The organism is Amycolatopsis echigonensis (genome assembly GCF_002846615.1).
GTDB classification, from domain to species: Bacteria; Actinomycetota; Actinomycetes; order Mycobacteriales; family Pseudonocardiaceae; genus Amycolatopsis; species Amycolatopsis echigonensis.
The window spans coordinates 1,645,193-1,757,920 of the sequence record NZ_PJMY01000003.1; the positions used below are offsets into that span (position 1 = coordinate 1,645,193).

115 protein-coding genes (2 of these 115 only partly in view) are annotated in these 112,728 nt (G+C 69.5%); 48 read left to right on the top strand and 67 right to left on the bottom strand.

All coding sequences use genetic code 11. The annotated features are described in order from the left end of the window. Positions 1-933, bottom strand: the 5' portion of a protein-coding gene (locus ATK30_RS46120; protein ID WP_244194592.1) for a hypothetical protein. 489 nt of this gene lie to the left of the window's left edge; only the first 933 of its 1,422 coding nucleotides appear in the window; it begins with the start codon at positions 931-933; its stop codon lies beyond the left edge, outside the window. A 198-nt stretch (positions 934-1,131) separates the two neighbouring features. Between ATK30_RS46120 and ATK30_RS12245 the strand changes: the two genes are divergently transcribed. After that, positions 1,132-2,307, top strand: a complete 1,176-nt coding sequence (locus ATK30_RS12245; protein WP_244194593.1) for a neutral zinc metallopeptidase — start codon at positions 1,132-1,134, stop codon at positions 2,305-2,307. A 194-nt stretch (positions 2,308-2,501) separates the two neighbouring features. Here the strand turns inward: ATK30_RS12245 and ATK30_RS12250 are convergent, their stop codons facing one another. Beyond that, the gene (locus tag ATK30_RS12250; protein ID WP_101440776.1) at positions 2,502-2,921 is read right to left on the bottom strand and encodes a hypothetical protein; all 420 of its coding nucleotides are present in this window, start codon (positions 2,919-2,921) and stop codon (positions 2,502-2,504) included. Positions 2,922-3,446: 525 nt separating this feature from the next. After that, positions 3,447-4,529: a potassium channel family protein gene (locus tag ATK30_RS12255; protein WP_101435713.1), complete on the bottom strand. Its 1,083-nt coding sequence runs from the start codon at positions 4,527-4,529 to the stop codon at positions 3,447-3,449. Between the two features lie 106 nt (positions 4,530-4,635). Here ATK30_RS12255 and ATK30_RS12260 point away from each other — a divergent pair, with 106 nt between their 5' ends. After that, the gene (locus ATK30_RS12260; protein WP_101435714.1) at positions 4,636-5,019 is read left to right on the top strand and encodes a DoxX family protein; all 384 of its coding nucleotides are present in this window, start codon (positions 4,636-4,638) and stop codon (positions 5,017-5,019) included. A gap of 3 nt (positions 5,020-5,022) precedes the next feature. Here the strand turns inward: ATK30_RS12260 and ATK30_RS12265 are convergent, their stop codons facing one another. Together ATK30_RS12265 and ATK30_RS12270 are read right to left on the bottom strand one after the other, a co-directional pair. After that, the gene (locus tag ATK30_RS12265) at positions 5,023-8,403 is read right to left on the bottom strand and encodes an ATP-dependent helicase (RefSeq protein WP_101440777.1); all 3,381 of its coding nucleotides are present in this window, start codon (positions 8,401-8,403) and stop codon (positions 5,023-5,025) included. Further along, on the bottom strand, positions 8,400-11,573 hold the full coding sequence (locus tag ATK30_RS12270; RefSeq protein WP_101435715.1) for an ATP-dependent helicase: 3,174 nt from the start codon (positions 11,571-11,573) through the stop codon (positions 8,400-8,402). The genes ATK30_RS12265 and ATK30_RS12270 overlap by 4 nt, the downstream gene beginning before the upstream one ends. A gap of 116 nt (positions 11,574-11,689) precedes the next feature. Between ATK30_RS12270 and ATK30_RS12275 the strand changes: the two genes are divergently transcribed. Beyond that, on the top strand, positions 11,690-12,019 hold the full coding sequence (locus ATK30_RS12275; protein ID WP_101435716.1) for an MGMT family protein: 330 nt from the start codon (positions 11,690-11,692) through the stop codon (positions 12,017-12,019). Between the two features lie 428 nt (positions 12,020-12,447). Further along, a complete protein-coding gene (locus ATK30_RS12280; protein WP_101435717.1) occupies positions 12,448-13,269 on the top strand; it encodes a siderophore-interacting protein in 822 nt (273 codons plus the stop codon). Here ATK30_RS12280 and ATK30_RS12285 read toward each other — a convergent pair. Further along, on the bottom strand, positions 13,266-14,072 hold the full coding sequence (locus tag ATK30_RS12285; protein WP_101435718.1) for a uroporphyrinogen-III synthase: 807 nt from the start codon (positions 14,070-14,072) through the stop codon (positions 13,266-13,268). The genes ATK30_RS12280 and ATK30_RS12285 overlap by 4 nt on opposite strands. Before the next feature lie 89 nt (positions 14,073-14,161). Beyond that, positions 14,162-15,139: a helix-turn-helix transcriptional regulator gene (locus ATK30_RS12290; protein ID WP_101435719.1), complete on the bottom strand. Its 978-nt coding sequence runs from the start codon at positions 15,137-15,139 to the stop codon at positions 14,162-14,164. Positions 15,140-15,201: 62 nt separating this feature from the next. Here ATK30_RS12290 and ATK30_RS12295 point away from each other — a divergent pair, with 62 nt between their 5' ends. Genes ATK30_RS12295 through ATK30_RS12305 form a run of 3 tightly spaced genes read left to right on the top strand, consistent with a single transcriptional unit; the run spans position 15,202 to position 17,699 of the window. Continuing rightward, on the top strand, positions 15,202-15,597 hold the full coding sequence (locus ATK30_RS12295) for a DUF3224 domain-containing protein (protein ID WP_101435720.1): 396 nt from the start codon (positions 15,202-15,204) through the stop codon (positions 15,595-15,597). Between the two features lie 11 nt (positions 15,598-15,608). Continuing rightward, the gene (locus tag ATK30_RS12300) at positions 15,609-16,727 is read left to right on the top strand and encodes a winged helix DNA-binding domain-containing protein (RefSeq protein ID WP_101435721.1); all 1,119 of its coding nucleotides are present in this window, start codon (positions 15,609-15,611) and stop codon (positions 16,725-16,727) included. Positions 16,728-16,748: 21 nt separating this feature from the next. After that, positions 16,749-17,699 carry a squalene cyclase gene (locus ATK30_RS12305; RefSeq protein ID WP_101435722.1) on the top strand — a complete coding sequence of 317 codons (951 nt, stop codon included), beginning with the start codon at positions 16,749-16,751 and terminating at the stop codon, positions 17,697-17,699. Here ATK30_RS12305 and ATK30_RS12310 read toward each other — a convergent pair. From ATK30_RS12310 to ATK30_RS12360, 11 genes are all read right to left on the bottom strand, one after another. Beyond that, positions 17,696-18,310, bottom strand: coding sequence for a formylglycine-generating enzyme family protein (locus ATK30_RS12310; protein ID WP_208637329.1), 615 nt, complete (start codon positions 18,308-18,310; stop codon positions 17,696-17,698). The genes ATK30_RS12305 and ATK30_RS12310 overlap by 4 nt on opposite strands. Before the next feature lie 10 nt (positions 18,311-18,320). Continuing rightward, on the bottom strand, positions 18,321-19,448 hold the full coding sequence (locus ATK30_RS12315) for a uroporphyrinogen-III synthase (RefSeq protein ID WP_101435724.1): 1,128 nt from the start codon (positions 19,446-19,448) through the stop codon (positions 18,321-18,323). Next, complete coding sequence (gene nirD, locus ATK30_RS12320) at positions 19,445-19,777, bottom strand: nitrite reductase small subunit NirD (RefSeq protein ID WP_376772177.1); 333 nt, start codon at positions 19,775-19,777, stop codon at positions 19,445-19,447. The genes ATK30_RS12315 and nirD overlap by 4 nt, the downstream gene beginning before the upstream one ends. Continuing rightward, positions 19,774-22,278, bottom strand: a complete 2,505-nt coding sequence (gene nirB, locus ATK30_RS12325; protein WP_101435726.1) for a nitrite reductase large subunit NirB — start codon at positions 22,276-22,278, stop codon at positions 19,774-19,776. The genes nirD and nirB overlap by 4 nt, the downstream gene beginning before the upstream one ends. Before the next feature lies 1 nt (position 22,279). Further along, a complete protein-coding gene (locus tag ATK30_RS12330) occupies positions 22,280-23,617 on the bottom strand; it encodes a nitrate/nitrite transporter (protein ID WP_244194594.1) in 1,338 nt (445 codons plus the stop codon). 26 nt (positions 23,618-23,643) lie between these two features. Beyond that, positions 23,644-25,068 carry an FAD-dependent oxidoreductase gene (locus tag ATK30_RS12335; RefSeq protein WP_101435728.1) on the bottom strand — a complete coding sequence of 475 codons (1,425 nt, stop codon included), beginning with the start codon at positions 25,066-25,068 and terminating at the stop codon, positions 23,644-23,646. After that, entirely contained in the window at positions 25,065-27,101 is a 2,037-nt protein-coding gene (locus ATK30_RS12340; protein ID WP_101435729.1) for a molybdopterin oxidoreductase family protein, read from the bottom strand. Before ATK30_RS12340 ends, ATK30_RS12335 begins: the two co-directional genes overlap by 4 nt. 115 nt (positions 27,102-27,216) lie before the next feature. Beyond that, the gene (locus ATK30_RS12345; RefSeq protein WP_101435730.1) at positions 27,217-28,014 is read right to left on the bottom strand and encodes a TIGR02569 family protein; all 798 of its coding nucleotides are present in this window, start codon (positions 28,012-28,014) and stop codon (positions 27,217-27,219) included. A 547-nt stretch (positions 28,015-28,561) separates the two neighbouring features. Next, complete coding sequence (moeZ, locus tag ATK30_RS12350; protein ID WP_037353382.1) at positions 28,562-29,743, bottom strand: adenylyltransferase/sulfurtransferase MoeZ; 1,182 nt, start codon at positions 29,741-29,743, stop codon at positions 28,562-28,564. 98 nt (positions 29,744-29,841) lie between these two features. Continuing rightward, the gene (locus tag ATK30_RS12355; RefSeq protein ID WP_101435731.1) at positions 29,842-30,999 is read right to left on the bottom strand and encodes a DUF3152 domain-containing protein; all 1,158 of its coding nucleotides are present in this window, start codon (positions 30,997-30,999) and stop codon (positions 29,842-29,844) included. An 80-nt stretch (positions 31,000-31,079) separates the two neighbouring features. Continuing rightward, the gene (locus ATK30_RS12360; RefSeq protein WP_208637330.1) at positions 31,080-32,093 is read right to left on the bottom strand and encodes an alpha/beta fold hydrolase; all 1,014 of its coding nucleotides are present in this window, start codon (positions 32,091-32,093) and stop codon (positions 31,080-31,082) included. 81 nt (positions 32,094-32,174) lie between these two features. Between ATK30_RS12360 and ATK30_RS12365 the strand changes: the two genes are divergently transcribed. Both ATK30_RS12365 and ATK30_RS12370 read left to right on the top strand, forming a co-directional pair. Next, the gene (locus tag ATK30_RS12365) at positions 32,175-32,798 is read left to right on the top strand and encodes a TetR/AcrR family transcriptional regulator (RefSeq protein WP_009072985.1); all 624 of its coding nucleotides are present in this window, start codon (positions 32,175-32,177) and stop codon (positions 32,796-32,798) included. Positions 32,799-32,803: 5 nt separating this feature from the next. Further along, positions 32,804-33,478 (top strand): alpha/beta fold hydrolase, encoded by a 675-nt coding sequence (locus tag ATK30_RS12370; protein ID WP_101435733.1) that lies wholly within the window; start codon positions 32,804-32,806, stop codon positions 33,476-33,478. A 1-nt stretch (position 33,479) separates the two neighbouring features. On the opposite strand, the gene ATK30_RS12375 is transcribed toward ATK30_RS12370, so the two are convergent. From ATK30_RS12375 to ATK30_RS12385, 3 genes are all read right to left on the bottom strand, one after another. After that, positions 33,480-35,066, bottom strand: a complete 1,587-nt coding sequence (locus ATK30_RS12375) for an ATP-binding protein (protein ID WP_208637331.1) — start codon at positions 35,064-35,066, stop codon at positions 33,480-33,482. Between the two features lie 98 nt (positions 35,067-35,164). Next, complete coding sequence (locus ATK30_RS12380; protein WP_101435735.1) at positions 35,165-36,067, bottom strand: alpha/beta fold hydrolase; 903 nt, start codon at positions 36,065-36,067, stop codon at positions 35,165-35,167. Between the two features lie 34 nt (positions 36,068-36,101). After that, positions 36,102-37,010, bottom strand: coding sequence for an AurF N-oxygenase family protein (locus tag ATK30_RS12385; protein ID WP_101440778.1), 909 nt, complete (start codon positions 37,008-37,010; stop codon positions 36,102-36,104). A gap of 102 nt (positions 37,011-37,112) precedes the next feature. Here ATK30_RS12385 and ATK30_RS12390 point away from each other — a divergent pair, with 102 nt between their 5' ends. Both ATK30_RS12390 and ATK30_RS12395 read left to right on the top strand, forming a co-directional pair. Next, positions 37,113-37,907, top strand: a complete 795-nt coding sequence (locus ATK30_RS12390; RefSeq protein ID WP_101435736.1) for a TetR/AcrR family transcriptional regulator — start codon at positions 37,113-37,115, stop codon at positions 37,905-37,907. 14 nt (positions 37,908-37,921) lie between these two features. Then, complete coding sequence (locus ATK30_RS12395) at positions 37,922-38,242, top strand: DUF4873 domain-containing protein (protein WP_101435737.1); 321 nt, start codon at positions 37,922-37,924, stop codon at positions 38,240-38,242. Between the two features lie 80 nt (positions 38,243-38,322). On the opposite strand, the gene ATK30_RS12400 is transcribed toward ATK30_RS12395, so the two are convergent. Further along, positions 38,323-38,553, bottom strand: a complete 231-nt coding sequence (locus tag ATK30_RS12400; protein ID WP_009072973.1) for a DUF3107 domain-containing protein — start codon at positions 38,551-38,553, stop codon at positions 38,323-38,325. Between the two features lie 103 nt (positions 38,554-38,656). Beyond that, entirely contained in the window at positions 38,657-39,337 is a 681-nt protein-coding gene (locus ATK30_RS12405) for a ferritin-like fold-containing protein (RefSeq protein ID WP_208637332.1), read from the bottom strand. Positions 39,338-39,840: 503 nt separating this feature from the next. On the opposite strand from ATK30_RS12405, the gene ATK30_RS12410 reads away from it, so the two are divergent. Continuing rightward, positions 39,841-41,439: a DEAD/DEAH box helicase gene (locus ATK30_RS12410; RefSeq protein WP_167442158.1), complete on the top strand. Its 1,599-nt coding sequence runs from the start codon at positions 39,841-39,843 to the stop codon at positions 41,437-41,439. 521 nt (positions 41,440-41,960) lie between these two features. Further along, positions 41,961-43,292 (top strand): Rv3212 family protein, encoded by a 1,332-nt coding sequence (locus tag ATK30_RS12415; protein WP_208637627.1) that lies wholly within the window; start codon positions 41,961-41,963, stop codon positions 43,290-43,292. 6 nt (positions 43,293-43,298) lie between these two features. Here ATK30_RS12415 and ATK30_RS46125 read toward each other — a convergent pair whose 3' ends face one another. From ATK30_RS46125 to ATK30_RS12450, 6 genes are all read right to left on the bottom strand, one after another. Continuing rightward, on the bottom strand, positions 43,299-43,781 hold the full coding sequence (locus tag ATK30_RS46125) for a hypothetical protein (protein ID WP_244194595.1): 483 nt from the start codon (positions 43,779-43,781) through the stop codon (positions 43,299-43,301). Between the two features lie 379 nt (positions 43,782-44,160). Next, the gene (locus tag ATK30_RS12430; RefSeq protein ID WP_101435740.1) at positions 44,161-45,036 is read right to left on the bottom strand and encodes a RecB family exonuclease; all 876 of its coding nucleotides are present in this window, start codon (positions 45,034-45,036) and stop codon (positions 44,161-44,163) included. Between the two features lie 51 nt (positions 45,037-45,087). Beyond that, on the bottom strand, positions 45,088-45,720 hold the full coding sequence (locus ATK30_RS12435) for a MarC family protein (protein WP_101435741.1): 633 nt from the start codon (positions 45,718-45,720) through the stop codon (positions 45,088-45,090). A gap of 1 nt (position 45,721) precedes the next feature. Continuing rightward, positions 45,722-46,585: a PHP domain-containing protein gene (locus ATK30_RS12440; RefSeq protein ID WP_416332665.1), complete on the bottom strand. Its 864-nt coding sequence runs from the start codon at positions 46,583-46,585 to the stop codon at positions 45,722-45,724. Positions 46,586-46,650: 65 nt separating this feature from the next. Then, entirely contained in the window at positions 46,651-47,211 is a 561-nt protein-coding gene (locus ATK30_RS12445) for a PH domain-containing protein (RefSeq protein ID WP_037353298.1), read from the bottom strand. A 22-nt stretch (positions 47,212-47,233) separates the two neighbouring features. Continuing rightward, entirely contained in the window at positions 47,234-47,419 is a 186-nt protein-coding gene (locus ATK30_RS12450) for a hypothetical protein (RefSeq protein ID WP_037353301.1), read from the bottom strand. Between the two features lie 167 nt (positions 47,420-47,586). On the opposite strand from ATK30_RS12450, the gene ATK30_RS12455 reads away from it, so the two are divergent. After that, positions 47,587-47,988 carry an NUDIX hydrolase gene (locus tag ATK30_RS12455; RefSeq protein ID WP_101435743.1) on the top strand — a complete coding sequence of 134 codons (402 nt, stop codon included), beginning with the start codon at positions 47,587-47,589 and terminating at the stop codon, positions 47,986-47,988. A 281-nt stretch (positions 47,989-48,269) separates the two neighbouring features. Here the strand turns inward: ATK30_RS12455 and ATK30_RS12460 are convergent, their stop codons facing one another. Together ATK30_RS12460 and ATK30_RS12465 are read right to left on the bottom strand one after the other, a co-directional pair. Beyond that, positions 48,270-49,388 carry a DUF2332 domain-containing protein gene (locus tag ATK30_RS12460; protein ID WP_167441893.1) on the bottom strand — a complete coding sequence of 373 codons (1,119 nt, stop codon included), beginning with the start codon at positions 49,386-49,388 and terminating at the stop codon, positions 48,270-48,272. A gap of 26 nt (positions 49,389-49,414) precedes the next feature. Further along, positions 49,415-49,918: a MaoC family dehydratase gene (locus tag ATK30_RS12465; protein WP_037353308.1), complete on the bottom strand. Its 504-nt coding sequence runs from the start codon at positions 49,916-49,918 to the stop codon at positions 49,415-49,417. Positions 49,919-50,251: 333 nt separating this feature from the next. Here ATK30_RS12465 and corA point away from each other — a divergent pair, with 333 nt between their 5' ends. The 4 genes from corA (at position 50,252) to ATK30_RS47440 (ending at position 53,426) form a co-directional block, all read left to right on the top strand. Next, positions 50,252-51,340 (top strand): magnesium/cobalt transporter CorA, encoded by a 1,089-nt coding sequence (gene corA, locus ATK30_RS12470; RefSeq protein ID WP_101435744.1) that lies wholly within the window; start codon positions 50,252-50,254, stop codon positions 51,338-51,340. Between the two features lie 195 nt (positions 51,341-51,535). Next, positions 51,536-52,189: a metallophosphoesterase family protein gene (locus ATK30_RS12475; RefSeq protein ID WP_101435745.1), complete on the top strand. Its 654-nt coding sequence runs from the start codon at positions 51,536-51,538 to the stop codon at positions 52,187-52,189. Further along, positions 52,186-53,025, top strand: coding sequence for a chromosome partitioning protein ParB (locus ATK30_RS12480; RefSeq protein ID WP_101435746.1), 840 nt, complete (start codon positions 52,186-52,188; stop codon positions 53,023-53,025). Before ATK30_RS12475 ends, ATK30_RS12480 begins: the two co-directional genes overlap by 4 nt. 53 nt (positions 53,026-53,078) lie before the next feature. Continuing rightward, positions 53,079-53,426 (top strand): ClpX C4-type zinc finger protein, encoded by a 348-nt coding sequence (locus tag ATK30_RS47440; protein WP_101435747.1) that lies wholly within the window; start codon positions 53,079-53,081, stop codon positions 53,424-53,426. 107 nt (positions 53,427-53,533) lie between these two features. Here the strand turns inward: ATK30_RS47440 and ATK30_RS12490 are convergent, their stop codons facing one another. Then, positions 53,534-53,728: a PspC domain-containing protein gene (locus ATK30_RS12490; RefSeq protein ID WP_009072943.1), complete on the bottom strand. Its 195-nt coding sequence runs from the start codon at positions 53,726-53,728 to the stop codon at positions 53,534-53,536. Between the two features lie 468 nt (positions 53,729-54,196). Between ATK30_RS12490 and ATK30_RS12495 the strand changes: the two genes are divergently transcribed. After that, a complete protein-coding gene (locus tag ATK30_RS12495) occupies positions 54,197-55,096 on the top strand; it encodes a hypothetical protein (protein WP_244194596.1) in 900 nt (299 codons plus the stop codon). A 64-nt stretch (positions 55,097-55,160) separates the two neighbouring features. On the opposite strand, the gene ATK30_RS12500 is transcribed toward ATK30_RS12495, so the two are convergent. From ATK30_RS12500 to ATK30_RS12525, 6 genes are all read right to left on the bottom strand, one after another. Further along, positions 55,161-56,336, bottom strand: coding sequence for an ABC transporter ATP-binding protein (locus tag ATK30_RS12500; RefSeq protein ID WP_101435749.1), 1,176 nt, complete (start codon positions 56,334-56,336; stop codon positions 55,161-55,163). A gap of 3 nt (positions 56,337-56,339) precedes the next feature. Continuing rightward, entirely contained in the window at positions 56,340-57,182 is an 843-nt protein-coding gene (locus ATK30_RS12505; protein WP_101435750.1) for a carbohydrate ABC transporter permease, read from the bottom strand. After that, positions 57,182-58,129, bottom strand: a complete 948-nt coding sequence (locus ATK30_RS12510) for a carbohydrate ABC transporter permease (RefSeq protein WP_101435751.1) — start codon at positions 58,127-58,129, stop codon at positions 57,182-57,184. The genes ATK30_RS12505 and ATK30_RS12510 overlap by 1 nt, the downstream gene beginning before the upstream one ends. Continuing rightward, entirely contained in the window at positions 58,126-59,445 is a 1,320-nt protein-coding gene (locus tag ATK30_RS12515; RefSeq protein WP_101435752.1) for an ABC transporter substrate-binding protein, read from the bottom strand. Before ATK30_RS12515 ends, ATK30_RS12510 begins: the two co-directional genes overlap by 4 nt. 294 nt (positions 59,446-59,739) lie before the next feature. Further along, the gene (locus ATK30_RS12520; protein WP_167442160.1) at positions 59,740-60,267 is read right to left on the bottom strand and encodes a YflT domain-containing protein; all 528 of its coding nucleotides are present in this window, start codon (positions 60,265-60,267) and stop codon (positions 59,740-59,742) included. A gap of 77 nt (positions 60,268-60,344) precedes the next feature. Beyond that, positions 60,345-61,535, bottom strand: a complete 1,191-nt coding sequence (locus tag ATK30_RS12525) for an acyl-CoA dehydrogenase family protein (RefSeq protein WP_101435754.1) — start codon at positions 61,533-61,535, stop codon at positions 60,345-60,347. 157 nt (positions 61,536-61,692) lie between these two features. On the opposite strand from ATK30_RS12525, the gene ATK30_RS12530 reads away from it, so the two are divergent. Further along, entirely contained in the window at positions 61,693-62,037 is a 345-nt protein-coding gene (locus ATK30_RS12530) for a DUF4190 domain-containing protein (RefSeq protein ID WP_101435755.1), read from the top strand. Positions 62,038-62,128: 91 nt separating this feature from the next. On the opposite strand, the gene ATK30_RS12535 is transcribed toward ATK30_RS12530, so the two are convergent. Next, the gene (locus ATK30_RS12535) at positions 62,129-63,367 is read right to left on the bottom strand and encodes an IS110 family RNA-guided transposase (RefSeq protein WP_101440783.1); all 1,239 of its coding nucleotides are present in this window, start codon (positions 63,365-63,367) and stop codon (positions 62,129-62,131) included. A 248-nt stretch (positions 63,368-63,615) separates the two neighbouring features. On the opposite strand from ATK30_RS12535, the gene ATK30_RS12540 reads away from it, so the two are divergent. Further along, on the top strand, positions 63,616-64,206 hold the full coding sequence (locus tag ATK30_RS12540; protein ID WP_101435756.1) for a DUF4190 domain-containing protein: 591 nt from the start codon (positions 63,616-63,618) through the stop codon (positions 64,204-64,206). Here the strand turns inward: ATK30_RS12540 and ATK30_RS12545 are convergent. After that, on the bottom strand, positions 64,191-65,063 hold the full coding sequence (locus ATK30_RS12545) for a slipin family protein (RefSeq protein WP_101435757.1): 873 nt from the start codon (positions 65,061-65,063) through the stop codon (positions 64,191-64,193). The genes ATK30_RS12540 and ATK30_RS12545 overlap by 16 nt on opposite strands. A 93-nt stretch (positions 65,064-65,156) precedes the next feature. On the opposite strand from ATK30_RS12545, the gene ATK30_RS12550 reads away from it, so the two are divergent. The 4 genes from ATK30_RS12550 to ATK30_RS12565 are packed head-to-tail and all read left to right on the top strand — an operon-like array spanning position 65,157 to position 69,091. Continuing rightward, positions 65,157-66,062: an aminoglycoside phosphotransferase family protein gene (locus ATK30_RS12550; RefSeq protein WP_167441894.1), complete on the top strand. Its 906-nt coding sequence runs from the start codon at positions 65,157-65,159 to the stop codon at positions 66,060-66,062. 57 nt (positions 66,063-66,119) lie between these two features. Then, the gene (locus ATK30_RS12555; protein ID WP_101435759.1) at positions 66,120-67,430 is read left to right on the top strand and encodes a magnesium transporter MgtE N-terminal domain-containing protein; all 1,311 of its coding nucleotides are present in this window, start codon (positions 66,120-66,122) and stop codon (positions 67,428-67,430) included. Next, positions 67,423-67,920: a DUF1003 domain-containing protein gene (locus ATK30_RS12560; protein WP_101435760.1), complete on the top strand. Its 498-nt coding sequence runs from the start codon at positions 67,423-67,425 to the stop codon at positions 67,918-67,920. The genes ATK30_RS12555 and ATK30_RS12560 overlap by 8 nt, the downstream gene beginning before the upstream one ends. Positions 67,921-67,945: 25 nt before the next feature. Further along, complete coding sequence (locus tag ATK30_RS12565; RefSeq protein WP_101435761.1) at positions 67,946-69,091, top strand: Mrp/NBP35 family ATP-binding protein; 1,146 nt, start codon at positions 67,946-67,948, stop codon at positions 69,089-69,091. A 58-nt stretch (positions 69,092-69,149) separates the two neighbouring features. Here ATK30_RS12565 and ATK30_RS12570 read toward each other — a convergent pair whose 3' ends face one another. The 5 genes from ATK30_RS12570 to sigE form a co-directional block, all read right to left on the bottom strand. Then, positions 69,150-69,656 carry a hypothetical protein gene (locus ATK30_RS12570; protein ID WP_101435762.1) on the bottom strand — a complete coding sequence of 169 codons (507 nt, stop codon included), beginning with the start codon at positions 69,654-69,656 and terminating at the stop codon, positions 69,150-69,152. 128 nt (positions 69,657-69,784) lie between these two features. Continuing rightward, complete coding sequence (tatB, locus tag ATK30_RS12575) at positions 69,785-70,213, bottom strand: Sec-independent protein translocase protein TatB (RefSeq protein ID WP_101435763.1); 429 nt, start codon at positions 70,211-70,213, stop codon at positions 69,785-69,787. A 200-nt stretch (positions 70,214-70,413) separates the two neighbouring features. Further along, positions 70,414-71,943, bottom strand: a complete 1,530-nt coding sequence (locus ATK30_RS12580) for a S1C family serine protease (RefSeq protein ID WP_101435764.1) — start codon at positions 71,941-71,943, stop codon at positions 70,414-70,416. Between the two features lie 390 nt (positions 71,944-72,333). Further along, a complete protein-coding gene (locus ATK30_RS12585) occupies positions 72,334-73,020 on the bottom strand; it encodes an anti-sigma factor family protein (protein ID WP_101435765.1) in 687 nt (228 codons plus the stop codon). Next, entirely contained in the window at positions 73,017-73,631 is a 615-nt protein-coding gene (sigE, locus tag ATK30_RS12590; protein WP_037353366.1) for an RNA polymerase sigma factor SigE, read from the bottom strand. The genes ATK30_RS12585 and sigE overlap by 4 nt, the downstream gene beginning before the upstream one ends. A gap of 235 nt (positions 73,632-73,866) precedes the next feature. Between sigE and ATK30_RS12595 the strand changes: the two genes are divergently transcribed. Further along, positions 73,867-74,523 (top strand): O-methyltransferase, encoded by a 657-nt coding sequence (locus ATK30_RS12595; RefSeq protein ID WP_009072906.1) that lies wholly within the window; start codon positions 73,867-73,869, stop codon positions 74,521-74,523. Between the two features lie 32 nt (positions 74,524-74,555). On the opposite strand, the gene ATK30_RS12600 is transcribed toward ATK30_RS12595, so the two are convergent. Continuing rightward, the gene (locus ATK30_RS12600) at positions 74,556-75,746 is read right to left on the bottom strand and encodes an MFS transporter (protein ID WP_183126068.1); all 1,191 of its coding nucleotides are present in this window, start codon (positions 75,744-75,746) and stop codon (positions 74,556-74,558) included. A 63-nt stretch (positions 75,747-75,809) separates the two neighbouring features. Here ATK30_RS12600 and ATK30_RS12605 point away from each other — a divergent pair, with 63 nt between their 5' ends. After that, positions 75,810-76,706 (top strand): LysR family transcriptional regulator, encoded by an 897-nt coding sequence (locus ATK30_RS12605; protein ID WP_101435766.1) that lies wholly within the window; start codon positions 75,810-75,812, stop codon positions 76,704-76,706. Between the two features lie 83 nt (positions 76,707-76,789). Then, entirely contained in the window at positions 76,790-77,578 is a 789-nt protein-coding gene (gene map / locus ATK30_RS12610; protein ID WP_101435767.1) for a type I methionyl aminopeptidase, read from the top strand. Positions 77,579-77,612: 34 nt separating this feature from the next. On the opposite strand, the gene ATK30_RS12615 is transcribed toward map, so the two are convergent. Both ATK30_RS12615 and ATK30_RS12620 read right to left on the bottom strand, forming a co-directional pair. Then, positions 77,613-79,052 (bottom strand): leucyl aminopeptidase family protein, encoded by a 1,440-nt coding sequence (locus ATK30_RS12615; RefSeq protein WP_101435768.1) that lies wholly within the window; start codon positions 79,050-79,052, stop codon positions 77,613-77,615. Positions 79,053-79,140: 88 nt separating this feature from the next. Beyond that, positions 79,141-79,308 (bottom strand): DUF3117 domain-containing protein, encoded by a 168-nt coding sequence (locus tag ATK30_RS12620; protein ID WP_005155393.1) that lies wholly within the window; start codon positions 79,306-79,308, stop codon positions 79,141-79,143. Between the two features lie 202 nt (positions 79,309-79,510). Here ATK30_RS12620 and ATK30_RS12625 point away from each other — a divergent pair, with 202 nt between their 5' ends. Next, a complete protein-coding gene (locus ATK30_RS12625; protein WP_101435769.1) occupies positions 79,511-80,305 on the top strand; it encodes an enoyl-CoA hydratase-related protein in 795 nt (264 codons plus the stop codon). A gap of 276 nt (positions 80,306-80,581) precedes the next feature. On the opposite strand, the gene ATK30_RS12630 is transcribed toward ATK30_RS12625, so the two are convergent. The 4 genes from ATK30_RS12630 to ATK30_RS12645 all read right to left on the bottom strand — a co-directional run bounded on the left by ATK30_RS12630 (position 80,582) and on the right by ATK30_RS12645 (position 83,232). Beyond that, the gene (locus ATK30_RS12630; RefSeq protein ID WP_101435770.1) at positions 80,582-81,145 is read right to left on the bottom strand and encodes a DNA-3-methyladenine glycosylase I; all 564 of its coding nucleotides are present in this window, start codon (positions 81,143-81,145) and stop codon (positions 80,582-80,584) included. Continuing rightward, positions 81,142-81,597, bottom strand: coding sequence for an SRPBCC family protein (locus ATK30_RS12635; protein WP_101435771.1), 456 nt, complete (start codon positions 81,595-81,597; stop codon positions 81,142-81,144). Before ATK30_RS12635 ends, ATK30_RS12630 begins: the two co-directional genes overlap by 4 nt. After that, positions 81,590-81,919: a DivIVA domain-containing protein gene (locus ATK30_RS12640; RefSeq protein ID WP_101435772.1), complete on the bottom strand. Its 330-nt coding sequence runs from the start codon at positions 81,917-81,919 to the stop codon at positions 81,590-81,592. Before ATK30_RS12640 ends, ATK30_RS12635 begins: the two co-directional genes overlap by 8 nt. Positions 81,920-82,326: 407 nt before the next feature. Further along, positions 82,327-83,232 carry a glucosyl-3-phosphoglycerate synthase gene (locus ATK30_RS12645; protein WP_101435773.1) on the bottom strand — a complete coding sequence of 302 codons (906 nt, stop codon included), beginning with the start codon at positions 83,230-83,232 and terminating at the stop codon, positions 82,327-82,329. A gap of 54 nt (positions 83,233-83,286) precedes the next feature. Between ATK30_RS12645 and ATK30_RS12650 the strand changes: the two genes are divergently transcribed. Beyond that, the gene (locus ATK30_RS12650; RefSeq protein WP_101440785.1) at positions 83,287-83,961 is read left to right on the top strand and encodes a lysophospholipid acyltransferase family protein; all 675 of its coding nucleotides are present in this window, start codon (positions 83,287-83,289) and stop codon (positions 83,959-83,961) included. Between the two features lie 5 nt (positions 83,962-83,966). Here ATK30_RS12650 and ATK30_RS12655 read toward each other — a convergent pair whose 3' ends face one another. Both ATK30_RS12655 and ATK30_RS12660 read right to left on the bottom strand, forming a co-directional pair. Next, positions 83,967-84,509, bottom strand: coding sequence for an LOG family protein (locus tag ATK30_RS12655; protein ID WP_183126073.1), 543 nt, complete (start codon positions 84,507-84,509; stop codon positions 83,967-83,969). Then, the gene (locus ATK30_RS12660) at positions 84,509-85,294 is read right to left on the bottom strand and encodes an LOG family protein (RefSeq protein ID WP_101435774.1); all 786 of its coding nucleotides are present in this window, start codon (positions 85,292-85,294) and stop codon (positions 84,509-84,511) included. The genes ATK30_RS12655 and ATK30_RS12660 overlap by 1 nt, the downstream gene beginning before the upstream one ends. A gap of 359 nt (positions 85,295-85,653) precedes the next feature. Here ATK30_RS12660 and ATK30_RS12665 point away from each other — a divergent pair, with 359 nt between their 5' ends. The 3 genes from ATK30_RS12665 to ATK30_RS12675 all read left to right on the top strand — a co-directional run bounded on the left by ATK30_RS12665 (position 85,654) and on the right by ATK30_RS12675 (position 90,484). After that, on the top strand, positions 85,654-87,744 hold the full coding sequence (locus ATK30_RS12665; protein ID WP_101435775.1) for a M4 family metallopeptidase: 2,091 nt from the start codon (positions 85,654-85,656) through the stop codon (positions 87,742-87,744). Positions 87,745-87,929: 185 nt separating this feature from the next. Beyond that, the gene (locus ATK30_RS12670; protein ID WP_167442161.1) at positions 87,930-88,988 is read left to right on the top strand and encodes a chitinase; all 1,059 of its coding nucleotides are present in this window, start codon (positions 87,930-87,932) and stop codon (positions 88,986-88,988) included. A 434-nt stretch (positions 88,989-89,422) separates the two neighbouring features. Beyond that, positions 89,423-90,484, top strand: coding sequence for an IS110 family RNA-guided transposase (locus tag ATK30_RS12675; RefSeq protein WP_101435776.1), 1,062 nt, complete (start codon positions 89,423-89,425; stop codon positions 90,482-90,484). Between the two features lie 39 nt (positions 90,485-90,523). On the opposite strand, the gene ATK30_RS12680 is transcribed toward ATK30_RS12675, so the two are convergent. The 6 genes from ATK30_RS12680 to dapE all read right to left on the bottom strand — a co-directional run bounded on the left by ATK30_RS12680 (position 90,524) and on the right by dapE (position 95,895). After that, positions 90,524-90,904, bottom strand: coding sequence for an integrase core domain-containing protein (locus ATK30_RS12680; protein WP_101435777.1), 381 nt, complete (start codon positions 90,902-90,904; stop codon positions 90,524-90,526). A 78-nt stretch (positions 90,905-90,982) separates the two neighbouring features. Beyond that, positions 90,983-92,110 carry an IS110 family RNA-guided transposase gene (locus tag ATK30_RS12685; RefSeq protein WP_244194597.1) on the bottom strand — a complete coding sequence of 376 codons (1,128 nt, stop codon included), beginning with the start codon at positions 92,108-92,110 and terminating at the stop codon, positions 90,983-90,985. A gap of 197 nt (positions 92,111-92,307) precedes the next feature. Then, on the bottom strand, positions 92,308-92,994 hold the full coding sequence (locus ATK30_RS12690) for an IS3 family transposase (protein ID WP_158242464.1): 687 nt from the start codon (positions 92,992-92,994) through the stop codon (positions 92,308-92,310). Further along, entirely contained in the window at positions 92,991-93,278 is a 288-nt protein-coding gene (locus tag ATK30_RS12695; RefSeq protein ID WP_158242465.1) for a transposase, read from the bottom strand. Before ATK30_RS12695 ends, ATK30_RS12690 begins: the two co-directional genes overlap by 4 nt. A gap of 70 nt (positions 93,279-93,348) precedes the next feature. Then, a complete protein-coding gene (locus ATK30_RS12700) occupies positions 93,349-94,410 on the bottom strand; it encodes an IS110 family RNA-guided transposase (protein ID WP_101435776.1) in 1,062 nt (353 codons plus the stop codon). 411 nt (positions 94,411-94,821) lie between these two features. Continuing rightward, the gene (gene dapE, locus ATK30_RS12705) at positions 94,822-95,895 is read right to left on the bottom strand and encodes a succinyl-diaminopimelate desuccinylase (protein ID WP_101435780.1); all 1,074 of its coding nucleotides are present in this window, start codon (positions 95,893-95,895) and stop codon (positions 94,822-94,824) included. A gap of 42 nt (positions 95,896-95,937) precedes the next feature. Between dapE and ATK30_RS12710 the strand changes: the two genes are divergently transcribed. From ATK30_RS12710 to ATK30_RS12720, 3 genes are all read left to right on the top strand, one after another. Further along, positions 95,938-96,378, top strand: coding sequence for a hypothetical protein (locus ATK30_RS12710; protein WP_101435781.1), 441 nt, complete (start codon positions 95,938-95,940; stop codon positions 96,376-96,378). Positions 96,379-96,407: 29 nt separating this feature from the next. Further along, complete coding sequence (gene dapD / locus ATK30_RS12715) at positions 96,408-97,388, top strand: 2,3,4,5-tetrahydropyridine-2,6-dicarboxylate N-succinyltransferase (protein ID WP_101440789.1); 981 nt, start codon at positions 96,408-96,410, stop codon at positions 97,386-97,388. 99 nt (positions 97,389-97,487) lie between these two features. Further along, the gene (locus ATK30_RS12720; RefSeq protein ID WP_101435782.1) at positions 97,488-98,447 is read left to right on the top strand and encodes a CHAD domain-containing protein; all 960 of its coding nucleotides are present in this window, start codon (positions 97,488-97,490) and stop codon (positions 98,445-98,447) included. Here the strand turns inward: ATK30_RS12720 and ATK30_RS12725 are convergent. Further along, complete coding sequence (locus tag ATK30_RS12725) at positions 98,440-99,837, bottom strand: FAD-dependent monooxygenase (protein ID WP_101435783.1); 1,398 nt, start codon at positions 99,835-99,837, stop codon at positions 98,440-98,442. The two genes, ATK30_RS12720 and ATK30_RS12725, sit on opposite strands and share 8 nt — an antisense overlap. Positions 99,838-99,923: 86 nt before the next feature. Between ATK30_RS12725 and ATK30_RS12730 the strand changes: the two genes are divergently transcribed. Together ATK30_RS12730 and ATK30_RS12735 are read left to right on the top strand one after the other, a co-directional pair. Beyond that, entirely contained in the window at positions 99,924-100,544 is a 621-nt protein-coding gene (locus tag ATK30_RS12730) for a TetR/AcrR family transcriptional regulator (RefSeq protein WP_101435784.1), read from the top strand. 72 nt (positions 100,545-100,616) lie between these two features. After that, complete coding sequence (locus ATK30_RS12735) at positions 100,617-100,973, top strand: DoxX family protein (RefSeq protein ID WP_101435785.1); 357 nt, start codon at positions 100,617-100,619, stop codon at positions 100,971-100,973. A 3-nt stretch (positions 100,974-100,976) separates the two neighbouring features. Here ATK30_RS12735 and dapC read toward each other — a convergent pair whose 3' ends face one another. From dapC to ATK30_RS45320, 3 genes are all read right to left on the bottom strand, one after another. Then, the gene (gene dapC, locus ATK30_RS12740; protein WP_101435786.1) at positions 100,977-102,065 is read right to left on the bottom strand and encodes a succinyldiaminopimelate transaminase; all 1,089 of its coding nucleotides are present in this window, start codon (positions 102,063-102,065) and stop codon (positions 100,977-100,979) included. Beyond that, positions 102,062-102,382, bottom strand: a complete 321-nt coding sequence (fdxA, locus tag ATK30_RS12745) for a ferredoxin (protein ID WP_009072848.1) — start codon at positions 102,380-102,382, stop codon at positions 102,062-102,064. The genes dapC and fdxA overlap by 4 nt, the downstream gene beginning before the upstream one ends. A gap of 120 nt (positions 102,383-102,502) precedes the next feature. Continuing rightward, complete coding sequence (locus ATK30_RS45320) at positions 102,503-102,676, bottom strand: hypothetical protein (RefSeq protein ID WP_167441895.1); 174 nt, start codon at positions 102,674-102,676, stop codon at positions 102,503-102,505. Positions 102,677-102,723: 47 nt separating this feature from the next. Here ATK30_RS45320 and ATK30_RS12750 point away from each other — a divergent pair, with 47 nt between their 5' ends. The 8 genes from ATK30_RS12750 (at position 102,724) to ATK30_RS12785 (ending at position 107,615) form a co-directional block, all read left to right on the top strand. After that, the gene (locus ATK30_RS12750) at positions 102,724-103,473 is read left to right on the top strand and encodes a GNAT family N-acetyltransferase (RefSeq protein WP_101435787.1); all 750 of its coding nucleotides are present in this window, start codon (positions 102,724-102,726) and stop codon (positions 103,471-103,473) included. Next, a complete protein-coding gene (cofD, locus tag ATK30_RS12755) occupies positions 103,470-104,462 on the top strand; it encodes a 2-phospho-L-lactate transferase (protein WP_101435788.1) in 993 nt (330 codons plus the stop codon). Before ATK30_RS12750 ends, cofD begins: the two co-directional genes overlap by 4 nt. After that, a complete protein-coding gene (locus ATK30_RS12760; protein WP_463672405.1) occupies positions 104,398-105,792 on the top strand; it encodes a coenzyme F420-0:L-glutamate ligase in 1,395 nt (464 codons plus the stop codon). The genes cofD and ATK30_RS12760 overlap by 65 nt, the downstream gene beginning before the upstream one ends. Further along, the gene (locus tag ATK30_RS12765; protein WP_101435790.1) at positions 105,789-106,316 is read left to right on the top strand and encodes an NUDIX hydrolase; all 528 of its coding nucleotides are present in this window, start codon (positions 105,789-105,791) and stop codon (positions 106,314-106,316) included. The genes ATK30_RS12760 and ATK30_RS12765 overlap by 4 nt, the downstream gene beginning before the upstream one ends. A 9-nt stretch (positions 106,317-106,325) precedes the next feature. Then, entirely contained in the window at positions 106,326-106,472 is a 147-nt protein-coding gene (locus ATK30_RS12770) for an LPXTG cell wall anchor domain-containing protein (RefSeq protein ID WP_101435791.1), read from the top strand. After that, positions 106,469-106,822, top strand: coding sequence for a GntR family transcriptional regulator (locus ATK30_RS12775; RefSeq protein ID WP_101435792.1), 354 nt, complete (start codon positions 106,469-106,471; stop codon positions 106,820-106,822). Before ATK30_RS12770 ends, ATK30_RS12775 begins: the two co-directional genes overlap by 4 nt. Before the next feature lie 62 nt (positions 106,823-106,884). Further along, positions 106,885-107,199, top strand: a complete 315-nt coding sequence (locus ATK30_RS45595) for a hypothetical protein (protein WP_208637334.1) — start codon at positions 106,885-106,887, stop codon at positions 107,197-107,199. A 68-nt stretch (positions 107,200-107,267) separates the two neighbouring features. Further along, the gene (locus ATK30_RS12785; RefSeq protein ID WP_208637335.1) at positions 107,268-107,615 is read left to right on the top strand and encodes a hypothetical protein; all 348 of its coding nucleotides are present in this window, start codon (positions 107,268-107,270) and stop codon (positions 107,613-107,615) included. 1 nt (position 107,616) lies between these two features. On the opposite strand, the gene ATK30_RS12790 is transcribed toward ATK30_RS12785, so the two are convergent. Together ATK30_RS12790 and manB are read right to left on the bottom strand one after the other, a co-directional pair. Then, positions 107,617-108,510 (bottom strand): DNA-3-methyladenine glycosylase family protein, encoded by an 894-nt coding sequence (locus ATK30_RS12790; RefSeq protein WP_101435793.1) that lies wholly within the window; start codon positions 108,508-108,510, stop codon positions 107,617-107,619. Beyond that, positions 108,510-109,589 (bottom strand): mannose-1-phosphate guanylyltransferase, encoded by a 1,080-nt coding sequence (gene manB / locus ATK30_RS12795; RefSeq protein ID WP_101435794.1) that lies wholly within the window; start codon positions 109,587-109,589, stop codon positions 108,510-108,512. The genes ATK30_RS12790 and manB overlap by 1 nt, the downstream gene beginning before the upstream one ends. 140 nt (positions 109,590-109,729) lie before the next feature. Between manB and ATK30_RS12800 the strand changes: the two genes are divergently transcribed. Then, the gene (locus tag ATK30_RS12800; protein WP_101435795.1) at positions 109,730-110,224 is read left to right on the top strand and encodes a hypothetical protein; all 495 of its coding nucleotides are present in this window, start codon (positions 109,730-109,732) and stop codon (positions 110,222-110,224) included. A 113-nt stretch (positions 110,225-110,337) separates the two neighbouring features. On the opposite strand, the gene ATK30_RS12805 is transcribed toward ATK30_RS12800, so the two are convergent. Then, positions 110,338-111,201 (bottom strand): glycosyltransferase family 2 protein, encoded by an 864-nt coding sequence (locus ATK30_RS12805; RefSeq protein WP_183125333.1) that lies wholly within the window; start codon positions 111,199-111,201, stop codon positions 110,338-110,340. Positions 111,202-111,819: 618 nt separating this feature from the next. Here ATK30_RS12805 and ATK30_RS12815 point away from each other — a divergent pair. After that, on the top strand, positions 111,820-112,728 hold the 5' portion of the coding sequence (locus tag ATK30_RS12815; protein WP_101435796.1) for an amidohydrolase family protein. The gene runs 66 nt beyond the window's last position; the window shows 909 of its 975 coding nt (coding positions 1-909); it begins with the start codon at positions 111,820-111,822; the stop codon falls past the right edge of the window.

Here is a 112,728-nt window from a genome sequence, read left to right on the forward strand (position 1 = left end):
CACGGTGACCGCCAGCAGCGGCAGCAGGCGCGGCGCGGCTTCGCGCATCGCCGAACCGAAGTCGACCGGACGGCCGAGCACCGCCTTGCCCATCACCACGGTGAGAAAGCCGGTGAGGAAAGTCTGCGCCAGCATGGAGATCACGAGCGTCGGCAGCAGTGCGGTGAGCGTGGAGCCGAGCAGGCTGTACAGCGCGTCGAGCTGCTGTTGCTGCGTCGCGGCCGGGCCGAGCTGGGCGACCCGGTTGAAATCGGGCACCAGCCACAGCGTCGCGACGAGGTTCAGCCCCGCCGAGACCACCGCGACGATCGCGGACACCCCGAGAATCAGCAGCGGATACCGGCGGATCGCGGTGATCGCGCCGTCGAGGATGTCGCCGACGTTCAACGGGCGCAACGCGATCACGCCCGGTTTGCCCAGTCCGTTCGGGTTCCAGCCCGGGCCCGCGTTGCCGTAGCCGCCGCCGGGGTACTGCGGAAGCGGTTGCTGGCCTGGGGGTTGTCCAGGGGATTGCCACTGACCTGGCGGCGGGGGTGTCGCTCCGGGCGGCGGGAACGCGCCGGGGTGCTGGGTTTCCCCGAAGGGAGGGGTCGCGCCCGGCTGCGGCGGAGTGGTTCCGCCGCTTGGCTGCTGCGGCGCGCCAGCCGGGCTTCCCCCGCCTGGCTGCTGCGGCGCGCCGGGGTTTTCGCTGGCAGGCGACGGATTCGCGCCTGCCTGGTTCGCCCCGGCAGGCGGATTCGTCCCGGTCGAACCGGCGTTTTCGCTGGCGGGCGACGAAATTCCGGCGCCCGTGCCGGACGGCGAGGACGGGGTGTCCGTTTCGCCGGTCTTCGGCGGAGTGGCGGAGGACGCGCCGGGATCAGGACTGGCGAAGCCCCGGCTCGGCGTGGGCGTGTCGTCCCCCGGCCCGGGCGCACCGGGTGAATGTGTCATCGGAGCCCCTCGTTTGCACGGCCCTGCGGTTGCTGCCGTCACTCTTCCAGAGCCGTCCGCACCCGGCCAGACCTGGGGGGACGTCCGGACGAGGAGGCCGTCCGGAGAAGTGGTGCGGCGGGCCGCGCGTCCCCCGATATGCTGAATGGCAAGCCGGGGAACGCCCGGCCCGCGCCGAGACCCACCGGGACTGCCCTGATGACGCAACCGCCCTACGGCCAGGTGCCGCCTCGCGGGACCGTTCAACCGCCGCCGGTGCCGGGCCAAGGACCGGTGCCGCCGGGCCAGGCGCAAGGTTCCTACCAGGCACAGCAGGGTCAAGGGCAGTACCAGGGACAGCAGCCGCCGTATCAGGGCCCGCCGCCGGAGGGACCGCCGTGGCAGCAGCCGCCGCCGTCCTATCCGGTGCCGCCGCGCAAGCCGACCGGGCTGATCGTCGGGCTGTGCCTCGGCGCGGTCGCGGTGCTGGCGCTGGGCGTCGTCGCGATCGTTTCGCTGAACCGCGGGTCGGGGCCCAGCAACGCGGGCTACCAAGCCGCGCCGCCGTCGCCGTCGTCCGCCTATGAACTGCCGCCCACCAGCGGTTCGTCCACCCCCTCGAGCACGCCGGCCAGCCCGTCGGAAAGCCCGAGCACCTCCGCCAGCGCCGGCCCGCACAAGATCCTCAAGCTGGCCGACCACCCGATCCTGCAGGACCCCAACGCCGGCCTCCAGAACCTCGTCTGCAATCTGCCGCCGTGGACGAGCACGCAGGACGGCGCGGAAGCGTTCTTCACCGCCGCGAGCAAATGCCTCGACGCGGCGTGGGGCCCGTTCCTCGAGTCCTACAACCTGCCGTTCACGCCGCCCGCGCTGCACTTCCCGACCGGCCCGAGCTTCGACACCGAATGCGGCACCATCCAGGTCGGCATCGCGACCGCGGCGTACTACTGCGAGAACAACCTGTACGTCCCGTTCAAGGGCCTGCAGACGGATCAGTATGGCAACAATCCCGGCGTCTACCTGGCGTTGTTCGCCCACGAGTACGGCCACCACGTGCAGGAAATCGCGGGCATCATGGACGCCGCGTGGCAGAAGATCTACGCGGCCGGGCAGAACAGCCCCGAGGGTCTCGACATGTCGCGCCGCAAAGAACTCCAGGCGCAGTGCTTCTCCGGAATGTTCCTGGGTGCGCACGTCGACCGCGGCGGCACGATCACCCGCGACATGTACAACAAGGCCTGGAACGACCAGGAAACGCGCGGCGACAACACTTCCCACAGCCACGACCACGGCACCAACGCGCACTACGCGCAGTGGTGGCGCGCCGGGGCGAAGGACAACCGGATCGCGGACTGCAACACCTTCGCCGCACCCGCGTCCGACGTCAGCTGATCCGCCACTGCGTTCGTAGTGATCCACGGCTCGTCCGGCGCGGTGTGGATCACTACACCTGTAGTGACTCTTTGAGGAAGCCACGTTCGGCGCGGCTGTGACACTGCGGCTGTAGTGGTACGGCTGCGGCAATCGCGTTCGGCGCGGCAACAGCGCTGCGGCTGTAGTGGTCTGCTCGGCTGTCGGGCTCCGGCTCAGCTGAGCAGCGCGAGCTTGCCCGAGCCGCGGATCACCAGGTAGGCGTACATCCCGCCGCAGAAGCAGGCGAACACCAGCAGCGCCAGCGCGATCGGCGCGCGCAGGTCCTGCGAACCCGCCGAGGTGTCCGGCATGGTGACCGAGACGACGCCGTCCGCCGGAGCGTCGTCCGGGACCAGCACCTGGAGGCGCTCGTCCTTGCCGTGGCCGCAACTGTCGAGCGAGCCCTGGCGCGGCTTGCCGCCGAGCTGGAACGAGACCGATTCGGCCGCCCCGGGAACGGAGCAGTCGACGGCCTTGGTGATCTGGGCGTCCACCGGCGAGCCGGGTGCCTTCGCCTGGATGCCGAGCAGCCCCGGTCCGGCGAGCCACGCCAAGAGCACGACGAGCACCCCGACCGCGACGGGGATGCCCACCTGCAGCCACCGCTTGACGGGACTCTTATGCGGGGGTTCGGAGACCTGCACGACGCCATGCTTCCAGATGCCGGGGGCAAAACCCAGTGAGGTGCCCGCGCACGGGGGACCCCGACCGAGGCGACACCCCGGACACCCACCGCAACCGCTCGCCGTCCCCGGCTCCACTCGCACCGAACATCACGCTGGGTTCCGCCCCAACGCCGCATTGGGCGCATCCCACGCACCCGCCGCTAACAGCCAACCCTCGGCTCCTCCGCCCAGCGCCTCACGAACAACCGCACCAACGCCACATTCGGTGCGCTCAGCACACCCAATGTGGCATTGGGGGAGGCAGCAGCGCGGTGTGCAGCGGACTTGCAGCCGCATTGCTCACCAGCACCGGCACGGAACACCGGCCGAGACGAGCCGCAGGTCTATCCGCTCCCGCAACAGCACCGCTCGCCAGGCCAACAGCAGACGCGACACCCACGCGCCGCGGACTCTGCTCCCGCTACAGGAAGACCCCAGCGAACCAGCCCGACCTCAGCGTTCGATCTGGTCGACCTGCGTGACCTTCTTGACGTACAGCAACCGGTCCCCCGGTTCCAGCGCGTCCGCTTGCGGGGCGTCCACCCGGTAAAGCACCCCGTCGCGCACCACGCCGAGCACCGTGTCCGGCAGGTGCCTCGGCGATCCGCCTTCCTCGCTCGGCTCGATGCTGCGCTCGGCGATCGCCAGCCCGGATTCCGGCGTCAGCAGGTCCTCGACCATGTCCACCACGAGCGGGCTGGACGTCGCCATTCCGAGCAGCCGCCCGGCGGTCTCACTCGACACCACGACCTGGTTGGCCCCGGATTGCTTCAGCAGGTGCACGTTTTCCGCCTCGCGCACCGACGCCACGATGTGCGCTTTCGGGGCCAGCTCGCGCGCGGTGAGGGTGACCAGCACGGCGGTGTCGTCGCGGTTCGGCGCGACCACTATGGCTCGCGCGTGCTGCACGCCCGCGACGCGCAGGACGTCCGACCTGGTCGCCGATCCGTGCACGGTGACGAGCCCGAGCGCGCTCGCCGCGTCCAGCGCCTGCTGGTCGGTGTCGACGACCACAACGCGGTTGGCCTGCACCTCCTCGTCGCCGAGCAGCGCGTTGACCGCCGAGCGGCCCTTCGTGCCGAAACCGACGACGACGGTGTGGTCACGCACCTTCGTCCTCCACTTCTGGATTTTGAACGCCTGCCGGGAGCGCTCGGTGAGCACTTCCAGGGTGGTCCCGACGAGGACGATGAGGAAGAGCACCCGCAGCGGCGTGATCACGATGACGTTCACCAGCCGCGCGGACGCGGTCGCCGGGGCGATGTCGCCGTAGCCGGTGGTCGAGAGGGAAACCGTCGCGTAGTAGAGCGAGTCGAGGAGCGAGAGGCCGTCGCCGTTCGCGTCGCGGTAGCCGTCGCGGTCGAGGTAGACGATCAGCACGGTGGCCAGCAGCGCCAGCAGCGCGCCGATGATCCGCTTGACGATCGACCGCATCGGGCTGACCGTCAGCTCCGGCATCCGGATCACGCCGACGAGCTCGTGGTCGGGCCGGTCGTTCAACCGGACGTTCAGGGGCAGCCGTTTCAGGGCCTTCATGCACCGGCTCCCCGCGGGCGTTCGGCGTCACTCACAGCCGGGAGGATAACCCAAACGGAGCACCCGCACACCCGTCGCAAGGATCATGCTGTGGCAGGCTTGCCGCATGTCCGAGCCTCGCGCGTCGCAACGTCCGGCGCATCTTCTCGCTGCTCTGCTGGCCGGGGCGGGCGTCCTGCACTTCGCCCGGCCGAAGCCGTTCGACGCGCTGGTCCCGAAGGAATTGCCCGGTGACCGGCGCACCTGGACGTACGCGTCGGGCGCCGCCGAGCTCACCGTCGCTGCCGGGATCGCGCTGCCGCGCACGCGCCGGCTGGGCGGGTTGGCGGCGGCGCTGCTGTTCGTTGGAGTGTTTCCGGGCAACGTGAAAATGGCACTGGACTACCAGCGACGCGGCCGTCCTGCTCGGGATCGCGCGGTGGCGTGGCTGCGGCTGCCACTGCAGTGGCCATTGGTGAGCTGGGCGTTGACCGTGCGCGATCGGGCCTAGCTCTTACTCCTGCGGAACGTTGCGCAGCAACGCCCGCAGGCCTTCCGCGTCCAGCAGATCGGCCGGACGCAACGTGTGTCCATGTCGGACATAGTGGAAGGCCGCGCGCACCCGGTCCACCGGCACCTTCTTCAACGCCGCCCACGCGAGCCGGTACGCGCCGAGCTGAATGGCCAAGGCCGGCAAGCGTTCTTCGGACGGAACGGAGCCCGTCTTCCAGTCCACGACGGTCCAGCCGCCGTCGGGATCCGCGTACACCGCATCCATCCGCCCGCGCAGAGTGATGCCTTCGACGTCCGCGGAGAACGGCACCTCTACGGCCACCGGGACCCGGTCGGACCATTCGCTGCTCTCGAAAGCTTCTTGCAGGGCTTCGAAATCCGTGTCCGGGGCCTCGCCGACGTCGGCCGCACCGGGAAGGTCGTCGATCTCCAGCAGCCGGTCGCCGGAGAACCGTTGTTCCAGCCAGGTGTGGAACGCGGTGCCACGGCGGGCGAACGTGTTGGGCGGCAACGGAAGCGGGCGGCGCAGCCGTTGAGCGAGAGCGTCCGCGTCGGACGCCAGGTCCACCAACTGGCTCACGCTCAGCTGTGCGGGCAGTACAACCCGGTCCACAGTGGATTGTGCACGGGCGCGTTCGGCGAGGAGGACGTCGGTGTCGGCGGCCCAGCCGTCCGGGTCTTCCGGATCGATGACGTCCTCGTCGTCTTCGAAATAGTCGTCGTCGGGCAGGTAGCCTTCTTCGTCCTCCGGCTCCGGCGGCAGCGGGATTTCGTCGTCGTCGGCCGCGGGCAGCGGCTCAGCTTCCGGCTCCGGCTCGGGTTCTTCTTCCAGGGCGGCCATTTCCGCCAGCACCAGCTCTACGCCGGCAGCCACGCCGGAACGCCGGTCGCCCAGCGGGTCCACCGGCCACTGCGCCGTCCGGGAGTCCGCGACCAGCGGGTTCTCGTCGTCCTCGGCCGGTTCGTCCGCCCAGGCGTCCACCACGCCGAGCGGCGGATCGGCCTCGTTCATCACCTCGGCGATTTCCGACAGGAAGATCGACGGCCCTTTAGCCCGCGTACTGCTTTCGTTCCACCAATGCCCGGAAACAAGCAACGCACGCTCGGAACGGGTCAGCGCGACGTAACACAGCCGACGTTCCTCGTCGGCTTCGCGCGCGACGAACCCTTCCTCGTGCAGTTCCAGCGCTTCCTGCACCTCCTTGCGGTCGTAGCCTTCCGCGATCTGCAGCTTCGGCAGATCCGCCGCATCACCGCGCAAATGCGCGGGCAGCGCAGTAGAGGTACGCAACCACGACGACGAACGACGCTTGCCGGGAAACACCTCGGCGACCAGGTGCGGGACAGCGACCACTTCCCACTCCAGCCCCTTGGCGGAGTGCACAGTGAGCACCTGCACGCGGTCCGGAACCACTTGGACCTCGCCAGGCGTGAGGCCGTCTTCCGCATGTGCCGCGGTGTTGAGGTAGTCCACAAAGGACAGCAGGGTCGCAGTCGGCGCGGTCTCCGCGTAATCGGTGACGACTTCGGCGAACGCATCCAAATGCGCGCGACCCGCTGACCCGGGACGGGCGAGCGATTCGACGTCGAGCAGCATCGTGCGTTCGACGTCCGCCACCAATTCCGGCAGCGACTGGTCCAGCCGACGACGCAACGCGGTCAATTCCGCGCCCAGCCGGCGAATTCGCCGGTACCCCTCGGCGGAATAACGCTCGGGGGCACCGGGGTCGTCGACGGCGTCCATCAGCCCGGCCTGTTCCGCGCGTTCGACAACCAGTTCCGGTTCGTCGCCCTCCTTCGCACGCGGCTCGGGCGAGGTGAGTTCGTTGGCCCGCCGCCACAACGCCGCGACGTCCGCCGCCGCGATCCGCCAGCGCGCGCCGGTCAGCAGCCGCGCTGCCGCGCTGCCGGCCAGCGGATCGGCGAGCACCCGCAGCGTGGACACGAGGTCGGCGACCTCCGGCTCGTCCAGCAATCCGCCCAGGCCCACGACCTCCACCGGCAGTCCGCGCATGCGCATTTCCGCCGCGATCGGCGCCATGTCAGCGCGTCGACGCACCAGCACCGCCGCGGTCGGCGGCTTGCCGGATTCCTCTTTCACCGCATGCCAACGCCGCGCCATCGCGTCGGCGACCCACTCGCGTTCCGCGCGCACGTCCGGCAGCAGCGCGACCGCGATGTCCGCCGGACCGGCACCATCGCGCGCCCGAAGCCGTTCGACGCCAAGTCCGCGCTGCCGCAACGGTTCGGAGATCGCGTTGGCCAGCTCCAGGATTTCCGGCGGATTGCGGAAACTGGTGAGCAGCCCGAATTCGTGCGCGGTTTCGAGCCTTTCCTCACCGCGGCGCGGAAAGTCCGTGGTGAACCGGGGCAGGTTCGCCGCACTCGCGCCGCGCCAGCCGTAAATCGCCTGCGCCGGGTCGCCGACCGCGGTCACCGGTATCGGCGGATGCTCAACACCGCCGAACAACGACCGCAGCAACACTCGCTGCGCGTGCCCGGTGTCCTGGTATTCGTCCAGCAGCACGGCCCCGTACCGCTCACGCTCGCCCGCGACCACCGCCGGATATCCGTCGGCGAGCTGCGCGGCCAGCGACATCTGGTCCGCGAAGTCGAGCGCGCCTTCCGCCCGTTTGCGCCGATGGTAATCCTCGACCAACGGCAGCAAAGCGAGCCGGAACCGTTGCGCCGCCAGCACTTCCTGCAATTTCACCGGAAGCGTCGCACGCTGGCCTTTGGCGCGGGGAGCGTTCTCGATGATCTCGCACAGCCACTCGGAGTACTGCGCGAGCTTCTCCGTCGAAATCAGATGCTCGCCAAGTTCACCGGCCAGTGCGAGCAGCTGCGCGGTGACCGTCGGCGGCACCCGGTCGGTGTCCAGGTCATTGTCCCAGGTGGACACCACGCGATGCGCGAGCTGCCACGACGAAGTCTCCGACAGCAACCGGACGCCAGGCTGCACCGGAAGCCGCAAACCGTGTTCCGACAGCAACCGTCCGGCATACGCGTGATAAGTCAGGACCGTCGGCTCGCCCGCGACCACAGTGGCCCGCAACGCGCCCGACGGATCGATCCGCTCCAGCAGCCCCGAACCGGCGAGGCGCCGCAACCGCGCCCGCACTCGCTCTCCGAGCTGACGCGCGGCCTTCCGGGTGAAGGTCAAGCCGAGCACTCGCTCCGGGCTCACGATTCCGTTGGCCACCAACCAGACCACGCGCGCGGCCATGGTTTCGGTCTTCCCCGCGCCCGCGCCCGCGACGACCAGCGACGGCTCGACCGGCGACGCGATCACGGTTGCCTGCTCGGGCGTCGGACGGTGCAACCCCAGTGCGTCGGCGATTTCCGCGGGCCCGACGGGGTTGGCGAGCACCACCGGGCTCACGGTCCGGTCACCTGACGGCCCTCCGGACGCAACGGGCAGCAACCGCGCGCCGGGCACCGGTCGCAGTCGGCGTTCTCGTGCGCTTGGTAGTCCGGGCCGACCGCGGCGGCAGCGGCCGACCGCACGAGTTCCAGCCACTCGCGCCCGCTGTCCTCGTCCATCGGCGGCTGGTCCCGTTGCGTGGCACCGGTTTTGTTGTTCCCCTTCGCGACATACACGAGCTTCGCGCCGCCGGGCGTGTTCTTGCCCTCGACCGCGCCCAGCAGCACCGCCAGCTGGTACGCCGCGAGCTGCGGATGCTTCTCCGCGTCCGCACCGGACACCGGGACCTTGCCGGTCTTGATGTCCACGATCACCGGGCGGCCGTCCTTGTCCATCTCGACCCGGTCGACGCGCCCGCGCAGCAGCACGCGCACCTCTTCGTCGCCCATCGGCAACTCGACCTCGATGTCCTGCTCGACCCCGGCCTCAATCAGCTCGCGCCGCGACATTTCCAGCCACGACACGAAGTTGCGCAGCATTTGCTCCACCCGGGACCGCTCGCGCCGGGAAAACCACGGCGCGCCAGCGTCCACGCGCACCCACGCCTCGTCCAGCGCGGCCTGAATCTGCTCCTCAGTGCTGCCGCCCGCGATCGCCTGCGCCAAACCGTGCACGAGAGTTCCGGTAACCGCCGCCAGCTGTGCCGGATCACTGCCGCCGTGTCGTTCGATCAGCCAGCGCAGCGGGCACTTCACCAGGATTTCCACAGTGGACGGAGAGATCCGCATCAGGTCGCCCGGCCCGTGCACTGGGTCCTCTGTGGACGCTTCCATCAATCCGTACCAGGTGTCCGGATGCGCCCCCGGAACCCCAGCGGCAGCCAACCGGGCGAGTTGTTTCGCCGCCCGCTTCCGGCGTTCCGGATCCGCTTTGTCGTCGCACACGACCTCGCGCAGCTCGCCGACCAGTTCGGCCAGCACGAGCGACCGGCCCGGCGGTTTCATCCGGGAATCGAGCATGCCGTCGTCAGCGCCGTTCTCCTCCAGGTCGTCGAGGAAACGGGACGGCTGCTCGTCTTCTCCGGCCACCGCGGTCACCAGCAGCGTCCGGCGCGCCCGGCTCGCCGCGAGGTAGAACAGCCGCCGCTCCTCGGCAAGAATCGGCGCGATGGCGGACACCTTGTCGTGTTCGTCCACTCCAGACAGCAGATCGACCAGTCGCTCGACGCCCAGCAACGAGCCACGCAGCCGCAGGTCTGGCCACGCGCCCTCCTGCACCCCCGCGACCGCGACCACTGTCCACTCGCGACCCGCCGACGCGTGCGCGGTGAGCAGCGAAACCCCTTCGCCCGGGATAGCCGCCGGAGCGAGCGTGTCACCCGCGATGTTCTGCGACGACAGGTAATCCGCGAACGCCGCGACACTCGCCTTAGGCAACCGGTCGACATACCGTCCTGCCGCGTCGAACAGCGCCACCACAGCGTCCAGGTCACGGTCAGCCTGCGCGCCGAGCGAGCCGCCGCGATCCACCAATCGCAGCAACCGTTCCTGCAGTCCGCTCGCCTGCCACAGCTCCCACAGCACCTGCTCGACGCCTTCACCGCGGCTCACCGCTTGGTGCGTAACACTCAGCAGCTTCCCGACCCGACGAACCGGCAGCGCCTCGTTGTCAGCCAGACCGACGAGAATGTCCCCGCCGCGCAACGCTTCCACCAGCAGTTCGTCGCTCGACCGCTGCCCGCCGCCAGCCAGCTCCAGCCGACGGAGACCGCGCCGCAACCGCCGCAACGCCAACGGATCAGCCCCGCCGAGCGACGACGACAGCAACATTTCCGCGATATCGACGTCCAGCAGTTCCGGCTCCGCCGCGATCCGCAACACCGCCAGCAACGGCCGTACCGCGGAGTGTTTCGCCAACGGCAATTCCTCGGTAGCCGAGCCGATCGGCACCCCGGCCGCACGCAAGGCGCGTTGCAGCACAAGGAAAGTCCGCGCCGGAGACCGCACCAGCACCGCCATCTCCGACCAGGGCACCCCGTCCACGAGATGCGCCCGGCGAAGCTGGTCGGCGATCCAGCTGGCCTCCGCCGCTGGAGTCGGCATCAGCCGCACCCGCACTTTGCCGCCGCGTTTTCCCTGCGGCGTAACCAACTTCCGATGCGGGGACGCACCAGGCAAGGTCGCGCCGAGCTTCGCGACCGCCGCCCGGACCGTCGGAGCGAGCCGGTGCGACGTGGTCAGCATGACCGTCCGGTCGCCGTCGTTGTCGGAATCGGCGAACAGCTTCGGGTCCGCACCGCGGAAGGAAAACACCGACTGATCCGGATCGCCGGCCACCACGAATTCCTCCGCGGTGTGCCCGATCGTGCGGATCAACTGGACCTGCAACGGATCCAGGTGGTGCGCGTCGTCCACGAACAAATGCCGGACCCGGCCTCGCTCGCGTTCGCGCAGTTCCTCGTCGTCCTCCAGCGCGAGCAACGCCGACGTCACCAGCTCCGCGGCGTCGAGCGCGGGCGCGGCGGGCAGGCCGAGCGCGTTGCCGCCCGCCCCCTGCAGCTGGGTGACCTCCTCGTACTGCGCCCAGAACTGCCCCGCGGCGACCCATTCCTCGCGGTCCTGGCGACGTCCGAGTTCGGTCAGGTCCTCCGGCCCGAGCCCGCGCTCGGCGGCCCGCATCAGCAGGTCGCGCAGCTCCTCGGCGAACCCGGGCACGGTCAGCGCCGGACGCAACTGCTCCGGCCACCCGGTCGCGCCCTCCTCCAGGTCGCCCTCCAGCAGCTCGCGCACGACGACGTCCTGCTCGGCTCCGGCCAGCAACCGCGGCGGCGGCAGCTCCTCGGCGCGAGCTTCGAGGCGCAGCAAGGAAAACGCGTACGAATGCACTGTGCGCACCAGCGGTTCACTCACCGTGCGCGGCAGCGGAGACCCCTGATCCGGGTCCGACATGAGCCGCCGCGTGAGGTCGGCCCGCAGCGCGTCCGCCGCCCGACGGGACGTCGTGAGCAGCAGCACGCTCTCCGGATCCGCCCCCTCCGCGATCCGGCGCGCGGCGGCGGTGGCGAGCAGCGCCGTCTTGCCGGTGCCCGGCCCGCCGAGCACCCGGCGGAATCCGGAGGGAGCCGACAGCAGCCGGCGAGCGTCCTCGTCCCAGGTGAACGAGGGTGCGGCGGGGACCGGCGGGCGCACCAGCCGCGCCTGCCCGTTTCCCGCTCTCCGCACGTGCACATCAGCGATGGAACCATGCCCGCTCACCCGGGTGGCGCACCGGCACACCCCTCGGCGGGACTATCCTCGGCTGGGTCATGAACGACGAACTGCACGAGCGGATACGCGCAGTCATCGCCGACGTACCCGCGGGGACAGTCGCGACGTACGGCGACGTCGCAGCGCTCTCCGGTGCTCCCTCTCCGCGCATGGTCGGCCGCGCCCTCGCCGAGGACGGCCACGACCTGCCCTGGCACCGCATCCTCCGCGCGAACGGGACTCCCGCGCCGCATTTGCTGCACGAACAGCTCGAGCGGTTGCGCGCCGAGGGCGTGCTGGCGGACGGCCAGAAGGTGGACCTGCGGAAGTACCGCTGGCGTCCGGACGGGGACGAGCCGAGCGAGGACGAGCCGCCCGGCTTGTTCTAGCGCTCCCGGACGGCCGTTCCCGGACAACCGCCCTCACCCGGCGGCTTACGGGCGCGCTGACGCTTACGAGAGCCCCTGCGAGGCATCCGCCCCAATGCCACATTCGGTGCGCCCAATCCACCCAACAGAGCACTCGGTGCGTCTAGCGCACCTCGTGGCATCCGGTGTCCCAGCGCACCCCAGGTGGCACTCGGCGCGAATCGGCTTCGACTCGCCGCAAAAAGAGCCGCTCAGGCCGCAGGCTGGCAGCCGAGCCCTCGCCCCATTCACGCGAGACGCCGCGACGATCAGGCTCGGAATTCGAGCGGCACCGCTCCGGGCAAGGCCAGCTCGCCGCCGCCGAAAGCCGGTCCTGCTGGGAAAAGCGTGGCGTCCGCCATCCTCTCCAGGCGTAGCCCGGCGCGACCATTTTAGGTTAGCCTCACCTCATGAGCGTCCTGACTTACCACCACGGCAGGGTCACCGCGGTCCGGCGGATCACCCCGCACATGGCCCGGGTCACCTTCGCCTGCCCGGGGCTCGCGGCGGCGGGCCCGGTGGCGCCGGACGCGTACGTGAAGGTGTTCTTCCCGCTCCCCGGCGACGAGGAGCCGCAGCTTCCGCCTACCGAGACGGGGGATGACGACGTCCTGTCCTGGTATCGCCGGTACCTCGCGATGCCCGACGACGTCCGGCCGCCGATGCGGACGTACACGGTGCGCGCCGCGCGTCCGGAGAGCGGCGAGGTGGACGTCGACTTCGTGTTGCACGAGGAGAGCGGCGGCCCGGCGTCGACGTGGGCCGGGCAGGCGGAGGTCGGCGACCGGGTGGCGTTCCTCGGGCCCCACGGCCTGTACGACGTGCCGGACGGGACGACATGGCAGCTGCTGGTCGGCGACGAAACGGCGTTGCCGGCGATCGGCGGCATCCTCGAGAGGCTGCCGCAGTCGGCGCGCGCGTCGGTGTACGTCGAGATTCCGGACCACGCGGAGCGACAGACCTTCGAGACCAACGGTGCGGTCGAGGTGCACTGGGTGGTCCGCGGTGCGCGTACGCACGGCGAAGCGCTCGTGGACGCCGTACGCGCGGCTGAGCTGCCCAGCGGCACGCCGTACGCATGGGTTTCCGGCGAAGCAGGCGTCGTGAAGCTCGTTCGGCGCCACCTTGTCCGCGAGCGCGGCTTCGACAAGACAGCCATCTGCTTCACCGGGTACTGGCGGCAAGGACTCAGCGAAGAAGCCGCGGGACGACAGCAGGCCGAAGCGTCCTAACTGAGCTTCGCGACCACCAGCTTCACTAGCGCGCCTAGCCGCTGACGCTCCGGCTGCAGCGTGCTGATTCCCGCTGTCTCCAACGGTGCCGCGGTCACCGGACCAACGCACGCGCAGACGACCGTGCCGCTGCGCAAGGTCTCGCGCAGCTCCGCGCCACGACCGGATTCGTCGGCGAGCGCCAGGAAGTTCGTCGCGGCCGGGGCGCTGGTGAACACCAACGCGACCAGTTCGCCGGCCAAAACTTCACGGATCAACGAGAACACCGGTTCCGGATCCGGCGGCGTATGCCAGCGGTAGGGCTGCACGGCGAGCACCGACGCCCCGGACACAGCGAGCGGATCGGTGAACTCCGGCAGCGGTGAGCCGTGCAGTTGCACCGCCACGCGCGCGCTCTCGACACCGGCTTCGGTGAGCGCGCCGAACAGCTCGTCGTTGGTTTCGCCGGGCGCGGAGTACTCCTCGCGCAGGCCGACGCCCCGCACCGCGCCGACCGCTTTCGGACCGCGCGCGAAAATGCGCGACCCGGCCAGGGCGTCCAGCAGTGCGTCGCGAAGGCCCCAGCCTTCGGCGGCGTCGAGCCAGCCGCGGAACCCGGCTCCGGTGGTGACCGCGGTGAGGTCGATCGGCGCGGCGAGCACGGCTTCCGTGCCGCGGCGCAGTTCCGGATCGTCGGCCAGCGGGACGATCGTGATCGTCGGCGCGTGCCGCACTTCCGCGCCGTGCCGGAGCAGTGCGCCGATCAGGTCGTCCGCGCGCCGCTCGGCCGTGACGCCGATCCGCACGCCGTCCAGCTCACCCATTCGCCTGCCTCATCTCCTGCGAAAATTCGCCCGCCGGCGAGCAGAAACCCTGCCCCGGCATCGGTCAACTCGTCCGCACGCCGTCCCGCTCACTCATACGCCTGCCCCATCTCCCGGATCGCCGCCGCCAGCTCCGTCCGCAGGTCCTGCGGCGCGAGCACCTCCAGATGAGGCCCGAACCGCAACAGTTCGCCAATCGCCGGTTCTCCCGGTTCGACCGGCAGCTCGATCGTCAACCATCCGTCGCCGTCCGGTTCCGCTCCGGCGGCGACCGCCTCGCGAAGCGCCCGGGCGCCGACGCTGCCCGCATAGAACGGTACGAGAGCCTGTGCACGCGGCGACAGGCGGACTGTCGCCTTTCGGGGGTACATCCGGCGTTCGAACTGCTCGGACCACTCCTGCCAGTAACGAGCGAGGTCGAATTCCGCCGGTCGCTCGAACTCCTCGCCGAGGTCGGTCAGCTCGTGGATGCGCGAAATCCGGTAGGTGCGATCGGTCCCCTCGCACCGGGCCGCGAGGTACCAGTTGCCCGCTTTGAGGATCAGCCCGAGCGGCTCCAGCACCCGTTCGACCTCGCGCTGCCCCCACCGTTCGTACCGGATCCGGATCCGCCGCCCAGCCCACACCGCGTCGGCTACCGCGGACAGGGTGGGCAGGCTTTCGATGCCGCGATGCCAACCGGGTACGTCGAGATAGAAGCGTTCGGCGACGCGGCCGGCGCGGCTGCGCAGCTCTTGCGGCAGCGCGGCGTACAGCTTCAGCTGCGCCGCCGCCAGCACCGTGCCGAGCCCCAGCTCGGCGGCCGCCACCGGGAGCCCGGCCAGCGCCAGCGACTGGGCTTCGTCCTCGTTGAGCCCGGTCAGCCGGGTCCGGTAGCCGTCGACCAGCTGGTAACCGCCGCTGCGGCCGCGGTCGGCGTACACCGGCACGCCCGAGGCCGACAGCGCCTCGATGTCCCGGTACACCGTCCGGACCGAAACCTCCAGCTCAGCGGCCAGTTCCTCGGCGGTCATCCGGCCGCGGTTCTGCAGCAGGAGAAGCACGGTGAGCAGACGGCCGGCACGCATGCGAAGAGTATGGCGGAAATACCTGACACAAGATGGCAGGTATGGCTGATTAAGTGAGCGGCATGAACACGTTTGGCATGACGAAGTGGGAAGAGCACGTGGCGAGCGGCGAGGAGGGCGGCCCCCGCGTCGCCTACGTGCACGCCGCGATGGAGTACTCGGGCGTGATCCAGGGTGCGGCCACCGGCGACTACCTGCTGTACTACCCGGGCGAGGGCTACGACGGCGGCGCGACCACGTCACCGGGCTACGACCGGTTCGAGGGCGCCGTCGACGGCCGTCGCGGCACGTTCATCGTCCGCCAGGAGTGGGGTTTCGACCCGAAGAGCATCCGCTCGGAATTCGAGGTCGTGCCCGGCTCCGGGACCGGCGAGCTGACCGGCATCCGCGGCACCGGCACGGTGCACGGCGTGCTGGGCGAACAGACCGTGTCGTACACCTTCGACTACACGCTCTGAAGGAGGCCGGGATGCTGGAGGTGTCGCGCAAACAGGCGCTGGCGTACCGGATCGCCGAGCAGGGGCTGCACCGCTCCGTCGCCGATCCGTACGACCTGCCGCTGCTGGACCTCGGACTGCAGGACAGCATGCGCGACACCGCCCTGCTCTCGCTGGCGGCCCGGATGCCGGATCCGGTCACTCCGGAGTCCCTTGTGGACGATCAGCGGCTCGCCCTCGTGTGGTCGCACCGGGGCGCGCCGCATTTCCACCGGCGCACGGATCTGCCGGAGCTGGCAGCCGCGTTGGTGCCGATTGACGAGCCGGACGCACTGGCCCGGATGTTGTGGCAGAAAAAGGACATCCAGGCCGTCGACGAGTCGCCGGTGGACATTATTTTCACGACCGCCCGGGCGATCCGCAAAGTGGTCACCAAGCCGATGACCAAGGGCGCGGTGAGCACGGAGATCACGAAACTGCTGCCGCCCGCGTACAGCCGATGGTGCCGTCCGTGCAACGCCACCCATGTGCACGAACAGCTCATGCGGATCGCGGCCCTCCACGGCGGTGCGCGGCTCGAAGCCGGGCAGAGTCCGGCGACGCTCGCGCCGTTGGAGGAGCGCGGACGGCTGTCCACGCGTCCGGTTCCGGCGGCGGTTTCGCGGGTGCTTGAGCAGTATTTGCGCTTCAACGGACCCGCGACGCCCGGTGACGCGGCCGGTTTCGTCGGCACCGCGAAGACTTGCATCCGCGAGACTTGGCCCGATGCGGTCACCGAGGTCAAGGTGGACGGTCGGCGGACGTTCGTGCCGAACGACCGGCTGGCCGCGTTGGAGAACCCGCCGTCGCCCGCTGGAGTGCGTCTGCTGCCGCCGCTCGATCCGTACACGCAGGGCCGCGACAAAGCCGTACTCGTTCCGGACAAAGCGCGGGCGAAAGAGGTGTGGAAGATTCTCGGCAGCCCGGGCGCGATTCTGGTCGACGGCGAGATTCTGGGCACTTGGCGCATGAAAGCGTCCGGAAAACGGCTGACCTTCGCGCTCACCGAATTTGACCCGCTTCGCCGCGCGGACCGCGCCGCCGCCGAGGACGAGGCGGCCCGGGCCGCGTCCGCCCGGGGTTACCCGGACTTTTCCGTGACGTGGGCTTGACCGGCGGGCTAAAGTTCTGACGTGCTGAAATGGCTGCTCGACTCAGACCCGGCGCTGCGCTGGCAGGTCGAACGGGACTTGGCGGGCGCGCCGCCCGAGGTCTGGACGGCCACCCGGCACAAGATCGCGACCGAGGGCTTCGGCGCGCAACTCCTCGCGCGGCAGGACCCGGACGGACAGTGGGCCGGCGGTGCTTTCTTCCCAGCTCGATTCGAACCCGGCCCGGACACCGGACAGCCGTGGACAGCCACCACCTGGTCACTCAATATGCTGCGTGAATGGGGGATGGATCCGGCGGTATTGCGCGCCAATCGCACCGCCGAATTGATCGCCGAGAATTCCCGGTGGGAATACCATGATCTGCCGTACTGGGACGGCGAGGTCGACGTCTGCATCAACGCCTGGACACTCGCGAACGGCGGCTGGCTCGGCGTGGACGTCTCCCAGCTCGCCCATTGGTTCCCCGAACACCAGATGGCCGACGGCGGCTGGAACTGCGAATGGGTCGACGGGTCGAAGCGCTCGTCCTTCCACTCGACGATCAACGCGGTGAAGGGCTTGCTCGCCTACGACGTCGCGACCGGCGGCACCGACGAGACGCACGCCGCCCGCCGCGCCGGCGAGGAATACCTGCTGGAACGCCGTCTCCTGTACCGGCTTTCGACCGGCGAGCAAGTGGCGTCCTGGGTCGACCATTTCGCTTATCCGGTGCGGTGGCACTACAGCGCGATCAACGCGCTCGAGTACTTCCGCGAGGCCGCGATCGTGGACGACATTCCGCCGGACCCGCGTCTCGCCGACGCCGTGGAGCGGGTTCGGGCCGCCCGGCAGCCGGACGGAACCTGGTTGCAGGCTGGCCGGTTGCCCGGGGACATGTGGTTCGAGGTCGACGTCCCGGCCGGGGAGCCCTCGAAGTGGCTGACGCTGTACGGCACCCGGATTCTGTCCTGGTGGGACTCCGCACAGTCCTAAACAGACCGTGCTACGCGAAAGCCGACGTCGTCAACGCGGAACGTCGGGTGACTCCGACGGCGCACCGACACCCGGACGCTCCAGTGTTCGTCGGCCCATCCGCCGCCCTTGAGCACTCGGTACTCGCCGTACACCGCCGGGTCGTAGAGATCCCAGCACCAGTCCCAAGCGTTGCCGAGCAAATCGTAAGCACCCCAAGCGTTCGGCTGCTTCTCGCCGGGAGGATGCAGCCGGCCGCCGGAATTCCCTTCGTACCAAGCGATCTCGTCCAGGTCGCCATACCTCGGGCCCGCAGTGCCCGCACGGCAGGCGTGCTCCCATTCGGCTTCAGTAGGCAGCCGGTAGCCGGGCGCTGACAGATCCCACTCCACTTCGTTGCCTTCGAGCAGGTATGCGGGTGGCAGTCCGTCCCGTTCGGACAGCGTGTTGCAGAACCGCACCGCGTCCAACCAGGACACCTCGACGGCAGGCAGCTCTCCACCGCCGCCGTATTGCTCCTGGGTGACCGGTAACGCGCCGAGCTCGAACGCGGACACGTCGACTGTCCAGCTACGTTCTGTCCGCCGGTCGGTGAGCGTCACCGTTCCCGGCGGAATGGGGACCATCCGCACCGCGCCGAGGTTAGCCGATCGGCGCTGGGGTGTCGCCGGGATTCACGGCGAGCCGATAACCGCGTTTGACCACCGTCTGCACCACTCCGTTGCCGCCGAGGGACGTCCGCAACCGGCCGATCGCCGTCTCCACCGCGTGCGCCTCGCCACCGGACGGAAGCTCGGCCGACAGCTCCCGGCGCGCGACCACCCGGCCGGGCTGCCGCGCGAGAGCCCGCAGAAGCGCCATCGGGGCCGGAGCGATCTCGCGCCATTCGCCGTCCACCAGCGCGCCGGTGCCGCGGATCTGCAGCACATGCCCGGCGGCATACAGCGTCGGCGAGGCGGTGACCAGTGCGTCCGCCACCGTTCTCGCCAGCGCGCCGATCCGCGACCGTCTCGGTTGGACAGTCGGAATGCCCAGCGAAGCGAGCGGCGCAGCCGCGATCGGACCCACGCACGCCACGACCACCCGGTTGCTCAGCACCTCGATCAACGCCGCGAGACGACCGGTCCGCCGGGCCATCGCGACCGTGGACGCGGCAGCCGGCGCGCTCGTGAACGGCAACGCGTCGATCGTCCCTTCCAAGACCGCGTCCAACAGCCGGTCGAGCGGTCCCGGATCGGCAGGAGCGACCCAGCGGTACACCGGGATCTCGATGACCTCAGCGCCAGCCTGCCGAAGAGTCTCCGCGAAGTACGGCAGCGGTTCACCGTGCAGCTGCACCGCGATCCGCTTTCCGTCCACTCCGGACTTGGTCAGGTGCTGCAGCAGCTCCGCGCTGCTTTCCGAGGCGGGCGAATAGTCCTCCGCCAGCCCCGCGGTCCGCACTGCTCCGGCCGCTTTGGGACCGCGGGTCAGCAACGACGCATTCGACAGGTGGTCGAGGACCTTTTCGCCGAGCCCCCAGCCCTCCGCGGCCTCGATCCAGCCGCGGAAGCCGATCCCGGTCGTCGCCACCACAATGTCCACTGGCGACTCCAGCAACCGCATCGTCGCCGCGTGCAGCTCGGTGTCGTCCGCCAGCGGCACGATCCGGATCGCCGGCCCGTAACGGACGGCAGCACCCTGGCGCACGAGCAGCGCGCCCAGCTCTTCAGCTCGGCGCGCTGCCGTGATGCCTACCGTGAACCCGGCCAGAGGCCGGACGTCAGTCACGGCGAGCCCACCTCGATCACCCCGTCCCGTACCCGAACCGGGTACACCGGCACCGAAACGCCTTCCGCGTCGAGACACGCGCCGGTGCGGAGCGAGAACCGTTCTTTGTAGACCGGCGACGCGACCACCGGCTCTCCCCCGGCGTCGCCGACGATCCCGCGCGACAGCACCGCCGCCCCGCTGCACGGGTCCCAATTGGACAGTGCGTACCAGCCGTCGCCCGCGTGGAACACCGCCACCTGCTGGCCGTCGATCAGCGCCGCGGCTCCGGAGAACTCCGGGATGTCCGCGGCCGCGCACACCGCGGTCCAGGATGAAGTCATGGTCATCGCCGCACCTCCGGAATTCCCAGCAGCACCGGGATCTTCTGTTCCCGCTCCTCGCGGAACGAGATCGACGGGTCCGGCGTGCCCGGCGCGTTCACGAACGAACTGAACCGCGCCAGCTTGTCCGGGTCCTCCAGCACCCCTCGCCATTCGTCGGTGTAACCCTCGATGTGTTTCGCCATCGCCGCGTCCAGGTCCTCGCAGATGCCGAGGCTGTCGTCCACGATCACCGCGCGCAGGTGGTCGAGTCCGCCGTCCAGCTCCTCGATCCACGGCGCCGTGCGCTGCAGCCGATCCGCCGTGCGCACGTAGAACATCAGGAACCGGTCGATGGTGCGCACCAGCGTTTCAGTGTCCACATCAGACACGAGCAGTTCCGCGTGCCGCGGCGTGGCCCCGCCGTTGCCGCCGACGTAGAGGTTCCATCCGTGTTCGGTGGCGATCACGCCGAAGTCCTTGCCGCGTGCTTCCGCGCATTCACGCGCACACCCGGACACTCCGGCCTTGATCTTGTGCGGCGAGCGCAGACCGCGATACCGCAGCTCCAGATCGATCGCCAGACCCACGCTGTCCTGCACGCCATACCGGCACCAGGTCGAGCCGACACAGGATTTGACCGTCCGCAACGACTTGCCGTACGCGTGCCCGGACTCGAAGCCCGCGTCGACAAGTCGCCGCCAGATGTCCGGCAGCTGGTCCACAGTGGCCCCGAACAGGTCGATCCGCTGTCCGCCGGTGATCTTGGTGTACAGCCCGAAGTCCTGCGCGACCTGCGCGATCACCATCAGTTTCTCCGGTGTGATCTCCCCGCCGGGAATTCGCGGCACCACCGAATAGCTGCCGTTGCGCTGCATGTTCGCGAGGAAACGGTCATTCGTGTCCTGCAGCGCCGCCTGCTCGCCCTCGAGAATGTGCCCGTTGCCCAGCGTCGCCAGGATCGAGGCCACCGCGGGCTTGCACACCGCGCACCCGGTCCCGGAGCCGTACCGGCTGACAATCTCGCTGAACGTCGTCATCCGCGTCGCCTGGATGATCTCGAACAGCTCAGCGCGAGACTGCGTGAAGTGTTCGCACAACGCCTTCGACTGCTCGACCCCGCACGCGTTCAGCAGCTTCGCCAGCATCGGCACACACGAACCACACGACGTTCCCGCGCGCGTGCACGCCTTCAGCTTCCCGACGGAGTCGCAGCCGTCCTCGGTGATCGCCCGGGTCAACGTGCCCTTCGAGACCCCATTGCACGAACAGACCTGCGCCTCGTCCGGCAAGGCGTCCACGCCGACGGCCGCACCGCCACCGGCGGGCGCGAGCAACGCACCCGGGTCGGCGGGAAGCGGACGGCCGACCAACGCCCGCAGCGTGTTGTACTCCGCCGCGTCGCCGACCAGGACCCCGCCGAGCAGCGTCCGGCCGTCGTCGGTGACCACGAGCTTCTTGTACGTACCGGCCACGGCGTCGTTCACCGCGACTTCCAACGCACCTTCGGTGGCCGCGTGCGCGTCGCCGAAACTGGCGACGTCCACGCCCATCAGCTTCAGCTTCGTCGCGGTGTCCGGCTCGGGGAAGCTCGCCGTGGCACCGGTGAGCTGCGCCGCGACCACCTCCGCCATCGCGTATCCCGGCGCGACGATGCCGTACACCCGGCCCTCGACCGCCGCGCACTCGCCGATCGCGTAGACCGCTGGGTCGCTGGTCCGACAGGTCGAGTCGACCAGCACGCCGCCACGCTCGCCAACGTCCAAACCGGACTCTCGCGCCAGGTCGTCACGGGGCCGGACACCGGCGGAGAAGACCACCAGGTCGACGTCCAGCTCCGTGCCGTTGCCCAGCCGCGCCAGCAACCGTGATCCGTCGGCCTCGATCGCATTCGTCGAAGTTCCAGTGTGGACAGTCACGTCCAGGTTCGTGATCAGTCGCCGGAGAAGACCGCCGCCGCCATCGTCGACCTGCAACGGCATCAGCCGCGGTGCCATCTCCACCACGTGCGGCGACAAGCCCATGTCCCGCAATGCCTTCGCTGCCTCCAGACCGAGGAGGCCGCCGCCGATCACCATCGCCGCTCGACGGCCGCGGCCCTGCCGTTCGGCTGCCGCGCGGATCGCGTCGAGATCCTCAATCGTCCGGTACACGAACACGCCGGGCAGATCCCGACCCGGCACCGGCGGGACGAACGGGCGGGAACCGGTCGCCAGCACCAGAGAGTCGTACGGCTGCACGTGTCCGGAATCCGTCGTCACCGTTTTGGCGTCGCGATCCACCGACACGACGACCTCGCCAAGCCGGAGCTCGACCGCGTCGTCGTCCGCGTAATCGGAACCGGGCAACGCCAACGCGGCCGGATCCCAACTGTCCACATAGGAAGTCAGCGCCACCCGGTCGTAAGCGGGACGGTTCTCCTCGCCGATGACGACGACCCGCCACTCGCCCGCCGCGTCTGCCGCACGAAGTGCCTCCACGAACCGGTGCGCGACCATGCCGTGCCCGGCAACCACCACTGTAGGCATTTCAGACCTCCGCTCCTGCCAACGCCACCTGCGCGCGCACCGCCGGCTTGCGCAGATAGCCGAACCACGTCACACCCACGCACACCGCGTAGAAGACCAGGAATCCGACGAACGCCGGAACACCGCTGTGCGCGGTGGCGAACGACTGCCGGAACGCGAGGTTGATGAACAACCCGCCCAGCGCGCCGATCGCACCGGCCAGCCCGATCAACGCTCCGGACAGCCGCCGAGCGTTGCGCCGTTCCGCCGCCTCGTCGGCACCGGCCTGAATCGCGGCACGCGCCTTCACCTGGAAGATCGCCGGGATCATCTTGTACGTCGATCCGTTGCCGATTCCGGTGAGCACGAACAAAACAATGAACGCCGCGGTGAATGTCGCCAGCGAATCAGTCGAAGAAGCCAGCACCAGCACCACGGTCGCCAGCGCCATCGCGCCGAATGTCGCGAAGGTGACCCGGCCACCGCCGATACGGTCCGAAAGCCAGCCGCCGATCGGCCGCGACAGCGAACCCAGCAGCGGGCCGAGGAACGTCACCGCGGCCGCCTGCAATGGCGTCCGGCCGAACTGGTTCTGCAGCACCAAACCGAAGGCGAAGCTGTAACCGATGAAGGAACCGAACGTGCCGACGTACAGCAACGACATCACCCAGGTGTGTCCATAACGGACTACCTCGCGCATCGCCTTCGTGTCACCGCGAACGCTGACCAAGTTGTCCATGAACAACGCTGCGCACGTCGCGGCGGTGACGATCAGCGGAAGGTAGATGTACAGCACCAATCGCGGCGCGGTCGCACCCGCGGTCCCGATGACGAGAAGCCCGACGAGCTGAATCACCGCGACGCCGAGGTTTCCGCCTCCGGCGTTCAACCCGAGTGCCCAGCCCTTGTGCCGTTCTGGATAGAAGGTGTTGATGTTCGCCATCGACGACGCGAAGTTGCCACCCCCGACACCGCCGAGCGCGGCCATCAGCACGAAGGTGCCAAGGGACGTACCCGGGTGCAGCACGATCGCGGTCAGCACCGTCGGGATGAGGAGCAGCAGTGCGCTGATGACTGTCCAATTGCGACCGCCGAAGCGCGCGACCGCGAAGGTGTACGGGATCCGCATGATCGCGCCGACCACCGTCGGCGTGGAGACGAGCAGGAACTTGTCCGCCGCGCTGAATCCGTAGGCCGGGCCCATGAACAGCACCACGACCGACCACAGGGTCCAGACCGAGAAGCCGATGTGCTCGGAAAACACGGAAAACCACAGATTGCGCCGGGCGACTCGCTTGCCGGTCGTTTCCCAGAACTCGTCGTCCTCGGGATCCCAGTGCTCGATCCAACGGCGGGTCATGGCGTCCTCCTCGTTACCGGGGGCGGTCATTGCGCGGCCAGCCAGTCCGCGACCGCGCCGACCGTGTCGCGGCAGCTGCCGCATCCCGTGGTGGCGCGGGTGGTACGGGCGAGTGCGGCAGCGTCGGTGGCGCCACCTCGCCAGGCTTCGATCAGGCGGCCTTTGGTCACCGCGTTGCAGCGGCAGATCACCGTGGACGCAGGGAGATCCGCTGGGCTGGCCGCCGTCGGCGCGCCCGCGGGCATCGCACGGCCGAGCAGCACCGCGAGCCGGTCTTCGGGTACTGGCGTACCTCGGTCGTGCAGCTGCGTCACGGTCGCCGCCGCGTCCGGGAGCCCGAGCAGAATCGCACCGGTCACGCGGTCGCCGCGGACGACGAGCTTGCCGTACCGTCCGCCGGACGGATCGTCGAAGGTCACGACCTCGGCCGCGGCGTCCTCGCTGGTCACCTGCGTTTCGCCGAGCGCGGCGAGGTCGATGTCGCGCGCCTTGAGCCGGGTGACCGTGCGGGTGCCGCGATAGCGAGCCGTGGCGTCCGCGCCGGTGAGCAGATCCGCGAGCACTGCCGCCTGTTCCCACGCGGGCTGCACCAATCCGGCCGGCGCACCCGGGTGCCGGGCGCAGTCGCCGAGCGCGTGGATCCGGCCGTCGGAAGTCCTCAGCAGATCGTCCACCAGAATCCCGCGGTCCACCGCGAGTCCGGCGGCTTCGGCGAGCGACGTCTCCGGTCGCACCCCGGCAGCGACGACCACCAGGTCCGCGGGAACGAAGCTGCCGTCGTCGAGTTTGAGGCCGTCTCCGGGAAGGTGGCGAGCGGCCGTCACCTCGAACCGGAACGTCACGCCCAGCTCGGCCAACCGGCGCGCCAGCACCCGCCCGGCACCGGAATCCAGTTGCCGTTCCAGGACGTGCGGCTGCGGATGCACCACCGTCACGTTCGCGCCGCGACCCGCCAGCCCTCGCGCGGCCTCCAAGCCGAGCAGCCCGCCGCCGAGTACGGCGACCGGCGCGCCCGGACGTGCGGCGTCCACGATGCGCGCGCAGTCGTCCAGCGTTCGGAACGCCACGACCTCCGGCCCGAGTTCGAGGCCTTCGACTGGCGGCATCCAGGGCGCGGCACCGGTCGCGAGGACGACAGAGTCGTAAGGGAAATCCTCGGTCTCAGTGCGGACCAACCGCCGCGCCGGGTCGATCTGCGTCACCCGCGTTCCGAGCCGCAGATCGACCTGCGTCTGCGCTGCCCACTCGGAATCGTGCAGCCGCACCGTGTCCGCGTTCATCCCGCCAGCGACCACAGTGGACAGCAGCACCCGGTTGTACGCCGGATGCGGCTCCTCGCCGAGCACAGTCAGCCGTACTCGGTCGCCTTCCGGATCACGCCGGCGGATCTCGTCCGCGAGCCGGGCCCCGGCCATTCCGTATCCGATGATGACGACGTTCCGCGCGCTCATGCTTCCGCCCTCGCCAACGACACCGCGCACACCTTGAACTCCGGCATCCGGCTCACCGGGTCGAGCGCCGGGTTAGTCACCAGATTCGCTCGCGCCGCACCAGGAAAGTGGAACGGCATGAAGACGAGGTCCGCGCGCATCGACGGCACACACCGCACCTGCGCGACTGTTTCCCCGCGTCGTGACCGGACCACCGCGCGGTCGCCGTCGGCCAGTCCAGACCGCGCCGCGGTATCCGGATGCACCTCGACGAACACCTCCGGAACGACCGCCGTCAGTTCCGCGATCCGGCGAGTCTGCGCACCGGATTGGTAGTGCTGCAGAACGCGACCGGTCGTGGCCTGCAACGGAAAGACCTCATCCGGCAACTCAGCGGGTCCACTGTGGTCAACGTCCGCGAACCGCGCCCGTCCGTCCGGATGTGCGAAGCCGTCGAGAAACATCCGCGGCGTGCCCGGGTGTGCCTCGTCCGGGACCGGCCAGTGCAACGCTTCCCCGGAGCGCAACCGCTGGTAAGTCACGCCGGAGTAGTCCGCAGCTCCGCCCTTCGACGCGGCGCGCAGCTCCTCGAAGACCTCCGCCGCGTCGTCCGGAAACCGCTCGACGGGTTGTCCAATACGGACCGCGAGATCACGCAACAGCGAAAGATCGCTGCGCACTCCGTCCGGCGGATCAATCGACCGCTGTCGTAAGAGGACTCGACCTTCGAGGTTGGTCAACGTGCCTTCTTCTTCGGCCCATTGCGGGACCGGGAAAACCACGTCAGCCAGCTCCGCGGTCTCCGACAAAACGAAGTCCGCCACCACGAGAAGATCCAGTCCGGCCAAGCGTTCCTGCACTCGGGACGAGCGCGGAGCCGATACCACCGGGTTGCTCCCGAACACCAGCAACGCCTTGATCGACTCTCCCAGCTCGTCGAGCAGCTCGACCGCGGACCGGCCCGGACCCGGCAAGCTTTCCGCTGGCACACCCCAGACCTCGGCGACATGCGCACGCGCCGCCGGATCGTCGATCTTGCGATACCCCGGCAGCTGATCCGCTTTCTGCCCGTGCTCGCGTCCGCCCTGGCCGTTGCCCTGTCCGGTCAGACAGCCGAAGCCAGACCCGGCGCGACCGGGCAATCCCAGCGCGAGAGCGAGGTTGATCCACCCGCCGACGGTCGCGGTGCCGGACGCGTGCTGTTCCGTCCCGCGCCCAGTCAGTACATACGCGTTGCCAGCCCGGGCCAGCATTTCCGCGGCCTGACGCTGGTCCGCGGCCGAGACCCCGGTGACCCGCTCGACCCGTTCCGGCCACCAGGTCGCGGCGATGCGCCACATCTCGTCGAAGCCGGCCGTCCGAAGATCCACATAGGACTTGTCCAGGTGGCCTTCGGCGACGACCGCGTGCAGGATCCCCAACGCCAGCGCGAGATCCGTACCCGGCGCGGGTGCGAGGTGCAGCGCGGCCCGCTCGGCCGTCGGTGTGCGGCGCGGGTCGATCACGATCAGTTCCGCGCTGTCCAGGTGCTGCATGAACGGCGGCATCGTCTCGGCCGGGTTCGCGCCAGCGAGCAGGACGACGTCCGCTCCCGCGAGATCAGTGACCGGGAACGGAAGTCCGCGGTCGACGCCGAACGCGCGCATCCCGGCCGCGGCGGCGGAGGACATGCAGAAGCGGCCGTTGTAGTCGATTTGCGACGTCCCGAGCGCTACCCGGGCGAATTTCCCGAGCAGGTAAGCCTTTTCGTTGGTGAGTCCTCCGCCGCCGAACACGGCGACCGAGTCCGCGCCGTGCTCACGACGCGAGGCGAGCAGTTGGTCCGCGACGAAATCCAGTGCCTCGCCCCAGGAAACCGGCTGCAGTTCTCCGTCTCGGCGGAGCAGCGGCGAGGTCAGTCGTGCGCCGGACTTCAGCAGGGCGCCGGCGGTCCAGCCTTTCTGGCACAGGCCGCCCGCGTTGACCGGGAAATTTCTTGGAGTGACCCGGGTCTCGTCAAGGCGCATCCCGCACTGCAGAGCGCAGTACGGGCAATGTGTGTCGACGTGCGGCACAGGCGCTCCTCGGATCGGCGATGACCCGACGGTAAGGACGCTGTGTTACCTCGACGTGCCGGAATGTTTCAGGGAGTTGACATTGCCCGCCGTCAGGGCGGGGTCGCGCAGTGAGTCAGAGGATCGCGCTGACCTCGCGGGCGGCCGCGCGCAGGCCGTCCAGTGCGGCGTTGGTGGAACGAGGGTCGAGCGCGTGCGAGGCTAGACGGAAGAGAATGGCACGCAGGAGGAGCTGGGGCCACTCGGGAAGGTGTGCCCAGCGTTCCAGGAGCGCTCCGGTCGCCCCGCCCCAGATCAGCGAGTCGACCGCGGCGATCGCCGCGCCCCATTCGCCGGGGCGGTAGTAGGCGACGAAATCGACTACGCCAGGGGCCGCGTCGCCGTCGAAGAGCAGACCGGCGAGGAGTTCGCCGTGGGCCACCTGGTGCGGAAGTTTGATCGGGCGGCGGGACGGGGCGAGGATTTCGAACCAGCGGCCGCCTTTTTCCTCGGGAAGGGGGCGGTCCAGTTCTTCCCAGGCGATGCGGTCGGCGATGGCGTCCCGGTCGTCGCGGGACGAGAGGAAGTCCGGACGGGGCAGATCCGCGGTGGCTCGGTGCAGGCGGACCGCGGCCAGGACCGATTCCTCGCAGCGGTGTTCGGTGGTGCCGGGGAGGTACCGCCACGCTGACCAGTCGCCGACGATCCAGCGGCCGTCCCTCGACCGCACCGGCTTGGCGATGCGGAGGCCGGGGTCGTCGGCGAAATCGAGGGCTCGGGCGGTCCAGAGGGCTTGGGAGCGGTCGGTGACGCGTTTGAAGACCACGTCCCCGGCGTGCCAGGTTTCGGAGTCCGGGAGCAGGGTGATGGCGCCGGCGTCGCTGCCGAACGCGGAGCAGACGCGTTCGGAGGGACGTTCGAGGGTTGACCGCACAAAGGGGGAGGTTACCCCGGTGAGGGGTGGGTTATTGCGGAGACTCGCTGGTCATGGGTGGTTTCTCGGGTGCGGGGGTTGGTGGGGTCGGTCGGGCGGCTCGTCGCCTGGCGGCGACATTGCGCAGGGGCGGGGCGTGGGGCACCCCGAAGCTGGATTGTGCTGACGGTTCGGGGGTGCTTGTCAAGGCGGGAAAGATGCCTTGACAAGCACCCCCGAACCGCAGGGAGGCTTCGTATCGGGGTGCGGGGGAGGTGTGGGTGCCTCGCTTGTTTGGTGCGTCGGCGGCGGTTTGGTGGGGTGGGGCGCGGGGGGTGGCGTGGGTGCGCTGAGGGTTGGGTGCGTCGGCGGCGGTGTCGTGGGTGGGCGCGGGGCTTGGGTGGGTGGTCGCGTGGGTTCGCGGATTGCCTGGATGGCACCCCAATGCGGCATGGGGTGCGGTGCCGGGTGGGCGCTCACGACCCTGGCCGAAGCCTGAAATACGTGAAGGGCTCCTTCAGGGAATCTAAGTCCCTCAAGGAGCCCTTCACGGACAGGCAGCAGTACCTCAGTAGGTCGGCAGGCTCGGGTCGATCTGCCGTGCCCAGGCCAGGACTCCGCCGCCCAGGTGGGTGGCGTCCTTGAAGCCGGCCGCGTGCAGGGCGGCCAGTGCCTCTGCCGAGCGGGCGCCGGACTTGCAGTGCAGGACGATCGGCTTGTCCTGCGGCAGTTCCGCCAGTGCCTCGCCGGACAGGATGCGGTCCTTCGGGATCAGCGTGGCGCCCTTGATGTTGACGATCTCGTACTCGTGCGGCTCGCGGACGTCGATCAGGGCGAAGTCCTCGCCGGAGTCGAACTTCGCCTTCAGTTCCGCGGGCGTGATCGTGCTGCCGGAGGCGGCCGAGGCTGCTTCTTCCGACACCACGCCGCAGAAGGCTTCGTAGTCGATCAGTTCCGTGATCTTCGGGGTCTCCGGGTCCTTGCGGATCTTGACCTCGCGGTACTTCATCTCCAGCGCGTCATAGGAGATCAACCGCCCGAGCAGCGGTTCTCCGATGCCGGTGATGAGCTTGATCGCCTCGGTCACCATGATCGAGCCGATCGACGCGCACAGCACGCCCAGCACTCCGCCTTCCGCGCAGGACGGGACCATGCCCGGGGGCGGCGGCTCGGGGTAGAGATCCCGGTAGTTGAGACCCTTGCCGTTCGGAGCGTCCTCCCAGAAGACGCTGACCTGGCCTTCGAACCGGAAGATCGAGCCCCACACATACGGCTTTCCGAGCAGCACCGCCGCGTCGTTGACCAGGTAGCGGGTGGCGAAGTTGTCCGTGCCGTCGAGGATCAGGTCGTACTGCCGGAAGATCTCCAGCGCGTTCGCCGATTCGAGCCGCTCGGTGTGCAGGTGCACCTTGACCAGCGGGTTGATCTCCGCGATCGATTCCTGCGCCGACGCGGCCTTGAGCTTGCCGACGTCGGACTGGCCGTGGATCACCTGGCGCTGCAGGTTGGATTCGTCGACGACGTCGAAGTCGATGATGCCGAGCGTGCCCACGCCGGCCGCCGCCAGGTACAGCAGCGCCGGGCTTCCGAGGCCGCCCGCACCGATGACCAGGACCTTCGCGTTCTTCAACCGCTTCTGCCCGACCACCCCGACGTCCGGGATGATCAGGTGACGGCTGTACCGGGCCACCTCTTCCTTGGTGAGCTCGGCTGCCGGCTCTACGAGCGGCGGCAGTGCCGTGTCTGACATCGGGTCCTCCATACTCGCGCGGGTCGCGTAGTCGATCCCAGTATGTTCAACGCCCGCTCGCAAGGGAGACTTCCCTGCTCTCAGATCGTGGGACGTTGTTACTGGCCCGGCGGAGTCGGGTTCGGCCACGCGTTCGGCTTGCACACGCGATGGTCCGCGGCGACCTTGCCCTTGTCGCCGCCGGGGATGTTGTTGAGCATCGCGACGTAGTCGTCGGCGACGCCGAACGACTGCTGCATCATCACCGGCGCGGGCTGGTCGTTTCCGGGGCAGCCCACGTGATTGTTGCCCAGCGCGTGCCCGACCTCGTGGTTGATGGCGTACTGCCGGTACCCCGTCATGTCCGGACCGTAGACCTTCGCGCCGCGCACCCAGCGCGACAAGTTGATCAGCACCCGGCCCATGCTGCGCCGGTAGCAGGAGGCCTCGAATTTGATCTGGAACCCGCACGCGTCCGGCCGGTGCGTGGTGTCCGGCGTGGTGAGGCTCACCCGGAAACTCGGGTCTGGATAGCTCGCGTCGACCCGCTGCAACCGGATCTCGCCGTTCCAGGTCCAGCTGCGCGGATCGGACAAAATGCCCTGCACCGCGGTCCCGAAGCTGTCGTCTCCGGCGTAGCTCGCCGGATCGATGCCGTCCTCGACCTCGACGGTGTAGGTGTAGAGCTTCCCGCTCTTGCCCACGACGTCGCTCGACCCCGGCACGATGTGCCAGGTCCCCTTGCCGGTCTGCGTGAACGGACCGCCGCTGGGCAGGTCGGCGGTCGGCACGTTGAGGTTCACCGGCTGCGCGGGGTTCTCCGGGATGCCTCCGCCCCCGTCGATCGCGCCCGAGGACGTGTCGCCGGACGCGACCTCGCCGCTGCTCCCGACGCCTGCGTCGGGCGAGCTGGTGGCCGTGTTGACCGCGACCAGCACGGTGATCACGGCCAGGATCGGCAGCGCGTACACCCGCCAGCCGTACGTCTTCACGAACCGCCCGAACTGGGACTGCTTCTTCTTCGGCTCCGGACGCTTCTCCGCGCCGTCCTTGGGTTTCCAGGAGGCGGCCAGCGGCTCAGCGCTCGTGCGGCGTCCGCCCGGCCGGTACCGGTCCTCGCCCACGCGCTGGGCGGGCTTGCGCGCGGGCCGGTACTGGCCGACGCGCGACGAGTCGGCCTCCGCGTCGCCCGACCCGGAGGACGCTGAACGCCGGGCCGACCCAGCGGTCGGGCCCCGCCGGTCCTTCGCTCGCGCGTCCTGCTTCAGCCGGTCCACCGACCCAGGGTGCCACACGGCGGCGACCTTCCCGGCAGCGACTGGCGGGCTCCCCGGCGATCCGCGGTCCCCCGTTCGGGCTACCAGGAGCCCTTGTCCGCGCCCTCCCACAGACCGAGCACGGCACGGGCGACCACCTGCGGACGTTCCATCTGGGCGACGTGTCCGGTGCGCGGGAGGACCAGCAGCCGGGCGCGCGGAATCGTCTGCGCGGTCCGCAGCGCGCGCTTGACCGAGATCACCCGGTCGTGGAGTCCCCAGACGACCAGCGTCGGGGCCTCGACCTGCTTGGCGACCGACCACAGCGACGTGGCGCCGAGCGCGGTCCAGCGCCGGAAGATGCCGAACGTGCTGCGCTCCATCGCGGCCAGCGCCCACGGGAACCCGGCGCGCGCGGCGTGCTCCTCGACCAGTTCGTCCAGCCGGGCGTCCGGGAAGCGCGACGGGTCGTGGAAGCACAGCTTGATGACCTGCGCGGCGCGTTCGCGAGCCGTCATCCCGGCCATCCGGCGGCGCACCCGCGCGCCGACCACCGGCAGGTAGGCCAGCGCCATCAGCGGATCGGACAGCCGGCGCGGGTCCGGGCGGCGGTCGGGCATCGCCGGGGAAATCAGGGTGAGAGTTCTCACCAGCTCCGGCCGCCGTGCCGCGACCAGCAGCGCGATCGCGCCGCCCATCGAGTTGCCGAGCAGATGCACCGGCTTTCCGAGCCGCTCCAGCCGGCCCGCGATGACGTCGGCGTGGTCGTCGAGGCTGTACGCGAACCCTTCCGCGGGCTCCGAATAGCCGAATCCGGGCAGGTCAACAGCCTGTCCGGCGGCGGTCGGGGCGAGCAGCGCGGCCAGGTCGGTCCAGTTCGTGGACGATCCGCCGAGCCCGTGCACGTACACCGCGGGCGTGCCGTCCGGGCCGGGCGTGTGCCGGATGTGGAGGCCGTCTTCGACCGTTCCCGGCCAGGCTGGCAGCGCCCCGTCGAGCGGCGGAAGGGGCGTAGTCGACAATGGCACCTGGGTCACCGGCGGGCGGACCGCCGCCGCGGTGGCGGGGCGGGAGGTCGTGGTGGTCACCAGTCCAGGATGCCTGACCCTTGGCATTTCGGGCGTACCCACGAGTAATGTCAGGTTCACTTCACGCGGTGGTGAACCCGCCCGGCGAAGGCTGCGGACGGAGGAAGTATGACGGAGATGGCGCGACTGCAACGAGGCGTCCGGTTGCCCCGGACCGAGCGCCGGGCCCAGTTGCTGACAGCCGCGCAGCGCGTCTTCGCCGAGCACGGGTACCACGCGGCGGCGATGGACGAGATCGCCGAAGAGGCCGGCGTCAGCAAACCGGTGCTCTACCAGCACTTCCCCGGCAAGCTCGACCTCTACATCGCGCTGCTGGAAAGCCACGTCGACGACCTGGTCGGCCGGGTGCAGGGCGCGCTGAACTCCACCACGGACAACCGCCAGCGCGTCCCGGCCACGGTCGGCGCGTTCTTCGACTTCGTGAACAACGACGCGGGCGCGTTCCGCATGGTCTTCGAATCCGATCTGCGCGGCGAACCCGCCGTCCAGGAGGCGGTGGACCGCGCGACATCGGCCAGCGTCGAGGCCATCACCGAGACGATCACCTCCGACGCCGGTCTTGACGAGGAGAAGGCCCGCCTGCTGGCCGTCGGCCTGGTCGGGATGAGCCAGGTCAGCGCGCGCTACTGGCTGCAGCACAACCAGTCGATGAGCCGCGAGGACGCGGTGGCGCTTACCGCGAACCTCGCCTGGCGCGGCATCGGCGGCGGTTTCCCGCTCAAGGACAACTGACTCCAGTGCCCGCCCTCGCGGTGCCGGGCACGTTCTGCAGCCCGCGGATCTACGCACGGCTGGCGGCCGCGCTGCCCGACGAACTGGACGCGGTCGACTGGATGACCGCGCCCGGTCCGTGGCGGATCGAGGACATCGCGGCGCGGGTCGCCGACCGGATCGACCAGCACGGCCGCCCGGTCACGCTGATCGGACACTCCACGGGCGGCTGTATCGCGGCGGTCGTCGCGGCCGCCCGGCCGGATCTGGTGTCCGCGCTGCTGCTGGCGAACACCGGCGCGCACATGCGCGGCCACGGCGACGTCGACCGGATCCTGGCCACGATCGCCTCGGCCTGGGGTCCGGACCTGCACGCCGCGGTGCTCGACCGGTCCTTCGCCACCCCGTTGCCGCCGGACCTGCGCGCTGAACTGCTCGACTACGCCGCCCGCGTCCCGGCCGAAGCCGCACTGGAAGTCCTGCGGAGCCAACGGGATCTGGACCTCACGCCACGCCTGGCGTCGATCCGCTGCCCGGTCACGGTCCTGCACGGAATCCACGACCGGGCCCGCACTCTCGCGGACGCTCAGCACCTCGTCGACCACCTGCCGAACAGCGAACTCGTCACCGTGGAGACCGGGCACTCCCCGATCTGGGAAGACGTCCCGGCCACCGTCGCCGCGCTCGAACGGCTCCGCTAGCTCATTCGCGCGGTTTTCGCTGCCGCGGCACCGATCTCGCCGCGCCGGGTAGTTCGACCAGCAGTTGTTCGAGAGGCACACTCTCCGGCAGTGCGCTGTGCGGATCGGTCAGCCAGGCGTCGGATTTGCTTCGCTGGGACGGTTGTTCGCCGTCAGCCAGCAAGGCGACGTAGCAGCCGTAGTCGATGGCGAACCCGTCGTAAAGCGTTCCCGGCCGCTTCCGGCTGACGATTCCGCGTCGCACGAGGTGGACGAGCCGGGCGTCGTTCAGATCGCGCACGGTCGGATCGTTCGCGCCACTGGCGTGCTCGAGCAGGAAAGTACGCGAGCGCCGACGGCCGACGACCTCGTCCACCAGCCACCGAAGTGTCGTCAAACCCGGTTCGTTCCCGGCGATGGCGGCGTACTTGTCCCGCAGATACCAGTCTTGCGCGGCCTGCCGGACGTGCCGGATCCCGATCGTCGCCGTGTTCGCGTGCTGCGCGGCCAAGGCGGCGATGTTGATCGCGTCGCGGGGCACGCCCTCGGCCGCGCGCACGAGTTCGGGAAACGCGGTGCGGCTGAACGCGGTGGCCACGAATTCCGCCGGGTCGTCGGTCACCGGCATCCGCGGTCGTACGTGATTGAGGAACAGCTCGGCGAAAAACTGCCTCGACTGGGTCCGGCCGTGATCGAACCGGAGCACGTCGTCGAAGCTGACCGCGGAGGCCGCGTCCGCGCCGACCTCGATGCCGACGTAGTCGCCTTCGTCGCCGGGTTCGCGGAACCGGGACCGGCGTTCGATCGCCGCGATCTTGACCGTCGTCCCGCGCGTCGGAAGCACGCTGCGGCGCAGCAAATCCGCCAGCAACGGTTGCAGCTCAAGGGGAATGGAGCTCCACTCGTCCAGCAACAGCCACAGCCGGGCAGGCGCCAGCGCGGCCGTGATCCGGGCCAGCGCCCGGCTGAGCGGCCCGAAAATGACCTGGTGATGCTCGGTTCCGGTGCGCCGCAACCGATCCGAAGCCGTGACCGAATGCCTGCTGCTGCCCGACATCCTCACCTGACCGCGCGGACCGCCCGGTCCCCAAGACGCCGATGCCCCAGCGCCGGCCGACTGCTCCGCAGAACCTCCGACAGTCGTCTCCCGCTCGACGTTCCCGATGACCTCGACCGTCGTCGCCGCTTCGGTCAACTCGTCCAAGCCCTGCAGCAAACCTTCCTGGTCGGAAACCCTGGCCTCGATCGCCGTGGTCAGCAGCTGTTCGTGCACCGCTTCCAGCGTGTCGACCAGCAGCTGGGTACCCCTGAGCGAGACCGGCAACTGCTGATTCGCGTACAGGCCGCTGGTGGAGCCGACCGTGCGCAAATCCAGGTACACCGCGACATCGTGGGTCTCTTCGACCAGATCGGCCAGGTACAGCAAGGCGTGCGTTTTCCCGGTGCCGCGGCGGCCGTACAGGATCTGGTGGTCAGCGGAATGCAGCATCGCCGAAAACGACCCGGCCACCACGAAGGTTTTGGCCAGCGTATGCCGGTCCACGCTCTCCGCCCGCCGGGAAATCGCCATCAGGCTCCGGTTGACGTGCGCGCTCAGCGGCTGCCCCATGCCCGTCCTGTCTGTCGGCGATATCCCAGCCACCCAGCGTGACAGCGCCGGGCGGCCGGGAACAGCCGACAGTCAGGTACGAGCGCGAACGCGCACGGTCACGAAACCCGCAGCAGTGCTCCGATCCGCTTCGCGACCTCGCCCGCCCGCTCCTGTGGCAGCATGTGCCCAGCACCGGGGAAACGGACAAACTCCGCGTCCGGCAGCTCTTCCGCGATCACTTTCGCGTGCGGCAGCGGGCAAAGCCGGTCCTTCTCCCCCGCCAGCACCACGGACGGGGTACCGCGCAATGTCGCCAGGGCGACACGGCGGTCATGGGTCGAAATCGCGTCCTGGAACGCGCCGAGACTCGCCGGATGCGCGCACAACAGCTGATCCGCGACCAGCCGAAGGTCCGCGCGGCGCGGGTGGTCGCCGAACACGAGGAACCGCGCGCCCGAACGCACCATCGCCGGGCTCAACGGCAGCCGCTCGCCTTTCCGATGCGACAACGCTTTCGCCAGCCGGCGCTCGAACCGCGCGGAGAACTGGCCCGCCATTCCGGGCAGCCCCAACGTGATCCGGTCCATCTGCCCGGACGACGTCGCCACGAACGCCGCCCCGACGACCCGGTCCCGGACCAGCTCCGGATGCCGCTCGGCCAGCGCCATCATGGTCATGCCGCCCATCGAATGCCCGGCGAGCACCAGCGGACCCGACGGCACGCGAGCGGCGATCAGCTCGGCCAGATCGTCGGCCAGCCGCGGAATCGTCCCGGTTTCCTTGGTCGCGGGCGCGGAACCGCCGTGCCCGCGCAGGTCGTAGCGCAGCGTCCGGACGCCCGGCCCGAGGTGCTCCATGACGCCGTCCCACGTGCGGTGGTCCTGCGTCCAGCCGTGCACCAGCACCAGCGTCACCGCGGCATCGGCCGGGCCGCTCATTTCGACGTGCAGCGCACAGCCGTCGCTGGTCACGAACCGATGCTCGCGGGCGGGATTCCGCAGCCGCTCGACGGTAGTCATTTCGCCTCCGCGGGAGGAAGTACGTCGGCGGTAGTCATTTGCCCTCCGGCAACAAGAAAGACTTGCGCCAGAAGGGCTTCCCCGGCAGCCCGACCAGACCGGACTCCTGCAGGAACGGCATGATCTTCTCCCCCGCCCACGCGATCGTCCCGCGCCAGTGCGGATTGTTCAGCGCCGTCTGGACGCCCTCGCTCGGCCGGATCCCCACCGCCTTGTAGACGTTCGGGTTGATGAACGCCCGCGTCACGAAGTACGAGATCAGCGCGATGCTGAACTGCTGGTAGGCGATCTCCGCGCGGCCGAGTTTCGCCATCCCCCGGGTGACTTCCTCGCGGGCGAAGGTGACGTGCCGCGCCTCCTCCAGCACGTGGATCCGGTTGACCATCCGGACCAGCGGCTGGATCTGGTCGTCGTTCATCTGCTCGCGCTGCAGCCGGTCGAGCACCTCCTCGGCGACCAGGATCGCGCCGTAGCGCGCCGGACCGTAGGAAATGGTCGGCATCAGCTTCGCGAACTGCCGCAGCACCGGCACCGGACCGTAGGTCGGGCAGCCGATCCGCGCGGACATCCTCGCGAACATGGTGGAGTGCCGGCATTCGTCGGCGATCTCGGTGAGCGCGAACTGCGCGTGCGCCGTCGTCGGGTCCTGCTCGTAGATCTCCTTGAGCAGCATCTGCATCAGGAGGATCTCGAACCACAGGCCCGTGGTCGCGATGCTGGCCATCTCGTGCTTGCCCAGCTCGATCCGCTGCTCCGGGCTCAGCCGGTCCCACAGCGGAGTGCCGTACAGCGACGAGCGCTCCGGCAGGATGTACCGCTTGCCCTCGACGAGCGGTGCGTCCCAGTCGATGTCGACGTCCGGGTCGTAGAACTTGTTCGCCGCCGACTTCAGCAACCGCTGTGCCGTCGCCTCCCGGTCGGTCACCTTGAGCGTCCGCGTCATCATCAGCCCCTTCCAGCGCCTGACTCGCCGTTGAATCGAGAAGCCGCGTCCCGCTGCCCCCACAGGAACATGTAACCCGTGGTAACAGTTACCTCTGGTAGCATGACCCCCGTGATCGAACGTGTCAAGCGCTCCAGCAAGCAGTCCGGCAAGCAGGCAGCCGACACCGAGACCGGCGCGGGCAGTACCGGCGACGCCCGCCGCGATCGCTGGCGCAAGCACCGCATCGCCCGCCGCGCGGAGTTCGTCGAAGCTGCCCTGCGCGCGCTCGACGCGCACGGTCCAGACCTCGGCATGGAGGACGTCGCCGCGGAAGCGGGCGTCACGAAACCCGTGCTGTACCGGCATTTCGAGGACAAGGCCGACCTGTACGTAGCGCTCGGCCAGCGCGGCACGGAGATCCTTTTCGAGCGGCTGATCCCGGCGATCAACGCGGAACTCGCGCCGGTGCCGCGGATCCGGATGGCGCTCGACGCGTTCTTCGGCGTCATCGAGGAGCATCCGAACCTGTACCGCTTGCTGGCACACGGCGGGCTGCCGGGCAAAAGCGCCGATTCGGACGTCGTCGCGGAGGACAAGGAGGTCATCGCCACCGCGCTGACCGCGTTGCTCGGCGACTACATGCGGATGTTCAACATGGACTCCGGCGCGGCCGAACCGTGGGCGCACGGGATCGTCGGCATGGTCCAGAGCACCGGCGAATGGTGGCTGGACCGGCGCTCGATGGGCCGCGATTCGGTGGTCGAGTACCTCACCCAGATCATCTGGGCGGCGATCGACGGGCTCACCCGCCAGCAAGGCGTGGTGATCGACCCGAACCTGCCGCTCGAGGAGAACAAGGTCGTCCAGCTCGGACGCAGCGAGAACAACACCGCCGCCGGCAACGAGGCCGGCTGACGAGAGGACCCCGGATGAGCGACGAAGACGGCTACACGGGCTCGGCGACGCTGGTCGTCGACGGCGCGGAATTCGCCGCGGACGTCGATCTGCGCGGCTATTTCCAGCCGATCGACGGCTACTACCACTGGTACGGCCGCGTCGCCGAGAACCCGAAGCTGGCCGAGGCGGTCGGCGGGCGCAAGAAGGCGTGCGAGGTGCGGATCGGCGAGCACAGCGCCGAGGGCGAACTGTCCGATCCCGACCCGTGGGGCCGCTACCGGCTCACCGGCACGTCCACGCCGCCGTTTTCGGTCCCGAAGACGCTGGCCGAGGTCGAAGAAGCCACCGCCTGAGCCGCGGCTGACCACGGCTGACCGCACGAAAAGGCCGCCCCGGAAGCGATCTCCGGGGCGGCCTTTCGCGTACGGCTGGATCAGTCGCCGACGCCGAACCCGACCTTGCGGACGTCGGACGGGGCGATCTCGACGTACGCGATGCGGTCGGACGGGACCAGGTACTTGCGGCCCTTCTCGTCGTTGAGGCGGAAGAGCCCGTCACCGGCCGTCAGCGCCTCGGCGACCAGCTTCTCCACCTCTTCGGGAGTCTGGCCACTGGACACCACCAGCTCGCGCGGCGTGTCCTTGATGCCGATCTTGACCTCCACGTGGGACCTCCGCTGGAAACTCGTTGTGACTACGCCCGGCAAGGCTAACCGAAGCGGGCCGCCGCGGTGGCGCGCGACCAGCAGGTGACTCGCGACCACCCGCTCAGCCCAGCCCCAGCGCCTGCATGCGTTTGGTGTGCCCCTGCTGCAACCGGCGGAACAGCGCGCCGATTCCCGCGAGGTCTCCGGACCCGGCGACGATCAGTTCGGCCAGGCCATCGCGTTCGGCCACCACGTACTGCGCCTGGGTGAGCGCCTCGCCGAGCAGGCGGCGCCCCCACAGCGCGAGCTTGTCGCGTGCCTTCGGATCGGCCTTGATCCCGGCCGCGACTTCGCGTTCGGCGAACGCCGAATGCCCCGTGTCGGCGAGGACGGTCAGCACCAGGTCCTTGGTCTCGGCGTCGAGCCAGCTCGCGATCTCGCGGTAGAGATCGGCCGCGAGCCCGTCCCCGACGTACGCCTTGACCAGCGACTCCAGCCACGATTTGGGCCGGGTGGAGGCGTGCCAGGCGTCCACTTGCGACACGAACGGGGCCATCGCGTCCTCGACCGCGACGCCGTGCGTGGCCAGATGCTTCGTCAGCAGATCGAGGTGCCCGATCTCGGCGGCCGCCATCGAGGCGAGCGCGGCGCGGCCGGCGAGCGTCGGCGCGCTGCGGGCGTCCTCGGCCATCCGGTCGAACGCGGAGAGCTCCAGGTAGGCGATCACGCCGAGCAGGTCGACGACGCCTTCGCTGATCACGGGCGGGGAGGTGGCGGATGTGGCTTCGGCGGGGTCGGTCACGGCGACGAGGGTATCGCCGAACCGCAGGCCCGCGCCGTGAAGAGACCGATCCCACGCCGCGCCGCCGCTCCCCGGTATTCCCCGGAAAAGACCTGACCAGGTACAGTGGGGTCGGATAAACAGAAGCTTCGCCGCGCCGGACCGCCTTTTTCTCAAGGGCCCCGGGAGCGGCGGGAACCAGGCGAGCGGCCGGTGCCACCAGGGCGACCGGGGTTCGCCGCAAGTGTGCGTGCACGCCTCCCAGCGGCATTCCCGGGAGGGCGGCTCCGGCGCCACCGGCCTCCATCGCAGAGGCCGAGGTGCGAGTCAGGCCCCCGGTCGAGTGTCGAGTGACAACCGGCCTGTGCGCGCTGGTCACGAGAGAGGCGATCACCCTGACCGCAGAACAGTCCACAACCGAACAGACCGAACCCGCGCAGGCCGCCGCCGCTGTCGCCCTCGAGCACAGCGAAAACGGACCGGCCGCGCTGGACACGTCGCACCCGCTACAGGCCGGTGCCCCGGTGACCGAGGAGTCGCCGACGTTCGCGTCGTTCGGAGTGAAACCGGAAATCGTCAAAGCGCTCGAAGAGGCGGGCATCGAGCGCACCTTCGCCATCCAGGCACTGACCCTGCCGCTCGCCATGGCCGGCGACGACCTCATCGGCCAGGCCCGCACCGGCATGGGCAAGACGCTCGGGTTCGGCGTCCCGCTGCTGCACCGCGTGGAGGTGCCCGGCGACGGCACCCCGCAGGTACTCGTCGTGGTGCCCACGCGCGAGCTGTGCATCCAGGTCGCGAACGACCTGAAGGGCGCCGGGAAGCACCTCGGCATCCGCACGCTGGCGATCTACGGCGGGCGGCCGTACGAGCCGCAGATCGACGCGCTGCGCAAGGGCGTCGACGTCGTGATCGGCACGCCGGGCCGGCTCCTCGACCTCGCCGAGCAGCAGCACCTGGTGCTGGGCAAGATCCGCGGGCTCGTCCTCGACGAGGCCGACGAGATGCTGGACCTCGGCTTCCTGCCGGACATCGAGCGGATCCTCCGGATGGTGCCGGACGAGCGGCAGACGATGCTGTTCTCCGCCACGATGCCGGGCCCGATCATCACCCTCGCCCGGACGTTCCTGAACCAGCCCACGCACATCCGGGCCGAGGAGAACGACGCCGGCGCGATCCACGAGCGCACCGCGCAGTTCGTCTACCGCGCGCACTCGATGGACAAGACGGAGCTCATCGCGCGGGCGCTGCAGGCTGAAGGCCGCGGGCTCACGATGATCTTCAGCCGCACCAAGCGCACCGCCCAGAAGGTGGCCGACGACCTGGTGGAACGCGGTTTCGCCGCGGCCGCCGTGCACGGCGACCTCGGCCAGGGCGCGCGGGAGCAGGCGCTGCGCGCGTTCCGCTCGGGCAAGGTCGACGTCCTGGTGGCGACGGACGTCGCGGCCCGGGGCATCGACATCGACGACGTCACGCACGTGATCAACTACCAGTGCCCGGAGGACGAGAAGACCTACGTGCACCGCATCGGCCGCACCGGCCGCGCGGGCCGCACCGGGGTCGCGGTGACGCTCGTCGACTGGGACGAGGAACCGCGCTGGAAGCTGATCTCGGACACGCTGAACCTCGACCTGGCGGAGCCGGTGGAGACGTACTCGTCGTCCCCGCATCTGTACAGCGACCTGGGCATTCCGGAGGGCACGAAGGGCCGCCTGCCGCTCTCGAAGCGCACGCGCGCCGGCCTGTCCGCCGAGAAGGAAGAAGACCTGGGCGGCAAGCGCCGTGGCCGTCGCGGGTCGGCTGGCCCGGTTTCCTCGGAAGAGGAAGCCCCGCGCAAGCGCAACCGGACCCCGCGCAAGCGGACCCGCGGTGGCGCCCGTACGGCCGCCGCGGTCGAAGCCGCCGACGCCGCCACGTCGTCTTCTTCGCCGGAGCAGCAGGAAGACCGCCCCCGCACGCGCCGCCGCACCCGCTCGGGAGCCGACGCGACCGGCCCGGCGACCTCCGCGGGCAACGCCACCCCCGCGACGACTTCCGACTCCGGCGAGACCGGAGACCGCCCGGCACGCCGCCGCCGTCGCCGCCGTCCGTCCGCATCTGATACACCTGCGTCGGCAGACTGAGCGACACACCGGGAGTCAGTTACGTGAACGACCACGGGAACGGCACCGACGAGACGCCCCCCGAACCCGGTTCGAACGTAGCGGGCACTCCCGCGAATCCCGACGAACGCCCCCGGCCGGACACTCCGGCCGGGGCGTACGCGTCGGATGAGGGTGCTGGTCCGGCGCAGTCGGCCGCTGCTGATCGAGGCGCGAGCCCATCGTCCGCGGATGCCGATCTGTCGGCGCTCGGTGGCCCGGCGGAGAAGGCTTCTGGTCGCTCAGATGGGTCCGCTGAAGCTGCTTCAGCTGTTCCCGGCCCGCAGGACGCAGGTCCGACCGCGCCAGCCGCCGAAAAGGCTTCCCGGCCTTCGACGGACTCCCCCGCAGCCTCAGGCTCGGCTGAAAGCACTCCCGCCGCAGCCGCTTCCCACCCGCAGGAGTCGGCCGCGCCACTGCCAGGCTGCTCCGCAGCGAACACTTCCGCCGCGGGCAAGAGTTCCGCGATCCCCCCGGCCACCCCCGAGGAACAAACCGGCCCGATCGCGCGCGTCGCCGACGAACCCGCCGGGGTCAGCGGCACCCCCGCCGAACCGTACGGTTCCGAGAACATCCTCCCTCGCCAGCCCGCCGCGGATCCCGTTGTGCCGCCGGGGAAAGCCCGTCGCTCGCCGTGGAACCGAGGACGGGACCGGCTGATCGCGGGAGCGATCGTCGTCGTGGTCGCGGTGGTCGCCGCGATCGTCGCCGCCACCAGCGACAACCTGCACACCAGCCGCGCACTGGCGGATCCGCCGCACGCGCTCCCCTCGCCGCCGGCCTCCGTGCCCGGGTCGATGACGCAGCTGTGGCAGGCCCCGAGTTCCGCGACGCCGATCCCGATCGGACAGTCCGACACGGTCACCACCGCGGACGGCGGCGAGGTCGCCGGCCGTGATCCGCTCACCGGGCAGATCCGCTGGCACTACACCCGCGAAAACCTGCAACTGTGCACTGTGGACACCGCGTGGGGACGGATCAACGCGGTGTACCACAAGACAATGGGCTGCAGCGAGGTCACCCAGCTCGACCCCGCTACCGGCCGCATCACCGCCCAGCGCAACGGCGACGCCGAACTGGGCACCCGCCTGATCGACGACGGCAGCCACGTCACGACCACCGGCAAGCATCTCCTCGACACGTGGCGCGACGATCTCGTGAAGAGCATGGAGTACGGCAAAGTCCCGTTCCTGCAAAACGCGAACAAGCAACCGCGCCCCGACTGCACCTACGGAACCGTAGCGACGGCCGCCGACAAAATCGGCGTGATCGAACGCTGCCCGGGCGACCGTACGGATCGCCTGACCGTCTACCGGGCGACCGCCGAGCACGAGGACGAACCGAAGGTCACCTACACCGCCCTGCTGGCCGGTAAGCGCGCCCGGGTCATCGCGATGTCCGGCGACCTCACCGGCGTCCTGCTCCCGGACCAGAAGCTGTACGTCGTCTACGGCGCGGACGGTTCGCAAAAAGCCGCCTACCCGATGGATCTCCCCGCTGCGGATGTAGCGAACGATCCTGTCGGCGGCACCGAGGCGACGACCCGCACCGCCGCGGGGATCTACTGGTACACCGGCTCCAAGACCGTCGCGCTGTCCCGAGACGACCTGTCCCCGCGCTGGACCCTGGACGGCACGCTCGGCCCAGGAATCACCTTCGCGACCCAGCTGGTAGTCCCGATCCGCGGCGGACTGGCTGTGCTGAACGAAACGAACGGTGCAACGCTGCGCACAGTCGGCATCGACCGAGGTGCCTACACCGGCCCGGTCCGCCTCACCGCGCTAGGCCCAGTACTGCTGGAACAACGCGGCCCGAACGTCGCCGCCCTGCGCTGACCCGGCTCAGAACCACCACAACGCACTGAACGCCACTCCCGCGACGACCAGCACGCCAGCCCCCGCGCCGACCGCCACTTTCCCGGTGCGACGGTCGGCAATCCGTTGCAGCGCAAGCATTATCACCGCAGCGACCGGATGCCCGACCAACTTGAGCGGCCCCGGTCCAGGTGCGCCGTTCACGAGACACAACACGCCCACGACAAGCACCCCGACGGCCAGGACTGCCATTCCCGCGGCCACCGACCCGGTGAACCCACGCCACCACCGCCCACGAGCCTTCCTCCTGACGGTCGGCTCATGACGCTCGGGGGCCGCTTTAGCCGAGGGCTCGTCACCGTCGATCGCGCTGGCCCGCACCGCCGCATCAGGGATGGCTGCATTTTCGTCAGGCGCAGGATCGTCGGCGGCAGCTAAGTCATGGCTGACCTCAGCACTAGCACTGCCGTCCCTCGCCAAACTCGGCGATGCCGCCGCAGTGCTCTTCACCTCCGCAGAATCAGCCCCAGCACGATCAGCTGCCGCAACTCCACCGTCCGACGCCGCACCATCGCGCACATCGGCACCGCCGCCGTTCGGCGTCGCGGCGTCGCGCAGGTCTGTCCCACGGCCGTTGCTCGCCGTACCGACCGCAGGAGCACCGGCGTTCTCGACGCAACGGCCGTCGCGAGTCCTGCCCTGCCCCGCAGGAAGATCCGTCGCCACAGCAGCAGAATCCTTCCTCGCCACGCCACGAACCCCATCCCCCGCGGTACCGCGACCCCGGCCAGCTCCGCGGCCCCGGGCACCGGCCGTCCCGCCGCGGGCCGTTTCCTCAATGTCCGGTGACGCCACGATCCTCGGGTCCAATCCACATCTCGGGAAACCCCTACGGCGCAAGCAAATCCCACGGTTGCGCGGCAGGAGCTGCCTGCTGTCCCGCCACGCAGCTCGGGCGGAAGTCGCACCACGCGCAGCGGCGGTCGGGGCGGGCGGGGAACAACGCGTCTCCGTCGCCGCCCGCGTCAAGGGTATCTGCTGCCAACCGCAAATCCCCGGCGGTCTCCTCGGCGCGTTCCAGGTGCCGCTTCAAGGTTTCCGGCGTGTGTTCCGCCGCGGCGATCGTGCCGGAGGGCAAATGGTGCAACTCGACCTTCGTGCACGGCATGCGCAAAGTGCGCGTCGCGGCGACGGCGTACATCGCCAATGCCTGCGACGCCCGGGCCTCGTGTTCGTCCGGGGCTCGGCGGCCGGTTTTGTAGTCCACGATCACCAGTTCGCCGCCGCGTTGGTCAATCCGGTCGGCCCGTCCCTCGATGATCATCGTCGGGCGGCCGCCGGTCGTGCTGACCGGCGCGGAAACCCAGCGTTCCAAGCCCACCGGATCGTCGCTTACGTCGTTGTCCTCGACGTACTCCGCGACCCAGCCCTTCGCGCGCGCACGGTAGCGCGCGGCCTGGTCGTCGTCGGCGAAACCGGCGTCCTTCCAGTGCTCGGCCACCAGCGCGATCGCGCGCTGCGGCGTCCGTTTCGCCACTGGCAGGTCGAAAAGCGCGCGCAACGCGTTGTGCACCACCGCGCCCAGCGTGCTGTGCGCCCACGGCCCGGTGCGCTGCGGCGTCGGCCGGTCGAGATACGCCAGCCGGTACCGGCGCGGACAATCGTCAAAGGTGCTCAACCGCGCCGGCGACACCTTGGTGAGCCGCTGCGGTTGCTCGACGCCGAAGTCGAACCCCAGCTGTTCTTTCACGCCGCCCCCTTCCATCGACGCCCACGCTACGCACCCCCACCGACACTTTCCGGCGCGGGCCGTTGGCTAGCCGGCACCCGCGATGAAGCCCTGCACCGAATTCGCGACCAGCTCGACGGCGATCGCGGCGAGCAGCAGACCGGCGATCTTCGCGAGGAGCGTGATGCCGCTTTCCTTGATCAGCCGGATGACCACGCCGGAGAACCGCATGCAGGTGTACAGCACGAAATGCACGGTCACGATCGCCAGCCCGAGCGCGATGTAGGCGCCGATGTGGCCGTCGGCCTGCCGGACGAACACGATGGTCGCCGCGATCGCGCCGGGACCGGCCAGCAGGGGCGTGCCGAGCGGAACAAGGGCCACGTTGACGTCCTCGGCCGCCTCCGGCTCGTTGCTGCCCGCGTTGCTGGTGAGCAGCTGCAGCGCGATCAGCAACAGCAGCAAGCCGCCCGCGCCCTGCAGCGCCGGGATGCCGATGCCCAGATACGCCAGGATCGCCTGCCCGGCCACCGCGAACAGCGAGATGACCAGCAGCGACACCAGCACCGCCTGCCGGGCCGCTTTCACCCGCGTGGCCATCGGTTTGCGGCCGACCAGGCTCAGGAACACCGGCACCGTCCCCGGCGGGTCCATGATCACGACGAGGGTGATCGTCGCGCTCATGAAGAGCTTCGCGTCGAAGAAATCCGAGACGGCCATCTCAGCCCTTCACCACTTGGAAGCCGGTCGCCCGCCCCACCAATTCCTCCAGCTGGTCCGGCTCGGTCGTTTCCTGGCCGAGCCCGATGGTCTTGTTCGTGCCGTGGTAGTCGCTGGACCCGGTGCGGATCAGGCCCAGTTCGTCGGCCAGCTCGCGGGTCCGCGCCCGGGTGGCCGCGTCGTGGTTGGGATGGTCGACCTCGACGCCGGTCAGTCCGCGGGCGGCCAGGTCGCGCAGGGTGTCCTCGCTGATCGTCGCGCCGCGGCTGAAGGCGAAGGGATGCGCCATCACGGTGACCCCGCCGGCCGCGGTGACCATGTCGATCGCGTCCTCGACCGGGGTGTCGCGGCGCGCGACGTAGTAGCCGCGGCGGCTGTGCAGATAGTCGCTGAACGCCTCGTCGACAGAGGTGACGAGTCCGGACCGGACCAGCGCCTGCGCGAGATGCGGCCGCCCGGCGGGCGAGTCTTCCGGCAGCAGGCCCAGGATTTCGTCGGCGTCGATCGGGAGGCCGTCGGCGGCCATCCGCTCGGCCATTCGCCGCAACCGGGTGCGCCGTTCGATCCGCAGCCGAGTCTGTTCCGCGACGATCGCGGGCGCGGCCGGGTCGAAGAGGTACGCGAGCAGGTGCACGCTGATCTCGTAGCCGGTGTCCGGGTCGATCGAGACCGTCGACAGTTCCGCGCCCGGCACCAGCGTCATGCCCGCGGGCAGGGCCGCGGCGGCCGGTTCCCAGCCCGCGGTGGTGTCGTGGTCGGTGATCGCGACGACGTCGAGACCGGCACGCGCGGCAGCGCCGACAAGCTCGGCAGGGCTGTCGGTACCGTCGGAGGCCGTGGAGTGGGCGTGCAGGTCGATGCGCATCGGACCCATTCTCGACGATGCGCTGCGTCACCTCGGCGCCGGGACCAGTGCCGACGCGCCCGGGGTCAGCCGACCGGCTTCTTGCCCCGCGCCGCGCGCTGTGCCTTGATCATCGAGAACCGTTCGGCCTGCTTCTGCTTGTCGCCGAACACGAGCTCGGAGATCGTGTCGTAGAACTCCTCGGGCCGCGGCAGGTAGTCGATCCGGTTCAGCGCCTGGATCTGCCCGGCCGATTCGACGACCATCGTGCCGTAGCCGAGCATCCGGCCCCAGGCCGAACGCTGGTAGGTGAGGTCCGTGACCTTGCTGATCGGCATCATCAGCACCTTGGTGGTGAAGACGCCGGTGGTCATCACGAACCGTTTGTCGGTGACGACCAGCCGTTCGACCCACCACTCGATGATCACGTAGGCGAACCGCAGCACCACCGCGAGGGCGACGTACCAGAGGATGTTCTGCACGACCCACAGCGAGGGCGGCAGCAGGTACGACACCAGCACGCACACGATCAGCAGCGCGGCTGCCTCGAACGTGTCCCAGAGGAGCACCGCCCAGTGGCGGCGGATCCGGATGACCCGCCGCTCGGTGTCGAGGAGGTACTCGTCGGGGTCGCGTGGCGCGAACATGGTCCGAGGGTATCCCCTGTCGTCAGTGGAAGACGTTGCTGACGAACGTGATCACCGATTCGGCCGAGCTGCGGAGGAAGTCGATAATGTTGCTGACAAGTCCCGCAGCATGTCCCGGCTGGGCGATCACGAAGAACAGCACCAACGCGATACCCACGAGTCCCGCAAGCTTCTTCGCGTTCACAGCGATCAATCCCGTCTCTTCCATGACACCCGGAAATCTGACTTTCTACGTTGTACCGCACTGACCACCCACGCGGGAGGAAAGTCCCGCGCATGGGTCAGCCAGCCGCTCGAAGTGTACCGTACGGCTACTCTCCGTGTACAGGTTCCTGGACACTAGGGGGCGCGGCCGGGTTCGGCTACCGTCGCGGCATGGACGGCCTCGAGCGCTGCGTCGGCGGCATCGTGTTCGACGACCAGGGCAGACTCCTGCTCATCCAGCGCGCGAACGAGCCCGGAAAAGGCCAGTGGTCGCTGCCCGGCGGGCGGGTCGAACCGGGCGAAACGGACCACGAAGCAGCGGTCCGGGAACTTCGCGAAGAGACCGGGCTCGACGTGAGACCGCACACACTGGTCGGCTCGGTCGTCCGGGGCCGTTACGACATCCACGACTACGAATGTTCGTGGACCGGCGGAATCCTCACCGCGGGCGACGACGCCTCCGACGCACGATGGGTCAACTCGGCCGAACTGGTCAATTTAGACGAAGCGGGCCACCTGGTGGACCAGCTCATGGTGACGTTGCGTGACTGGAATGAGTTGCCGAGGACGTAACCCAGAGCGGTCCTTTGCGCATTGCCGACAGCCGTGTCCGCGATTGCGAACGCATTGCGGAGTTGTCGGAAAGTTTCCCCATCGTTCAAGAATCCGCGATGAGCACGGAAAATGCGCGGAACGCGTATTCGATATCGCCGGATGCGCATCCGGCAACCAGTCCGGGCGCTCGCGGAGGAGTGTGACTGATGGGGTGAATGTGACACAGGTTACTCAGGGTGCCTAGGGGCGTCGTGCGTGGCGATGCCGGGGAGAACCGGCATCGCCACGCCCGAGACAGCTCAGGGCAGCCAGGTCATCCGCTGCCCGTGCGGCGCCGTCCGGGCCAGCGCGCGGACCTGCGGTTTTCCGTCCGCCCAGGTCGTCAGCCCCAGCACCGCCATCGCGGGCTCGCCCGCGGCCGAGTCGCCCGAGGACAGGTCGTCGCGGCCAGGCAGAACGGTCTCCAGCGCGGCCCGGTAGAACTCCTGGCTCACCCACCAGACCGGCCGGGTCGAGGACAGCCGCGCCAGTTCGGCCACGAAGTCCGCCCGCCGGTCCCCGAGATACGCCAGCGCGTGGCTCGTCAGGACCACCAACGGCAGTTCCTCGGGCAGCCGCGCCGCCGCCGAGGCCAGGTCGTCGACCGCGTCCCCGGCGATCAGCTCCGGCGCGTGCTTCCGCTGTTCGGCGGCAGCCGTGCGCAGCAGCCGGATCCGGTCGACCTGATCGGCCCAGACGCACGCCTCCAGCCACGCCAGCTCGTCCTCGTCCGAGAGGTCCACCGGAGCCCGGTCCAGACCCACCCTGCCCGCCACTGCCACCTTCTTGGGCAGCTTGGGCAACCGCGCGCCCGACGCGACATCGATCGAGCAGTGCAGCCCGACCGCGGCCTTCGCCGGACCGGCCGTGAGCTGCTCGCCGCCGTCGCATTGGTAGCGATAGCCGAACCGGTCGAGCCCCAGCAGCAATCCCGCGCTGCAGCCGACCTCGAGCAGCGCGATCTTGCCGCCCGCCTCCTTCGCCGCCGCCGCGACCGCCGGGTACAGCAGCGCGGCGCGGCGCACCTCGTTCGTCTGCGTGTAGCGGGTCGAGATGATCTCGCGGGCCTGGTCCGCGCGCTCCAGCAGGAACGAGCGGAACAACGGCCACGTCTCGCTGTCGACGCCGTCGAAACCGCCCACCGACGGGTAGTACCGCGACAGCGGATGGATCGGATCCGCCTGCACCAGCCGGTGCGCGGCGGCGAACAGCAAGGTGCCGCGCGCTTCGCCGCCGCGAGCGTCGGTCAGCAGCGCGGCGACGTCGTCGTCCTCGGCCGCGTGCGTGGCGAGGTGGTCATACAGCGGCGAAACCCCGCGCGCCTCCACCTCGGCGAACATGCGCAACCGGCGCTTGATCTCTTCCAGGGCGATGGCCACCCGTGCTCCTCTTCGCGGCGGATCGGTCACTCGTGCGGCGTCGGGCGGCCGGGCTGTTCCCCGCCGCGGGTGTCGCCGTAAGACCGCTTCGGCACCATCACTTTGCGCCGGAAAATGCACACGATGGTGCCGTCCTGTTTGTACCCTCGTGTCTCGACGTACACCACTCCCCGGTCGTCCTTGGATTTCGACGGGGTCTTGTCGAGCACCTCGGTCTCGCCGTAGATCGTGTCGCCGTGGAACGTCGGCTTGACGTGCTTGAGCGATTCGACCTCGAGGTTGGCGATGGCCTTGCCGGACACGTCGGGCACCGACATGCCGAGCAGCAGCGAGTAGATGTAGTTGCCGACCACGACGTTCTTGCCGAAATCGGTGGTCTCGCCCGCGTAGTGCGCGTCCAGGTGGAGCGGATGGTGGTTCATCGTGAGCAGGCAGAACAGATGGTCGTCGTATTCGGTGACGGTCTTGCCGGGCCAGTGCTTGTAGACCGCGCCGACCTCGAATTCCTCGTAATACCGGCCGAATTGCACGCTTGCCCCTCCTGTCCGGGTAACACCTGCCGAACCAGGTGCGACACCTCTCCGTGGTGAGGAGTACCCTCGACCATCGGTGATCGCGCGTCAACGCGACCCCTGCCACTTCGCACGCCTCGGCGTGCTCCGGCCGAAAGGAGGTGAGGGACCGCTCATGAGCAGTGGTGATAGTCCGCTCCCTAGTAGTAGTACGTGCGTTCCAGCCTCGCCGGCCGGCCTTTTCCCCTCCTGGTAGGCCCGCGTCCGGGAACTCACGGTGCCGCCGGACGGACCCCCGCAGTCCGCCTGGCCGTCGTCTTCGTGCTTCACGACGCTCGCCCAGGAGAACCCATGCCTGCCATTCCCTCGCTAGGCGGCCTTCGCGGCCGCGGCAACAACCGGGCCAAGGCCAATCTCGAACGGCCGATCCCGGTGCCGCTGTCGGCCTATGTCGTCGATTGCGCGGTGTATGTCGACGGCAAGCGGCTGCCCGGGCGCTGGACGCACGCCGAGGCCATTCGCGAGGTGCGCAAGCGGCACGCGGGTTTCGTCTGGATCGGTTTGCACGAGCCCGATTCCGACCAGATCCAGGGCATCGCGGACACCTTCGGCCTGCACGAACTGGCCGTCGAGGACGCGCTGGAGGCGCATCAGCGGCCGAAGCTGGAGCGCTACGACGACACGCTGTTCCTGGTGCTGAAGACGGTCCGCTACGTCGAGCACCAGTCGCCGACCACGGCGAACGAAATCGTGGAAACCGGCGAGCTGATGGTGTTCCTCGGCCGCGATTTCGTGATCACCGTCCGGCACGGCAACCACTCCGGTCTCGCCCGGCTGCGCCGCGACCTCGACGAGGACCCGGAGCGGCTCTCCCTCGGCGCGGCGGCGGTCGTGCACGCGATCGCCGACCACGTGGTCGACCACTACCTCGAGGTCACCAGCCGGATCGAGGCGGACATCGACGAGATCGAGGCGCAGGTGTTCGCGCCGCGCTCGTCGGTGAGCGCCGAGCAGATCTACCTCATGAAGCGGGAAGTGCTCGAACTGCGGCGCGCGGTGGTCCCGCTCGCCACGCCGGTGTCGCGGCTCGCCGAGGGCTACACGCGGCTGGTGCCGGACGAGGTCCGCTCGTATTTCCGCGACGTCGCCGACCACCTCGCGACGGTGTCGGAACGCGTGGCGGCGTTCGACGAACTGCTCAGCACCCTGGTCGACGCGACCGTCGCGAAGATCTCGCTGCAGCAGAACACCGACATGCGCAAGATCACCGCGTGGGCGGCGATCATCACGGTGCCCACGATGGTCGCGGGCATCTACGGCATGAACTTCGACTACATGCCCGAACTGCATTGGCAGTTCGGGTATCCGATCGTGGTTTCGATCATTCTCGCGATCTGTCTGCTGCTGTACCGAATATTCCGGAAGAACGACTGGTTGTAGCCGCCCTCGCGGTCCCCCTTTCTTCCCCCGGTTGCAGGAGGTTCGTCTCGTCATGTCCCGGTTGCTGTCCAACCTCAAGTTCTGGGCCGTCGCCCTCTGCCTCGTGTGGATCGTCGGCATCGTCGCGATGATCGCGCTCAACCCCGGGTTCGCGCACGGCATGAAGTGACGCCGCGTGCGCCGTAACCTGGGCGCATGCCGAAAGCGCTGGTGGTGGCTGACGAGGCCGACGAGCGGCTGTGGACCCCGGCGGTCCGCTCGCTGCGGGTCGACCTTGTCGTCGCCGCCGGCGATCTGCCGTTCGGGTATCTCGAGCACCTCGCCGGCATGCTCGACGTGCCGTGCGTGTTCGTCCCGGGCAACCACGACCCGGACCTGAGCGGCTACACCCGCTACGGCGGACTGTCCATGAAGGACGGTTTCCCGACCGAATGGCCCGGCCCCGCCGGCGGCATCAACGCCGACGGCCGCGTCGTCGACGTCGCCGGGCTGCGCATCGCCGGGCTCGGCGGTTCGATCCGCTACCGCGATGGTCCGAACCAGTGGACGCAGCGTCAGCAGGCTCGCCGGGCCCGGCGGCTGGAGCTCCGTTTCCGGTGGCGGAAATGGCGCGACGGCAACGGAATCGACATTCTGCTGACGCATTCGCCGCCGCGGCATCTCGGCGACCGCGAAGATCCGCCGCACCAAGGTTTCACCTGTCTGCACCGCACGATCGAAACCCTGCAGCCGCGGTGGCTGCTGCACGGACACATCCACCCGCACGGCGAACCAGTGCCCGACCGCGTGGCCGGCGGCACCCGGATCCGCAACGTGGTGGGCTACCAGGTGATGGAGTTCCCGCGATGACCCGACCGACCGGTTTCCCGCGTGCTGACGCCGAAAACGACTTCCTTCGAGCCCGGCGGCGGCAGGTGCTGTCCCGGCTTTCCACCTGGCTGCGCCGGGAACCCGACGACGTCAACATCATGCTGCCGTTCCACGAAGTGGTGCAGGCGCTCGGTTACGTGAGCGAGACGCGAATCGGGACGCGAGTGATCACTTTGGACTCGATCGTCGGCACCGTCGACCGGAGCCGCGATTTCGACCGCCGGTTCCGCCCCACGTCCGCCCGGGTTCGGCAACGCTGGGAACGACTCGCCCTGGCCGCCCGCCGCGGCGAGGCGATCCCGCCGATCGAGGTGTACCGCATCGGCGAGCTGCATTTCATTATCGATGGCCACCACCGGGTTTCGGTCGCACTGGCGCAAGGACTGTCCACAATAGAAGCTTCGGTGACGGTCGTGCGCACCAAACTGAACCCGAGCGGCATCCGGTACCGCGGCGACCTGATCGTGAAGGACTATCGGCGGCTGTTCCTGGAACGCGTCCCGCTGTCCGGTCACGCGCGGGCTTCGGTGCTGGTGCCGGATCCGTGGAACTACGCCCAGCTCGGCGAGCACGTCGAAGCGTGGGGTTTCCGGCTGATGCAGGACGAAGGCCAGTTCATCGACCGCGCGACCGTCGCGCAGCGCTGGTTCGACGAGGAATTCACACCGGTGGTGGCGATGCTGCGGCAGGCCGACCTGATCGGCGACCGCACCGAGGCCGAGGCGTACCTGTGGGTCGCGTGCGAGCGGTACCGGCTGATCCGGACGCACCGCTGGGACGAGGAGATCATCGAAAGGCTGCGCTCGCAGCAGTGACTTGTCAGGCGACCCCTGACGTGTCAGGCTAGTCCTGACACTGGGAGGTTGCGATGACTTCGTACTGCTCGTTCTGTCTCAAACCGGCCGACGAGGTGGCCAAGCTGATCGCCGGTGCGGGCGTCTACATCTGCGACGGCTGCGTCGGACTGTGCGAACAGATCCTGGCCGGGCAGCACGAGCCGGGGACGTCCGAGGTGACGCTGTGGGAGCGGAAATCGGACGAGGAGATCCTCGAGAGCATCCCGCGGATGGCGAAGGTCAGCGCGCAGACGGACGCGCGGATCCAGGAGCAGGTGGATCTGCTGCGGACGCGCGGGGTGGCGTGGGCGCGGATCGGCGAGGCGCTCGGGGTGACGCGGCAGTCGGCCTGGGAGCGGTTTTCCGCCGAGCGGAAATGAGAACGGCCCTCTCCCGCGTGCCGGCGGGAGAGGGCCGATCCATCTCTAGAGCTTGGGGCGAGTCCGGGCTGCTCGGTTGTCGCTGGCGAGCCGTTCTTCGGCCTTGCTCAGTCGCTGGGGATGATCGCCCAGAGGATCAGGTACGCGACGAACTGCGGCCCCGGCAGCAGGCATGACAGCAGCGCGAGCACGCGGACCTTGCCCGGCGTGGTCCCGAAGCGACGGGCGAGCCCGGCGCAGACTCCGCCGATCATGCGCCCCTCCCGCGGCCGGCTCAGCCGGTGAGTGACAGGTGCGGTCATCGTGTTCCCCTCCCGTTGGGTTCGTACCTCCATGGCACCACGTCCGCCGCCGGGGCACATCGCTCCGCGGGACGATCCGGACCCCTAAGGGGATGGGGTGCGGGAAGGGGGAGGAATCGGGGTCGAGAACGGGAACTCGCAGCTCAACGCTCGCCCGGGGCAGCATCACGGTACGACAGGAGCGCTCGTCTTTCCGACCCGGACCGGCCCGCTTGTCCGCCGGATCTTCGTCGCCCGCGGTGCACGCCGATCCGCTCCCGCCAAGGTCCGTGAAGGACTCCTTGAGGGAACCTGATTCCCCCAAGGAGTCCTTCACGGACCTCTCGGCAGAGGCGGGACCCTCATCGGGACGCGGTGGAAGCATTCCCCGTTCTCCACAACCGCCCCACCAGCGGTGATGACGCAGCGAAGTGTGGGATTTCCCGGCGAGGGCTGGATTTTTCGCCACTCACGGTGATACTGCACCCCGTGCGTAACCCACTCGGAGTCCTCGCAGTCGGCTGTTCGGTGTTCCTCGCCGCAGCATGTTCCGCGGAGTCTGCCCCCGCCCCGGCAGCGCAGTCCACGCCGGTGCCCTTGACCGCGATCGCGGCGCTCGGGGACTTCGCGACGCTCGACTACTGCAGCCTTCTCGACCCGAAGCGGCTCAAGAACGCCACCGCCGACACGCCCGATTCCTCGTTCACCGCGTGCCAGGCGGACTTCGTCCAGGCCGGGCGGCCCCGGACGGTCACCATCGGGCCGCTCGCCGCCGATCGCGATCCCACCGTGCAGGCGTACGCGTACCCGGGCAAGGTGCCGGACGGCGTTTCCGTGCAGCAGGCGAGTTTCGTGCCGGAGCGGACGTGCGGGCGGGCCATTACGTTCGCCGACGGGGTGCGGCTGGCCGTTTCGGTCACCGACCGGGACGACCGCGGCAGCGCGGAGGACCGGTGCACCGCCGCGGACGACGTGGTCGGCGGGGCGCTCGACGCGGTCACCGGCAACCGGGTGCGGCATCCGCAGCTGCCGGATCGCTCGTGGGGCCGGGTGGATTCCTGCGCGATTCTCACCGGGTCCGGGGCGCAGGGCGGCGACGCGACGGCCGGGCTCGCCGGGCATTCCTGCATCCTCGACAAGGTGAGCCTGGAATTCGCGGTGGTGCGGCAGGCTCCGGCGGGACCGTCGGAAACGCTGGGCAACCGGGTGGCGCGGGTGGCGGCCGACGGGGCGTTCTGCCGGGTCCGGACGGTGCAGCCCTCCCCGGCCACGCCAGGACGCGCGGAGCAGGCGACGGTGAGCGTGGTCGACACCAGCGGCGCGGGCGGGGACGCGGCTTGTCCGGCCGCCCGCACCGCTGCCGCGACGATCTTTTCGCGGATCCCCTGAACGTCCGTGAAGGGCTCCTTGCGGGAATCTGATTCCCGCAAGGAGCCCTTCACGGACCGCTGGCTCAGTCGGAGTAGGTGAGGTTTCGGCCGTCGGACGGGTCGAAGAGCTTCACCTTGTCCGCGTCGAACCACATTCGCAGGTCCTGGTTCTCCGCGGCCGCCGATTCCGCCGACAGCCGGGCCACGATCAGCGATTCCGCGCCGGGGACGTCGGCCGAACCGCTGTCCGCGGCCAGTTCCGCCAGCTCCGCGGAGGTCGCGGCTTCGCCGTCCACGGTGAAGTGCGCGAACTTCTCCGAGCCCATCGACTCCAGGACGTCCACGTGCGCGGTGAACGTCGCGCCCTCGCGGCCCGATTCGACCAGTGCGGCGTCCTCGAAGTGTTCCGGGCGGATGCCCATGATCACCTCGCGCGGGGCGTTCGCCGCCTCGGCCATCCGGCGGACCCGGTCGGTCAGCGGGGTGCTGCCCAGCGAACTGCGCACCTGGCCGTCTTCGAGCGTCGCGGGGACGAAGTTCATCGACGGCGAGCCGATGAATCCGGCCACGAACAGGTTCGCCGGGTTGTCGTAGAGGAACTGCGGCGAACCGATCTGCTGCACGTACCCGGCCCGCAGCACCACGACCCGGTCGCCGAGGGTCATCGCCTCGGTCTGGTCGTGCGTGACGTACAGCGTGGTCGTGCCGAGCTGCTTCTGGATCTTCGACACCGACGTCCGCATCTGGCCGCGCAGTTTGGCGTCCAGGTTGGACAGCGGCTCGTCCATCAGGAACGCCTTGGGATTGCGGACGATCGCCCGGCCCATCGCCACCCGCTGCCGCTGCCCGCCGGACAGGTTGGCCGGTTTGCGGTCGAGGTGCTGGGTCAGGTCGAGGATCTGCGCCGCCTCCTCCACTTTGGACCGGACGATCTTGTCGTCCACTTTGGCCAGCCGCAGCGGGAACGCCATGTTCTCGCGCACGCTCATGTGCGGGTACAGCGCGTACGACTGGAACACCATCGCGATGTCCCGGTCCTTCGGCGCCTTCTCGTTGACCCGCTTGCCGTCGATGCGCAGTTCGCCGGAGGAGATGTCCTCCAGCCCGGCGACCATGTTGAGCGTGGTCGACTTCCCGCAGCCGGACGGGCCGACCAGGATGATGAACTCGCCGTCGGCGATCGTGATGTCCACTTCGGACACCGCGAGCGCGCCGTCGGGGTAGCGCTTGGAAACCTTGTCGAGAACGATTTCAGCCATGGGTCAGCCCTTCACCGCACCGGACGTCAGCCCCGCCACGATGCGACGCTGGAAGAACAACACGAACAGGATGATCGGCACCGTGATCACGACCGCGGCCGCGCACACCTGGCCGGTCGGGTCCTCGAACTGCGAGGACCCGGTGAAGAACGACAACGCCGCGGGCACCGTGCGCGACGACTCGGTGGACGTCAGCGAGATGGCGAACAGGAAGTCGTTCCAGCAGAGGATGAACACCAGGATCGCCGTGGTGAACACGCCCGGCGCGGCCAGCGGCGCGATCACCTTTCGGAACGCCTGTGCCGGCGTCGCGCCGTCCATTTTCGCCGCCTTTTCCAGTTCCCACGGGATTTCCCGGAAGAACGCGGACAGCGTGTAGATCGACAGCGGCAGCGCGAACGTGATGTAGGGCAGGATCAGCCCCGGCCAGGTGTCGAAAAGGCCGAGCCCGCGTTCGATGTTGAACAGCGGGGTGACGAGCGAAACCTGCGGGAACATCGCGATCAGCAGGGAAAGCCCCACCAGCAGCTGCTTCCCGGGGAAATCCAGCCGGGCGATCGCGTACGCCGCCATCGTGCCCAGCACCACCGCGATGACCGTGGAGATCACCGCGATGCCGATCGAGTTCACCAGCGCGTGCAGGAACTCCGTGGTCTGGAAAATGTCCGCGTAGTTCTTGAGCGTCCATTCCACCGGGATGAAATTGCCGTCGGTGAGCGTCGCTTTGGTCTTGAACGACAGCGAAAGCACCCACAGCACCGGGACGATCGCGAACACCACCACCAGGATGTCCAGCAGACCCCAGCCGACTTTGCGGCCGGTCGTGGCCGCACCACCGATAGCCATCAGCGCTTCCCCCCGTCGTCCGTGCCGGGCGCGGCGGTGCCGAACACCTTGATGAAGAGGAACGCGATGATCGCCACCGTGAGGAAGATCAGCACCGCCATGGTGGAGCCGATCCCGAGGTTGAGCCCCTTGACCAGGTTGTCGTAGGTCTGCATGGACACCGATCCGGTGTCCTGCGCGCCGCCGGTGAGCACGTAGATGTTGTCGAAAATGCGGAACGCGTCGAGCGTGCGGAACAGCAGCGCGACGAGAATCGCCGGTTTCATCACCGGCAGCATCACCTTGGTGAACCGCTGCCACGCGGTCGCGCCGTCCATCGCCGCCGCCTTCAGCAGGTCGTCCGGCACCAGCGCCAGCCCGGCCATCAGCAGCAGCGCCATGAACGGCGTCGTCTTCCACACCTCGGCGAGAATGATGATGAACAGCGACGGCCACTGGTCGGTCAGCGGCGCGACCCCTTCGCCGAGCACGTTCGCCAGGTACCCGGTTTTGGGCGTCCACGCGAAATACCACGAGAACGCGGCCACCACGGTGACGATGCCGTACGGGATCAGGGCGACGGTGCGCACCAGTCCGCGGCCGACGAGCGTGCGGTGCATGATCAGCGCGAGCCCCATGCCGAGCACGAACTCGATCGCCACCGACACGACGGTGAGGAACATCGTGGTGCCGAACGCGGTCCACCAGTAGGAATTCGTCAGCACCGCGGCGTAATTGTCGAATCCGATGAACTCGTGCTTCGCCGGGAACCGCAGGTCGTAGCGCTGCAGCGAAAGCCAGATCGAATAGACGATCGGGTATCCGGTCACCGCGATCATCACGAGGAACGCGGGCGCGCACAGCCACAGCCCGAGCCGCCGTTCCGCCTTCTTGCCCTCGGAAAGCGCGGGCTTTCCCTTCCGGTGTGCCGCCTCGCGGCTGGTCGCGGCGGGATCCTGGACGGTCACGGGATCACTCCCTTCGACTGGAGCGCGTCATCGAGCTGTTCCCGCAATTTCCGCGCGGTCGTCTGCGGATCGATCGCCGCCGGCGGGGAGAGGATCTTCGACATCACCGTGGACAGGTTCTGGTACACCGGTGTGAGCGGCCGTACCGCGGCGGTCTTCAGCGCCGACAGGATGGCGTCGCGCATCGGGTATTTCTGGGCCATGTTCGGGTTGTCCGCCGAAACCGGCTTCGCCGGATCCACCGGGACGTCGTCGTGGTACACCGACTCGATCGTCGGCGGCACCCCGTCGTTGATCGCCGACACCTTCTGGTTTTCCTTGCTGCGCAGGCACAACGCCGCTTCGTACGCCTCGGGCTTGTGCTGCGAGTAGGCGCTCACCGCCAGGTCGAACCCGCCGATCGTGCTCTTCGACGGAACTCCGGGCTTCGCCTGCGGGTACACCGCCCATTTGAAGTGCGACAGGTCCTTCGGCTTTTCCTCGGCGTAGGAGGCGTACACGAACGGCCAGTTCAGCTCGAACGCGGCATTGCCGCGCTGGAACGTCTGCCGGACGTCGTCCTCCTTCTGGTTCGTCAGCGACGGATCGGTAATCCCCGACGACGTGACCTTCTTCAGCAGCGCCAGCGCCTGCACCGCACCGTCGTCCATCACGACGGATTTCCCGTCGTCGGAGAGGATGTGCCCGCCGAGCGATTCGACCAGCGTGTTGTAGATGACGACCAGGCCCTCGTACTGCGCGCCGGTGAACACGACGGAATACGGCTTGTGCTCGCTCTTGAGCCGCTGCGACATCTGCATCATCTCGTCCCACGTCTTCGGCGGGGTCGGGGTGATGCGGTCGTCGTACCAGAGCAGCTGCACGTTGGTGTTCTTCGGCGCGGCGTAGAGCTTTCCTTGATACGTCGCGGTGTCCAGCGGGCCCTTGAGGACGCCCTCGGACGCGGCCGTCTTGTTCTGCCCGGTCCACTCGTCGACCCAGCCCGCCTCGGCGAACTCCGAGACCCACGTGACGTCGAGGCCGAGCACGTCCATCGACGTGTCGCCGGCGGCGAGCCGGCGCGCCATCTGGATCCGCTGGTCGTCCGAACCGCGCTGCAGCTTGTTGTAGACGATCCGGTACCGCCCGGCGGCGGCCTTGTTGCAGTTGTCGACGACCGTCTGGAAATGGTCCTCCGGGGAGTAGTAGACGTTGATCGTCGTCCCGGAGGCCGTTCCGCAGCCCGCCACCAGACCGCTGCCCACCACGCCGGCAGCGAGCAATGCCGCCGCGCGCGTAGGTCCTCGTTTCTTTCCGCTGGGCCGTTTCTTCCCCATCCAAGCCTCCTCGCCCATGTGCACACGGCGCCTTTCGACACCGCCCCCAGACAGCACGCCGCGGCGAGGCGGACCCGAGCCAGCACCCCGACGTGCCAGTTGCCGGCAGGCCGCGCTGGAGGACACGACCGGCCAACCGGTGTCGGACAACCTATGCCCGGCGATCACGAGCCGCAAGCAGGGTCAATAACGATTCAGCCGGGTGCGCCGCGTACCACCGGAAAGACTGGAGCAGCGCGGAATGCGGTTGTTCCATCCGGGTGAACAACCACCGCATCGGGGGCGTGCGGGTATTCAGGCAGTGGCGGGCGGCGGCCGCAACGCCAGCTTGGCGAGCAGTTCCCGCCCCTGCTCGGCGCTGCGCGGCTGGCACAGCACGTCGTACCGGCCGGCGACGAGCTGGCTGGCCGACGAGAAATCCCTGCGCCCGCGCGACGCGCGGTAGCCGATCGCGGAGAACGCCAGTCCGGACAGGACGCCCAGCACCAACCCGGTCAGCAACTGCAGCGTGAACCCGCCCTGGTTCACGAACATGCCCAGCAGCAGCCCGGCGAACAGGCCGAACCACGCGCCCGACATCGCGCCCGCGGCCAGCACCCGGCCCCAGGACAGCCGCCCGATGACGCGTTCGACCAGCATCAGGTCGACGCCGACGATCGTCACGTCGGTGACCGCGAACTCGCTTTCGGCCAGGAAGTCGACCGCCTGCTGCGCCTCGCCGTAGGTCGAGTACGACCCGATCGGCCAGCCGGTGGGCGGCGTCGGGAGCCGCGGCAGCCCGGCCGGGCCCTGACCGCCTCCAAAGGGACTGCTCACCATCATCACCTGCGCTCGTCCGGTCCGAGAGTTTCTATCTTGTCAAGAACCGGCGGAGCGCGCGAACTCCGGCGAAGCGGGGGTCAGGCTTTGTAATCCCGCAGCAGGCCGCGGCTGATGATGGTTTTCTGGATTTCGCTGGTGCCCTCGCCGATCAGCAGGAACGGCGCCTCGCGCATCAGGCGCTCGATCTCGTATTCCTTCGAATAGCCGTACCCGCCGTGGATCCGGAACGCTTCCTGGGTCACCTCGGCGCAGTACTCGCTGGCGATCAGCTTCGCCATGCCCGCCTCGACGTCGTTGCGCGCACCGGAATCCTTCAACCGCGCCGCGTTCACCATCATCAAATGCGCGGCCTCGACCTTGGTCGCCATCTCCGCCAGCTTGAACGCGATCGCCTGGTGCTGGGCGATCGGCTTGCCGAACGTCGAACGCTGCTGCGCATACGCGATCGCCAGCTCGAACGACCGGATCGCGATCCCGCACGCCCGCGCCGCCACGTTCACCCGGCCGACCTCGACGCCGTCCATCATGTACGAGAAGCCCTTGCCCGGAGCCTCGCCCAGCACCTTGTCCGCGCCGATCTTGAAGCCGTCGAACACCGCCTCGGTGGTGTCGACGCCCTTGTAGCCCATTTTGTCGATCTTGCCCGGGATGGTCAGCCCCGGAAGCACCTCGCCGAACCCGGTCGGCTTCTCCACCAGGAACGTCGTCAGGTTCTGATGAGCCTTCTCCGCGCCCTCGTCCGTCTTCACCAGCAGCGCGATCAGGTTCGACGAGCCGCCGTTGGTCAGCCACATCTTCGCGCCGTCGATCACGTAGCCGTCGCCGTCGCGCTTCGCGCGGGTCTTGATCGCCGCCACGTCCGAACCCAGATCCGGCTCCGACATCGAGAACGACCCGCGGACCTCGCCGGTCGCCATCCGCGGCAGGAAATGCTGCTTCTGCTCCGGAGTACCGTGACGGGTGATCATGTGCGCCACGATGAAGTGCGTGTTGATCACGCCGGACACGCTCATCCAGCCGCGCGCGATCTCCTCGACCACCAGCGCGTAGGTCAGCAGAGACTCGCCGAGGCCGCCGTACTCCTCCGGGATGGTGAGCCCGAACAGGCCCATCTCCTTCATGCCCTCGACGATCTCCGCGGGGTACTCGTCGGCGTGCTCCAGCGCCTGCGCGTGCGGGATGATCTCCTTGTCCACGAACGACCGCACCGTGGACAGAATCTCCTGCTGCACATCGGTCAGACCGGCGGTCCTGGCGAGACGGGCCATCGGTGGGCTCCCTTCGGCGGCTGCACCGGGGCTCCCGGCACTGGGTTACCGGGGAGTATGACTGGTTCGCGCCCGAGCGGCTATGAGGGTGCTCACGCCCGGGCCGGGTTTCCCCCGTTAGGCTGCTGATCCACCCGAAACCGCGAGAAGGATCCCGATGAGCGAGGCCGGCGACGACCAGGACGAGCCCGCTGGCCGCGACGGCTACCTGCACCCGTCGTACGAGCACCAGCCCTATCCGCCGCGGGGCCCGCAGCCCGGCGCGGGGCTCGCGCTCGGGTCGCTGGTGTGCTCGATCGCCGGGTTCGTGCTGTGCGCACCGATGGCCATCGCGGGGATCGTGATGGGGCACGTCGCGTTCTACCGCGCCCGCCGCGGCCGCGGCACCGGCGGAGCGCTCGCGGTCGCCGGGTTCGTGATCGGCTACGCCGCGCTGATCGTCTGGGGCATCGCCATCCCGCTGATCCTGCACGCGCTGGCCCAGTCCGGGGTTTTCGGCTGATGCCGCGGCGATTCCCCGGTAGCGTCGACCTTCGAACCCGGCACCCGAGGGAGCCCCGATGACACCCTTTGTGTCAACCCCAAGATCAGAATCAGGCTGCGGCCTGTTGTTCCGTGCTTTGGCGGGCGCTGCCGTGCAGGGCTGGGTCGTAGGGTGTGCCGTTCTGCCAGCAGCGCCAGATGACCCGAACCCAGGCGCGGGCGAGGACGCGGATGGCGTGGGGGTGGTCTTTGCCGGAGGCTCGGGCGCGGTTGTAGATGCCGGCTGCCCAGGGGCTGCCGTGGCGGCTGTTGTCGGCGAAGGTGGTGATGGCGACGCGGAGGCGTTTGTTGCAGGCCCAGCGGAACGAGACGCCGCGTTGTTTGCCGGATGCTTTGGTGACGGGAGTGATCCCGGCCAGTGCGGCGATGGCGTCGGGGTGGTCGAAGACCTCGCGGGCGTCGCCCCATTCGGCGAGGATCTGGGCGGCGTTGACGGTGCCCGCGCGGGGGAAGGACCGGAAGATCTCGCCGTCGGGGTGGGCGCCGGTCTTCTCGGCGATGGAGCGGTCCAGGTTCTTGATCGCGGTGTTGAGCGCGGTGATCACGCCGACTTGAGCCAGCACCGCGTCCCGGATTCCTTCGGACACGACAGGATCGAGCGTTCCGGCGGGTGCCGAACGCAGCCGGGCCAGCAGCACCGCGGCGGGTTTCTTGCCGGAATAGCCGTGGTTGGCGCAGAACGCGGCCAGTTGTTTTTCGGTCAGCCTCGCCGCGGATGCGGCGGTCGGGCAGCGGGTCAGGAACGCGAGCGCGATCAACGATTCCAGTTTGGCGAAGATCGCCTTGGCTCCGGGCCAATGCGCGTCCAGCACAGCGGCGAGCTGGTTGACCGCGGCCACGCGGGCGGCGACGAGGTCGCCGCGGGTGCGTACGACCGCGCGCAATGCCTTGGTGCGGCCGGACAGCGGCGCCGCCGGGCGCAGGCGGCGGAAGCGGACGCGCAGGTAGTCGGCGATCACGTGCGCGTCTCCGGGGTCGGACTTCGCGCCGGAGAGGACTTCGGACTCGCGCCAGGTCTTGATCGCGTTCGGTTTGACCGGCATGACCGGGTGCCCGGCTTCCAGCAGCGCGTCGACCAGGCGTCCGTCCGGGCGTTCGATCGCCACCGGCATGTCCTGCGGTCGGGCGTGCTTGCCCAGCCGGGCGGCCAGCCGGGCGAACCCGGCCGCGGTGTGGGCGATCGTGAACGCGGCGACCTTGCGGCCGTCCCGGCCCAGCACGCACACGGAGTGCTCGGCCGAGGCCCAGTCGATCCCGACGAAGAACAACTGCCCGTCCTGCTGCGACAACAAATTCGCCTTCCTGCTCGTGCTTCAGGGCAGGAGCCAGGCGGGGGCGAGGGAACCGACAGCAGAGTGGTCACTAACCGGCGCTCTACGGCGCGTCCCTTTGTCATCGCTTCGCGGTTCCGGGGAAGCCGGGGGCGGCAGTGTCATCGAGGCCCTCGAAGGGCAACCACACGAGGCCGTCACCCCGGCTTCCGCCTAGTTCCTACCACAAGCCCCATCGGGGGACCTGCACGGAAGAGGGTGCACTAGTGACCACTCCGTCCGACCGCGATCCGGCGTACGAACCTCCGCCGACCGCGGACCCAGCTCCGTACGAGCCGCCGGCCACCGCCGAGCCCGCGCCGTACGAGGCTCCGGCGGACGCTGTCTCGTCTGTTCCGGAGGCGGACTCGCCGGTTCCGCCGCCGGGGTGGACCGCGCCCGACCCGGGACCGGTCGCGGTGCTGCCCGGCGACCAACCGGCCGCCGCCGCGCAACCGCCCGCGACGCCGTATCCCGTTGCGCCGCAACCGGGTCCGTTCGCTCCGCCGCCCGGGTACCAGAGCTTCCCGGCTCCGCCGCCGTACGGCGCGGCCTACCAGCCGTACCCGAATCCCGGCGACAGCGGCCTCGCGATCGGCGCGCTGGTGTGCTCGCTGATCGGCCTGGTGACCTGCGTCCTCGCGATTCCCGGCATCGCGATGGGGCACGTCGCGCTGGCCAAGGCCAACCGCAACGAAGCGGGCGGGCGCACCATGGCGCTCGCGGCCGTGGTGCTCGGCTATGTGACGGTCGCGCTGTGGGGCAGTTTCTTCGTGACGCTGATGGTCCTCGGCTTCAACGGCTACCTCGACCGCTGATCCGGAACCTCGCTCGCGTCGCCCTCGAGCGGGGCGACCTGGCCGTTGCTGACCTTTTCCGGGACCGGCTCCGCCGGCGTCCGCGGCTCCGGCGGTTTCGCCGCGGGGTCGGTCCGCGCGTCCAGGAATCGCAGCAACTCCACCGGGAACGGCAGCACCAGCGTCGAGTTCTTCTCCGCCGACACCTGGACCACCGTCTCCAGCAGCCGCAGCTGCAGTGCCGCCGGGGTGTCCGCCATCGTCGCGGCGGCCTGGGCGAGCTTGTGCGACGCCTGCAGTTCGCCGTCCGCGGAGATCACCCGGGCGCGGCGTTCGCGTTCGGCCTCCGCCTGGCGCGACATCGAGCGTTTCATCGACTCCGGCAGGGCGACGTCCTTGATCTCCACCCGGTCGATGTGGATGCCCCAGTCCAGAGCCGGGCTGTCGATCATCAGCTCGAGGCCCTCGTTGAGCCGTTCGCGGTTCGACAGCAGGTCGTCCAGGTCGCTCTTGCCGATGATGGACCGCAGCGACGTCTGCGCGACCTGGCCGATCGCCGACCGGTAGTCCTGCACGTGGACCGCGGCCAGCACCGGGTCGATCACCTTGAAGTACACGACCGCGTCCACCCGGACCGTGACGTTGTCGCGGGTGATGCCGTCCTGCGCGGGCACCGGCAGGGTCACGACCTGCATGTTCACCTTCTGCATGCGGTCGGCTATCGGCACCAGCAACGCGAGCCCGGGGTCGCGGACCTGCGGCCGCACCCGCCCGAACCGGAACACCAGTCCGCGTTCGTACTGCTTCACCACGCGCACGGCTGAGCCGAGCCACACCCCGCCCGCGACGACTACTGCGCTGACAATCTCGACGATCATGGCAGCTCCCGGGTTCGCCGACCCTTATCCATTCACTGTACGCGCGCGCGAAACCCCCGGAAACGGTTTGCGAGGCCGACCAGGATGGGCGTTGTGACCGTTTGGGAGATCCCGCCCGCCTTCGCCGAACGCGCCCCCAAGGTGCTGGGTCCGGAAGCCGTCCCGTGGATCGCGTCGCTGCCCGCGCTCGCGGAGCGGTATGCCCGGAAATGGCAGCTGGAATTCGAGGACACCGCCCGGCACGGTTACGTCGGCGTCGTCCAGCCCGCCCGGCGTGCGGACGGCTCCCGCGTCGTGCTCAAACTCGGCTGGGTGGAAGAAGAATCGCGCGACGAGCCGCTCGCACTGTCCACATGGGCCGGTCGAGGAGCGGTGCTGCTGCACGAATCCGTGCCCGAGGACGGCGCGATGCTGCTGGAGCGCCTCGACGACAGCCGGACGCTGGAGGATGAACCTCTGCTGTCCGCCGTCGAAATCCTGAGCGAACTCGCGCGGCGGCTCGCGGTGCCCGCGCCGGCCGGGCTCACCCGCACGCTGTCCGGCGTCGCCGAGGAACTGCTCGAAGAACTGCCGCGCTCGTGGCGGGAACTGGGCGAACCGCTCCCCCGCCGCGAACTGGACGCGGCGCTGGAGGTGTGCCGCGACCTCGGTCCGGAAGCGGGAAACGCGCTGGTGAACGAGGATCTGCACTACGAGAACGTGCTGTCCGGCACCCGCGAACCGTGGCTGGTGATCGACCCGAAACCGCTCGCCGGCGATCTCGAGTACGGCGCGCTTTCGTTGCTGTGGAACCGGTTCAGCGAATCCACACTGGACTCGAAGCTCGCCGCGAGCGGTCTGGACCGCGATCGCGCCAAGGCCTGGACGCTCGTCCGGGCGGTGCGGAACCGGCTGTGGCACGCGCAGGATCTGGTCGATTTCGGCGGATTGCCCGAGGACGACGACGGCCCGTCCGCCGAGGCGCTGCCCTCGCTGACCCGATGGGCGCTCGTAAGCTGAGAATTCGCCGAGTCTCGGTGCGAGCGCGCTCGGGCCTCAGCCGATAGTGTCGGCGCCATGGCAGGCACAAACCGGGTTTACGCAGCACAGCTCGCGGGTCTGCCGGTATTCGGGCCCGACGGGGAGTCGATCGGCAAGGTCCGCGACGTCGTCGCCGGGCTGCGGCTGGACCACCAGCCGCCGCGGGTCCTCGGCATGGTCGTGGAGCTGGCGACCCGGCGGCGGGTGTTCGTGCCCATGCTGCGCGTCACGTCGATCGAACCGAACGCCGTGACGCTGGCTACCGGTTCGGTCAACATGCGGCATTTCCACCAGCGGCCCAACGAGGTTCTGGTGTGCGGGCAGCTCCTCGACGCGCACGCGACGCTCGCCGGCACGGACACCCGGGTGACCGTGGTCGACGCGGCGATGGAGCCGACCCGCACGCGGGACTGGGTACTGGCGAAGGTCGCCGTCCGCGAACGGTCCGCCCGGCTGGCGCTGGGCAGGCGGCGCACCGCGATGCAGGTGCTGCCGTGGAACGAGGTCGGCGGGCTCGGGCTCACCGATCTCACCGGACAGCCGCAAGGCGCGGGCCAGCTGCTGATGCTGTTCGACACGATGCGCGCGGTCGACGTCGCGGCGACCCTGCGCGACCTGCCGATGAAGCGCAGGCACGAGGTCGCCGACGCGATGGACGACGAACGGCTCGCGGACGTCATCGAGGAGCTTCCCGAGGACGACCAGAAGGAACTGCTGGCCTATCTCGCCGAGGAACGCGCCGCGGACATCCTCGAGGCGATGAACCCGGACGACGCCGCCGACCTGCTCGCCGAACTCGCCCCGGCCGAGCAGAACAGGCTGCTGGAACTGATGGAGCCGGAGGAATCCGCGCCGGTCAGGCGGCTGCTGGCGTATTCGTCGGACACCGCGGGCGGTCTGATGACGCCGGAACCGGTGGTGCTGACGCCGGACGCGACGATCGCCGAGGCGCTGGCGCACATCCGCAACGCCGAACTCCCCGCCGCGCTCGCCAGCATGGTGTTCGTGTGCCGTCCGCCGACCGAAACGCCGACCGGCCGGTTCGTCGGCGTCGTGCACTTCCAGCGGCTGCTGCGCGAACCGCCCGCCGAACTGGTCGCCAGCGCGGTGGACACCGACCTCACCGCACTGCGCCCGGAGGCGACGTTGTCCGAGGTCACCCGGTATTTCGCGGCGTACAACCTGGCCTGCGGCCCGGTCGTCGACGCCGAAGACCATCTGCTCGGCGCCGTCACCGTCGACGACGTCCTCGACCATCTGCTGCCCGACGACTGGCGCGAAACCGGACTGCACGACGTGACCGATGGCGCTGACAGTGCCGATCTCCAGGAGGCCGACCGTGGCTGAGCTCCGGACCGCCCGCAGGCTCGACCAGCCGCGCAGCCAGGCCCGCCTGCGGCTGAACATCGACCCGGACACCTTCGGCCGGTTCACCGAGCGGGTCGCGCGGTTCCTCGGCACCGGGAAGTACCTGTTCTGGCAGACGCTGATCGTGGTCATCTGGATCACGCTGAACCTGGCCGCGGTGTCGCTGCAGTGGGACCCGTACCCGTTCATCCTGCTCAACCTCGCGTTCTCGACGCAGGCCGCGTACGCCGCGCCGCTGATCCTGCTCGCGCAGAACCGGCAGGACGACCGGGATCGCGTGTCGCTCGAAGAGGACCGCACGCGGGCCGCGCAGACCAAGGCGGACACCGAGTACCTCGCCCGCGAACTGGCGGCGCTGCGGCTGGCGATCGGCGAGGTCGCGACCCGCGATTACCTGCGCAGCGAGCTCGACCGGCTGCGCGATGATCTCGACGTGGACTCCAAGCAGCGCAAGGCGAAACAAAGCTGACCGGACCGGTACGTACGATGGAAGCGTGACTGGTACACAGCAGCTCCCCAGCGTCGACGACGTCCGCACCGCGCTGAAGGACGTGTACGACCCGGAAATCAAAAAACCGATCACCGACCTCGGCATGGTCAAGGACGTGGCGGTCGGCGACGACGGGCTGGTCACCGTCGGGATTTACCTCACGGTCGCGGGCTGTCCGCTGAAGGCGACGCTGACCGAGGACACCAAGAAGGCCGTCTCGAAGCTCCCCGGCGTCGCCGACGTGCGGGTCGAGCTCGACGTGATGAGCGACGAGCAGCGCACTGAGCTGCGCAAATCGCTGCGCGGGGACGCGGCGGAGCCGGTCATCCCGTTCGCGCAGCCGGGTTCGATGACGCGGGTGTACTGCGTGGCGTCCGGCAAGGGCGGCGTCGGCAAATCGTCGGTGACGGTGAACCTGGCCGTGGCGATGGCTGAGCGCGGGCTGTCGGTCGGCGTGGTGGACGCGGACATTTACGGCCACTCGGTGCCGCGCATGCTGGGCGCGCGCGAGAAGCCGACCAAGGTCGACACGATGATCATGCCGCCGCAGGCGCACGGCGTGAAGGTGATCTCGATCGGCATGTTCACCCCGGGCAACACCCCGGTGGTGTGGCGCGGCCCGATGCTGCACCGCGCGCTGCAGCAGTTCCTCGCCGACGTGTTCTGGGGCGACCTGGACATCCTGCTGCTGGACCTGCCGCCGGGCACCGGCGACATCGCGATTTCGGTGGCGCAGCTGATCCCGAACGCGGAAATCCTCGTGGTGACCACGCCGCAGCAGGCCGCCGCCGAGGTGGCCGAGCGCGCGGGCGCGATCGCGATGCAGACGCGGCAGCGCGTGGCGGGCGTGATCGAGAACATGTCGTGGCTGGAAACCCCGACCGGCGAGCGCATCGAGGTCTTCGGCGCGGGCGGCGGCCAGACGGTGGCTGATTCGCTGTCGAAGTCGGTCGGTTCCACGGTGCCGCTGCTGGGCCAGGTCCCGCTCGACCCGCGCCTGCGCGAACAGGGCGACGAGGGCACGCCGATCGTGCTGGCCGAACCGGACGCTCCCGCGTCGCTGGTGCTGAAGGACGCGGCGAAGCAGCTGTCGGTCCGGGCGCGCGGGCTCGCCGGGATGATGCTGAACGTCAGCCCCGCCGGTCGCTGACCCCCGCTCAGCAAAAGAGGCGTGCACCTTCTCCAGGTGCACGCCTCTTTTCAGGTTCTCAGGAAGCGTGCACCGTCACCAGGAGCGCGCCGGATTCGCGGAGCGTCACCTTGGTGTCGCCCGGCTTCGTGACCGTCCAGTCGATGTCCTCGGGCTTCTTCGCGGACACGTCGCCCGACTTGTCGGGCTGGTCCTGGACGTCGACGTTCTGCGGCTGGTCGGACGACACGACGATCTTGATCTTGTTGCCGACCTTGACGTCGACGACCTCGGCCGGCGGCGTGACCTTTCCGCCCTGGTAGGCGACGGTGACCAGCACGTCCACGCCGGGCTCGCCGGTCTGCGCGCCGCGCTTGACGTTCGGCTGCTCGCCGGTCGCGCCGCCGTTCCCGGGAGCGCTCGACGGTGCGTTCGACGGGGCCGAGGAGGACGGCATCGCCGGGGCGGGCACCGAAGTGTAGGTGGCGGGCGCCTTGGTGCTGGGCTCGTCGTCGGCACTGCACCCGGCGACGGCGAAGGCGGCCGCAGCGATCGTTCCGGCCAGCGCAGCCGCACGGCGTGACATATCGGGAACCTCCAGGGTCGGTTGAGCTGATGCCCTGAGGCTACCCAGCCTGATCAGCACGTCGTGCGTCGGCTTCGCCTGGTGTGAGCGGCGTTCGCGGTTCTCACATGGATCGCCGCGCCGGAGGGTCAGGTGGCGTCGGGATCGATCGGCGGACGCTCGCCCGGCTTCAGCGGTTCCGGCTGCGGCAGCGCGGTCTGGGGCTTGATCGTCGGAGTCCCGTTCGAGCCGTGGGATCCGTTCGACCCGTTGAGTTCGTTCTTGAACCCGTTCAGCCCCAGCGGATCCGAATCGCCGTCGAACAAATGCTGCGTGACGACCCGCTTCGGGTCGAGATTGCGCAGGCCGCGCAGGTCTTCGAGGGGTTTGCGGAGCTGGTCGAACTCGGGACCCATCTCCTCGCGCAACTGCTCGCGCGCGCCGGTCGCGAAGTCGCGTGCCTTGCGGACGCTCCTCGCCAGCCAGGCCGCCGCCTCGGGCAGCCGTTCGGGTCCGAGAATGAAAAGCCCGGCGATGATGAGCACGAGGATCTCGCCCCAGCCGACACTGTCGAACACCCGTGAAACCTCCGCTCGGTGCTGCCCCGCCCAAGACTACCCGGGCCGTTTCGCGTCCGGGCAGGCCCGAACGTCGCACGGCAGCTACTGTGCCGGTCGTTGCTAACCCGACCACAGCCACGGCCGAATGGCTTCGCAGCGACGGTTACGTGCCGCGCGGGCGGTCGGCCTGCTTTTGGCCGGATGAGTAAGAGCGGGTGTCAGTCCGACCCGAGCGTGACGTCCACCACGAGCAGCGCGCCGTCGCGGGCCAGCTGCACCGGGACGACCTGGCCGGGGTCGTGGCTGCGCACCGCGACGGTCAGCTCCGCGGAATCGCGCACGACGTGGTCGCCGACCTTGGTGATCACGTCGCCTTCCTTGATCCCCGCGGACGCCGCCGGTCCGCCCGGCGCGACGTTGCGCACCTGCGCGCCCATCGTGGACGAGCCGGCGACCGTCGAGGCCGCGTTGATCCCGATGTCGGCGTGCTTGACCTTGCCGTCCTTGATCAGCGCCTTGGCGATCTTGATGGCGTAGTCGCTGGGGATGGCGAACCCGATGCCGATGCTGCCGCCGTCGGAGCTGGAGGAGCGGATCGCGGAGTTGATCCCGACCAGCGCCCCGGTCGAATCGACGAGCGCGCCGCCCGAGTTGCCGTGGTTGATCGCGGCGTCGGTCTGGATGGCCGAATAGGTGACCGGTGCCGCCCCGTTGTCGCCGCCCGCGGTGACCGGCCGGTCGAGCGCGCTGACGATGCCCGAGGTGATCGAGTTCTGCAGCGCCAGCGGCGAGCCGACCGCGATCACCGCGTCCCCGACCTGCAGATCGGACGACTTCCCGATCTGCATCACGACCGGGTTGGTGACGTTGACCTTCACCACGGCGAGGTCGGTCTTCTGATCCGCGCCGACGATCTTGGCTTCGGTGCGCGTCCCGTCGTTGAACACCGCGGTGATCTTCGTGGCCGCGTCGCCGACCGCGCTCGAGACCACGTGCTCGTTGGTGAGCACGTACCCCTGCGGATCGATCACGACGCCGGAGCCCTGCTCGCCGCTGTCCGCGCCCGGCTTGACCACCTCGAGCGAAACCACCGCGGGCGACACCCGCCGCGCGATGTCCGCGAGCGACCCCGGCGGCCGTTCCTTGGCCGCCTCCGCCTCGGAAATCGTGGCGCTGCCCGTCAACGCGGACCCGGTGTCCGCGACCCACCAGCCGACCAGCCCGCCGACCGCGCCGATCAACAACGCGACGACGCCGAGCATGGCCAACGCCTTCGGCTGCACACGCCGCCCGAACAACACCTCAGGCAGGCTCAACCGCGCACCGCTGGGCAGCTTCTGCCCCTCGGTCTCGTCGTCCTCGGGAACGACCGCGGGGCCGCCCAGCACTGCCCCGGACGCCGGATCACGCCACGGATCATTGGTGTCAGTCCACAACGGATCTTCGGCGGCGCCATTCTCCCCGGCGGCTTCGAGCGGGCGCTGCAACCGCACGCCCTCAGCCCCGGGAGGCCTGCTGAACGCCTCCGCCAACGACTCAGGCGTCGGCGGCGCGAGATTGAGTTTCTGCCCGTTCCCGTTGGGCACCGGGGTGTAAAGCTTGTCGAACGCCCCCTCGACCCCGCGCGGACGCCCGAAGACAGCCGCCTCCTGCTGGTCGACCGCGGGCCGCTCAAGCGGCCGAGGCCCCAGCCGGTCCGTTCCGACGGCACCGGACTGGTCAGAATTCGCGTTCGGCTGGTCGGTCATCATTCCCCGGGATGCGGTTCAGTTCGGCTGAGAGTCGACGATACCCAAGCCTGGGATGAAGTGTGCCCAGACCGCAGTGAAATGCCTGTTGCCTGACCCCGTAACAGCTCCGCCACGCGGCCCAAGGTCCGTGAAGGGCCCCTTCACGGACGGCGGCGGGTCGTGAGGGCCCGCGCCGCGACGCGCCCACCAACCGCAGCCAATGCACCCAACCCAACCAGGCACCCACACCACCCCCGCACCCCGATACGAAGCCAAAAACACGGCGCGGGGATGCTTGTCAAGGCATCTTTCCCGCCTTGACAAGCACCCCCGCGCCGTAGTCACACTCAGCTTCGGGGTGCCCCCACGCAACCCTCTTTTCGCGGCGAAGCCGCGCCCTCCCCCGAACTAACGAGCCGCGACAGCCGCCCCCACCACAGACCGCGCCCCGTCCGGCGCCTCCGGCTCCGAAGAAACCGGTGCCGAAGAAACCGGTGCCGCAGACGTCCTGGGCACGTTCATGTTCGCAGGCAGCAAGTTCGCATTAGGCGTCCGAACCGGCCCTCCCCCGCCAGCCCCTTCGCCGCTATCCGCCGCGGTCCCGACGAGCGCGAGCGCGCTCAGCACGAGCCCGGACACCACGACCCCGGCTCCTTGCGCCGCCCGCTTCCGGCTGAAAGCGAACCTTCCGCCGCCGAGCACGGTCGCCGAGTGCCCGAGCGGCGCGGTTGTTCCCAACGGCGCCGCACCCCCCAGCACCCCCGCGTCGCGCAGTCCGGCCACCCGGTCCGGCCGCTGGATCGCCACCAGCTGACCGTCCGCGGTGACCGCGAGATTGTCCGGCGCTCCCGGCAGGTCAGTGTGCTCCGGAATGGACCGGAGGCTGGCCAGGAAGCCCGCCGACATCGGCGGCGCACCGGCGTCCTTCACCGCCGCGACAGCCTGGCGCTGCGCGGTCACCTCCGCCGCACAGCCAGGGCAGCGCGCGAGGTGCGCGGTGGCCCGGTCGTGTGCGGACGGCGACAGCTCGCCGTCGACCAATGCGACTACCGCGTCGGGCATGAGGTGGGATTCGGCGAAACGCCAGCCGCTCATACGGACACCTTCGCAGATTCCTCCCGGGTCGCGCGACGGCGCTCGAGCGACGCGCGCAGCGCCGAGCGGCCGCGGTGGATGCGGCTGCGCACGGTGCCGAGCTTGACGCCCAGCGTCGCGCCGATCTCCTCGTACGACAGTCCTTCCACGTCACACAGCACGACCGCGGCCCGGAACTCCGGGGGCAGCTCGTCGAGCGCCTCCTGCAGGTCGGGGTCGAGGTGGGTGTCGCTGTAGTGCTGCTCCGGGCTGGGGTCGTCGCCGACGATCCGGTCGGTATCCTCGGGCAGTCCCTCCATGCGCACGCGCGAGCGGCGGCGCGCCATGTCGAGGAACAGGTTCGTGGTGATCCGGTGCAGCCAGCCCTCGAACGTGCCGGGCTTGTAGGACGCGAGCGACCGGAAGACGCGGATGAACGTCTCCTGGGTCAGGTCCTCGGCGTCGTGCGTGTTGCCGGTGAGGCGGTAGGCGAGCCGGTAGACGCGGTCGGCGTGTTCGCGCACGACCTCGTCCCACGAGGGCGGCGTCCAGGCCGCCTCGGCTGCGTCCACGGTCACCGGAGCGGCCTCCGGCAGTTCGGCGTTCTGCATCAGGGGAGCAGGCACCTCCATCTGGGTCAACTCCTCTTCACCTCTGCCAACGCGGGCCGGGCACACGGTGTTCCCGTGCGGTTGAGACTCAGTCTGTCGGCCTTCCTTATGGAACTCATGAGACCGATCTGAGAGCAGCCTGAGAAGTTGGCCCGCGAGGGCCGTTCCAGGGTTTTCGCGGGCTTTCCTCCGAGCCGGAAGGCGCTTACCAGGGAGCCTTCGCTGATTTATCGACAACCAGCGCTAACCTTCGCGCGTGAGTTCGGGGACAGAGGCGGCGGCCGAGACCGGGGCGGTCGGCGCCGAGCAGGTCGACGGGTACCTGCCCGACGACGACGTGCTGGCCGCGGCACGGCTGCGCGCGGTCGACCTCGGTTGCGCCCCGCTGGCCCCCGGAGCAGGCACGACGCTGCGGTTTCTCGCCGCGACGGTCGCCGCGCGAGCGGTCGTGGAGGTCGGCACGGGCTCCGGCGTGAGCGGGCTGTACCTGCTGCGCGGGATGGCCCCCGACGGCGTGCTGACCTCGATCGACGTCGAGCCGGAGTACCAGCGGGCGGCGCGCAAGACCTTCCTCGAAGCGGGCTATCCGCCGGGCCGGATGCGGCTCATCGTCGGCCGCGCGCTGGACGTGCTGCCGCGGCTCACGCCCGGCGGCTACGACCTGGTCTTCGTCGACGCCGCGCGGATCGAGTACCCCGGCTACTACGAGCAGGGCGTGGCCCTGCTGCGCCGCGGCGGGGTGATCGTGTTCCACCAGGTCCTGGCAGGCGGACGGCTCACCGACCCGGCGCGGCGGGACCCGGAGACGATGGCGTTGCGCGAGGTCGCGCGGGCGGTCCGCGAGGACGACCGGCTGATCCCGGCGCTGCTGCCGGTCGGGGGCGGACTGCTGGTCGCCACGGCCTGCTCGTGAGCGGCAAGAACGGTTAGAACTGCGATCAGCACTCACGACCCCACCAGCACCCGCTCCCCGCGCCGCACCCGCGTGCCTGCCTGCACCGCCGCCACGGCCAGTCCCAGCCACACCACGACGGCCACGATCAGCCAGTTCCATCCGGCCCGCGCGTAGACGACGCTGCCGACCCCGCCGCCGACGCTGCTGCCCAGGTAGTACATGAGCATGTACAGCCCGCCGACCTGACCGCGCGCGTTCTCCGGGGCGTCGGCCGCGGCCCAGCTGTTCGCGATCGAGTGCGCGGCGAAGAACGCCGTCGTCAGCACGAGGAAGCCGACGACGATCAGCGGCAGCGAGTCCGGGATCGTCAGCAGCGCGCCGACCGCGGTCAGCAGCAGCACGCCGACCAGCGCCTGGCGACGGCCGATCCGCGCGGACAGCCGGTTGGCGGTGGCCGACGAAACCGAGCCCAGCGCGTAGGACACGAACACCAGCGACGCGATCGCCGGAGACAGATTCAGCGGCTCGCCGGTCAGCCGGAACCCGGCCGCGTTGTACAGGGCGACGAACGCGCCCATGGCCAGCAGCGCGACGGCGTACTGCGCGAGCAGCACCGGCCGGCGCACCGCGGAAAGCAGGCCGACGCCGATGTCGCGCAGGCCTTGCCGCTCCCCCGTCCTGACCGGCGAAGGCGGCAGCGTCACCACCGTCACGACCGCGCAGACCAGCGAAATCCCAGCCACCACGTACAGCGCGCCGCGCCAGCCGAACGGACCGGCGGTGAACCCGGTGGCCAGCCGTCCGGTCATGCCGCCGACGGTGTTGCCCGCGATCATCGCCCCGACCGCCGCCGCGACGCCGGTCTTCCCGAGGCGTTCCACGAGGTAAGCCGTTGCCACACCGGGGAATCCGGCGATCGCGACGCCCTGCACCGCACGCAGCACCAGCAGCAGCGGGTAGTTCGGCATGAGCGGCAGCAGAAGCCCGAGCACCGAGGAAATCGCGACCGACGCGATGATCACCGGCCGGCGGCCGATCGCTTCGGACAGCGCGGCGATGGGCAGCACCGAGATCGCCAAGGCACCGGTCGCCACGCTCACCGCGAGCGCCGCGCCGCCGGGGTCGAGGTGATACTGCCCGGCGAGCTGCGGCAGGACTGCTTGCGGGGCGTAGAGCAGGGCGAACGAAGTGAAACCCGCGGCGGCGACCGCGACCTTCACCCGGCGGGCGGAGGAGATCATGAGCCCGAAAGTAAGCTTCGCTAATCAATACGTCTAATACGCAAATCTGCCATCATTCATACCGTGCCGAATGAGAGTCTTACCGCGCAGCTCGTCCCGCACCTGTGTCTGCTGGCCACGCTGCGAAGCACCGGAAACGTCACTCGTACGGCCGAGATCCTCGGAGTGCCGCAGCCCACAGTCAGCCGACGGCTGGCGGCACTCGGCCAGGCCCTCGGCGCACCGCTGACCGTGCCCGACGGCCGGGGCGTCCGCCTGACCCGCGCTGCCGAACTGCTCGCCGATGCGGCGGAACGCGCGCTGCCCGTGGTCGACGCCGGAGCCCGCCTCGCGCGCGAGGAGATCGAACCGGCGAGCGGCCGGGTCGTGCTCGGTTTCCTGCACCTGCTGGGCCGGTCGCGCGTGCCGGAAATGCTGCGCGCGTATCGCGAGCAGGCCCCGACCGCGCGGTTCTCGCTCGTGCAGGGTTCGCTGCAGGACATGGTCGACCGGCTCGTGTCCGGGGAACTTGATCTCGCCCTGCTGGCCCCGGTCGTCGAGGACGAACGGCTGGAGACGGTCGTCCTCGACCAGCAGCCGATCCACCTGTCGGTCCCCTCCGGGCACCGGTTGGCCGGACGACGCAGCGTGCGCGTCGCCGAGTTGGCCGACGAGCCGTTCGTACTCCTCGAACCCGGTTACGGCCTGCGCCGGATCACCGACGAACTCTGCGCCGCCGCCGGTTTCACGCCGAAGGTGGCTTTCGAGGGCCAGGAATCCGACACCGTCCGCGGACTCGTCGGAGCTGGCTTGGGCGTCGCGCTCCTGCCGCGCTTCGAACCCGGCTCCCCCGCCGGGGTCGCGGAGGTGCCGCTGCACCCGCCGGTCCACCGGACGATCGGGCTCGCGTGGCGCGCCGGGGAGCCGCTTTCGCCCGCCGTTCAAGCGTTCCGGGACCACGTGCTCGGCAGGACGCGCTAGGGACCAGGGTGGTATTTCTATCCCGGTACCGTGCTAGCGTTTCCGGTATAGAAATACCGGGACTTGAGGACGCGAGGGTAGTCGTGATCGAGCTGAAGACGCCTGCGGAGATCGACCGCATGCACGTGACCGGGCGGTTCGTCGCCGAGGTGCTGACCGAGGTCGGCAAGCTCGCCGACGTGGGCGTCAACCTGATGGACCTGGAACACCACGTGCGCGGCATGATCAAGCGGCGCGGAGCTGTCTCGTGCTACTGGGACTACGCGCCGTCGTTCGGCGAAGGCCCGTTCCGCAACGTCATCTGCCTGTCGGTCAACGACGCCGTCCTGCACGGCCTGCCGCACGACTACACCCTGCGCGACGGCGACGTACTCACCGCGGACATCGCGGTGACCATCGACGGCTGGGCGGCCGATTCGGCGCGCACGGTCATCGTCGGCACGCCCGCCGAGGAGGACCAGCGGATCATCCGGGCCACCGAGGAAGCGCTGGAAGCCGCGATCGAAGCGGCGCGCGCGGGCAACCGGCTCGGCGACATCTCGGCGGCGATCGAAGCGGTCGCGACCGGCTACGGCTACCCGGTCAACACCGAGTTCGGCGGGCACGGCATCGGCCGCACCATGCACGGCGACCCGCACGTGTCCAACCGCGGCAAGGCGGGCCGCGGCATGAAGCTCCGGCCGGGCCTGACGCTCGCGCTGGAACCGTGGCTCGCGCGCACGACCGACAAGATCGTCTACGACCCGGACGGCTGGACGATCCGTTCCGCCGACGGCTCGCGCACCGCGCATTCCGAGCACACGGTGGCGATCACGGACGGGGACCCGATCGTGCTGACCCGCCGCGAGGAAGAACTGGCGGGCAAGAAGTAGGACGCGCTGGACTGCCGCGGCCCACGGCGCCTGATCAGCCCTCGTAGGAAGCCGCGAACTCCACCAGCGTCCGCGCCGCGAACCCGGACGCGCCGGGCACCACGTCGTCGTACGTCTTGTCCGCGCGCGCCGGGCCCGCGATGTCCAGGTGCGCCCACGGCAACCCCGCGGTGAACTCCCGCAGGAACAGCGCCGCCATGATCGCGCCCGGACCACCGGGAGCCTGCCGGACGTCGCCGAGTTCGCCCTCGATGCCGGTCGCGTAGTCCTCGACCAGCGGCATCCGCCACCACGCCTCTCCGGCGCGGGCGCCCGCCTCGATCACCCGCGCGGCGAGGTCGTCGTCGGTCGCGAAGACGCCGCCGGTGCGCAGGCCGAGCGACACCTTCATCGCACCGGTCAGCGTGGCCGCGTCGACGAGCAGGTCCGGCTTGAACTGCGCGATTCCGTAGGCGAACGCGTCGGCCATCACCATCCGGCCCTCGGCGTCGGTGTTGCCGACCTCGGTGGTCTGGCCGCCGTAGTGCCGCACGATGTCGCCCGGCCGGTACGAGCCGCCCGACACGTGGTTCTCCGCCGCCGGCACCAGCGCGGTGACGCGCACCGGCAGCTTCAGCTCGCCGATCGCGCGCATCGCGGCGATCACGGCCGCGCCGCCCGCCATGTCGGTGCGCATCAGATGCATGCCGTCGGCCGGTTTCAGCGAAATGCCGCCGGTGTCGAAGGTGATCCCCTTGCCCACGAACAGCAGGTGCTTGGTCGCGCCGCGCGGGCGGTAGGTCATTTCGATCAAGCGCGGCGGCGAAGCCGAGCCGCCGCCGACCGCCAGAATTCCGCCGAACCCCTTGTCGGCGAGCCACTTCTCGTCTCGCACGGTCACGTCGACCGTGCCGCCCAGCACCTTCGCCGCGGTGTTCGCCAGCCACGCCGGGTTCTTGATGTTCGACGGCGCGTTCGCGAGATCGCGCGTAAAGGCAGCGGCCGCTGCGAGGACGCGTACGCGCGCGACGGCGTCCGCGTACGCGGGCACAGCGCGCTCGTGCGCGACGACGAGACGTACGGCGGGCACTGGTGGCTTCGGCTCTGTCGTGGTGACCACGAACCGGTACCCGCCCAACGACAGTCCGACCGCTAACTCGGCCGCGTGCTCCGCTGTCGCGTCCTCGGGCAGGACGACCTGGACTGTCCGGATCGGACGGTTCTCGTCCGCGTCGCGAAACGCGCGCGCCAACGCGGCACCGGTCCGTCGAAAGTCCTTCGGCGCGCCTTCGCCAATACCGGCGACCCAGCGCGGACCTTCGCCCTCTTCGGGCACTTCGCGCACTTCGGCGGTACGTCCGCTCGACCCGTACGCTGCGCTTTCGTCCGCTTCGGCCGGCGCGACCAGCACTGCTCGCGGGACTCCGCGGCGCGTCGCGGCGACGACCTCGATTTCGGGCAGCTTCGTGGGAACGGGTGGTAGCGAGTTACGCACAGCGAGCAACCTTAGGGCGCAGACGAACCGACCCCGGCCTCCAAGAGGAGACCGGGGTGCACAGTGGACAGAGCGGGGAGAGCGCAGGTCAGCCAGTGACCTCCTGCAATGCGGCGCCGAGGTCCTTCGCTTCCTCCGCCGAGAGCTCGACGACCAGCCGGCCGCCACCCTCCAGTGGCACCCGCATAACGAGGCCCCGCCCCTCCTTGGTCACTTCGAGGGGACCATCTCCGGTCCGGGGCTTCATGGCCGCCATAGCGTGCTCCCTCCGTCTCAACCGGCGCGCCCGGGTCGCGCACTCCCATGCCAGCCGGGTCTCGTCCCCCATTGTCCCTCATCAGCGCCCGGGCGCGAACGCGGACCGATCATTTGCCGCCGCATCGGTGCTGGTATGCCGCCCGCCGAGGGTGCGAGACTCAGTCCCGAGAACCCGAGCCGCCGCTTCAGAGGAGCATTTCGTGACCACATCCGACGTCCTGTTGACCGCCGACGCCGACGGCGTGCGCACCCTGCGGCTGAACCGGCCGGAGGCGTACAACTCGCTGACCGTCGAGCTCAAGGAGCGCCTGCTCGCCGAGCTGCGCGCGGCCGCCGAGGACCCGGACGTCCGCGCGGTGGTGCTCACCGGCACCGGCAAGGCGTTCTGCGCCGGACAGGACCTCAAGGAGCACGTCGGCCTGCTGCAGGCGAACGACCCGGCCCCGCTGAACACGGTGAGCGACCACTACAACCCGATCGTCAAGGCGATCACCGGGATGCCGAAGCCGGTCATCGCGGCGGTGAACGGCACCGCGGCCGGCGCGGGCGCGGCCTTCGCCTACGCGAGCGACCTGCGGATCGCCGCGGAATCGTCGTCGTTCCTGATGGCCTTCGCGAACGTCGGCCTCGGACCGGACTCGGGCGCGTCGTGGACCCTGCAGCGGCTGATCGGCTACGGCCGGGCCGCGGAGCTGATGCTGATGGCGCGGACGGTGGACTCGGCGGAGGCCCTTCGGATCGGGCTCGTCGGGGAGGTCGTGCCGGACGAGGAGCTCACGGCTCGGGCGCAGAAGGTGGCGGCGAAGCTCGCGGCTGGGCCGACGGTGGCTTACGCGAAGATCAAGAGCGTGCTGGCGGTCGCGGCGGAGTCTTCGCTGGAGGAGGCGTTGGCAGCGGAGGACGCGGCGCAGACTGCGTTGGGGGCTACCGCGGATCATTCGGAGGCGGTGGAGGCTTTTGTGGGGAAGCGTCGGCCGAATTTTCAGGGGAAGTGAGTTGGTTCGCAGTTGAAAGAGTGCGGCTGCGCCGTGAGAGATGAGCGGTTGCGCTGCGAGAAATGAGCGGCTGCGCCGCGAAAGATGGTTGCGTGGGGCACCCCGAAGCTGGAGTGTGCTGACGGTTGGTGGGTGCTTGTCAAGGCGGGAAAGATGCCTTGACAAGCACCCGCCAACCGCAGGGAGGCTTCGTATCGGGGTGCGGGGGTGGTGTGGGTGCACCGGGGGTTGGGTGCATCGGTTGCGGCTGGGGGGGTGTGGGCCCTGGAGGGCCTGTCAAGATGCGCGGAAGCAGCCTTTTACGTGGTCGTCGACCATGCCGGTGGCTTGCATGAGGGCGTAGCAGGTGGTGGGGCCCAGGAAGGCGAAGCCGCGCTTCTTCAGTTCCTTCGCCATTGCCTTTGACTCGTCGGTCACCGCGGGCACGTCGGCCATGGTGCGGGGGCGGCGGTGCTTCGTTGGGGCGAAGGACCACAGCAGTTTGTCCAGTGGGAGGTCCAGGTCCGCCACGGCGCGCGCGTTCTTCACCGCTGCCTCGATCTTCGCGCGGTTGCGGACGATGCCTGCGTCTTGCATCAGGCGTTCGACGTCCTTCTCGCCGAAGCGTGCGACCTTCTCCGGTACGAAGCCTCGGAAGGCTTTTCGGAAGTTCTCGCGTTTGCGCAGGATCGTGATCCACGAGAGGCCCGACTGGAACGACTCGAGGCACAGCCGTTCGTACAGCTCCGCCTCGCCGTGGAGCGGGACGCCCCATTCCTCGTCGTGGTACACCGCGTAGTCCGGGGCTGAGTTGCCCCAGCTACAGCGGGCGATGCCGTCCTCGCCCAGCAGGTTCGTCATTGTTCCCCTATTGAATAGTTCTCCGCGAACCTCGCGAACTGGCGCAGCGAATGTCGCACTCCGAGTGCGAACGCCGGGCGCGCCAGGGGCCAGCCCGCGCGGCCGAGCAGGCCGAACGGCAGCTTGAGGTGTTCGGCCCACACGAAGGTGCACTGCCCGGCGCCCTTGGCCACCACCTGGAACACCCCGGTCCCCTGCACCAGGCTGCCCAGGTGGCGCACCGTGCAGCGCAGCGGCGGCTCCCAGGTGGTGATCTCCATGGTGTCGGTGAAGCCAATGCCGCCGAAACCGGTGAAGGCCGCGAGCTTCGAGCCGACGCTGCGGCCGTTACCCTCGATGACCCGCACCGACGTGCCGAGCATCCATTCGCCTTGGCGGGCCCAGTCGGTGAGCGCGAGCCAGGTCGTGCCAGCCGGTGCCGCGACGTCGACCGACAGCACCAGGTCACTCACCTGTCGGCCTCCGGTGCGCCCCTTCGCGCGGCTGCAGCGCGGCCTCGAGCCGGGCGACCCGTTCGCGCAGTTCGTCCAGTTCCACGCCGGTCCTGCGCAGCACCCAGTCCACTTCGGACATCTTGTAGCCGCGGAACACGATCTGGAAGCGCACCTGGCGGACGTCCTCGCCGGTGATGTCCTCGGCGGGCAGGCGGGTGGGCGAGCTGCCCGGCGGCAGCGGCGCCAGTTCCTCGCCCCGGCCGAACACCACAGCGGCCAGGAGGAACACCACGGCGGCCACCAGCAGCATGACTACGAGGTAGATCAGCGCGGTCGTCACGCGACGATCGTGGCACACCGTCGCCAGGAACGTCGCGCTAGCACGGCAAGTCGGAAGGACGGGACCACCCAGGCGACCATCAGCAGCCGCACGGGCCGCTGGGGCACAGTCGCGCCACCGGGACCCGCTCCGAGCACGGGCAGGCACCGCGTCCGCACGCGCCGTGGCTGCCGCGCACGCCGCGGTCACGCTCGTCACCGTCTCCGTGCCGCGCTGGCCCGGCGTCCCCGCCACCTCGAATCCCGACCAGTCACGTGTCCGATGTGGACGATCACGGGGCAGCTTCCGCTGATTCCGAAGAACAGAGAACGCGGCTCGCCGAGTTCGGCCAGCCACGCGACCTGCTTCGGGTTCTCCGTGGCAGGCAAGTCCCGGTCCGCTCCCGCCGGATCGGTCCTATGTGGACACTACGGCTGCCGGGCAGCCAAGACCTCCCGCATCGGCGGCCGGTCCGTCACCGGCACCTCCGTCACGTCCGGCACCCATTCCCCGGACACCTGGACGAACTGAGTGAACCGCGCCGCCTCCGCGCTCGGCATGCCGCAGCGGGCCAACGCGGTGCCGAGGATCTGCCGGGCCATCACGCCGAGTTGCAGCAGCGACCGGTTGCGGTGTTTGCGCACGCCGAGGTTGACCTGCGCCAATCCGTCCAGCCCATAGCGCTCCTCGGCGTCCAGCAGCAGGCCGATCTCCACCCCGTACCCGCCGGCGAACGGCACCGACTCCAGGAACTCGCGCGTGCCCGCGTACTCGCCGCCCAGCGGCTGCACCAGTTCGCTCAGCGCCGGGCGCAGCGCGGACAGCACCGGGCGCGCGAGCAGCTCGGTGACCCGGCCGCCGCCGGTGCTCTCCAGCCGCAGCGGGCGGCGGTAGAAGCCCTTGACCAGGTGCACGCCGTCCTCGGTGAGCAGGGGGCCGAGCAGCGACGGCACGAACGACGGGTCCGGGTCGACCAGATCGGAGTCGAGGAACACCACCACGTCGCCGGTCGTCGCGGCGAGCGAGCGCCACAGCACCTCGCCCTTGCCGGGGCGCGGCGGCAGCTCCGGCACGACGTCCTCGCGGCGCACCACCCGAGCCCCGGCGGCCGCGGCGACCTCGACCGTCGCGTCCGTGGAGCCGGAGTCGACGACCACCAGCTCGTCGACGACTCCGCCGAGCAGCGGGCGCACCGACGCGACCACGGTGCCGACCGTTTCCTCCTCGTCCAGCGCCGGCAGCACGACCGACACCGTCCGGCCGCGTTTGGCGGCGACGATGTCCGCGGCGCTCCACCCCGGCTCCTGCCAGGTGCGACGGTGAAACCAGCTCATGGAGGCGATCGTGCCATGCTGAAGCAGGTGCCCGATCCTCCGGAGGGAGAACCCTTGCTGCCGCTGCTCGTCCGTTTCGTGCTCGGACCGCTGGTCCGCGCGCTCTACCGGCCTCAGGTCGAAGGGGTCGAGAACATCCCCGAGGACGGCCCGGTGCTGCTCGCCTCCAACCACCGGGCGGCGCTGGACACCGGTGTGATCACCTTCACTACCCCGCGGCAGGTCCGGTTCCTCGGCAAGGCCGAGTACTTCACCGGCAAGGGGATCAAGGGCCGGTTCATCGCGAAATCGCTCGACGCGCTCGGCTACGTCCCGGTCGAACGCGGCAACGCGCAGGCCGGGCTCGCCGCGCTCGAAGCGGGCCGCAAGGTGCTCACCGACGGCGGTGTGTTCGCGATCTACCCCGAAGGCACCCGCTCGCTCGATGGACGGCTGCACCGCGGGCACACCGGCGTCGCCGCGCTCGCGCTGTCCACCGGCGCGAAGGTGGTCCCGGTCGCGTTGTTCGGCACCGAGGGCATCCAGCCGAACGGCGCGAAAATCCCGCGGCTTGCCAAGATCAAGGTCCGGTTCGGCGAACCGCTGGACTTCGCCCGGTACGAGGGCCAGGACTCGTCCTCGGCGATCCGCCGGTCGGTGACCGACGAGATCATGTACGCGATCCTCGAACTGTCCGGGCAGGAATACGTCGACACCTACCACAAACGGCCGGACGAAAAAGCGTCGTAGGCGCGTTATCCGGCCGAGCGGCTCATGAGGTCGACCAGCTTTTCCGCGTCGGAGGCGACGGTGATCAGCTCCCGCGTCTCCGGTCGCAGGAAACCCTTCTCCAGCATCTGATCGGCGAACGCCACCAGCGGCGAGTAGTACCCGGCCACGTCGAGCAGCCCGATCGGCTTGCCGTGAATGCCGAGCTGCGCCCAGGTCCACACCTCGAACAATTCCTCGAGGGTGCCGACGCCGCCGGGCAACGCGACGAACGCGTCCGACAACTCGGCCATTTTCGCTTTGCGCTGGTGCATGTCGGCGACCACGTGCAATTCGGTGAGCCCGCCGTGCGCGATTTCCACGTCCGACAGCACTTCCGGGATCACGCCGATCACTTCGCCGCCCGCGGCGAGCGCGGCGTCGGCCACCACGCCCATGGTGCCGACGCTCGCACCGCCGTAGACGAGGCCGATTCCCCGCTGCGCCAACAGTTTCCCGACGCCGGCCGCCGCTTCGGCGTACTCCGGCGAGAATCCCCGCGCCGAACCGCAGAACACACAGATCCGCATCAGTGCGTGTCCTCCCAAGCCTGATAAGACTCCTGAACGACGCGCACCGCGTCGTCGATGTCGTCGGTAAGGTACAGCAGGTCGAGGTCCTTCTCACCGATTTTTCCGCCGCCGAGCACGGACTTCGCGATCCAGTCGTAGAGCCCGCCCCAGTATTCGGTGCCGAAGAGCACCACCGGGAACTTCGTCACCTTCTTGGTCTGGACCAGCGTGAGCGCCTCGAACAGTTCGTCGAGCGTGCCGAAACCGCCCGGAAGGCAGATGAACGCCTGCGAGTACTTGACGAACATGGTCTTGCGGGCGAAGAAATAGCGGAAGTTCACGCCCAGGTCGACCCACGGGTTCAGGCCCTGCTCGAACGGCAGCTCGATGCCCAGCCCGACGGAGAACCCGCCCGCCTCGTTCGCGCCGCGGTTCACCGCTTCCATCGCGCCCGGACCGCCGCCGGTCATCACCGCGAACCCGGCGTCGGCGAGCGCGGCCCCGATCTTGCGGCCCAGTTCGTACTCCGGGTTGTCGCGTTTGGTGCGCGCCGAACCGAACACCGTCACCGCGCGCGGAACCTCGGCCAGCGCGCCGAACCCCTCGACAAACTCCGCCTGGATCCGCAGCACGCGCCACGGGTCGGTGTGCACCCAGTCGCTCGGCCCGCGCGAATCGAGCAGCCGCTGATCGGTGGTGCTGCCCTGATCACGCCGATCGCGCCGGAGCACCACCGGGCCCTTGTGCCGCTCCACCGGACGTTCGGGGTACTGGCCGTCGGGAAATTCAGACTGTTCGCTCACCAGCCAAGCCTACGGGCCGAGCGGCCGCGGCGGGCGCCCGCGTCGGCACCACAGCGTGACGGATCGGTTGCCCGCGGCTGAACGCGCGAAAGCGGACCACCAGCGGGTTCCGGTCCTGCTACCAACGGCCGGTTGTCGGCAACTACCTACGAAAGTCGTCCGGACCGTCCGGAAATGGCGTTTTCCCTGCTACGTGGCCACCTGACGGGAATAGTCCCGATCGCGCCCGGGGTCCCGCTGGTCCGTTCAGCGCATTGACCGCCCCGGTGAGCGCTTTTTTACTCACGGTGTCCGCGGCCTGATCAGCCCAGCTCAACGCGTTGCGCTTCTCCCCGTCGTGTACCCCGAAAGGACTGTCGATGACGTCCAGAAGAGGGCTCGCCACCGGCATCGCCAGTGTCGCCGGTCTCGCCCTTTCCCTGCTCGCGCTGCCGGTGATCCCGGCATCCGCGGCCCCCGCCCACTCCTCCGCAGACCCGCGGGCGACCGCGATCGCGGCCGCCGACCGGGCCGCCGCCGCGGGTGCGGTCGGGCTCCGCAAGAGCTCGGCCGAAAGCCTGCACCGCGTCAGCACCACGCTGGGCGACGCCGGGCTGTACTACAACTCCTACGAGCGCACCTACGACGGCCTCCGGGTCGTCGGCGGGGACGCGGTGATCGTCGCCGACGGAACGGGCCGCGTGCGGGGCACCGATTCCGCCGAGAGCGCGGCCATCACCGTGGGCACCACACCCGCTGTCGACGCGGCGCGCGCGGCTTCGGTCGCCCACGGCCAGTTGCCGACCGTGAGCACGGTGAGCAAGCCCGATCTGGTCGTTCTCGGCGGCGCACAGCCGAAACTGGCCTACGAGGTCGTCGTCAAGGGCCGTACCGCGAAGGCGCCGAGCAACCTGCACGTCTTCGTCGACGCCGCCACCGGCAAGGTCCTTGACCAGCGCGACGACGTGAAGGCCGAAAGCCCGGCGAAGTCCGGTTCGCACACCGCGTCCCCGAACGCGGCGGGCAACGGCAACAGCTACTACGTCGGCCAGGTCAGCATCGACACCACCGGCTCCGGCAGTTCGTACTCGATGCGCGACCCGAACCGGCCGGGCATCAGCTGCGGCCGCGAGGGCGGCTCGGTGTTCACGAAGTCCAGCAACAACTGGGGCAACGGGTCCGGCACGGACCTCGAAACCGGCTGCGTCGACGTGCTCTACACGGTGCAGACCGAATGGAACATGCTCAAGGATTGGCTGGGCCGCAGCGGAATCGACGGCAACGGCAACGGTTTCCCGGCGTCGGTCGGCCTGAACGACGTCAACGCCTACTGGGACGGCTCGTCCACCCACTTCGGGCACTCGCAGGACAACCAGCGCCAGGCGACGTCGATGGACGTGGCCGGCCACGAGTTCGGCCACGGCATCTTCCAGAACACGCCGGGCGGCGCGGGTTCGGGCAACGAGAACGGCGGGCTCAACGAGTCCACCGGCGACATTTTCGGCGCGCTGACCGAGTTCTACGCGAACAACCCGGTCGACACCCCGGACTTCACCGTCGGCGAGGGCGTGAACCTGGTCGGCAACGGCCCGATCCGCTACATGTACGACCCGAGCCGCGAGGGCGACCCGAACTGCTACTCGTCGTCGATCCCGAGCACCGAGGTGCACGCGGCGGCCGGGCCGCAGAACCACTGGTTCTATCTGCTGTCCGAGGGCACCGCGCCGACTGACGGCCAGCCGGCCAGCCCGACCTGCAACAACAGCGGCGTCACCGGCATCGGCATCCAGAAGGCGGGCAAGATCTTCTACAACGGCCTGCTGCACAAGACCTCGTCCTGGAACCACAAGGCGGCCCGCAAGGCCACCCTGCAGGCGGCGGTCGACCTGTTCCCGGGCAGCTGCACCGAGTTCAACGCCACCAAGGCGGCGTGGGACGCGGTTTCCGTCGGCGCGGTCTCCGGTGAGGCCACCTGCACCGGCAACCCGCCCGCGGGCAACGACTTCTCGGTCAGCCTGTCGCCCTCGACCGCGACTGTCCAGCCTGGACAGTCGACCACGTCGACGGTGACCACCAAGATCACCAACGGCAACGCGCAGTCGGTGAAGCTGACCGCGAGCGGCCTGCCCTCGGGCGCGACCGCGACGTTCAACCCGGCGACCGTGCAGTCCGGCGGCAGCGCGACCCTGACCATCGCCACTTCGGCGAGCACGCCGAAGGGCACCAGCAAGGTCACGATCACCGCGACCGGCGCTAACGCCACGCACACCTCGGACTTCACGCTCACCGTGGGCAGCGGCAACCCGCCGGGGTGCGGCGGCATCGCGGCGTGGGACGCGAACTCGTTCTACGGTCCGGGCGACGTGGTCTCGTATCACAACCACAAGTGGACCTCGACGTGGTATTCCGTCGGCGCTGAGCCGGGTGCGCCCGGTTCCTGGGCCGTTTGGACCGACAACGGGGCCTGCTGACGCAGTAACCGCTCCCTAGATTCAGCTGGACCAGCCGGGCACGGTGCCTCGTGCCCGGCTGGTCCGCGTTCGCGCTTGTCCAGACCAGAGGCCTGAATTTGTCTAGACCATACGTTCGGAGGTAGGCAGTGCCCCTCCCGCCGCTTACCGTTGCGGCAACACCGTTATCGGGGACGGGAGCCGTGATGAACGGACGGAAATCGCGCTGGTTCGGGACCGCCGTCGCGGCCCTGCTCGCCCTGCCGCTCGCGGGAATCGCCCCCGCTTCGGCGGCCGCCGCTCCGCAGTCGGACACCTGCGCGGTGAAGCCGAGACCGTCCGGCCCGGTGCTACAGGGCTACTGGGAAAACTGGGACGGTGCCTCGAACGGCGTGCACCCCGGCATGGGCTGGGTGCCGATCAACGACCCCAGCATGGCCGCGCACGGCTACAACGTCGTCAACACCGCGTTCCCGGTGATCCAGTCCGACGGCACCGTGCTGTGGGAAGACGGCATGGATTCCACGGTGAAGGTCTCGACGCCCGCTGAGATGTGCGCGGCCAAGGATGCCGGAGCCACCATCCTGATGTCGATCGGCGGCGCAGCGGCGGGGATCGACCTGTCCTCCAGCTCGGTCGCCGACAAGTTCGTCAGCACCATCGTGCCGATCTTGAAGAAGTACAACTTCGACGGAATCGACATCGACATCGAGACCGGCCTGTCGAGCAGCGGCGATATCAATTCATTGTCCGCCTCACAAGCGAACCTGGAACGCATCATCGACGGCGTACTTTCCCAGATGCCGCCCGGCTTCGGCCTGACCATGGCCCCAGAAACCGCGTACGTCACCGGCGGTTCGGTCACCTACGGCTCGATCTGGGGCGCATACCTGCCGATCATCAAGAAGTACGTCGACAACGGCCAACTGTGGTGGCTGAACATGCAGTACTACAACGGTTCCATGTACGGCTGCTCCGGCGACAGCTACGAAGCCGGGACCGTCCAAGGCTTCACCGTACAGACGCAGTGCCTGGACAAGGGTCTGACGGTACAAGGCACGACCATCCGCGTCCCGCTGGACAAGCAAGTCCCCGGCCTCCCCGCGCAATCAGGAGCAGGCGGCGGATACCTGGACCCCGGCCTGGTCTCGCAGGCCTACCAAAGCGTCCCCGGCATCAAAGGCCTGATGGACTGGTCAATCAACTGGGACGGCTCACAAGGCTGGACCTTCGGCGACAACGTGAAGTCGCTGCAAGGCCGCTAAACCGCTGCGGGCCGGGGTGCTGCGCAAACGCCGCCCCGGCCTCAGCCCAACTTCCGTGAGGGCAGGCGCACCCTCACACCCCCACCGCAACCCGCACACCCAACAACCGAGGCACCCACGCCAAACCGCACAACCACACCCAACAATCGAGGCACCCACACCACCCCCGCACCCCGATACGAAGCCCCTGAGGTTCCGACTTGTATGTGGCTACCGGTTGGACAGGTTGGATGATCACTGGCCGTAGTCTGCCGGAGGTGTCGGGTTGGGCTCGCTCGTGAGGTTCCTGCCGCCCGGATGGGTTGGCTCGCCGGGGGTGTGTGGCCTGGCTCGGCACCGGCTGCGGTCTGACTCAACAGAGGTGTGAGCGTCACAGGCTGAAAGTCGGAATGTCGACCGCGGCTTCCCGTATCTCGCATGGAGGAGCGCGGTTGATGGTCGTCATCGGGGTTGATCCGCATAAGTCCAGCCACACGGCGTCGGCGTTGGATCCGCAGACCCACCGTCCACTGGAGACGGTTCGGATCGACGCGGCGTTACCGGAGTACCGCCGGTTGCTGGCGTGGGCGAAGCAGTTCTCCGAGCGCCGGTGGGCGGTGGAGAACGCGCGAGGGCTCGGGCGGCACCTGGCGCAATGGTTGATCGCACGTGGCGAGACAGTGGTGGACGTGCCGCCGACGGCCACCGCCAGGGTCCGGGAGCTTTCCCGAGGCGGGCGCCGCAAAAACGATGCTCTGGATGCCGCGGCAGCGGCCAGCGTGGCCGCCCTGCAAGGCGATGCCCTGCCGGTGACTGCCGAGGGCGCCTCGACAGTGCTGGGGCTGTTGGACGAGCGTCGCCTCAACCTGACCCAGCAGCGCACGCGCACGGTCAACCAGTTACACGCCCTGCTGCGTGACTTGCTTCCCGGCGGCGTGCCCACCGACCTCACCGCCGACCAGGCCGCCGCCGCTCTGACCCGAAGCCGACCGCAATCGTCAGTTGAACGAGCCCGCAAGGACCTCGCCCGGGAGCTGATCACCGACATCCGCGCGCTGGATCGCCGGCTGAAAGCGAACAAACAACGCATGGAAGAGGCGATCAAGGACTCCAATAGCCGCCTGACCGACATCGCCGGCGTGGGGCCGGTCGTGGCAGCCCGGCTGCTGGGACGCACCAGCCTGGCATCTCGATTCCCGACAGCCGCAGCTTTCGCGGTCTACACCGGTGTCGCACCCATCGAGATCGCCAGCGCCGACAAGGCCCGGCACCGACTCTCACGCCAGGGCGATCGCCAACTGAACAACGCCCTGCACACCATCGCCCTCACACAGGTGCGCATGCACGGCAGCCGGGGACGCCTCTACTACGACCGCAAGATCGCCGAAGGCAAGACCCACAACGAAGCCATGCGCTGCCTCAAACGCCGACTCGCCGACCACGTCTGGCGCACCATGATCGGCGACGAACAACGCCACGCTCCGTCAACACCACCACCACTTCACGCAGCCGCTTGACAAACACAGAGGAACCCCCGGTGTGCCGGACACTGGGTTTCATGCTGCGTGGGCGTGGTGGTGAGGGTAGTTGGTGCGGGTTTCGCGGGGTGTGCGGTAGCCGAGGGTGGAGTGCAGCCGGTGGTGGTTGTAGTAGGCGAGGTAGGCGAAAACGGCCTCGCGTGTGTGGCTGCGGGTGGTCCAGGACCGGGTGCCGATCTCGGTTTTGAGGGTGGCGAAGAAGGATTCGGCGGCGGCGTTGTCGTAGCAGGATCCGGTCCTGCCCATGGAGGGACGGATGCCGAGCGCGGTCAGGGTGGCGCGGAATTCCGTGGAGGCGTATTGGGTGCCTCGGATGCTCTCCTGTTTGTCAACCGTGGGGTGGCTGGCTCCTTCGCCTGTGATGGTGTGCCGGTGCTCGGCGCGGTCAAGGTCGTTCATCCGGTGGGGTGCTCCATCGTGACCGCGCCTGCGCTCCGGCGGTTGCGGCGGCGACGGAGGAGCCGGCAGAGTTTGGGGTCAGGTGGCCGTGTGGCGGCGGTAGGGGCGGCGGGCGATCCGTTGTTGGCCGGGGTTGAGGAGGTAGTAGACCTCGCGGGCGAGATAGCGCTTCAGACAACGGATGATCTCGAGCTTCGAGTGGCCTTCGGCGGTCTTGCGCGCGAGGTAGGCCTGGGTTCTCGGGTCCAGGCGGATGCGGCTGACGACAGCCAGGTGCAGGGCGCGGTTGGCTTGCCTGTCCCCGCCGCGGTTGAGCCGGTGGCGCTGGGTCGTCCCGGATGACGCGGGCAGCGGCGCGACGCCGCAGAGCATCGCGAACCCTGCCTCCGACGTCATCCTGTCGGGGTTGTCGCCAGCGGTGACGAGCAGCTGTCCGGCGATCTCGACGCCGATGCCAAGCCGCGCGAGCAGCTGCGGCGCGAGTGCCTCGACCAGCGGGTTGATCAGGTCGTCGAGGTCGGCGATCTCGTCGGTCAGTTCGAGGTAGCGACGTGCCATCGACTTGAGCGCGACCCGGTAGGCGCCGATCGGGTCGGCGGCGTTCGACACGTCCGGACGCCAGGCGGCGACCACCCGGATCAGCTGCATGCGGGTGAGGTTGCGGATCTGGTCACGCACCTCGTCCGGTGCTGAGACGATCGTCATTCGCAGCAGTTGCAAGGCGTTTCGCCGCTCGCGGACCGCTTGGGCTCGTGCCGTCCGCAGGACCCGCAGCGCCTCGACGGCCCCGTCCTTGGACTTCGGGATCGCGGTCCGCCGGTTGTGCAGCACCGCCCGGGCGGCGCTGATCGCGTCCAGGTCGTCGTCCTTGCCCCTGCGGCGGCGATCGGAGCGGTCCGGCCGGTCGACCTCGAGAACGGTCGCACCGGCCTTCGCCAGGTGCCGGGTCAGCCCGGCGCCGTAGGAGCCGGTCCCTTCGACGCCGATGCGGGCCAGCCGGCCGTGTTCGCCGATCCAGGCCGTCAGAGCCCGATAGCCAGCGCGGGTGGTGGAGAAACTGTGCGTGCCCAGTACTGTCCCGCCGTCGTCGACGACCGCCGCCACGTGCAGCTCCTTGTGCGTGTCCACGCCGGCGTACACGGTCTTCCCGGATGCTGCCGACTCCCGGGTCTGGCCCGTTCGCGCAGCATGCGCAATGCTGGTCATGTCGTCCTCTCCGATCCGCTCGATGGGCAGGGCGGCGCCGCGCATCGACCGAACCGGCGGACAAGACAGTGATGAGCGCCTGGTGGCGCAGGCTCTCCTTAGGTCACCCCGACGGCGAGGCGTAGCGCCTCGCCGGGCGCTCCCAGAGCAACCGACAGATCCGAGGAAAGACAACACTTCGTCGATCGGAGTGAGGGTCAGGAAGCTCTCGGAGCGCCCGGCACCAGCATCCTCCCGCGTCCGTCCCTCTCGCGGGCCGGGAAACCCGGGGCAACACCGGCAGAAACAGTCTCACTGTCGGAATGGAACACCGCGCCCGTATTGATCAACCCGCGGCGGGCGGCGAGCGTGATGGCGTCGCAGACGAGGCCGGCGCGCATATGCGGGGCGAGGGCGTGGCCGACGATTTCGCGGGTGTGCAGGTCGAGCACGGTCGCGAGATAGAGCCAGCCTTGCTCGGTGGGCAGGTAGGTGATGTCCCCGGCCAGCCGCTGCCCGGGGGCGTCGGCGGTGAAGTCGCGGCCGATCAGGTCCGGTGCGGCCGCGGCCTTGTCCGGCCGGGTCAACGACCGGGGTTTGCGGCGGGTGTTCCCGGCGATCCGCCGTTCGCGCATGACCCGCTCGACCTTCTTGTGGTTGACCGTCGCGCCGCGGCGGCGCAGTTCCGCAGTGACCCGCGGACTGCCGTAAGCACCGCGGTGGGCGGTGTGGATCCCGGCGATCTCCCCGGCCAGCCGGTCCTCGGCCGCGGCCCGTTCCTTCCTCGCGGGGGCGGCGGCGAGCCATTCGTAGAACCCCGGGCGGCGCACCCCGAGGACACGGCACAGCCGGGCGACGCCATAGGCGCCGCGATGGTCGGAGATGAACCGGTAGCTGCGGGTCAACGATCCATCTCCTGCGCGAAATAGGCGGCCGCTTTGCGCAGGATCTCCTTTTCCTTCTCCAGCTCCGCCACCCGCTTGCGCAACGCCCGCAGCTCCCGCTCCGCCGCGTCCCCGCCCGACGCGGCCGCGCTTTCGGCACGATCGGCCGCCCGCACCCACGTCCGCAACGTCTCGTGATTCACCCCCAGCTCACGAGCCACCTGCGCCAACGGACGCGACGCCGACCGCGCCAACGCGACCGCTTCCCGCCGGAACTCCTGCGGATACTTCGACGAACCAGACACAAACACATCCTTCCCCAGGCCAAAGCCAAGGATCAGAGTGTCCGGCACACCGGGGGTTCCTCTGTGTTTGTCAAGCGGCTGCGTGAAGTGGTGGTGGTGTTGACGGAGCGTGGCGTTGTTCGTCGCCGATCATGGTGCGCCAGACGTGGTCGGCGAGTCGGCGTTTGAGGCAGCGCATGGCTTCGTTGTGGGTCTTGCCTTCGGCGATCTTGCGGTCGTAGTAGAGGCGTCCCCGGCTGCCGTGCATGCGCACCTGTGTGAGGGCGATGGTGTGCAGGGCGTTGTTCAGTTGGCGATCGCCCTGGCGTGAGAGTCGGTGCCGGGCCTTGTCGGCGCTGGCGATCTCGATGGGTGCGACACCGGTGTAGACCGCGAAAGCTGCGGCTGTCGGGAATCGAGATGCCAGGCTGGTGCGTCCCAGCAGCCGGGCTGCCACGACCGGCCCCACGCCGGCGATGTCGGTCAGGCGGCTATTGGAGTCCTTGATCGCCTCTTCCATGCGTTGTTTGTTCGCTTTCAGCCGGCGATCCAGCGCGCGGATGTCGGTGATCAGCTCCCGGGCGAGGTCCTTGCGGGCTCGTTCAACTGACGATTGCGGTCGGCTTCGGGTCAGAGCGGCGGCGGCCTGGTCGGCGGTGAGGTCGGTGGGCACGCCGCCGGGAAGCAAGTCACGCAGCAGGGCGTGTAACTGGTTGACCGTGCGCGTGCGCTGCTGGGTCAGGTTGAGGCGACGCTCGTCCAACAGCCCCAGCACTGTCGAGGCGCCCTCGGCAGTCACCGGCAGGGCATCGCCTTGCAGGGCGGCCACGCTGGCCGCTGCCGCGGCATCCAGAGCATCGTTTTTGCGGCGCCCGCCTCGGGAAAGCTCCCGGACCCTGGCGGTGGCCGTCGGCGGCACGTCCACCACTGTCTCGCCACGTGCGATCAACCATTGCGCCAGGTGCCGCCCGAGCCCTCGCGCGTTCTCCACCGCCCACCGGCGCTCGGAGAACTGCTTCGCCCACGCCAGCAACCGGCGGTACTCCGGTAACGCCGCGTCGATCCGAACCGTCTCCAGTGGACGGTGGGTCTGCGGATCCAACGCCGACGCCGTGTGGCTGGACTTATGCGGATCAACCCCGATGACGACCATCAACCGCGCTCCTCCATGCGAGATACGGGAAGCCGCGGTCGACATTCCGACTTTCAGCCTGTGACGCTCACACCTCTGTTGAGTCAGACCGCAGCCGGTGCCGAGCCAGGCCACACACCCCCGGCGAGCCAACCCATCCGGGCGGCAGGAACCTCACGAGCGAGCCCAACCCGACACCTCCGGCAGACTACGGCCAGTGATCATCCAACCTGTCCAACCGGTAGCCACATACAAGTCGGAACCTCACCCCCTGCGGTTCGGGGGTGCTTGTCAAGGCATCTTTCCCGCCTTGACAAGCACCCCCGAACCGTCAGCACACTCGGCTTCGGGGTGCCCCCACGCACCCACCCACCTGCAATGTCGCCGCCAGGCGACGAGCCGCCCGCGACGAGCAGACCGGAACGATCACCCTCACCCAAGAAACTTCCTCAAAACCTCCGCCACCCCCCGAATCTCCCCCACCCGCACATTCTCCTGCCGCGTATGCGCCAAAGTTGGATCCCCCGGCCCGAAATTCACCGCAGGCATCCCCAACGCAGCGAACCGGGCCACATCCGTCCACCCCAGCTTGGCCGCCGCCCGACCCCCAGCCGCGGCCACCAATTCCGCCGCCGCGGGCGCGGACAACCCCGGCAACGCCCCCGGCGACATATCCACCAAAGTCACGTCAAACCCAGCAAACACCTCGCGCACATGCGCCTCGGCCTGCTCCGTCCCGCGATCCGGCGCGAACCGATGATTCACCGTCAACACCGCGGAATCCGGGACCACATTCCCAGCCACCCCACCGGAAATCGAAGTAGCCTGCAGCCCCTCCCGATAGGTCAGCCCGTCAATCTCCACCACCCGCGGCGAATAAGAAGCCAACCGCTGCAACGGCTCCGCCAGCGCGTGAATCGCGTTGGACCCCATCCAAGCCCGAGCCGTATGCGCCCGCGCCCCTTCAGTCCGCACCTCGACCCGCAGAGTCCCCTGGCACCCAGCTTCGATCACGCCATTGGACGGCTCCCCGACAATCGCGAGGTCTCCCGCCAGCCACTCCGGCAGCTCCCGCTCGATCCGGCCCAGCCCATTCCGGACCGCCTCGACCTCTTCATTGTCGTAAAACACAAACGTCACATCGTGCCGAGGCTCCGGCAAAGTAGCGGCCAGATGCAGAAACACCGCATCCCCGCCCTTCATGTCCACGGATCCGAGCCCGTGCAACACCTCGTCGTCCCCAGCCCCAGTACGCCGAGACGGCAAATTGGAATTCTCCGGAACCGTGTCCAAATGCCCGGCGAGAATCACCCGCGACGCGCGACCCAGATTCGTCCGCGCCAGCACCGCGTCGCCATTGCGCACGACCTCGAGATGCGGAGCCTGCTCGACCAGCGCCGCCTGCACCGCGTCCGCCAGCTTGCCCTCCTCCCCCGAGACGCTGAACACATCAACCAGGGCAGCGGTCAGCTCGGCCGGATCGGCGCGCAGGTCAAGAGAGGTCATACCGGCACCGTACCCAGCCAGCGCGGGGGCTACCGTGAGGACGTGCGCACGCGAAGCTCCCTGGTCGCTCTCGGCGTCCTCGCCCTCGTCCTCACCGGCTGCAGCAACGAGGCCGGGCCCAAGGCCCGCCCCGGCGCCGGCGATCCGGGTCCAGACGCCCTGCCGACCAAGCTCGACGCACTATCGGCCGACGCCTGCTTCACCGCCCCGCAGACGCAGCTGCCCAAGGGCTGTGAGAAATACGTCACCGAGGTCGGCAACACCGCGGGTTCGGTGCACCGGCTGGCGAAAGCGGGCAAGACGGTCAACCAGCCGCTGGATGCCGACGCGACCGCGATCGACCAGGCGGTCGGTGCGTTCCGCCAGGCGGGCTGCACCACCGTGCCGGCCCCGGGCGGGGCCTGCACGCAGGCGCTCGTCTCCATCTCGGGCGCGCTGACCGAGGTCAAGCAAAAGGTGGACCAGCTGGCCACCACGGGGTGATCCGGCCCGCTTCGGCTACCGTGACCGGCGTGAGCGAGCAGACCCCTGACCCCGAAACGACCGGCGCCGTCGGCGTCGGGCTGGCCACCGTCACCTCCGACGGGACCGTGCTGGACACCTGGTACCCGCACCCCAAGCTGGTGGACGCAGGCACCAGCGGCGCCGAGCGGCTGACCGCGGAGCAGACCGCCGAACTGCTCGGCGAGTCCGCGGCCGCGCTGCTCGGCCCGGACACCGACCGCGGTGTCGAGGTCGTCGCGGTGCGCGTGACGATCGGCAGCCTTGCCACCGCGCCCGCCGACGCCCACGACGTCTACCTGCGCCTGCACCTGCTGTCGCACCGGCTGGTCCGGCCGCACGGGCAGAGCCTCGACGGGATCTTCGGCCTGCTGGCCAACGTCGTGTGGACGAGCCACGGCCCGTGCCCGGTCGAGGGCTTCGAGCAGACCCGGCTGCGGCTGCGGTCGCGCGGCGCGGTCACCGTCTACGGCGTGGACAAGTTCCCGCGGATGGTCGACTACGTGCTGCCGACCGGCGTCCGCATCGCCGACGCCGATCGCGTGCGGCTCGGCGCGCACCTCGCGTCCGGCACCACGGTGATGCACGAGGGCTTCGTGAACTTCAACGCCGGCACGCTCGGCGCGTCGATGGTCGAGGGCCGCATCTCGGCCGGTGTGCTGGTCGGCGACGGCAGCGACGTCGGCGGCGGCGCGTCGATCATGGGCACGCTGTCCGGCGGCGGCACCGAGGTGATCTCGATCGGCGAACGCTGCCTGATCGGCGCGAACGGCGGCGCGGGCATCTCCCTCGGCGACGACTCGGTGATCGAGGCCGGGCTCTACATCACCGCGGGCACCAAGGTCGAGGTCGACGGCAAGACGGTCAAGGCCCGCGAGCTTTCCGGCATCTCCGGCGCGGTCTTCCGGCGCAACTCGGCGACCGGCGCGGTCGAGGTCGTGCCGCGCGGCGGCGTCGGCATCCAGCTGAACGAGGCACTGCACGCCAACTGAGCCACCTGTCGAGAGGGTGCGCTTCCCGGTGACGGGAGCGCACCCTCTCGTGGTTTCCGACCTGCCCGCGCCGCTCGTCGTTCACCTACCATTAACCAGGTGACTTCCCCCGCGACCAGCCGCCGCCGTGCTCCGGACCCGACGACGCCGGCCGCTCTCGGGCTCCCCGCCGAACCGGTGAAGGCGGGCCCCGAGGCCCCGGCGGCCGTGCACGTCCGCGCCAAACTCGACCACGAACTGCGCGAACTGCTCGCCCGCGAACCAGGCACCCGGGCCGGGGCCGATCCGGAAGACCTGCACCAGATGCGCGTCGCGCAACGGCGGATGCGGAGCGTGCTGAAATCCTCCAGCGCGCTGGTCGGGCCCACCGCGGAACCGGTCCGGGCCGATCTCGGCTGGCTGGGCCAGGTCCTCGGCGAGGTCCGCGACTACGACGTGCTGATCGGCCACCTGCGCGAGGTGATCGCCGGTTTCGACGTCCGCGACCAGGCCGCTGGACGACGGCTGGTGTCCCGCTTCGTCTCCGAGCGCACTACCGCCCGCCGTCGGCTGAACCGGGCCCTGTCGAGCCCGCGGTACGCGACGTTGCTGCAGAGCATCGCCCAGCTGTCCCGCACCGCCGAGCACGAGATCGACGAGACGCCGTCGGAGAAGCCCGGCTTGGCCGCCGACGTGCGGAAGCCGTATCGGAAACTCGCCCGCGCGGTCGCCGCCCTGCCGCCGAATCCGCCGGACGACGACCTGCACGCATTGCGCATCCACGGCAAGAAACTTCGCTACACGGCCGAATTGGCCCGGTCGGCGGCGAAGAAGAAGCAGGCCGAGAAGCTGTCCGAACTGATCAAGGCGACCCGCAAATTCCAGACCGTCCTAGGCGATCACCAGGACGCGGTCTTCGCCGCGGAGAAGGTGCGCGGCGTGCTGGCCGACGCGGACGCCGAGGTCGGTTTCGTCGCCGGCCGGATCGTCGAACACGAACTGGCGAAGCGCTCCCGGGCGCGGGACACGTGGCCCGGCGTGTGGCACCGCATCGAGAAAGCCGAGCACGCGGTCAGTTGACCGACCACACGTACCCGTCCGGCCGCACCAGCACGCGCTTTCCCGGCGCACCCTCATACGCCGCGTACGCGTGCCCGCCCGCGTCGACGAACTCCCCCGTCGCCCCTTGCGGCAGGATCCGATACGCCGGGTGCTCCGTCCCGAGCGGGCCGTCGCCGAAGACCAGTTCTGTCGCATGTGGACCTTGGAACAACTCGAACAGCCGCACGCTCTTGCCATTCGCGTCGACGAGCGGCGCGTCCGGCGCCCGATCTCCCGGCCGCAACGCCCCCGTCCCGGCCGGCGACAGCGGTCCGCCCCGGTAAGTCAGGTCGAGCTGCTGCGTTTCCGGACCGCGTTCGTGCGCGTCCTCGGCACCCTCCTTGTACTTCTCCAGCAACGCGGTACTCACCCCGAGCACGCGCGCCGCGACCGCGCGCCGTTCCGCCTCGTAGCTGTCCAGCAGCTCAGGTGATCCGTCGGCGAGCTTCCAGGCGAGGTTGTACGCGTCCTGCACGCCGGTGTTCAGCCCCTGCCCGCCGGTCGGCGGATGTACGTGCGCGGCGTCCCCGGCGAGGAACACCCGCCCCGTCCGGAATGCCCCGGCCAGCCGGATATTCGGCCGCCATACGGTGGACCAGGCCAGGTCGAGCAGCCGGATCCCGCCGCCGGACACCGCGTCCAGATGCTCCTGCAACGCGCTCAGCGAGGTCCCCGCGTCGCCGTCGCCGAGCGGGGAGGCGAACTGGAAGTACGGCGTACCCGCGAGCGGCGTGAACGCGACGCCGGACATCGGCTCGTCCGCCTTCGCGAACCAGTACGCCGACTCATGGTCGAGACCTTCCGCCGAGACGTCGCCGAGCAGCATCCGGATCGACTCGTCAGTGGTCCCCTCGAACGCGATCCCCAGCGCCTTGCGCACGAAGCTCTTGCCGCCATCGGCACCGACCAGGTACTCCGCGCGCACGGTCTCCCCGGTCGACAGCTCCGCGGTGACACCCTCCTCGTCCTGGGTAAACCCAGTCAGCGCGGTGTTCAACTCCACCCGCACGCCGAACTCGGCCAGCCGGTCCCGGAGGATCCCCTCGGTCTGCGACTGGCCGAGGAACCACGCGCTCGGATACGGCACCGCCGGCGTCGGCTCGACGGGCTCGGCTATCCGCCGCTCCATCGTGAACTCCCCGTCGAGGTACACCCGCATCGGATGCGGCGGCGCACCCGCGGCGAGCACCGCGTCCAGCACGCCGAGGTCCTCGAAAACCTCCAGCGTCCGCGGCTGCAGCCCGTCCCCGCGCGAGCCGACGAAGTACTGCTCCGCCTTGTCCACCACCCGCACGCCGATCCCGCGCCGCGCCAGCTCGATCGCCGCCGTGAGCCCGGTCGGCCCCGCTCCCGCCACCAGCACCGTCATGTTCCCGCCCCTCTCAGTGAATTTAAATTCAGTGAATCTTGATTCAGAGTGCCCGCTGATAGCGTTCGCGTCAAGGGAGGTGCGGGATGACAGCGACGAGCCGCCGGGACAAAGCCGCCGAAACGGAAGCGGCGCTGAAGGAAGCGGCCAAGCGCGTGTTCGCGGCCAAGGGCTATCTGAACACGAAGATCACCGACATCACGCAGGAAGCGGGCCGCGCCGCGGGGTCGTTCTACAACCACTTCGCGGGCAAGGAGGAACTGCTGATCGCCCTGCTGGCCGACCTGGCGCAGGACAGCGACCAGCAGGCCGCGGGCGAGGACCATCTGTCCGATTTCAGCGATCCCGCCGCGGTCCGCTGGCACGTGCGGCAGTACTGGGAGTTCTACCGCGCCAACGCGCCCACGATGCTCGCGCTGCGCCAGGCAGCGATGGTGAACGACGACTTCGCCGCCGCGTACGCCAACTTCGGCGCCACTCAGGCCTCGGACGTCGAAAGCCACCTCGAATACGTCACCGCGGCTGGCCTGCGGCTCCCGGCGAACACCCAGCTCACCATCGCGATGATGTACCAGCTGATCGACAACTTCGCGCAGATGTGGCTGCTGACCCCGCCGCCCGCGGGCTGGAACCCGCCGTCCGACGAGGAAGCGATCGAGGCGCTGACCCGGTTCGTCTACCGCGGCTTCACCGGCCGCGACTACTAGCCGCGGTCACCTTTCCCGTGCGCGCACTGTCAGAGAAGTGAGACCTGACAAGCACCACCGGAAGGAGCCGCGATGGAAATCGGACTTCTCGTAGCCACCTTCGCCTGCGTCGCGATCAACGCCTTCGAGGTCGCCGCCAAGGTCGCCCGGGCGCAGTTCGTGCTGCAGAACTCCGCCGAGGTCGGCGTCGGTCCGCGATGGATCCCGTACCTGGCGCTCCTGGAGGGTGCGGGCGTCGCCGGGCTGGTGGCCGGGCTGCTCGGCTGGCCCCGGCTGGGGCTGGCCGCGGCGATCGGGCTGACGCTGTTCTTCGTCGGAGCAGTCGGCGCTCACGTCCGCGCGAAGGTGTTCCACAACATCGCGTTCCCGGCGGTCTTCCTCGCCCTGACAGTCGCGGCGACCGGGTACTTCACGTGGTCGGTCGCCTGACCGTCAGCCCTGCGCCAGCCGCTCCGCGGCCGCCTCGATGCGCTCGTCCGTCGAGGTGAGCGCGACCCGCACGTGCTCCTTGCCCGCGGGCCCGTAGAACGTGCCCGGCGCGACCAGGATCCCGCGCTCGGCGAGCCACTCCACCGTGGCCTGCGCGGATTCCCCGCGCGTCGCCCAGAGATACAGCCCCGCCTCGGAGTAGGTGATCTCGAACCCGTTGTCCTGCAAGGCTTTTCGCAGTACAACCCGCCGCGCGCGGTAGCGTTCGCGTTGCTCGGCAAGGGCTTCGTCGTCGGTCAGCGCCGCGACCATCGCCTGCTGCACCGGGCGCGGCACGATCATGCCGGCGTGCTTGCGCACCTCCAGCAGGGTCTTCACCAGCTTCGGGTCGCCGGCCACGAATCCGGCGCGGTAGCTCGCGAGGTTCGCCGATTTGGACAGCGAGTGCACGGCGAGCAGGCCGTCGGTGTGTCCACCGTGGACGGACGGGTGCAGCACCGAGAGCGGTTCCGCCTCCCAGCCGAGCGACAGGTAGCACTCGTCGGACACCACGACGGTGCCGCGCTCGCGCGCCCATTCGACCACCTTGCGCAGGTGGTCGACACCGAGCACGCGGCCGGTCGGGTTCGACGGCGAGTTCAGCCAGATCATCGCCGGGCGGCGCGGGCCGAGCTGGGTCAGCCCGTCCGCGCGCACCACCTCGGCGCCCGCGAGCAGCGCGCCGACCTCGTACGTCGGGTACGCCAGCTCCGGGATGACCACCACGTCGCCCGGTCCGAAACCGAGCAGCCGCGGCAGCCAGGCCACGGCCTCTTTCGAACCGATCGTGGGCAGCACCGCGTCCGGCTCGACGCCGGTGATCCCGTACCGGCGCCGCAACGCCGCCACAGCCGCTTCGCGCAGCTCAGGCGTGCCGTGCGTGGTCGGGTAGCCGGGGATCTCCGACACCGACGCGAGCGCGGCGCGGATCGAGTCCGGCACCGGATCGACGGGCGTGCCGACGGAAAGGTCGACGATGCCCCCGGGATGCGCCTGCGCGCGGGCCTTGACCTCGGCGAGCGAATCCCAGGGGAAGTCGGGCAGCCGGGTCATTCGCCCTGCGGGGGCAGAGCCTTGATGAACCCCGGGTCGTGCGCGGTCTTGCCGACCTTGGAGGCGCCGCCGGGCGAACCCAGCTCGTTGAAGAAGTCGACGTTCGCCTTGGTGTAGTCGGACCAGTTGTCCGGGACGTCGTCCTCGTAGTAGATGGCCTCGACCGGGCAGACCGGCTCGCAGGCGCCGCAGTCGACGCACTCGTCCGGGTGGATGTACAACATCCGCTCGCCCTCGTAGATGCAGTCCACGGGGCACTCGTCGATACACGCCTTGTCGAGGACGTCGACGCAGGGCTCGGCGATCACGTAGGTCACTGCGTACTCCTGGCTTCTCCTGCTGGGCCGGTCGGTGCGGACATTACGCGCTTCCCTGGCCCCCGGTAGTGGTTAGGCGACCCTTATCCCACCCCTGGAAACGGGGCGGATCCGCGCCGCTCAGCGGTCCCGGCGACGCGGTTTCGGCGCGTTCCGGGCGTCGCCGGTAATGGCGAACGCGGGGCCGGCGGGCTTCCCGTCCTCGCGTTTCTCCTCGAGAGTCCGCTTGAACCCGTCGGCGATCTCGTCGACGAGCTCGTCGTTGTGCCGGTCGTCCTTGCGCGCGTAGCTCATGGGGTTCTCCTGCGGAACGGGACAGCTCTCTCCGTCACAATCTAACCGTGAACTCCCGGGAAAAGCTCGAAATCGTATGCGCGAAAGCGTGGCCGGCGGTGGTCGAGGAGCCGCTCGGGGAATGGACTTTGCGCTGGGCGGACGGCTTCACCGGGCGCGCCAACAGCGCACTCGCCGTCGGCGACCCCGGCCGCCCGGTCCCGGACGCGCTCGAAGCCGTATGTGACTTCGCCCACGCCCACGGCATTCCGCCCGCGGTCCAGGTGCTGGAAGACAGCGAACTGGAGCGCGAGGTGGCCTCGGCGGGCTGGCGCGAGCAGGTCGAGCACGCCGCCGGGCACCAGGTGTCGGTACTGACCGGTCCGCTGCAGTCCGGGCCTTCGCCGGACGCCGAGGTCCTCGACCAGGCGACGCCGGAATGGTGGGCGCTGGCCGAGAACACCACCGAGCCGAGTACCGCCCAGTGGCACGTCGTGACCACCGGGAAGGTCGGTTACGGCGTGGTGCTGGCCGACGGCGTCACGGCGGGCGCGGTACGCGGCGCGATCGTGGACGGCTGGCTGCACGTCGGCCGTCTCGCGGTCGCCCCGGAGTTCCGCCGCCGCGGCCTGGCCACCACCGTGCTCAACGCGCTCGCCGACTGGGGCCGCGCGCACGGCGCGGAGAAGTGGGTCCTGCAGGTGGCGGTGGGCAACACCGGCGCGCTGGCGTTGTATTCCGCGCTGGGCTGTTCGGAGCACCACAGGTACCGGTACTGGGGCCCGGCGCCGCGGACGTGCGAGGATCGCCAGTCGTGAAGATCGTCGTACTGGTTGGCGGAGTGGGCGGCGCCCGCTTCCTGCTCGGGGTCAAGACCGCGCTCGGACTGCCCGCGATCGGCGCGGGGGAGTCACCGCACGAGATCACCGCGCTGGTGAACACCGGCGACGACGTGTGGATGCACGGCCTGCGGATCTGCCCGGATCTCGACACCTGCATGTACACCCTCGGCGGCGGCATCGACACCGAACGCGGCTGGGGCCACGCGGGCGAGACTTGGACGGTCAAGGAGGAACTCGCCGCCTACGGCGCGGAGCCGACCTGGTTCGGGCTCGGCGACAAGGACATCGCGACGCACCTGATCCGGTCGCGGATGCTGCGCGCGGGGTATCCGCTGTCCGCGGTCACCGAGGCGCTGTGCGACCGCTGGCAGCCCGGTGTACGGCTGCTGCCGATGTCGGACGACCGGGTCGAGACGCACGTCGTGATCGACGACCCGGAGAACCCGGAGCAGCGGAAGGCCGTGCACTTCCAGGAATGGTGGGTGCGCTACCGAGCCGGCTTGCCCGCGCATTCGATCGTCGCCGTCGGCAACGATGAGGCGAAGCCCGGCCCGGGCGTGCTCGACGCGCTGGCTCAGGCGGACGTCGTGCTGCTCGCGCCGTCGAACCCGGTGGTGTCGGTCGGCACGACGCTCGGGGTGCCCGGGGTGCGCGACGCGCTGCGGAAGTCCCGCGCGAAGGTCGTCGGGGTATCGCCGATCATCGGCGGGAAAGCGTTGCGCGGCATGGCCGACGCGTGCCTTACCGCGATCGGGGTGGAGACCTCGGCGGAGGCGGTCGGCCGCCATTACGGCGCGCGTTCGGAGGGCGGCGTGCTCGACGGCTGGCTCGTCGCGCCGGAGGATCACGAGGTCACGGTGCCCGGCGTGGACGTGCGCGCGGTGCCGCTGCTGATGTCCGATGTGGACGCGACTGCGGACATGGTCCGCGCGGCGTTCGACGTGGCTGGAGTCTCCCTTGGCTGATCACGCTTCCCAGAAGATCGAGATCCTGCCCGTCCCCGGGCTGCCGGAGTTCCGCCCCGGGGACGATCTGACCGGCGCGATCGTGTCCGCCGCGCCGTGGCTGCGTTCCGGCGACGTGGTCGTGGTGACCAGCAAGGTTTTCTCGAAGATCGAGGGTCGGCTGGTGCGCGTCCCGAGCGATCCCGAGGAGCGCGACGCGGCCCGGCGCAAGCTGATCGAGGAAGAATCGGTGCGGGTGGTCGCCCGGATCGCGCGCACGCTGATCACCGAAAACCAGCTGGGCATCGTCCAAGCGGCGGCCGGGATCGACGCGTCGAACGTGCGCGGCGACGAGGTGGCGTTGCTTCCCGCGGACCCGGACGCGTCCGCTTTGGCTCTGCGCAACGGTTTGCGGGAGCGGCTGGGCGTCGAGGTGGCCGTGGTCGTCACCGACACCATGGGCCGGGCCTGGCGGGTCGGCCAGACGGACGCCGCGATCGGCGCGTCCGGCCTGCGTGTGCTGCACGGGTACGCCGGACAGATCGATTCGCAGGGCAATGAGCTTGCGGTTACGGAAATCGCGATCGCCGACGAGATCGCCGCCGCCGCGGACCTGGTCAAGGGCAAGCTCGGCGGACTGCCGGTCGCGGTCGTGCGCGGCCTGCAGATCCACGACAACGGCTCCACCGCCCGCGACCTGATCCGCCCGGTCGACGAAGATCTCTTCCGGCTGGGCACCAACGAATCCATCGCGCAAGGCCGCCGGGAAGCCGTGCCGCACCGGCGTTCCGTGCGGCAGTTCAGCGACGAGCCGGTGGATCCCGAGGCAGTGCGCCGCGCCGTCGCCTCCGCGCTCACCGCGCCCGCGCCGCACCACACGCACCCCGTGCGGTTCATCTGGCTGCGCGACGAAGGCCTGCGCCGCAAGCTCCTCGACGCGATGCGCGCCTCCTGGGAAGCCGACCTCACCAGCGACGGTTTCACCCCCGAGCAGATCGCGAAACGCCTGTCCCGCGGCGACATTCTTTATCGAGCGCCGGAACTGGTGATCCCGTTCCTGCTGCCCGAAGGCGCGCACACCTACCGCGACGACCGGCGAAACCGGCACGAGCGCACCATGTTCACCGTCGCCGCCGGAGCCGCCGTGCAGGGCCTGCTGGTCGCGCTGGCCGCCGAAGACCTCGGCTCGTGCTGGATCGGCTCGACCATCTTCGCCGCCGACCTGGTCCGGTCCACTTTGGACCTGGACGACCAATGGCATCCGCTCGGCGCGGTCGCGATCGGGCACCCGGCCGAGCCCGCTCCCCCGCGCGGACCGCTCTCCACCGGCGATTGGCTGATCGAACGATGACCCTGCACGAATCCGCCGTCGCCGCGCTGACCGAGTGGAAGCCGGAAGCCCCGGCGCAAGAGTCGCTGCGGCAAGCGTTTCTCGGCTTCCTGGCGTCGCGTCCGGACACTTGCCAGCGCTCGTGCGAGGCCGGGCACCTGACCGCGTCCGCCGTGGTCCTCGACTCGACCGGCACACAGGTCCTGCTGACCCTGCACCCGCGCGTCGGCCGCTGGCTGCAGCTCGGCGGGCACTGCGAACCGTCCGACGCGTCGCTGGCCGAAGCCGCGCTGCGCGAGGCGACCGAGGAGTCCGGCATGAGCGGCCTCGTGATCGGCGAAACGCCGGTGCACCTGGACGTCCACCCGATCACCTGCTCGCTCGGCGTCCCGACGCGGCATTTCGACGTCCGGTACGCGGTGCACGCGCCGCCCGGCGCGGAGCCGGTGCGCAGCGACGAATCCGACGACCTGCGCTGGTGGCCGGTGGACGCGCTGCCCGCGGGTTCGGAAGATCTGGCCGAACTGATCGCGGCCGCCCGTTAACCTGGGCGCATGACTCTGGCGCGCCCGCACCTGCACCCGGGCGACACCGGCGTCGCCATCAGCGGATGGGTGGTGCTGATCGGCTTCGCGGTGGCGTTCGCGCTGCTCGCGCTAGGCATTGTGGTGAGCATCCGGAAGAAACGGCGGCAACGATGAGCATCAGCTACGACCCGGCGTCGTCCGTTCCGCCGTTCGAACAGGTCCGGACCTCGCTGGCCAACCAGATCAACGACGGCACCCTCGCCGTCGGCACGAAACTCCCGACGGTGCGCGGGCTGGCCGCGGAACTGGGCATCGCACCGAACACGGTCGCGCGTGCGTACCGCGAACTCGAGGAAGCCGGTCTGCTGGAAACCCGAGGCAGAGCGGGCACTTTCGTCGGTGCGACCGGGGACGAGACGCTGTCCCGGGCGCAGGCCGCGGCGGCCACGTACGCCGAGGTGATCCGGGGATTGGGTTTGTCGGCGGAACAGGGCGTGGCGATCGCGGCGGCTGCCCTGCGCTGACCGCGGCGAGGAATTAGCATCGATCACCTGGTGTTGTCCGTGCCCGACCCGAGGGGAAACCCATGCTGAACCTCGTCCTGCCGGGCGCGCTGGTCCTGCTGCTGGTGATCGTCCTGATCCTGAAATTCACCGTGGGGCGGCCCAAGCAGCCACCGCAGGCCGGGCCGGGGCAGTATCCGGGACAGGCGCCGGGCGCGCCGTACGGTCAGCAGCCGCCGAGCCAGTACCCACCGCAGGGCCAGTACCCGCAGCAGCCGGGTGCCCCGCAGCAGTACCCGCCGCAGGGGCAGTACCCCCAGCAGCAATACGCCCAGCAGCAATACCCGCAGCAGCCCGGTCAGCAGCAGTACCCGCCGCAGCAACCCCCGCAAGGCTGATCCATTCCGTCGCGAGAACCCCGCTGAGCGGCCTACGATGGAACCTCGCCTAGGGGAGGATCTTCATCGTGGCCGTACAGCCTTGGCATCTCATCGTCTTGTTCCTGGTCGCTGGCCTGGTGGTCGCGATCGTGCTGGCGGTGCAGGCCTCGTCCAGGCGGAAACAGAACCCGCCGCCGGGCTACTTCCCGCCTCAGCAGGGCTATCCGCCACCGGGTCCGCAACAGCCGGGCTATCCCGCGCAGAACTACCCCGGCCAGCCCGGCTACCCGCCGCCCGGCCAGGGCTACCCCGGTTATCCGCCGCCCGGCCCGCAGTATCCGAACGCCCCGCAACCGCCCGGCGCCCAGTACCCGCCTCAGCCCGGCGTCCCGCCGCAGGGCGAGTACCCGCGGAACCCGTACCCGCCGCAGTGACTCACATCGCCCGGTAATCCCGCAGCTCGATCCGCGGCCCGAACCGCGGCCGCCGAGCGCCGGCCGCCCCGAGGTACCGGATCGCGCGCTGCCGCTGCGGCGCGTACGGCGCGAGCACCCGCGCCATTTCCTCGTCGTCGATCTTCCGGCCGAGCAGCGTGTGCCCGACCACCGCCGGGATGTTGTAGTCGCCGAAGCTGACCGCGTCCGGGTCGCCCCACGCGCGCTGGGCGACCTCCGCCGCCGTCCACACGCCGATGCCCCGCACCGTCCGCAGCCACGCGCGCCCCTCGGCCCCGCGCAGCCGCACCGCTTCCTCCAGCCGCGGGGCCACCCGGGCCGCCTCGATCAAAGCCGTGCGCCGCTTGAGGTCCACGCCGATCTTGTGCCAGTTCCAGTCCACAATGGACCGGATGGCGACCGGATCGGGCGGCACCCGCAGGAAGTCCGGGCCCGGGCCGGGGGCGCGCGTGCCGAACCACCTGCACAGCTCCGCCCACGACCGGATCGCCTCCTTGCCGCTCACCTTCTGTTCCAGGATCGCCAGCACCAGCGCGTCCCACACCCGCCCGGTCGAGCCGAGCCGGAGGCCGGGCGCGGTGCGGCGGGCTTCGGCGATCACGTCGTGGTGCGCGACGAAGCCCGTGTCGTCATCGTCCGCACCGAGCAGCGCGGGCACGCCGTCGAGCAGGAAATCCGCGCCGTCGCCCCAAGCCTCGGCCTCGACGACGCCGTCCGGCCGGTGCAGCAGCGCCAGCGTTCCCTTTCCGCCGGGCGTGTTCGCGGCGAGCCACCAGACGCTGCGGTCGCGCCGGAAGTTCAGCGATCCGCGCCCACGGCTCAGCGGACCCAGCACTTCGGCCAGGTCCACCGGAAACCCCGGACGCCACTCCATCACGCGTCGCTCGAAAAGCGGATGCCGCCGTCCGGCACCGAAACTCCGGGCCAGATCCGCACGCCGTCGAGCAGTTCGCAGCGAGCCCCCACCGACGCGCCGTCGCCGAGCACCACGCCGCGCAGCACGGCACCCTCGCCGACCTGCGCTCCGCGGCCCAGCACCGAATTCTCCACAATCGCGTCCGGGCCGATCACCGCGTCGTCGAATACGACCGAGCCGGACACCGTCGCGCCTTCCCGGACCACGGCCCGCGCACCGATCGTCGTCCCGCCGGCGAGCTTCGCGCCGGTGAAGACGGAAGCCGCGTCCAGCACCAGAAAATCGCCGGTCGGACCGGCCAGCGCCGACGTCGGCGCGATGCCGCGGACCAGATCGGCACTGCCGCGGACAAACGCTTCCGGGGTGCCGACGTCGAGCCAGTACGAAGAATCGACAAATCCCTGCAGATGCGCGCCGTTCTCGAGGAGCCCGGGGAACGTCTCGCGTTCGACCGACACCCGCCGCCCGGCCGGAATGGTTTCGATCACCGGTCGGCGGAAGACGTAGCAGCCGGCGTTGATCTGATCCGTCGGCGGGTTCGGCGTCTTCTCCAGGAAAGCGGTGACGCGCCCGTTCTCGTCGGTCGGCACCGAACCGAACCGGCTCGGGTCGGCGACGCGCTGGAGGTGGAGGGTGACGTCCGCGCCGGAGTCGAGGTGAGTGCGCAGCTGGGCGTGCAGGTCGGCACCGGAGAGGATGTCGCCGTTGAAGACGATCGCGTGGTCGGCGCGCAGCCGGTCGTAGACGTTGCGGATGGCGCCGCCGGTGTCGAGCGGCTCCTCCTCCACCACGTACTCGATCTCGAGGCCGTGCGCGGACCCGTCGCCGAAGTACTCCTCGAACACCTCGGCCCGGTACGACGTGCCGAGCACCACGTGCCGGATCCCGGCCGCGCGGATGCGGGAGAACAGATGGCTCAGGTAGGGCGTGCCCGCCGTCGGCAGCATCGGCTTCGGCGCGGACAGCGTCAGCGGGCGCAACCGCGTGCCCTGGCCGCCGACCAGTACGACGGCGTCGACCTCGACCTCGGACGTCACAGAAATCTCCTTTGTATCACGCACCGCTGAGCGACAAGCCGCGGGAAACGTGGGCGGCGCGGGCCCCGAGGGCCTACCCTAGACAGGAAACAGGCGGGCCTTTCCCGAGAGGCCCCGGGTCAGTCGGGAGGCCGAGGGGAATGGACCCCCGCGATCGCGCGGACGCTTTGCTCGCACGCGCACGATCCCGCGGCGCCTTCGTGGTGACGCCGGACAACATGACGTCGCCCATGGATGCCTCCAGCACCCAGCAGATCTCCGCGTCGGTGGTCTCCGGGCTGGACCCCGACACGACGACGCAACTGCCCGCGTCGCTGATCGAAGAGAACGACCATCCGCTGGCGAGCGGCACGCGAACCCAGCCGTCGCCGCATCCGCTGGCCCAGCCGACGCCGACGCGGCCGCTCGAGGTCCCCGGTCCGCAGAACACGGCGTCGCAGGACACGGCTCCGCAGCCGACGGTGCCGAACCCGGCAGGCCCGCAGCAGACGACGCCGCTGGTCCCGCGCCCGCAGGCGAAACCGGTGGCGAGCCCGCTGAAGGATCCGGCCGAGGAGGAAATGACCGGCCTGGTCCCGACGATCAAGCAGACCAGCGGACGGTCCAGCCTGTCCCGGCGGCTCGACGGGCTGTGATCTCCCGCGTTCGGGCGCGAGAGATCTTTACGACCGCAAAGTGGTGCGGCGGCTGAGCATCCGGGCGATCCGCGGGGCACGCCGGTTGCCCGGATGTCCTCCGCGGACCTCGCTCAGCCCTTGCGCGTCTCCAGCTTCACCCGCAGCGCCAGCCCGAGCTTCACCGCCGCCAGCACCGGCTTCCAGAGCAGCCCCTGGTGCCGGTCGGCGAGGTAGCGGTAGGCGCTCGCGTGGTGGGCGCGCAGCATCTTCGCCGACGCGCGCGCCGTCGAGTGGCCGCCGATGTGCATCACGCTCGCCGACGGCGCGTAGACGTTCTGCCAGCCCGCCTTCGCGAGCCGGTCGCCGAGGTCGACGTCCTCGAAGTACATGAAGTAACGCGTGTCGAAGCCGCCGACGGAGTCGAAAGCCTCGCGCCGGAAGAGCTGGCAGGAGCCGGACAACCAGCCGGAAGTGCGTTCGGTGGGCGCGGCGTTTTCCTGGCGGTATTCGCGGGTCCACGGGTTGCTCGGCCAGATCTTGCCGAACACGGCGTGTCCGATCCCGCGTCCGAACGACGGCAGCAGCCGCGCGGACGGGTAGACGGTCCCGTCGAGGTCGTGGATCAGCGGACCGAACGCGGCCCCGCGCGGCCAGCGCTCGGCGACCTCGAGCAGCGCGTCGAGCGAGCCGGGCTCCCATTCGAGGTCCGGGTTGACCACGACGACCCAGCCGTAGCTGTCGTCGAGCGCCGCGACGCCGCGGTTGGCGGCCGTTCCGTAGCCGACGTTCTCGCCGATGCTGACGAGCGTCACGTTCTCGCGTTCGGCGGCCTTCTCCGGCGCGCCGTCGGTGGACGCGTTGTCCGCGACGACGACGTGCACGTCGCGATCAGTCGCCTTGTCGAGCGTGTCGAGGAACTTCTCGAGCGTTTCGCCCGGGAAGTAGGTCACGGTCACGACGCCGACGCGGTCACCATACGTGCGCTGCTCAGTCACCGCGCCATTGTCCACCGCTCACGGACGGCTACGTCGGCCCACCAGACCGGTCACCCACAGTAATCACGCCTTCAGCTCCGCCAGTTCGTCGTCGATCAGCAGTCCCGGATCGAGAGGCCGGTCACGAGCATGAAGCGCCTCGACCCCGGCCACCACGCTCGTCATCACGGCGACCGTCCACCAGGTCAAGCCCGGCCGGTGCATCCGGTGGTCCGGTCCGGCGATCGGCCAGGGCCTGCGGATCGACCGGGGAACGCACGTCTGGACCGTCGCCCCGGCGCGCGGCGGAGTCGTCGTCCGCGCCGACCTGAAGACGGTCGCCGAAGCTCGCTGCGACCGCTGAACCCGAACCCGCGAAGGAAGCCTGCGCAATTCCCAGCCGCGCGCGCTGCGCTGGTAGCCGGGCGGACTGACCGCGGTCTATCTCGGAGTGCTCGCGCTTTGGGCGTTAAGTCCGGAAAGAGCGCCGAGTTTGACTAAATCCATGAATCCGGCGGTCACCGCATTCTTCGTCGCGAGCGGAGTCGCGGTCGTTATCGCCCACCACGTCGCGCAACACCCAAGGCCAGTTAACGGAAAACTGGTAGCCTCAAAACCACCAGCGTAAAGAGGGGGCCGATGAAAACCGTCGCCATCGAGGAGCACTGGACCACCCCCGGCATCGACCGGATGCTGCGCACCGAATCCGGCGATCCGAGCATCGCCCACAACGACCGGGGCGATCTCCCCGAGCGGCTGCTCGACATCGGCGACCAGCGCGTCGCGTGGATGGACGAGGCGGGCATCGACGTCCAGATCCTCTCGATCGCGCCGCCGGGAACGCACGGATGCCCGGCCCCGCAAGGCATCGAGCTGAGCCGCGAGGCGAACGACCTTGTCAGCGAGGCCGTCGCGAAGCATCCCGAACGCTTCCGCGCCATGACGACGCTGCCGATGTCCGATCCGGACGCGGCGCTCGCCGAACTGCAGCGCACCGCGAAGGATCCGGCGCACGTCGGGATCATGTCGTACGGGCGCAGCGGCGATCGCCCCCTCGACGATCCGGCGTACGACGAACTGCTCGGCGCGGCGGCCGCGCTCGGGCGGCCGGTGTTCGTCCACCCGCAGATCCCCGTGGAGTCAGTCCGCCAGGCCTCCTACCGCGGATTCGGCCCGGAGCTCGACCTCGGCCTGGCCACGTACGGCCTCGGCTGGCACTACGAGGCCGGGCTCGCCGTCATCCGGCTGATCCTGCGCGGAACGTTCGACCGCCACCCGGAACTGCAGGTCGTCCTCGGCCACTGGGGCGAAGTTGTTCTCTTCGCACTGGACCGCATCGACAGCCTGTCGTACACGGCCACGCATCTCGAGCGTCGCGTCTCCGAGTATTTCCGCACCAATATCCACCTGGCAACCAGCGGAATGCTCGTCCCCCGAATGCTGCGCAACGCTCTCGAATACACGACCGCCGACCGGATCCTGCTTTCCGGTGATTACCCGTTCCATCGAGTCCAGGGCACGGCTATCGCGGAATTCCTCGAGCAATTG

Coding starts and splice junctions, on each gene's coding strand:
- ATK30_RS12800 (WP_101435795.1), top strand. CDS start 109,730: ATGGACCCCCGCGATCGCGCGGACGCTTTGCTCGCACGCGCACGATCC.
- ATK30_RS12770 (WP_101435791.1), top strand. CDS start 106,326: ATGACTCTGGCGCGCCCGCACCTGCACCCGGGCGACACCGGCGTCGCC.
- ATK30_RS12665 (WP_101435775.1), top strand. CDS start 85,654: ATGACGTCCAGAAGAGGGCTCGCCACCGGCATCGCCAGTGTCGCCGGT.
- ATK30_RS12375 (WP_208637331.1), bottom strand. CDS start 35,066: ATGGGGCAGCCGCTGAGCGCGCACGTCAACCGGAGCCTGATGGCGATT.
- moeZ (WP_037353382.1), bottom strand. CDS start 29,743: ATGTCAGACACGGCACTGCCGCCGCTCGTAGAGCCGGCAGCCGAGCTC.
- ATK30_RS12675 (WP_101435776.1), top strand. CDS start 89,423: ATGGTCGTCATCGGGGTTGATCCGCATAAGTCCAGCCACACGGCGTCG.
- ATK30_RS12505 (WP_101435750.1), bottom strand. CDS start 57,182: ATGGCTATCGGTGGTGCGGCCACGACCGGCCGCAAAGTCGGCTGGGGT.
- ATK30_RS12630 (WP_101435770.1), bottom strand. CDS start 81,145: ATGACGAACCTGCTGGGCGAGGACGGCATCGCCCGCTGTAGCTGGGGC.
- corA (WP_101435744.1), top strand. CDS start 50,252: ATGCCTGCCATTCCCTCGCTAGGCGGCCTTCGCGGCCGCGGCAACAAC.
- ATK30_RS12760 (WP_463672405.1), top strand. CDS start 104,398: ATGTGGACGCGACTGCGGACATGGTCCGCGCGGCGTTCGACGTGGCTG.
- ATK30_RS12670 (WP_167442161.1), top strand. CDS start 87,930: ATGAACGGACGGAAATCGCGCTGGTTCGGGACCGCCGTCGCGGCCCTG.
- ATK30_RS12380 (WP_101435735.1), bottom strand. CDS start 36,067: ATGACTACCGTCGAGCGGCTGCGGAATCCCGCCCGCGAGCATCGGTTC.
- ATK30_RS12275 (WP_101435716.1), top strand. CDS start 11,690: ATGAACGACGAACTGCACGAGCGGATACGCGCAGTCATCGCCGACGTA.
- dapE (WP_101435780.1), bottom strand. CDS start 95,895: ATGACCTCTCTTGACCTGCGCGCCGATCCGGCCGAGCTGACCGCTGCC.
- ATK30_RS12530 (WP_101435755.1), top strand. CDS start 61,693: ATGAGCGAGGCCGGCGACGACCAGGACGAGCCCGCTGGCCGCGACGGC.
- ATK30_RS12680 (WP_101435777.1), bottom strand. CDS start 90,904: ATGAACGACCTTGACCGCGCCGAGCACCGGCACACCATCACAGGCGAA.
- ATK30_RS12475 (WP_101435745.1), top strand. CDS start 51,536: ATGCCGAAAGCGCTGGTGGTGGCTGACGAGGCCGACGAGCGGCTGTGG.
- ATK30_RS12500 (WP_101435749.1), bottom strand. CDS start 56,336: ATGGCTGAAATCGTTCTCGACAAGGTTTCCAAGCGCTACCCCGACGGC.
- ATK30_RS12735 (WP_101435785.1), top strand. CDS start 100,617: ATGGAAATCGGACTTCTCGTAGCCACCTTCGCCTGCGTCGCGATCAAC.
- ATK30_RS12555 (WP_101435759.1), top strand. CDS start 66,120: ATGGCAGGCACAAACCGGGTTTACGCAGCACAGCTCGCGGGTCTGCCG.
- ATK30_RS12790 (WP_101435793.1), bottom strand. CDS start 108,510: ATGGAGTGGCGTCCGGGGTTTCCGGTGGACCTGGCCGAAGTGCTGGGT.
- ATK30_RS12725 (WP_101435783.1), bottom strand. CDS start 99,837: ATGACGGTGCTGGTGGCGGGAGCGGGGCCGACCGGGCTCACGGCGGCG.
- ATK30_RS12730 (WP_101435784.1), top strand. CDS start 99,924: ATGACAGCGACGAGCCGCCGGGACAAAGCCGCCGAAACGGAAGCGGCG.
- ATK30_RS12455 (WP_101435743.1), top strand. CDS start 47,587: ATGGACGGCCTCGAGCGCTGCGTCGGCGGCATCGTGTTCGACGACCAG.
- ATK30_RS12435 (WP_101435741.1), bottom strand. CDS start 45,720: ATGGCCGTCTCGGATTTCTTCGACGCGAAGCTCTTCATGAGCGCGACG.
- ATK30_RS12570 (WP_101435762.1), bottom strand. CDS start 69,656: ATGTCACGCCGTGCGGCTGCGCTGGCCGGAACGATCGCTGCGGCCGCC.
- ATK30_RS12580 (WP_101435764.1), bottom strand. CDS start 71,943: ATGACCGACCAGCCGAACGCGAATTCTGACCAGTCCGGTGCCGTCGGA.
- ATK30_RS12655 (WP_183126073.1), bottom strand. CDS start 84,509: ATGCGGATCTGTGTGTTCTGCGGTTCGGCGCGGGGATTCTCGCCGGAG.
- nirB (WP_101435726.1), bottom strand. CDS start 22,278: ATGCCTACAGTGGTGGTTGCCGGGCACGGCATGGTCGCGCACCGGTTC.
- ATK30_RS12685 (WP_244194597.1), bottom strand. CDS start 92,110: ATGACCAGCATTGCGCATGCTGCGCGAACGGGCCAGACCCGGGAGTCG.
- ATK30_RS12245 (WP_244194593.1), top strand. CDS start 1,132: ATGACGCAACCGCCCTACGGCCAGGTGCCGCCTCGCGGGACCGTTCAA.
- ATK30_RS12365 (WP_009072985.1), top strand. CDS start 32,175: ATGACGGAGATGGCGCGACTGCAACGAGGCGTCCGGTTGCCCCGGACC.
- ATK30_RS12545 (WP_101435757.1), bottom strand. CDS start 65,063: ATGATCGTCGAGATTGTCAGCGCAGTAGTCGTCGCGGGCGGGGTGTGG.
- ATK30_RS12385 (WP_101440778.1), bottom strand. CDS start 37,010: ATGACGCGGACGCTCAAGGTGACCGACCGGGAGGCGACGGCACAGCGG.
- ATK30_RS12390 (WP_101435736.1), top strand. CDS start 37,113: ATGACCCCCGTGATCGAACGTGTCAAGCGCTCCAGCAAGCAGTCCGGC.
- ATK30_RS12480 (WP_101435746.1), top strand. CDS start 52,186: ATGACCCGACCGACCGGTTTCCCGCGTGCTGACGCCGAAAACGACTTC.
- ATK30_RS12585 (WP_101435765.1), bottom strand. CDS start 73,020: ATGAGCGGCTGGCGTTTCGCCGAATCCCACCTCATGCCCGACGCGGTA.
- ATK30_RS12700 (WP_101435776.1), bottom strand. CDS start 94,410: ATGGTCGTCATCGGGGTTGATCCGCATAAGTCCAGCCACACGGCGTCG.
- ATK30_RS12775 (WP_101435792.1), top strand. CDS start 106,469: ATGAGCATCAGCTACGACCCGGCGTCGTCCGTTCCGCCGTTCGAACAG.
- ATK30_RS12490 (WP_009072943.1), bottom strand. CDS start 53,728: ATGACCGCACCTGTCACTCACCGGCTGAGCCGGCCGCGGGAGGGGCGC.
- ATK30_RS12285 (WP_101435718.1), bottom strand. CDS start 14,072: ATGGGTGAGCTGGACGGCGTGCGGATCGGCGTCACGGCCGAGCGGCGC.
- ATK30_RS12515 (WP_101435752.1), bottom strand. CDS start 59,445: ATGGGGAAGAAACGGCCCAGCGGAAAGAAACGAGGACCTACGCGCGCG.
- ATK30_RS12440 (WP_416332665.1), bottom strand. CDS start 46,585: ATGCGCATCGACCTGCACGCCCACTCCACGGCCTCCGACGGTACCGAC.
- ATK30_RS12280 (WP_101435717.1), top strand. CDS start 12,448: ATGAGCGTCCTGACTTACCACCACGGCAGGGTCACCGCGGTCCGGCGG.
- ATK30_RS12645 (WP_101435773.1), bottom strand. CDS start 83,232: ATGAGCTGGTTTCACCGTCGCACCTGGCAGGAGCCGGGGTGGAGCGCC.
- ATK30_RS12600 (WP_183126068.1), bottom strand. CDS start 75,746: ATGATCTCCTCCGCCCGCCGGGTGAAGGTCGCGGTCGCCGCCGCGGGT.
- ATK30_RS12255 (WP_101435713.1), bottom strand. CDS start 4,529: ATGAAGGCCCTGAAACGGCTGCCCCTGAACGTCCGGTTGAACGACCGG.
- ATK30_RS12295 (WP_101435720.1), top strand. CDS start 15,202: ATGAACACGTTTGGCATGACGAAGTGGGAAGAGCACGTGGCGAGCGGC.
- ATK30_RS12620 (WP_005155393.1), bottom strand. CDS start 79,308: ATGGCGGCCATGAAGCCCCGGACCGGAGATGGTCCCCTCGAAGTGACC.
- ATK30_RS12430 (WP_101435740.1), bottom strand. CDS start 45,036: ATGGAAGGGGGCGGCGTGAAAGAACAGCTGGGGTTCGACTTCGGCGTC.
- dapC (WP_101435786.1), bottom strand. CDS start 102,065: ATGACCCGGCTGCCCGACTTCCCCTGGGATTCGCTCGCCGAGGTCAAG.
- ATK30_RS45320 (WP_167441895.1), bottom strand. CDS start 102,676: ATGAGCTACGCGCGCAAGGACGACCGGCACAACGACGAGCTCGTCGAC.
- ATK30_RS12360 (WP_208637330.1), bottom strand. CDS start 32,093: ATGCCAAGGGTCAGGCATCCTGGACTGGTGACCACCACGACCTCCCGC.
- ATK30_RS47440 (WP_101435747.1), top strand. CDS start 53,079: ATGACTTCGTACTGCTCGTTCTGTCTCAAACCGGCCGACGAGGTGGCC.
- ATK30_RS12395 (WP_101435737.1), top strand. CDS start 37,922: ATGAGCGACGAAGACGGCTACACGGGCTCGGCGACGCTGGTCGTCGAC.
- ATK30_RS12290 (WP_101435719.1), bottom strand. CDS start 15,139: ATGCGTGCCGGCCGTCTGCTCACCGTGCTTCTCCTGCTGCAGAACCGC.
- ATK30_RS12330 (WP_244194594.1), bottom strand. CDS start 23,617: ATGACCCGCCGTTGGATCGAGCACTGGGATCCCGAGGACGACGAGTTC.
- ATK30_RS12335 (WP_101435728.1), bottom strand. CDS start 25,068: ATGAGCGCGCGGAACGTCGTCATCATCGGATACGGAATGGCCGGGGCC.
- ATK30_RS12520 (WP_167442160.1), bottom strand. CDS start 60,267: ATGATGGTGAGCAGTCCCTTTGGAGGCGGTCAGGGCCCGGCCGGGCTG.
- nirD (WP_376772177.1), bottom strand. CDS start 19,777: ATGACCATGACTTCATCCTGGACCGCGGTGTGCGCGGCCGCGGACATC.
- ATK30_RS45595 (WP_208637334.1), top strand. CDS start 106,885: ATGCTGAACCTCGTCCTGCCGGGCGCGCTGGTCCTGCTGCTGGTGATC.
- ATK30_RS12260 (WP_101435714.1), top strand. CDS start 4,636: ATGTCCGAGCCTCGCGCGTCGCAACGTCCGGCGCATCTTCTCGCTGCT.
- ATK30_RS12300 (WP_101435721.1), top strand. CDS start 15,609: ATGCTGGAGGTGTCGCGCAAACAGGCGCTGGCGTACCGGATCGCCGAG.
- sigE (WP_037353366.1), bottom strand. CDS start 73,631: ATGGAGGTGCCTGCTCCCCTGATGCAGAACGCCGAACTGCCGGAGGCC.
- ATK30_RS12525 (WP_101435754.1), bottom strand. CDS start 61,535: ATGGCCCGTCTCGCCAGGACCGCCGGTCTGACCGATGTGCAGCAGGAG.
- ATK30_RS12445 (WP_037353298.1), bottom strand. CDS start 47,211: ATGTTCGCGCCACGCGACCCCGACGAGTACCTCCTCGACACCGAGCGG.
- ATK30_RS12450 (WP_037353301.1), bottom strand. CDS start 47,419: ATGGAAGAGACGGGATTGATCGCTGTGAACGCGAAGAAGCTTGCGGGA.
- ATK30_RS12765 (WP_101435790.1), top strand. CDS start 105,789: ATGACCCTGCACGAATCCGCCGTCGCCGCGCTGACCGAGTGGAAGCCG.